General features: G+C 67.3%; 111 protein-coding genes, 2 tRNA genes and 3 pseudogenes (1 of these 116 only partly in view). 50 read left to right on the top strand and 66 right to left on the bottom strand.

From position 1 onward, the window contains the following. Positions 1–1,452 carry the 5' portion of a sensor histidine kinase gene (locus FEK34_RS03835; protein ID WP_138446485.1) on the bottom strand. The gene continues 318 nt to the left of window position 1, outside the view, so the window shows 1,452 of its 1,770 coding nt (coding positions 1–1,452); its start codon is at positions 1,450–1,452; its stop codon lies off the left edge, out of view. A 4-nt stretch (positions 1,453–1,456) separates the two neighbouring features. After that, entirely contained in the window at positions 1,457–2,134 is a 678-nt protein-coding gene (locus tag FEK34_RS03830; RefSeq protein ID WP_138446484.1) for a response regulator transcription factor, read from the bottom strand. A 118-nt stretch (positions 2,135–2,252) separates the two neighbouring features. Here FEK34_RS03830 and FEK34_RS03825 point away from each other — a divergent pair, with 118 nt between their 5' ends. Further along, entirely contained in the window at positions 2,253–2,618 is a 366-nt protein-coding gene (locus tag FEK34_RS03825) for a PepSY domain-containing protein (RefSeq protein WP_171048035.1), read from the top strand. Positions 2,619–2,674: 56 nt separating this feature from the next. On the opposite strand, the gene FEK34_RS03820 is transcribed toward FEK34_RS03825, so the two are convergent. Further along, positions 2,675–3,712: a beta-ketoacyl-ACP synthase III gene (locus FEK34_RS03820; RefSeq protein WP_138446482.1), complete on the bottom strand. Its 1,038-nt coding sequence runs from the start codon at positions 3,710–3,712 to the stop codon at positions 2,675–2,677. 88 nt (positions 3,713–3,800) lie between these two features. On the opposite strand from FEK34_RS03820, the gene FEK34_RS03815 reads away from it, so the two are divergent. The 5 genes from FEK34_RS03815 to FEK34_RS03795 all read left to right on the top strand — a co-directional run bounded on the left by FEK34_RS03815 (position 3,801) and on the right by FEK34_RS03795 (position 6,018). Continuing rightward, positions 3,801–4,382: a TetR/AcrR family transcriptional regulator gene (locus FEK34_RS03815; protein WP_138446481.1), complete on the top strand. Its 582-nt coding sequence runs from the start codon at positions 3,801–3,803 to the stop codon at positions 4,380–4,382. Between the two features lie 151 nt (positions 4,383–4,533). Next, complete coding sequence (locus FEK34_RS03810) at positions 4,534–4,959, top strand: DUF4383 domain-containing protein (protein WP_138446919.1); 426 nt, start codon at positions 4,534–4,536, stop codon at positions 4,957–4,959. 32 nt (positions 4,960–4,991) lie between these two features. Continuing rightward, on the top strand, positions 4,992–5,402 hold the full coding sequence (locus FEK34_RS03805) for a phage holin family protein (protein WP_138446480.1): 411 nt from the start codon (positions 4,992–4,994) through the stop codon (positions 5,400–5,402). Further along, positions 5,402–5,761 carry a DUF3618 domain-containing protein gene (locus tag FEK34_RS03800; RefSeq protein WP_212748692.1) on the top strand — a complete coding sequence of 120 codons (360 nt, stop codon included), beginning with the start codon at positions 5,402–5,404 and terminating at the stop codon, positions 5,759–5,761. Before FEK34_RS03805 ends, FEK34_RS03800 begins: the two co-directional genes overlap by 1 nt. After that, complete coding sequence (locus FEK34_RS03795; RefSeq protein ID WP_138446478.1) at positions 5,758–6,018, top strand: DUF4235 domain-containing protein; 261 nt, start codon at positions 5,758–5,760, stop codon at positions 6,016–6,018. Before FEK34_RS03800 ends, FEK34_RS03795 begins: the two co-directional genes overlap by 4 nt. Before the next feature lie 67 nt (positions 6,019–6,085). Here the strand turns inward: FEK34_RS03795 and FEK34_RS03790 are convergent, their stop codons facing one another. Both FEK34_RS03790 and FEK34_RS03785 read right to left on the bottom strand, forming a co-directional pair. After that, positions 6,086–6,802: a methyltransferase domain-containing protein gene (locus tag FEK34_RS03790; RefSeq protein ID WP_138446477.1), complete on the bottom strand. Its 717-nt coding sequence runs from the start codon at positions 6,800–6,802 to the stop codon at positions 6,086–6,088. A 194-nt stretch (positions 6,803–6,996) separates the two neighbouring features. After that, positions 6,997–7,308: a hypothetical protein gene (locus tag FEK34_RS03785; RefSeq protein ID WP_138446476.1), complete on the bottom strand. Its 312-nt coding sequence runs from the start codon at positions 7,306–7,308 to the stop codon at positions 6,997–6,999. Positions 7,309–7,664: 356 nt separating this feature from the next. Here FEK34_RS03785 and FEK34_RS03780 point away from each other — a divergent pair, with 356 nt between their 5' ends. Both FEK34_RS03780 and FEK34_RS03775 read left to right on the top strand, forming a co-directional pair. Then, positions 7,665–8,537 carry a helix-turn-helix domain-containing protein gene (locus FEK34_RS03780; protein WP_171048034.1) on the top strand — a complete coding sequence of 291 codons (873 nt, stop codon included), beginning with the start codon at positions 7,665–7,667 and terminating at the stop codon, positions 8,535–8,537. After that, entirely contained in the window at positions 8,534–8,740 is a 207-nt protein-coding gene (locus tag FEK34_RS03775; protein WP_138446474.1) for a DUF397 domain-containing protein, read from the top strand. The genes FEK34_RS03780 and FEK34_RS03775 overlap by 4 nt, the downstream gene beginning before the upstream one ends. A 149-nt stretch (positions 8,741–8,889) precedes the next feature. Here FEK34_RS03775 and FEK34_RS03770 read toward each other — a convergent pair. After that, positions 8,890–8,963 (bottom strand) — tRNA-Ile (locus FEK34_RS03770). A gap of 115 nt (positions 8,964–9,078) precedes the next feature. Here FEK34_RS03770 and FEK34_RS03765 point away from each other — a divergent pair. Then, the gene (locus FEK34_RS03765; RefSeq protein WP_138446473.1) at positions 9,079–9,510 is read left to right on the top strand and encodes a nitroreductase family deazaflavin-dependent oxidoreductase; all 432 of its coding nucleotides are present in this window, start codon (positions 9,079–9,081) and stop codon (positions 9,508–9,510) included. Positions 9,511–9,736: 226 nt separating this feature from the next. Here the strand turns inward: FEK34_RS03765 and FEK34_RS03760 are convergent, their stop codons facing one another. Then, positions 9,737–10,747 carry a zinc-binding dehydrogenase gene (locus tag FEK34_RS03760; RefSeq protein WP_138446472.1) on the bottom strand — a complete coding sequence of 337 codons (1,011 nt, stop codon included), beginning with the start codon at positions 10,745–10,747 and terminating at the stop codon, positions 9,737–9,739. Between the two features lie 458 nt (positions 10,748–11,205). Then, positions 11,206–11,526 carry a hypothetical protein gene (locus tag FEK34_RS03750; protein ID WP_138446471.1) on the bottom strand — a complete coding sequence of 107 codons (321 nt, stop codon included), beginning with the start codon at positions 11,524–11,526 and terminating at the stop codon, positions 11,206–11,208. A 92-nt stretch (positions 11,527–11,618) separates the two neighbouring features. Between FEK34_RS03750 and FEK34_RS03745 the strand changes: the two genes are divergently transcribed. Beyond that, positions 11,619–12,137 (top strand): hypothetical protein, encoded by a 519-nt coding sequence (locus tag FEK34_RS03745; RefSeq protein WP_249358777.1) that lies wholly within the window; start codon positions 11,619–11,621, stop codon positions 12,135–12,137. 53 nt (positions 12,138–12,190) lie between these two features. Here FEK34_RS03745 and FEK34_RS03740 read toward each other — a convergent pair whose 3' ends face one another. The 3 genes from FEK34_RS03740 to FEK34_RS03730 are packed head-to-tail and all read right to left on the bottom strand — an operon-like array spanning position 12,191 to position 15,966. Further along, the gene (locus FEK34_RS03740) at positions 12,191–13,963 is read right to left on the bottom strand and encodes an SDR family oxidoreductase (protein WP_138446470.1); all 1,773 of its coding nucleotides are present in this window, start codon (positions 13,961–13,963) and stop codon (positions 12,191–12,193) included. Positions 13,964–13,975: 12 nt separating this feature from the next. Next, positions 13,976–15,013, bottom strand: a complete 1,038-nt coding sequence (locus FEK34_RS03735) for a PDR/VanB family oxidoreductase (RefSeq protein WP_249358817.1) — start codon at positions 15,011–15,013, stop codon at positions 13,976–13,978. 50 nt (positions 15,014–15,063) lie between these two features. Next, positions 15,064–15,966, bottom strand: a complete 903-nt coding sequence (locus FEK34_RS03730; protein WP_138446468.1) for a metal-dependent hydrolase — start codon at positions 15,964–15,966, stop codon at positions 15,064–15,066. Positions 15,967–16,181: 215 nt separating this feature from the next. On the opposite strand from FEK34_RS03730, the gene FEK34_RS03725 reads away from it, so the two are divergent. Next, positions 16,182–17,570, top strand: a complete 1,389-nt coding sequence (locus FEK34_RS03725; protein ID WP_138446467.1) for a WS/DGAT/MGAT family O-acyltransferase — start codon at positions 16,182–16,184, stop codon at positions 17,568–17,570. Positions 17,571–17,624: 54 nt separating this feature from the next. Here FEK34_RS03725 and FEK34_RS03720 read toward each other — a convergent pair whose 3' ends face one another. Then, positions 17,625–18,509 (bottom strand): alpha/beta fold hydrolase, encoded by an 885-nt coding sequence (locus FEK34_RS03720; RefSeq protein ID WP_138446466.1) that lies wholly within the window; start codon positions 18,507–18,509, stop codon positions 17,625–17,627. A gap of 214 nt (positions 18,510–18,723) precedes the next feature. On the opposite strand from FEK34_RS03720, the gene FEK34_RS03715 reads away from it, so the two are divergent. After that, entirely contained in the window at positions 18,724–19,464 is a 741-nt protein-coding gene (locus tag FEK34_RS03715; protein ID WP_138446465.1) for a glucose 1-dehydrogenase, read from the top strand. 13 nt (positions 19,465–19,477) lie between these two features. Here the strand turns inward: FEK34_RS03715 and FEK34_RS03710 are convergent, their stop codons facing one another. Beyond that, the gene (locus FEK34_RS03710) at positions 19,478–21,016 is read right to left on the bottom strand and encodes an aldehyde dehydrogenase family protein (protein ID WP_138446464.1); all 1,539 of its coding nucleotides are present in this window, start codon (positions 21,014–21,016) and stop codon (positions 19,478–19,480) included. Between the two features lie 210 nt (positions 21,017–21,226). Here FEK34_RS03710 and FEK34_RS03705 point away from each other — a divergent pair, with 210 nt between their 5' ends. The 6 genes from FEK34_RS03705 to FEK34_RS03680 are packed head-to-tail and all read left to right on the top strand — an operon-like array spanning position 21,227 to position 26,311. Continuing rightward, a complete protein-coding gene (locus tag FEK34_RS03705) occupies positions 21,227–21,682 on the top strand; it encodes a DNA-binding protein (protein ID WP_138446463.1) in 456 nt (151 codons plus the stop codon). After that, the gene (locus tag FEK34_RS03700) at positions 21,679–22,179 is read left to right on the top strand and encodes a Zn-ribbon domain-containing OB-fold protein (protein WP_138446462.1); all 501 of its coding nucleotides are present in this window, start codon (positions 21,679–21,681) and stop codon (positions 22,177–22,179) included. The genes FEK34_RS03705 and FEK34_RS03700 overlap by 4 nt, the downstream gene beginning before the upstream one ends. Continuing rightward, complete coding sequence (locus FEK34_RS03695; RefSeq protein WP_138446461.1) at positions 22,172–23,242, top strand: lipid-transfer protein; 1,071 nt, start codon at positions 22,172–22,174, stop codon at positions 23,240–23,242. Before FEK34_RS03700 ends, FEK34_RS03695 begins: the two co-directional genes overlap by 8 nt. After that, positions 23,239–24,393, top strand: coding sequence for a thiolase domain-containing protein (locus FEK34_RS03690; protein WP_138446460.1), 1,155 nt, complete (start codon positions 23,239–23,241; stop codon positions 24,391–24,393). Before FEK34_RS03695 ends, FEK34_RS03690 begins: the two co-directional genes overlap by 4 nt. A 46-nt stretch (positions 24,394–24,439) precedes the next feature. Beyond that, positions 24,440–25,639 carry a lipid-transfer protein gene (locus FEK34_RS03685; protein ID WP_138446459.1) on the top strand — a complete coding sequence of 400 codons (1,200 nt, stop codon included), beginning with the start codon at positions 24,440–24,442 and terminating at the stop codon, positions 25,637–25,639. Positions 25,640–25,648: 9 nt separating this feature from the next. Continuing rightward, on the top strand, positions 25,649–26,311 hold the full coding sequence (locus FEK34_RS03680; protein ID WP_138446458.1) for a TetR/AcrR family transcriptional regulator: 663 nt from the start codon (positions 25,649–25,651) through the stop codon (positions 26,309–26,311). A gap of 414 nt (positions 26,312–26,725) precedes the next feature. On the opposite strand, the gene FEK34_RS03675 is transcribed toward FEK34_RS03680, so the two are convergent. After that, positions 26,726–28,318, bottom strand: coding sequence for an AMP-binding protein (locus FEK34_RS03675; protein ID WP_138446457.1), 1,593 nt, complete (start codon positions 28,316–28,318; stop codon positions 26,726–26,728). 318 nt (positions 28,319–28,636) lie between these two features. Here FEK34_RS03675 and FEK34_RS03670 point away from each other — a divergent pair, with 318 nt between their 5' ends. Continuing rightward, complete coding sequence (locus FEK34_RS03670) at positions 28,637–30,376, top strand: MerC domain-containing protein (protein ID WP_138446456.1); 1,740 nt, start codon at positions 28,637–28,639, stop codon at positions 30,374–30,376. A 9-nt stretch (positions 30,377–30,385) separates the two neighbouring features. Further along, positions 30,386–30,757: a hypothetical protein gene (locus tag FEK34_RS03665; RefSeq protein WP_138446455.1), complete on the top strand. Its 372-nt coding sequence runs from the start codon at positions 30,386–30,388 to the stop codon at positions 30,755–30,757. A 27-nt stretch (positions 30,758–30,784) separates the two neighbouring features. On the opposite strand, the gene FEK34_RS03660 is transcribed toward FEK34_RS03665, so the two are convergent. Further along, positions 30,785–30,967: a hypothetical protein gene (locus tag FEK34_RS03660; protein WP_138446454.1), complete on the bottom strand. Its 183-nt coding sequence runs from the start codon at positions 30,965–30,967 to the stop codon at positions 30,785–30,787. 417 nt (positions 30,968–31,384) lie between these two features. On the opposite strand from FEK34_RS03660, the gene FEK34_RS03655 reads away from it, so the two are divergent. Continuing rightward, entirely contained in the window at positions 31,385–32,578 is a 1,194-nt protein-coding gene (locus tag FEK34_RS03655) for an esterase/lipase family protein (RefSeq protein ID WP_138446453.1), read from the top strand. Positions 32,579–33,722: 1,144 nt separating this feature from the next. Here the strand turns inward: FEK34_RS03655 and FEK34_RS03650 are convergent. Further along, positions 33,723–35,276, bottom strand: a complete 1,554-nt coding sequence (locus FEK34_RS03650; protein ID WP_138446452.1) for an acyl-CoA carboxylase subunit beta — start codon at positions 35,274–35,276, stop codon at positions 33,723–33,725. Between the two features lie 148 nt (positions 35,277–35,424). Then, positions 35,425–35,571, bottom strand: coding sequence for a hypothetical protein (locus FEK34_RS29875; protein ID WP_158682524.1), 147 nt, complete (start codon positions 35,569–35,571; stop codon positions 35,425–35,427). 260 nt (positions 35,572–35,831) lie between these two features. Between FEK34_RS29875 and FEK34_RS03645 the strand changes: the two genes are divergently transcribed. From FEK34_RS03645 to FEK34_RS03635, 3 genes are all read left to right on the top strand, one after another. Next, positions 35,832–37,055 carry a serine hydrolase domain-containing protein gene (locus FEK34_RS03645; RefSeq protein WP_138446451.1) on the top strand — a complete coding sequence of 408 codons (1,224 nt, stop codon included), beginning with the start codon at positions 35,832–35,834 and terminating at the stop codon, positions 37,053–37,055. Between the two features lie 42 nt (positions 37,056–37,097). Beyond that, entirely contained in the window at positions 37,098–38,447 is a 1,350-nt protein-coding gene (locus FEK34_RS03640) for a WS/DGAT/MGAT family O-acyltransferase (protein WP_138446917.1), read from the top strand. Between the two features lie 122 nt (positions 38,448–38,569). Beyond that, positions 38,570–38,773: a cold-shock protein gene (locus FEK34_RS03635; protein ID WP_036543053.1), complete on the top strand. Its 204-nt coding sequence runs from the start codon at positions 38,570–38,572 to the stop codon at positions 38,771–38,773. A gap of 59 nt (positions 38,774–38,832) precedes the next feature. On the opposite strand, the gene FEK34_RS03630 is transcribed toward FEK34_RS03635, so the two are convergent. Together FEK34_RS03630 and FEK34_RS03625 are read right to left on the bottom strand one after the other, a co-directional pair. Further along, the gene (locus FEK34_RS03630) at positions 38,833–40,917 is read right to left on the bottom strand and encodes an MMPL family transporter (protein ID WP_171048033.1); all 2,085 of its coding nucleotides are present in this window, start codon (positions 40,915–40,917) and stop codon (positions 38,833–38,835) included. 118 nt (positions 40,918–41,035) lie between these two features. After that, positions 41,036–41,896 carry a MerR family transcriptional regulator gene (locus tag FEK34_RS03625; RefSeq protein WP_138446915.1) on the bottom strand — a complete coding sequence of 287 codons (861 nt, stop codon included), beginning with the start codon at positions 41,894–41,896 and terminating at the stop codon, positions 41,036–41,038. Positions 41,897–42,012: 116 nt separating this feature from the next. Between FEK34_RS03625 and FEK34_RS03620 the strand changes: the two genes are divergently transcribed. Genes FEK34_RS03620 through FEK34_RS03610 form a run of 3 tightly spaced genes read left to right on the top strand, consistent with a single transcriptional unit; the run spans position 42,013 to position 44,702 of the window. Further along, positions 42,013–42,627, top strand: a complete 615-nt coding sequence (locus FEK34_RS03620; RefSeq protein WP_138446450.1) for a lipocalin family protein — start codon at positions 42,013–42,015, stop codon at positions 42,625–42,627. Further along, entirely contained in the window at positions 42,624–43,982 is a 1,359-nt protein-coding gene (locus FEK34_RS03615; protein ID WP_138446449.1) for a cryptochrome/photolyase family protein, read from the top strand. The genes FEK34_RS03620 and FEK34_RS03615 overlap by 4 nt, the downstream gene beginning before the upstream one ends. Positions 43,983–44,042: 60 nt before the next feature. Continuing rightward, positions 44,043–44,702 carry a fasciclin domain-containing protein gene (locus FEK34_RS03610; protein WP_138446448.1) on the top strand — a complete coding sequence of 220 codons (660 nt, stop codon included), beginning with the start codon at positions 44,043–44,045 and terminating at the stop codon, positions 44,700–44,702. Here the strand turns inward: FEK34_RS03610 and FEK34_RS03605 are convergent. Further along, a complete protein-coding gene (locus FEK34_RS03605) occupies positions 44,686–45,171 on the bottom strand; it encodes a hypothetical protein (RefSeq protein WP_138446447.1) in 486 nt (161 codons plus the stop codon). The two genes, FEK34_RS03610 and FEK34_RS03605, sit on opposite strands and share 17 nt — an antisense overlap. A gap of 411 nt (positions 45,172–45,582) precedes the next feature. Next, positions 45,583–46,140 (bottom strand): TetR/AcrR family transcriptional regulator, encoded by a 558-nt coding sequence (locus FEK34_RS03600; RefSeq protein ID WP_138446446.1) that lies wholly within the window; start codon positions 46,138–46,140, stop codon positions 45,583–45,585. Positions 46,141–46,216: 76 nt separating this feature from the next. Between FEK34_RS03600 and FEK34_RS03595 the strand changes: the two genes are divergently transcribed. Further along, the gene (locus FEK34_RS03595; protein ID WP_138446445.1) at positions 46,217–47,815 is read left to right on the top strand and encodes an FAD-dependent monooxygenase; all 1,599 of its coding nucleotides are present in this window, start codon (positions 46,217–46,219) and stop codon (positions 47,813–47,815) included. A 193-nt stretch (positions 47,816–48,008) separates the two neighbouring features. Here the strand turns inward: FEK34_RS03595 and FEK34_RS03590 are convergent, their stop codons facing one another. From FEK34_RS03590 to FEK34_RS03580, 3 genes are all read right to left on the bottom strand, one after another. Beyond that, a complete protein-coding gene (locus FEK34_RS03590) occupies positions 48,009–48,512 on the bottom strand; it encodes a GNAT family N-acetyltransferase (RefSeq protein WP_138446444.1) in 504 nt (167 codons plus the stop codon). A 14-nt stretch (positions 48,513–48,526) separates the two neighbouring features. After that, positions 48,527–48,940 (bottom strand): DUF6463 family protein, encoded by a 414-nt coding sequence (locus FEK34_RS03585; RefSeq protein ID WP_138446443.1) that lies wholly within the window; start codon positions 48,938–48,940, stop codon positions 48,527–48,529. Positions 48,941–49,206: 266 nt separating this feature from the next. Continuing rightward, positions 49,207–49,857: an alpha/beta hydrolase gene (locus tag FEK34_RS03580; protein WP_138446442.1), complete on the bottom strand. Its 651-nt coding sequence runs from the start codon at positions 49,855–49,857 to the stop codon at positions 49,207–49,209. Positions 49,858–49,872: 15 nt separating this feature from the next. Here FEK34_RS03580 and FEK34_RS03575 point away from each other — a divergent pair, with 15 nt between their 5' ends. The 3 genes and pseudogenes from FEK34_RS03575 to FEK34_RS03565 all read left to right on the top strand — a co-directional run bounded on the left by FEK34_RS03575 (position 49,873) and on the right by FEK34_RS03565 (position 51,253). Next, positions 49,873–50,175: a hypothetical protein gene (locus FEK34_RS03575; RefSeq protein ID WP_138446441.1), complete on the top strand. Its 303-nt coding sequence runs from the start codon at positions 49,873–49,875 to the stop codon at positions 50,173–50,175. 282 nt (positions 50,176–50,457) lie between these two features. Beyond that, a pseudogene (locus FEK34_RS03570) lies at positions 50,458–50,757 on the top strand (RNHCP domain-containing protein); the annotation flags it as partial. A gap of 79 nt (positions 50,758–50,836) precedes the next feature. Then, a complete protein-coding gene (locus FEK34_RS03565) occupies positions 50,837–51,253 on the top strand; it encodes an RNHCP domain-containing protein (RefSeq protein ID WP_349292402.1) in 417 nt (138 codons plus the stop codon). An 88-nt stretch (positions 51,254–51,341) separates the two neighbouring features. On the opposite strand, the pseudogene FEK34_RS03560 reads toward FEK34_RS03565, so the two are convergent. Next, positions 51,342–51,811: pseudogene (locus FEK34_RS03560) on the bottom strand (NUDIX hydrolase). Positions 51,812–51,996: 185 nt separating this feature from the next. Between FEK34_RS03560 and FEK34_RS03555 the strand changes: the two are divergent. Beyond that, positions 51,997–52,392 (top strand): hypothetical protein, encoded by a 396-nt coding sequence (locus tag FEK34_RS03555; RefSeq protein ID WP_138446439.1) that lies wholly within the window; start codon positions 51,997–51,999, stop codon positions 52,390–52,392. Positions 52,393–52,509: 117 nt separating this feature from the next. Here the strand turns inward: FEK34_RS03555 and FEK34_RS03550 are convergent, their stop codons facing one another. The 13 genes from FEK34_RS03550 to FEK34_RS03490 form a co-directional block, all read right to left on the bottom strand. After that, a complete protein-coding gene (locus tag FEK34_RS03550) occupies positions 52,510–52,872 on the bottom strand; it encodes a cupin domain-containing protein (RefSeq protein ID WP_138446438.1) in 363 nt (120 codons plus the stop codon). A gap of 141 nt (positions 52,873–53,013) precedes the next feature. Continuing rightward, positions 53,014–54,621, bottom strand: coding sequence for a flavin-containing monooxygenase (locus FEK34_RS03545; RefSeq protein WP_249358775.1), 1,608 nt, complete (start codon positions 54,619–54,621; stop codon positions 53,014–53,016). Further along, positions 54,618–55,271, bottom strand: coding sequence for an SRPBCC family protein (locus tag FEK34_RS03540; RefSeq protein WP_138446437.1), 654 nt, complete (start codon positions 55,269–55,271; stop codon positions 54,618–54,620). Before FEK34_RS03540 ends, FEK34_RS03545 begins: the two co-directional genes overlap by 4 nt. A gap of 69 nt (positions 55,272–55,340) precedes the next feature. Next, positions 55,341–56,309, bottom strand: coding sequence for an MlaD family protein (locus FEK34_RS03535; RefSeq protein WP_138446436.1), 969 nt, complete (start codon positions 56,307–56,309; stop codon positions 55,341–55,343). Continuing rightward, positions 56,306–57,376: an MlaD family protein gene (locus FEK34_RS03530; protein ID WP_249358774.1), complete on the bottom strand. Its 1,071-nt coding sequence runs from the start codon at positions 57,374–57,376 to the stop codon at positions 56,306–56,308. The genes FEK34_RS03535 and FEK34_RS03530 overlap by 4 nt, the downstream gene beginning before the upstream one ends. Continuing rightward, positions 57,373–58,473 (bottom strand): MlaD family protein, encoded by a 1,101-nt coding sequence (locus FEK34_RS03525; RefSeq protein WP_138446435.1) that lies wholly within the window; start codon positions 58,471–58,473, stop codon positions 57,373–57,375. The genes FEK34_RS03530 and FEK34_RS03525 overlap by 4 nt, the downstream gene beginning before the upstream one ends. After that, on the bottom strand, positions 58,473–59,498 hold the full coding sequence (locus FEK34_RS03520) for an MlaD family protein (protein WP_138446434.1): 1,026 nt from the start codon (positions 59,496–59,498) through the stop codon (positions 58,473–58,475). The genes FEK34_RS03525 and FEK34_RS03520 overlap by 1 nt, the downstream gene beginning before the upstream one ends. Then, positions 59,486–60,496: an MlaD family protein gene (locus FEK34_RS03515; RefSeq protein WP_138446433.1), complete on the bottom strand. Its 1,011-nt coding sequence runs from the start codon at positions 60,494–60,496 to the stop codon at positions 59,486–59,488. Before FEK34_RS03515 ends, FEK34_RS03520 begins: the two co-directional genes overlap by 13 nt. After that, positions 60,493–61,521: a mammalian cell entry protein gene (locus FEK34_RS03510; RefSeq protein ID WP_138446432.1), complete on the bottom strand. Its 1,029-nt coding sequence runs from the start codon at positions 61,519–61,521 to the stop codon at positions 60,493–60,495. Before FEK34_RS03510 ends, FEK34_RS03515 begins: the two co-directional genes overlap by 4 nt. Before the next feature lie 27 nt (positions 61,522–61,548). Further along, positions 61,549–62,406, bottom strand: coding sequence for an ABC transporter permease (locus tag FEK34_RS03505; RefSeq protein WP_138446431.1), 858 nt, complete (start codon positions 62,404–62,406; stop codon positions 61,549–61,551). Continuing rightward, complete coding sequence (locus tag FEK34_RS03500) at positions 62,403–63,227, bottom strand: ABC transporter permease (protein ID WP_138446430.1); 825 nt, start codon at positions 63,225–63,227, stop codon at positions 62,403–62,405. The genes FEK34_RS03505 and FEK34_RS03500 overlap by 4 nt, the downstream gene beginning before the upstream one ends. 223 nt (positions 63,228–63,450) lie before the next feature. Further along, positions 63,451–64,836, bottom strand: a complete 1,386-nt coding sequence (locus tag FEK34_RS03495; protein WP_138446429.1) for an ABC1 kinase family protein — start codon at positions 64,834–64,836, stop codon at positions 63,451–63,453. A gap of 111 nt (positions 64,837–64,947) precedes the next feature. After that, a complete protein-coding gene (locus FEK34_RS03490; RefSeq protein WP_138446428.1) occupies positions 64,948–66,003 on the bottom strand; it encodes an alpha/beta hydrolase in 1,056 nt (351 codons plus the stop codon). Between the two features lie 198 nt (positions 66,004–66,201). On the opposite strand from FEK34_RS03490, the gene FEK34_RS03485 reads away from it, so the two are divergent. Next, the gene (locus tag FEK34_RS03485) at positions 66,202–66,843 is read left to right on the top strand and encodes a TetR/AcrR family transcriptional regulator (RefSeq protein ID WP_138446427.1); all 642 of its coding nucleotides are present in this window, start codon (positions 66,202–66,204) and stop codon (positions 66,841–66,843) included. Between the two features lie 71 nt (positions 66,844–66,914). Here FEK34_RS03485 and FEK34_RS03480 read toward each other — a convergent pair whose 3' ends face one another. Genes FEK34_RS03480 through FEK34_RS03465 form a run of 4 tightly spaced genes read right to left on the bottom strand, consistent with a single transcriptional unit; the run spans position 66,915 to position 71,948 of the window. Further along, positions 66,915–67,826, bottom strand: coding sequence for an SDR family NAD(P)-dependent oxidoreductase (locus tag FEK34_RS03480; RefSeq protein WP_171048032.1), 912 nt, complete (start codon positions 67,824–67,826; stop codon positions 66,915–66,917). 57 nt (positions 67,827–67,883) lie between these two features. Further along, complete coding sequence (locus tag FEK34_RS03475; RefSeq protein ID WP_171048031.1) at positions 67,884–69,509, bottom strand: flavin-containing monooxygenase; 1,626 nt, start codon at positions 69,507–69,509, stop codon at positions 67,884–67,886. A gap of 40 nt (positions 69,510–69,549) precedes the next feature. After that, positions 69,550–71,142: a flavin-containing monooxygenase gene (locus FEK34_RS03470; protein WP_138446424.1), complete on the bottom strand. Its 1,593-nt coding sequence runs from the start codon at positions 71,140–71,142 to the stop codon at positions 69,550–69,552. Continuing rightward, entirely contained in the window at positions 71,139–71,948 is an 810-nt protein-coding gene (locus tag FEK34_RS03465; protein ID WP_138446423.1) for a hypothetical protein, read from the bottom strand. Before FEK34_RS03465 ends, FEK34_RS03470 begins: the two co-directional genes overlap by 4 nt. Positions 71,949–72,056: 108 nt before the next feature. On the opposite strand from FEK34_RS03465, the gene FEK34_RS03460 reads away from it, so the two are divergent. From FEK34_RS03460 to FEK34_RS03445, 4 genes are read left to right on the top strand one after another with little or no spacing between them, the layout of a single operon-like run. Further along, positions 72,057–73,226: an alpha/beta hydrolase gene (locus FEK34_RS03460; RefSeq protein WP_249358773.1), complete on the top strand. Its 1,170-nt coding sequence runs from the start codon at positions 72,057–72,059 to the stop codon at positions 73,224–73,226. Then, on the top strand, positions 73,223–73,987 hold the full coding sequence (locus FEK34_RS03455) for a class I SAM-dependent methyltransferase (protein ID WP_138446422.1): 765 nt from the start codon (positions 73,223–73,225) through the stop codon (positions 73,985–73,987). Before FEK34_RS03460 ends, FEK34_RS03455 begins: the two co-directional genes overlap by 4 nt. Before the next feature lie 29 nt (positions 73,988–74,016). Continuing rightward, entirely contained in the window at positions 74,017–74,223 is a 207-nt protein-coding gene (locus FEK34_RS03450) for a hypothetical protein (RefSeq protein ID WP_138446421.1), read from the top strand. A 9-nt stretch (positions 74,224–74,232) separates the two neighbouring features. Further along, complete coding sequence (locus FEK34_RS03445; RefSeq protein WP_138446420.1) at positions 74,233–75,159, top strand: hypothetical protein; 927 nt, start codon at positions 74,233–74,235, stop codon at positions 75,157–75,159. A gap of 125 nt (positions 75,160–75,284) precedes the next feature. Here FEK34_RS03445 and FEK34_RS03440 read toward each other — a convergent pair whose 3' ends face one another. The 6 genes from FEK34_RS03440 to FEK34_RS03415 all read right to left on the bottom strand — a co-directional run bounded on the left by FEK34_RS03440 (position 75,285) and on the right by FEK34_RS03415 (position 82,044). After that, positions 75,285–76,844 carry a flavin-containing monooxygenase gene (locus FEK34_RS03440; RefSeq protein WP_138446419.1) on the bottom strand — a complete coding sequence of 520 codons (1,560 nt, stop codon included), beginning with the start codon at positions 76,842–76,844 and terminating at the stop codon, positions 75,285–75,287. Next, entirely contained in the window at positions 76,841–77,719 is an 879-nt protein-coding gene (locus FEK34_RS03435; protein WP_138446911.1) for an SDR family NAD(P)-dependent oxidoreductase, read from the bottom strand. Before FEK34_RS03435 ends, FEK34_RS03440 begins: the two co-directional genes overlap by 4 nt. Further along, entirely contained in the window at positions 77,716–78,573 is an 858-nt protein-coding gene (locus FEK34_RS03430) for an SDR family NAD(P)-dependent oxidoreductase (RefSeq protein ID WP_138446418.1), read from the bottom strand. The genes FEK34_RS03435 and FEK34_RS03430 overlap by 4 nt, the downstream gene beginning before the upstream one ends. A 232-nt stretch (positions 78,574–78,805) precedes the next feature. After that, positions 78,806–79,393 (bottom strand): hypothetical protein, encoded by a 588-nt coding sequence (locus FEK34_RS03425; RefSeq protein ID WP_138446417.1) that lies wholly within the window; start codon positions 79,391–79,393, stop codon positions 78,806–78,808. 242 nt (positions 79,394–79,635) lie between these two features. Further along, positions 79,636–80,922 carry a lipase family protein gene (locus FEK34_RS03420; RefSeq protein ID WP_249358772.1) on the bottom strand — a complete coding sequence of 429 codons (1,287 nt, stop codon included), beginning with the start codon at positions 80,920–80,922 and terminating at the stop codon, positions 79,636–79,638. 306 nt (positions 80,923–81,228) lie between these two features. Further along, positions 81,229–82,044, bottom strand: coding sequence for an alkylmercury lyase family protein (locus FEK34_RS03415; RefSeq protein WP_138446416.1), 816 nt, complete (start codon positions 82,042–82,044; stop codon positions 81,229–81,231). Between the two features lie 318 nt (positions 82,045–82,362). On the opposite strand from FEK34_RS03415, the gene FEK34_RS03410 reads away from it, so the two are divergent. After that, positions 82,363–83,067 carry a TetR/AcrR family transcriptional regulator gene (locus tag FEK34_RS03410; RefSeq protein ID WP_138446415.1) on the top strand — a complete coding sequence of 235 codons (705 nt, stop codon included), beginning with the start codon at positions 82,363–82,365 and terminating at the stop codon, positions 83,065–83,067. 199 nt (positions 83,068–83,266) lie between these two features. On the opposite strand, the pseudogene FEK34_RS31350 reads toward FEK34_RS03410, so the two are convergent. Together FEK34_RS31350 and FEK34_RS03400 are read right to left on the bottom strand one after the other, a co-directional pair. Beyond that, a pseudogene (locus tag FEK34_RS31350) lies at positions 83,267–83,626 on the bottom strand (hypothetical protein); the annotation flags it as partial. Between the two features lie 254 nt (positions 83,627–83,880). Then, the gene (locus FEK34_RS03400; RefSeq protein ID WP_212748690.1) at positions 83,881–84,198 is read right to left on the bottom strand and encodes a hypothetical protein; all 318 of its coding nucleotides are present in this window, start codon (positions 84,196–84,198) and stop codon (positions 83,881–83,883) included. A gap of 156 nt (positions 84,199–84,354) precedes the next feature. Between FEK34_RS03400 and FEK34_RS03395 the strand changes: the two genes are divergently transcribed. Next, positions 84,355–85,065: a GntR family transcriptional regulator gene (locus FEK34_RS03395; protein ID WP_171048030.1), complete on the top strand. Its 711-nt coding sequence runs from the start codon at positions 84,355–84,357 to the stop codon at positions 85,063–85,065. A 264-nt stretch (positions 85,066–85,329) separates the two neighbouring features. On the opposite strand, the gene FEK34_RS03390 is transcribed toward FEK34_RS03395, so the two are convergent. Both FEK34_RS03390 and FEK34_RS03380 read right to left on the bottom strand, forming a co-directional pair. Continuing rightward, a complete protein-coding gene (locus tag FEK34_RS03390) occupies positions 85,330–85,647 on the bottom strand; it encodes a hypothetical protein (RefSeq protein WP_138446412.1) in 318 nt (105 codons plus the stop codon). A gap of 209 nt (positions 85,648–85,856) precedes the next feature. Further along, a tRNA-Asn gene (locus FEK34_RS03380) sits at positions 85,857–85,929 on the bottom strand. A gap of 198 nt (positions 85,930–86,127) precedes the next feature. On the opposite strand from FEK34_RS03380, the gene FEK34_RS03375 reads away from it, so the two are divergent. Further along, complete coding sequence (locus tag FEK34_RS03375) at positions 86,128–86,373, top strand: hypothetical protein (RefSeq protein WP_014349793.1); 246 nt, start codon at positions 86,128–86,130, stop codon at positions 86,371–86,373. Positions 86,374–86,382: 9 nt separating this feature from the next. On the opposite strand, the gene FEK34_RS03370 is transcribed toward FEK34_RS03375, so the two are convergent. From FEK34_RS03370 to FEK34_RS03350, 5 genes are all read right to left on the bottom strand, one after another. After that, positions 86,383–87,018: a DUF6636 domain-containing protein gene (locus FEK34_RS03370; RefSeq protein ID WP_249358770.1), complete on the bottom strand. Its 636-nt coding sequence runs from the start codon at positions 87,016–87,018 to the stop codon at positions 86,383–86,385. A gap of 84 nt (positions 87,019–87,102) precedes the next feature. Then, on the bottom strand, positions 87,103–89,034 hold the full coding sequence (gene dnaG, locus FEK34_RS03365) for a DNA primase (protein ID WP_138446411.1): 1,932 nt from the start codon (positions 89,032–89,034) through the stop codon (positions 87,103–87,105). A gap of 148 nt (positions 89,035–89,182) precedes the next feature. Continuing rightward, on the bottom strand, positions 89,183–90,436 hold the full coding sequence (locus FEK34_RS03360) for a deoxyguanosinetriphosphate triphosphohydrolase (protein WP_138446410.1): 1,254 nt from the start codon (positions 90,434–90,436) through the stop codon (positions 89,183–89,185). Position 90,437: 1 nt separating this feature from the next. Further along, complete coding sequence (locus FEK34_RS03355; protein ID WP_228821630.1) at positions 90,438–91,058, bottom strand: YdcF family protein; 621 nt, start codon at positions 91,056–91,058, stop codon at positions 90,438–90,440. 147 nt (positions 91,059–91,205) lie between these two features. Beyond that, the gene (locus FEK34_RS03350; protein ID WP_249358769.1) at positions 91,206–91,814 is read right to left on the bottom strand and encodes a TetR family transcriptional regulator; all 609 of its coding nucleotides are present in this window, start codon (positions 91,812–91,814) and stop codon (positions 91,206–91,208) included. A 241-nt stretch (positions 91,815–92,055) separates the two neighbouring features. Here FEK34_RS03350 and FEK34_RS03345 point away from each other — a divergent pair, with 241 nt between their 5' ends. The 3 genes from FEK34_RS03345 to FEK34_RS03335 all read left to right on the top strand — a co-directional run bounded on the left by FEK34_RS03345 (position 92,056) and on the right by FEK34_RS03335 (position 94,162). Then, a complete protein-coding gene (locus tag FEK34_RS03345; RefSeq protein ID WP_171048028.1) occupies positions 92,056–93,387 on the top strand; it encodes a lipase family protein in 1,332 nt (443 codons plus the stop codon). Positions 93,388–93,485: 98 nt separating this feature from the next. Beyond that, positions 93,486–93,851 carry a type II toxin-antitoxin system RelE/ParE family toxin gene (locus FEK34_RS03340; RefSeq protein ID WP_138446409.1) on the top strand — a complete coding sequence of 122 codons (366 nt, stop codon included), beginning with the start codon at positions 93,486–93,488 and terminating at the stop codon, positions 93,849–93,851. Further along, positions 93,851–94,162 carry a helix-turn-helix domain-containing protein gene (locus FEK34_RS03335; RefSeq protein WP_138446408.1) on the top strand — a complete coding sequence of 104 codons (312 nt, stop codon included), beginning with the start codon at positions 93,851–93,853 and terminating at the stop codon, positions 94,160–94,162. The genes FEK34_RS03340 and FEK34_RS03335 overlap by 1 nt, the downstream gene beginning before the upstream one ends. A 354-nt stretch (positions 94,163–94,516) precedes the next feature. On the opposite strand, the gene FEK34_RS03325 is transcribed toward FEK34_RS03335, so the two are convergent. Together FEK34_RS03325 and FEK34_RS03320 are read right to left on the bottom strand one after the other, a co-directional pair. Continuing rightward, the gene (locus tag FEK34_RS03325) at positions 94,517–99,979 is read right to left on the bottom strand and encodes a carboxyl transferase domain-containing protein (RefSeq protein ID WP_138446407.1); all 5,463 of its coding nucleotides are present in this window, start codon (positions 99,977–99,979) and stop codon (positions 94,517–94,519) included. A gap of 187 nt (positions 99,980–100,166) precedes the next feature. Next, on the bottom strand, positions 100,167–100,844 hold the full coding sequence (locus tag FEK34_RS03320) for an MBL fold metallo-hydrolase (RefSeq protein WP_138446406.1): 678 nt from the start codon (positions 100,842–100,844) through the stop codon (positions 100,167–100,169). Positions 100,845–100,998: 154 nt separating this feature from the next. On the opposite strand from FEK34_RS03320, the gene FEK34_RS03315 reads away from it, so the two are divergent. Further along, the gene (locus FEK34_RS03315) at positions 100,999–102,978 is read left to right on the top strand and encodes a TPM domain-containing protein (RefSeq protein WP_138446405.1); all 1,980 of its coding nucleotides are present in this window, start codon (positions 100,999–101,001) and stop codon (positions 102,976–102,978) included. A gap of 157 nt (positions 102,979–103,135) precedes the next feature. On the opposite strand, the gene FEK34_RS03310 is transcribed toward FEK34_RS03315, so the two are convergent. Then, positions 103,136–104,419 (bottom strand): phthiocerol/phthiodiolone dimycocerosyl transferase family protein, encoded by a 1,284-nt coding sequence (locus FEK34_RS03310; RefSeq protein WP_249358768.1) that lies wholly within the window; start codon positions 104,417–104,419, stop codon positions 103,136–103,138. 205 nt (positions 104,420–104,624) lie between these two features. Between FEK34_RS03310 and FEK34_RS03305 the strand changes: the two genes are divergently transcribed. Both FEK34_RS03305 and FEK34_RS29870 read left to right on the top strand, forming a co-directional pair. Further along, positions 104,625–105,233 carry a TenA family protein gene (locus FEK34_RS03305; RefSeq protein ID WP_138446403.1) on the top strand — a complete coding sequence of 203 codons (609 nt, stop codon included), beginning with the start codon at positions 104,625–104,627 and terminating at the stop codon, positions 105,231–105,233. A 162-nt stretch (positions 105,234–105,395) separates the two neighbouring features. Further along, positions 105,396–105,536 (top strand): hypothetical protein, encoded by a 141-nt coding sequence (locus FEK34_RS29870; protein ID WP_156090805.1) that lies wholly within the window; start codon positions 105,396–105,398, stop codon positions 105,534–105,536. A 56-nt stretch (positions 105,537–105,592) separates the two neighbouring features. Here FEK34_RS29870 and FEK34_RS03300 read toward each other — a convergent pair whose 3' ends face one another. Then, positions 105,593–106,993, bottom strand: coding sequence for a glycine--tRNA ligase (locus FEK34_RS03300; RefSeq protein WP_171048067.1), 1,401 nt, complete (start codon positions 106,991–106,993; stop codon positions 105,593–105,595). Between the two features lie 212 nt (positions 106,994–107,205). Here FEK34_RS03300 and FEK34_RS03295 point away from each other — a divergent pair, with 212 nt between their 5' ends. After that, positions 107,206–107,556 carry an ArsR/SmtB family transcription factor gene (locus tag FEK34_RS03295; protein WP_036534814.1) on the top strand — a complete coding sequence of 117 codons (351 nt, stop codon included), beginning with the start codon at positions 107,206–107,208 and terminating at the stop codon, positions 107,554–107,556. 2 nt (positions 107,557–107,558) lie between these two features. Next, on the top strand, positions 107,559–107,987 hold the full coding sequence (locus tag FEK34_RS03290) for a Fur family transcriptional regulator (RefSeq protein ID WP_138446401.1): 429 nt from the start codon (positions 107,559–107,561) through the stop codon (positions 107,985–107,987). Positions 107,988–108,163: 176 nt separating this feature from the next. Here the strand turns inward: FEK34_RS03290 and FEK34_RS03285 are convergent, their stop codons facing one another. Continuing rightward, on the bottom strand, positions 108,164–109,138 hold the full coding sequence (locus FEK34_RS03285) for an ABC transporter permease (protein WP_138446400.1): 975 nt from the start codon (positions 109,136–109,138) through the stop codon (positions 108,164–108,166). A 101-nt stretch (positions 109,139–109,239) separates the two neighbouring features. Here FEK34_RS03285 and FEK34_RS03280 point away from each other — a divergent pair, with 101 nt between their 5' ends. Further along, positions 109,240–109,845, top strand: a complete 606-nt coding sequence (locus tag FEK34_RS03280; protein WP_138446399.1) for a TetR/AcrR family transcriptional regulator — start codon at positions 109,240–109,242, stop codon at positions 109,843–109,845. A 7-nt stretch (positions 109,846–109,852) separates the two neighbouring features. On the opposite strand, the gene FEK34_RS03275 is transcribed toward FEK34_RS03280, so the two are convergent. The 4 genes from FEK34_RS03275 to FEK34_RS03260 all read right to left on the bottom strand — a co-directional run bounded on the left by FEK34_RS03275 (position 109,853) and on the right by FEK34_RS03260 (position 112,645). Further along, a complete protein-coding gene (locus FEK34_RS03275; protein ID WP_036534807.1) occupies positions 109,853–110,278 on the bottom strand; it encodes a YbjN domain-containing protein in 426 nt (141 codons plus the stop codon). After that, the gene (locus FEK34_RS03270) at positions 110,275–111,096 is read right to left on the bottom strand and encodes an isoprenyl transferase (protein ID WP_138446398.1); all 822 of its coding nucleotides are present in this window, start codon (positions 111,094–111,096) and stop codon (positions 110,275–110,277) included. The genes FEK34_RS03275 and FEK34_RS03270 overlap by 4 nt, the downstream gene beginning before the upstream one ends. A gap of 87 nt (positions 111,097–111,183) precedes the next feature. Continuing rightward, the gene (gene recO, locus FEK34_RS03265; RefSeq protein ID WP_138446397.1) at positions 111,184–111,963 is read right to left on the bottom strand and encodes a DNA repair protein RecO; all 780 of its coding nucleotides are present in this window, start codon (positions 111,961–111,963) and stop codon (positions 111,184–111,186) included. A gap of 79 nt (positions 111,964–112,042) precedes the next feature. Then, on the bottom strand, positions 112,043–112,645 hold the full coding sequence (locus FEK34_RS03260) for a TetR/AcrR family transcriptional regulator (protein WP_138446396.1): 603 nt from the start codon (positions 112,643–112,645) through the stop codon (positions 112,043–112,045). A gap of 132 nt (positions 112,646–112,777) precedes the next feature. Here FEK34_RS03260 and FEK34_RS03255 point away from each other — a divergent pair. Next, positions 112,778–113,475 (top strand): hypothetical protein (locus FEK34_RS03255; RefSeq protein ID WP_138446395.1); only part of this gene is annotated, 698 nt, incomplete at its 3' end.

Here is a 113,475-nt window from a genome sequence, read left to right as displayed (position 1 = left end):
CTGCGAGCGGCTGCCGGTCACCTCGATCGCCTGATCAGGCAGCGTGTACTCGACCGGGATGCGGTCACCGATCCGGTGCGAGATCTCCTCCTCGATCAATGCCCGCAGATCCACCCGGTCGGCCCGCGGTTGCTCACCCGCGTCGAGCCGGGCCAGCAGCAGCAGATCGGTCGCGAGCTGCTGAATCCGGACGGTATCGCCGAGCACACCGTCCATTTCGAGCAGATCCGGATGCGCCTGCGCCACCTCGAGTTGGGTGCGCAGGCTGGCGATCGGACTGCGCAATTCATGAGCCGCGTCGGCGATGAAGCGGCGCTGGCGTTCCGAGGATTTCTCCAGCGCGGCCAGCGTCTCGTTGGTGGTGACGGCCAGCCTGCCGATCTCGTCGCGTGAGCGCGGTTCGGGGACCCGGCGGGAGAGATCACCGTGCATGATCTCGGCAAGTTCGCGGCGGATGGCCTCCACCGGGCGCAAGGCGCGGCGGGTGACCAGCCAGGTCACGGCGGCGACCACGCCCAGCAGCAGCGGTAGTCCGATCAGCATGGCGCGGCGCGCGTCGGCGACGGCGCTCTCGGCGGTGTCCAGCGACGCAGCCGCGTAGATGATGACCGGTTGCCCGGTCGCGAGGGTGGACGGTAGTGCGGCCAGGCGGAAGTTTTCGGGAGCGTCGGCGTCGGGTGGGGTCAGTGCGACGTCGCTGAAGGTGACTTCCCCGGCGCCGGGTGCCGCGTCGGCCGAGCCTGGAGCGCCGGCGCCGCCACTGCCTGCGCCGCTACCCGAACCCGCGTCGCCGGTGCCTGAGCCCGCGACTGCCGCGCCCACACCTGCCTCGCCCGCCCCCGCGCCGCCCGGTCCGCCCGCACCGCCGACCGCGGCCCCGTTGCCCGCTCCCGCGTTACCCGCTCCGGCCAGGCCCCCGCTGCCCGTTGCTCCCGCATCTGTGCGCCCAGCGCTCCCGGCACCGCTCGAGCCTGTGGCGGACGATCCTTCCGCCTGCTCGTCGCCGGAGCTTCCCTTGCCGCTGCCTTCGGTGCCCTCCTCCTCGTCGTCCTCCTCGTCATCTTCATCTTCTTCTTCGTCGCCCTCGCCGCCGCCTTCACCGGAGGAGCTCTGATCGCCTCCGGTCGCCTGCGGCCTGACGTCCGTGAGCGGGCTGGTGATCGTCAGTTCCTCATCGGCCGCGAGCACCGCTCCGTCGGGCGAAACGACCTGCGCCGGTTCGTCATCGGGATCGGGGAAACGAAGTCGCGCGAGGTCGGTCCCGGCTTCGAGCTGGGCGACGATGTCGTGCGCATTGCCTTCCGCTTGGAGGCTCGCGCTCTCGACCAGGTTGTTGCGCAGCGCCCCGAGCACCAGCAGACCGGTGGCCGTCAGCGCCAGCGCCACCACGACGGTCGCGGCGGTCGTGGTGCGCGCTCGGACCGAACTCCACGGCGAGCTGCGGCGGCGCATTCGGTCACCCACGTTCGGCCGTCAGTCGATAGCCGGCGCCGCGGACGGTGAGGATGGTCCGGCAGGCGAAGGGGGTGTCGATCTTGCGGCGCAGCGCGCTGATGTACACCTCGACGATATTCGGGTCGCCGTCATAGGCGAAGTCCCAGACGTGTTCCAGGATATCGGCTTTCGACACGACCTCGCCCGCGCGGACGGCCAGGTGCTCGAGGACGGCGAACTCCTTGGCGGTGAGCGAGACCTCCTGATCACCACGACGGCACAGCCGGGTCGCGGGGTCCAAGACGAGTTGTCCGACGCGCAGGACCTGGGCGCCCGCGCGAGTCCGCCTGCGCAGCAAGGCGCGGATTCGGGCGACGAGCACCACATACGAAAACGGTTTGCTGAGATAGTCGTCGGCGCCGGTGTCCAGACCCTCCGCCTCGTCGTACTCACCGTCTTTCGCGGTGAGCATCAGCACCGGTGTCTCGTGCCCCGCGGCTCGCAGCGCCGCGCACACCTGGTAGCCGTTCATTCCGGGCAACATGATGTCGAGGATGATCAGGTCATAGTCGGCGGTGGTGGCCCGGTGCAGCCCTTCGGCACCGTCGTGCACCACATCGACGGCGAAACCCTCGGCGGACAAGCCCTTTGCCAGGGCGAGGGCGAGACGTTTCTCGTCCTCGACGATCAGCAGACGCATGCGCCAAGAGTGGCAGATTCTTGCTGAAACGTCCTTCAGGTTGGTTCAGCTCGGCTTCAGCTTCGTCCTGCCACAGTGGTCACCACATTCGCACAGCACTCCCACAGGAGGTTTCACCATGGTCAGCATCCTGCGCCGGGCCACCGCCGGACTTCGCTGGGTCTTCGTCGGTGCCGTGGTCCTGGCGGCCGCGGGTATCGGCGTCGCCGCGCTGATTCTCGGCAACGATTCGCACGCCACCATCTCCCTCGACCGCCCGATCACCGAGTGGTCGCTGATGGCGAACCCGAGCATCGACCGGCAGGAGGCCATGGACACCGCCGCCGCGCAGGTCCCCGATGGCGTCGCGACCTCCGCCGAATTCGATACCGAACTGGGTACCGCGGTCTGGGAGGTCGATGTGCGCACACCGGCAGGCGTCGAATACGACGTGACCATCGACGCCAACACCGGCAAAGTACTCGGCACCGTCGATCAGGACTGACCGTGTCGTAGCGATCGGCCCGGAGGCGGCGCCGGGCCGATCGTCATGCCGGAATCTCAGGCGAAGGCCGGCAGCTGGACCACCTGGCCCGCATAGGCCAGTCCGGCGCCGAAGCCCACCAGCAGCGCGGTATCACCCGGCTGCGATGCCCCGGTACGCAGAAGCTGGTGCATGGCCATGGGAATCGAGGCGGCACTGGTGTTTCCGGTATCCACGATGTCGCGGGCGATGGCCACCGAGTCGGGGATGTGCAGGGCGCGGGTGAGGGCGTCGGTGATGCGCATATTCGCCTGATGCGGGACGAAGGCGTCGAGCTCGTCGACGGTCACGCCCGCCTTGTCGAGTGCGTCGCGGCAGGCCTTCTCCAAGAAGGTGACCGCCCAGCGGAAGACCGCCTGGCCGTTCATGCGGATATAGGGCCGCTCGGTGGTTCCTCCGCTGGCCTCGGCTTCCGCGACCTCGGCGAAGTACTGCTGGAAATCCTTGTCCTGCTTGATCGCCGCGGTCTGGCTGCCATCCGAACCCCAAGCGACGGGGCCGATGCCCTCGGTCTCCGACGGTCCCACGACCACCGCGCCCGCACCGTCGGCGAAGATGAACGCGCAGCTGCGGTCGGTCGGGTCGAGCAGATCCGACAGCCGCTCCACCCCGATCACCAGCACGTGCCGCGCCTGGCCCGCACGCACCAGGTTCGCGGCATTGGCCAGCGCGTAGCAGAACCCCGCACATCCGGCCGACACATCGAATGCGGCGGTGTCGTGCATGCCGAGTTCGGTGGCCACCACCGCGCCCGCCGACGGGCCGAGCACCATCTGCGAGGACGTCGCGAGGATGACCGTGTCGATCTCGCCTGCGGCGAGGCCCGCGGCTTTCAGCGCGTCACGGGCGGCGGCGGTGCTCATGCCGACGATGGTTTCGTCGGCGTCGGCCCAGTGCCGGGCGGCGATGCCGGAGCGAGTGCGGATCCACTCGTCGGAGGAATCGATGCGATCCACGATCTCGGCATTGGGGACGACGCGGCGGGGCCGGTAGATCCCGAGGCCTAGTAGGCCGGCGTGGGCGACGGGGGTGGCGGTGGTGATTTGCGCGGGCACGGGGTTCCTCTCCCTGTGAACCGATCGGTTCACGTCGACGAAGTTCTAACATGGACCGATCGGTTCAATCAAGGCTTGGAGGAATTCAGTGACAGCCGGACCCCGCGCCCGACTGATCGCCGCGACCATCAGCACCGTGCAAGAGCACGGTGTGCACGCCGCCGGCCTGAGTGAACTGCTCAAACGCAGCAATGCCTCACGCAACTCGCTGTACCAGCACTTCCCCGCGGGCAAGACCGAACTGGTGGAGACGGCGGCCCGTATCGTCTCGCGGCTGGTGTATTCGCATGTCAGCGCCATGGCCGACGCCCTCGCGACGGCCCCGACGGTGGAGGGCTGGCTCGACGATCTCTTCGCGTTCTGGCGCGACGCTCTCGAAACCAGCGACTACCGGGCCGGATCGTTCATGATGGCGGCCGCACTGGACGAACTGACCCCGCCCGTGCAGTCCGCGGCCGGGCAGGCGTTCGCCGAATGGACCGCCCGGCTCGCCGACGGATTCGTCGCCGCCGGCGTCGAACGCGCCGCCGCCTGCTCGGTGGCCGGGCTGTTGTTGTCGGTGATCGAAGGCGCCATCGTGCAGAGCCGCGCCCTGAAGTCGGCGCATCCGTTCGACGACGCACGCAACCAGCTCACGGTGCTGCTGGCCCACTACCTGCCGCCGAGCTGACCCCGGGTGTTTGCCGCGGCCGTTGCCGGGCATCCGGCCGATGTCGGGGCCGTGCGGCAAGCAATGCGTGCGCGGCCGGTGCGACGAAAGGACCAGACCCGTGCCGAACAACACCACAGTCACAGCGCGCACGCCGATCCAGCTCGCGGCCATGGTCGTGGGCGCGGCATTTCTGCTGGTAGGAGTCCTTGGATTCATTCCGGGCATCACCACGAACTACGACACCCTGGAATGGGCGGGCCATCATTCAGAAGCCCAGCTGCTCGGCCTGTTCAATGTGTCGATTCTGCACAACCTCGTGCACCTGGCCTTCGGCGTCGTCGGCCTGATCGCAGGCGCGAATCCGCCCGCCGCCCGCAGCTTCCTCATCGGCGGCGGCGCGATCTATCTCGTGCTGTGGATCTACGGCCTCGTCATCGACCAGAACAGCGACGCCAACTTCGTTCCCCTCGACACCGCCGACAACTGGCTGCACTTCGGGCTCGGCCTGGCGATGATCGCGCTCGGCGTGATCCTGCCGCGCACGACCAGCACCGGACAGCATCTGTCGGGGCGCCAACCGGGAATCATCGAGTAGCGCGGGAGACGAACAGGCGAGGAGGATTCACCATGGCCGAGACCTATCACGCGCCGTCGTCGCAGACACGCTCGATCAGCGAACTCGTCGACGACGCCACCACCCAGCTCTCGCGGCTGGTCCGTGACGAGATCCGACTGGCCCGCATCGAAATGCAGGACCGCACAAAGGGAATCGCCACCGGTGTCGGATTGGCAGGCGCCGCGGGCGTGCTCGCCTTCTACGGCGGCGCGGCCTTGATCGCCGCGGCGATACTGGCGCTCGCCTTGGTGCTGCCGGGGTGGGCGGCGGCCCTGATCGTCGGCGGCGCACTGCTCGTCGTCGCGGCGGTGCTCGGGCTGCTCGGCAAGAAGAACGTTTCCGAAGCGACGCCGCCCATTCCGCGTGACGCGGTGGAGGGTGTGCGCGAGGACCTCGATGTTGTCAAGGAATGGAGGCGATGATGGGCGACCCCGAACCCGACGAAGCCGAACTGCTGCGCATGGACCGCGATCTGACCCGCCGCGAGCTCGGTGAGACCGTCGCCGAGCTGAGCGGCAAGTTCGATGTCCGATCCCGGGCCGAGGACAAGATGCACGATGTCGCCGAGGCCGGGCGGCACCGGGTGAGCGAGGCGAAGTCCGCCGTGCTCCACACCACCGACCAGGCTCGCGGCAAGGCCAAGCATCTCGCGCCCGCACCGGTCGTCGACCGCACCGAGCGCGTGCTCGAGACCGCGCGCCGCAGACCCGCCTACCTCGCGGCCGCCGCTGCCGCCGCGTTCGCGCTGGCCTGGTTGATCGTGCGCTGGAGGCGGGCATGAAGGTGCTCTACAAGCCGCTCGGCGCCCTCGTCGGCGTTCTCGGCGGCATCGCCGCCAGCGCCGTCTTCGCCCAGGTCTGGCGCCGATTGAGCGGCGAAGACCAAGCCCCCGACGCCACCGCCCGCGACTACGGCTGGCGAGAAGTTCTCCTCGCCGCAGCCCTGCAGGGTGCGATCTTCGGTGTGGTGAAGGCGGCGGTCGACCGCGCAGGTGCGACCGGATACCAGCGGGTCACGGGGACCTGGCCGGGGAACTGAACGGGCTCTCCTTCCGATGCGATCGGTGCAGTTGCGCCCACTGTGGCACGGCGGGCGCACTTCCCGGTCACCGCTGGGGCGAGCCCTCGGTCTTTCGGCACACCAGCATTCGATGCCCGCCTACCTGGAACTCATACCTGCTGTCGACGACGCTGCCCGCTATCCCGTGGGTTCCCAGCTCGGCGATAAGCTCGTTCAGCCGCGCATACGGCTGTGACGATCCCACCGCCACCAGCGGGAAGATCCGTACCTCGTCGTGGGTGACCCGCATCAGCTCGCGGATCGCCGCGAGATGGAAGGCGTAATCGAGGTCGTCGGCGTAGCTGAACAGCAGGTGCGAGCTGAGTGCCAGGTCGAACGAATCGTCGTCGAACGGCAGCGTCGGCAGCGTGCCCGCGATATAGCGGTGCGGATTTCGGCGGATATCGGCAGCGAACCGCTGGGCCGACGTCGTCCGGCTGCGTCGATGATCAGCAGGATCGACAAAGAAGGTCCACCGGTACTGCTCGCGGTGAGCGCGCACGTAGTCGCTTCCGCGGTCCGCCTCAGTCATCGCCAGTGCTCCGAGTTCGCCGGGTGTTCGATCGAAATAGGCGATGTCGCAGGCGGTTACGTCGCCACCACCGTCGCAGACGTCGGCGGTGAACGCCGCTCCTCCGCTGGGGCAGTCGAGGATGCGGCGGGTGAGATCGGTGTCGGTGAGTGCGAACATCGCCCGGTACTCCGCTGACGAGCGGGAACTGAGCAGGATGTCGCCGAATCCTTCGGATTGGCTGGTGGTCATGGTGAGGGTCCTCGTTCTCGGGGCCGCAGGCCACCGGATGATCCTCGACGCACACACGCCTTCGACCGCCGGGGCAGACGGCCGAAACGCACAGTAATCAGGGCCGCTGAAGTAGCGGCCACCACGACTGCGCGAACATCATCACCGGACTATTAGAACACGGCGCAGTGTCCGTCTTCGGACGCCCGAGCGCATTACCGATATTCGCTGAATGCGAGGCGCGTTCCCCGGGGGACAAACCGTTTGGGATGCACAATCAGCAAGTCGCATCTGGTGAGCACGTCATTGGCGCGGTGATGAATGTGCTGCATCGTCGGCGCGACGATGACGTCGACGTTCAATGCCTTCGCTTTCACCAGTAGCCAACTCAGCGTATCGGTTTGGCATTCGACCACTGTTCGCGCTACCGAGTAGCCATACCGGGCTGCCAGGGCTCGCGCCTCCATCTCGATGCCGGAAAGGTGCCGGTCGCAGAATGACTTCTGGAGATACACAACAGCTTTCACGGGATGACCCTCCGCTCGAAGTGTGAGGGCAGCCGATAGCCGGGCTATGGAGGGGCTTCCTGCCTCCTACAGGGGACGACTCCGGCGATCCTGTGGGAGTGTCCCACCAAGCGGGGGCGTCACGATTTCGGGTCCGCTGGTGAGGTTTCCGGCTATCGGCTGCTTGGCACAGACAACCGCATGCGCGGTGCGATAGCACGCCTTCACGGGTGATCCAACAAAGTTCGCTCATATGCGCAGCAGCCATGGTCACCGCGTGTGAAAATATGCTCTATGCAGCAACTTTGGTGTCGATTCACCACGGCGACACCTCTCACCCGTCGGAGCAAGCACGTATCACCCAAAAAGGTGGACCAGTGACCAAATCGACCACGATCCTGCGGCGCCAGCTCGGTCGGCAGCTGAGAGAACTTCGCGTGGCCTCGGGCCTTCCCATCGTAGAAGCCGCACGACGCATCGAACGCGGAGCCGGAACTCTGCAACGGCTCGAAAAGGGCGAGAACCCCCGAATCCGGCTACTCGACGTGGAGGCTTTGACCAAACTGTACGACGCGCCCGAACGCCTGGAAGGACTACTGGAGCTCGCACGCCGAGCGCGTGAAGGCGAAGGCGAAGGTGGGGCATGGTGGCATGAGTACGGAGACGTTGTCCCGGATGAATTCGCGCTCTACCTCGACCTCGAGACGATCGCATCGGCCCTGAGCATCTACCGGCCCGAAGTTGTGCCCGGCTTGTTTCAGACCCCGAGGTACACAAAGGCTCTCGACTCCGCATACTTCGCGTCGGAGACCCCCGAGGAACTGGAAGAGCGGGTACGCGTGCGGCGCAACCGCCAGCGCATCATCACCCGCCGCTACGACCCAGTGGCGGTTCATCTGGTGCTGGAAGAGGCAGTGATCCGGCGCGTAATCGGCGGTCGGCGGGTCATGGCCGAACAGTTGCGGCACCTGGCCGACCAGCCGCCCAACGTAACCGTTCAAATCATCCCGTTCACGGCTCCTTTCCCCGTGGGTACCGCCGTCGGTCCGTTCGTCGTGCTCGACTTCGACGAAAGCACCGGCGAGCCATCGACCGTCTACCTCGAGGGCTACGGAACGTCCACCTACTACGAAAGGACAGGACTGGTCAAGCGGTATCGCAGCGCCTTCGCGAAACTACGAGCGGTAGCATTGAGCCCGGCAGACAGCAAGCGGCTGCTCAGAACAGCAAGTAGGGAGTACGGAGCGTGAATGCGGACCTCACTGGCGCGCGGTGGTTCAAGTCCAGCCACAGCGGTGCGGGGCATGAGTGCGTAGAAGTCGCCCACCTCGCCACCGGCATGGTCGGGGTCCGGGACTCGAAGAACCCGACCGCAGCAGCTCTGGTCTTCTCCCCGTCCGAGTGGGATGCGTTTCTTGCCGGTGCTCGCGCCGGTGAGTTCAACCGCCCATAGGCACAGTGCGAACGGGTGCCCCGCTGACACCGCATGGTGCGCGGGGCACACTCATGTGGGGGCCGATCATGAAGCTCGGCCGGTAGACGAGTAGCGAGCCGCCTGCACGGGCATAACAGAGCGATCACACGCCCTGATCAGGCTGTTTGTGGGGCGGGCGGGGCTCGAACCCGCGACCAATGGATTATGAGTCCACGGCTCTAACCGACTGAGCTACCGCCCCCGGATGCGGTGGGTCCGCAGGTGCTGGGAATGGTACCGGGTCGGGCGCGGCGTGGGCCAATCGGGATGGGGGCGTGGTTATGGTGGGGCGTTGGCGCTACTGCTGAGGGGTTGGTATGGCCGGGGTTTTCACGAAAGTGTTGCAGGCACACCAGTGGATCTATGAGCACAGCGGTGGGTGGGTGGGGCATCGGCTGCTGTTCGGGAATCCGACATTGTTGCTGCGGACTGTGGGGCGTAAGACGGGTGAGCCGCGGACTTCGGCGCTCACCTACGCGAAAGACGGGCGTGATTATCTGGTGACGGCGTCGAATGGCGGTTCGCCGCGTCCGCCGGGGTGGCTGGCGAACCTGAAGGCGCACCCGGAGTGCGAGATCCAGATCGGGCGCCGCACGATGTGGGTCAGGGCCCGGCCGACGCTGCCGGACGATCCGGAGTACGCGCGGCGCTGGGAGCTGGTGGATCGGGTGAATCAGGGCCGCTACAGCGAGTATCAGGCGCGCACGCGACGGCCGATCGCGGTGGTGGTGCTCACCCCGGCCGAATGACCGGGGCGAGCATCACCGTCTAGGCGGAGGTGGATGGTCAGTACTGACGTTCCCGTTCTCGTTCCGTGCCGGACCCCGAGCTTCGTCCGCGGTCCGGCACCGCCGCGCCGCGTGGTGGACGGCTGGCGATATGCACTACGGACGCAACGAGAATGAGGATCATGACAACTATGGCTGCGGTAAGCACGCAGGCACCATAGCCCCAGAATCCGCTACCCGCTGGTATTCATTTCGGTCGGTTTGTGTTACTCAACATCGTGCGTCCGAGAGCGCTGCGCGATTCGATGGCCGTGTGCGCCGAATTCGCCTCTTCCAGTGGAAAAGTCTGTCCGATCACCACTTCCAATCGACCGGCCGCGACTTCTTTCAGCGCACGTTCGGCCAGAGCCGACCAATCAGTCGCTTCGGACGTGATGTCGAACAGCCCGAGCACCGTGAGCCCACGGCGTTGTGCGGAATCGTTGTCCACTGCGGCGAACTCGCCTGCCGCAGATCCGTATCCGATGAACCGACCACCGTCGGCGAGCGCCTCGGCCGCCGCGCCACCGAGTTCACCACCGGCACCATCGAGTACCACCTGCACACCGGCCCCTCCGGTCGCGGCCCTGACCTCGTCCACCCAGCCGGGTTCGGAGTAGTCGACCAGGACGGCAGCGCCGAGCCGTTCGGCCAGTTCGAGCTTGGTCTTGCCGCGCGCCGCCGCGATCACCTTGGCGCCCGCGGTGCGTGCGAGTTGGGTCAGCAGCGTGCCGAGCCCGCCGGCCGCGGCGGTGATGAGCACCCATTCGCCGGATTCGATCGCAGCCCGGTCGAAGACGGCCAGCGCGGTTTTCCCGTCGTGGGCCAGCGCGACCGCCTGCTCCAGCGTGACCTCATCGGGGACTGGAGTCAGCGTGTCGACCCTGGCCAGTGATTTCTCCGCGTACCCGCCGATCGGCAACCCACCGCCGACCCCGCTGCGCGCGGTCTGGGTGCTGACCCGTCTGCCGATCCAGGAGGGGTCGACCTCGGGGCCGACGGCGACGACCACACCGGCCACTGCCCCGCCCGGGACATACGGCGGCTCGACGGGGAAGAAGTCGGTCCCCCACCCGGAGCGCAGCTTGGTGTCGAGGAACATGACGTCGGCCGCGACCACATCGACCAGGACCTCTCCGGCCCCGGGGACCGGTTCGGGCACGTCACGCACCTCGAGCACCTCTGGACCGCCGAACTTCGTGGCGTACACCGCTCGCATGACCAACCTCCATCGTTTCCGTTTCTTCGGATACGACCAGCCTCAACCCTGAAGTATGGTTCAGGTCAAGCGCAGTGTGGGAGCGGTCACGAATGCGTGCGCGGCTCAGCCACCGCCACCCCCGCAGCCACCGCCACCGCCTCCTCCCCCACCGCAGCCGCCACCACCGCCGCAGCCGGATCCGCCGGAGTCGCCACCGCCGGAGTCACCGGACCCGAAAATCCACCATCCACCCCCTGCAGCGGCCGCCGATCCCCCACTGGCGCCACGCCGAGTACCGGTCCGGCGCCTTGTTCGTGTCCGCTGGGAGTCCCTGGCGAGTTTCGCCATAGTCGATTCTTCCGAACGCCGCTGCTTCACAAGAATCACGATCGCGACTGCCGCCGCGACCGCGATCACCACCAGCGCTATCCCGATAAGCACATCCGTCATCACCATGGAGTACCCGCCCGGATCGATCAGGAACCTCCACCGCCACAACTGGATCCGCCGCCGCAGCTGTAGCCACCATCGACACTGGTGTCGGCATCACCACCACCACAACCAGGTTCGCACTCGGCACGGCTTGGCCGAGGATCGCCGCCATCACGTCCACTGCCGAACCAGCCGTTGTCGCTGGCACTCATGTCACCCACCGCCCAGCGCGCAGCGCGAGCGCTGGAAGACGAGCCGGATCGGCGTTCGCCTGTTCCAGTGACCAGCACAATGATGCCAATAATCGCGACCACGCCACCGGCCACGGCGATGGCCCAGATCAGATCCCACACAACCCCCGCCATCCCTTCACTGTATTGGCTGACACCGGGTCTCCGACAGGCCGCGACAACACCGCTGCCAAACAGCGCGTCGGCCGCCGGTCCTACACTGAACTGTGTTCGGATTCGGTAAACGCAGCATCCGGCCGGTCGATCTGTCCACGGTCGACCGCGTCGTTCGCGAGCTCGAGTTGCCCGACGCCATCTACAAGACCTGCCCCTGGCAGCCACGCGATCTCGTGGACACCGGTCTGCGCCAATGGTTGCGCTGTTGCGGCGCGGCGATGCGCGACGGTCAGGTGATCGGGATGCCGTCGCATGCGGTCGACGAGGCCTGGCACGGCTTCATTCTGTGCACCCAACTGTATGCCGAGTTCTGCACGACCGCCTACGGCCGCTTCCTGCATCACTTTCCGGAAGGCGCTGCGCCACCGTCGGACTCACCTGGATCCATGGCGGATCAACTGGGACGCACCGTGGTCGCCTGGTCGATGGTCGCGGCCCCCGGTGAGCGCTGTGTGCTCTGGGATCTGGACTCCCGGGTCGGCGTGGACCAGCCGTGGGGCATCGGCGCCGAGCGGGTCGCCGCCATCGAAGCCGAGCTCCGCCGGGCGGGAGCATCCGCGGCCGGGTGAACCGGCGGCCACGTGAGCGATGCAGTTCGCCGCCGGCTCGGCTGTCACTCGGCTCAGGTGAGCTTCACCCGCGCCGCCACGAAGCGCACCACACCGGGCGCGAATCGGCTGAGTCGGTACTGGAGCTGGGACTCCGGCGTTACCGGGACGATGCTGCGGCCACGGGCGACCGCCCGCACGATCTGCTCGGCGACCTTGTCCGGGCCGTAGTGGCGCATCCGGTAGAGGTTGTCGTAGTGCTGTTGCTTGCGCTTCTCCTCGTCGGCGTCGACACCCGAAAAGGTGGTGGTGGCAACGATATTGGTGTGCACGATGCCGGGGCAGATGGTGTGCACCTCGATTCCGCGCCCGGCGAGTTCGGCACGCAGGCAGTCGGAGAACATGAATACCGCCGATTTGCTGGTGGCGTATGCGCTGAACCCTTGCTGCGGTGAATACGCGGCCATGCTCGACAAGTTCACGATATGCCCCGCGCCGCGTTCGGCCATCGCGGGACCGAAGGCCCGGCATCCGTTGACGACACCGCCGAGATTGATCCGCAGCACCCGGTCGAACTCCGCCGAGGGGGTATCGAAGAAGTCACCCGCCTGACCGACGCCCGCATTGTTGACCAGGACGTCGGGCACACCGTGGGCTTCCAGCACCGCACGGGCGTGGTCGTTCACGGCGGCTTCGTCGGAGACATCGAGTTGGTAGGCGTGGGCGACCCCACCGGCGGTGGCCACCAGTTCGGCCGTCTCCTTGGCCGCGGCCAGGTTGATATCCGACAGCACGATCTCGGCGCCGCGACGGGCGAACGCCAGCGCGGTCTCGCGTCCGATGCCGCTGCCGCCGCCGGTGATCACCACCAGCTGATCACCGAATTCGCCTCGGCTGCGGCCGATCTCGGCGCGCCGCAGGCCACGCGGCATCGGCGCGCCTGCCAGCGTGTCGATGAGTTCGGTCGTCGCGCTCGCCAGCAGCTCCGGATGGGAGAATGGCATCCAATGCCCGGCGGGAACATCGCGCCGCCACAGTCGTGGGACCCATGTGCGCTCGTCGTCGTAGCCCGCTGGGCGAACCGCCACATCGCGTCCGGCGACGATCAGCTGCACCGGAACCTCGGTGTGCCGCTCCCGCGGCGCGAGCATGCGCGGCAGGATATTCGCGCGGTAGATCAGCAGCCCGTCGACGATGTCCTTGCGAAAGGTGTTGCCCACCGACACATTCGACGACGAGGTCTCGTTCATCAACCCCACGAACTGCCGCCAGCGACCCTCGGTGGCCAGCTGACCGAGCACGACGCGCGGCACGACCGGCGTCATGAAGAAGAACGTGTACACCGAGGAGGCCAACTGGGTCAGCGGCTGCCACACATTGCGCGGTGTCGGCCGCGACAGCCGGGCACGCACCCATTTGCCCAGGTGGTCGAGGTTGGGCCCGGAGACCGACGTGAACGAGGCAACGCGCCGCGCCGCGCCGGGTTCGCAGACCGCTTCCCAGACCTGGACCGATCCCCAGTCGTGGGCCAACACATGCACGGGCCGGTCGGGGCTGACCGCGTCGACGACCGCGAAGAAGTCCGAGGCCAGCTCCTCGAGCCGGTAGTCGGCGGTGCGCTGGGTCCGGGTGGATTCGCCGTGCCCGCGGGTGTCGTAGCTGACGACGTGGAACCGGCGTGCCAGCAGCGGCACCACCCTGTCCCACAGGTGGTGGGTGTCGGGCCAGCCGTGCACCAGCACGACGGTCTCGGCGGCCGGGTCGCCGTATTCGTGTACCGCGAGCGCGAATTCACCGTTGTGCACGGTGCGCCGGATGTGCTCCGGTTCGGTTGAACGGGTGGTCACGGGTGGTCTCCTCTACAGGTCCAGGGTCAAACGTCCACCCGCCGAACGGGATACGCAGATGAGCATCTCCCCCGCGGCCCGGTCGGCGTCGGTGAGTACGGTGTCGCGGTGATCGGGCTGTCCGGCCAGCACCCGCACCGCGCAGGTGCGGCAGAAGCCCTGACGGCACGAATACGGCCGGTCCGGCCGGGTGTCCAGCACGACGTCGAGGGCCGTCTGGTCGGCAGGCACGTCCAGCACCTCACCCGTGGAGGCGATTTCGATCTCGAAAGGCACCCCGTCGACGATCGGCGGCGGTGAGAACCGCTCGGAATGCAGTTCCACACCGGGCAGATGCCGGACCGCGTCGGCGACCAGCCCGGTCATCGGTACCGGCCCGCAACAGTAGACGGCGGTGCCGCTGGTGACGGCGGGCAGCAGTGCGTTCGCATCGGGCAGCCCGTGCTCGTCGTCGGTGCGCACGGTGACCCGGTCGCCGAAGCGCTCCACCTCGGCCAGGAACGGAATGGTGTCACGGTTGCGGCCGGTGTAGACCATGGACCAGTCCACGCCGAGCCGGTCGGCCAGCCGCATCATCGGCAGGATCGGGGTGATGCCGATGCCGCCGGCGACGAAATGCAGCCGGGTCGCGGGCGAACCGTATCCGGGGACCGCGAACGGGAAGGCGTTGCGCGGCCCGCGCACCGTGATCGGCGTGCCGACGACGAGGTCGCGGTGCACCTCGATCGAGCCACCACCACCCTCGGGGATGCGTCGGACCGCGACCCGGTATGCACTGGTATCGGCCGGATCCCCGCACAGCGAGTACTGACGCAGCCGCCCCGACGGCAGTTCAAGGTCCAGGTGCGCGCCCGGACGCCAGGCCGGCAGTTCACCTCCGTCGGGTGCGCGCAGCACCAGGCTGATCACATCGGTGTCGCGGGCCTCGATCCGGCGTTCGGCGACGACCACCCGGATCCGGCCGTCGTCGGCGTGCGGTGTGCGCGGCGTGCGATTCACCAGTGCGGCCCAGCGCAGTCGAGCCTGGACGACCGCGTCGAGCATCCGCATCGTGCGGTCGCGCGACCGTTTGCCGTAGAGATCGCCGGGCGGAGTCGTGGTCACGACGCGGCCGCCCGCGCGGCCGGGGACGCGGCCAGATAGGCGATGGCCTGTGCGGTGGATCCGACGGTTTCCGGGTTGTAGCCCGGCTTGAACGTCGACAACGCACTGCGCAGCAGCGACGGCACACCCGGTAGCGCCCCGCGCCACATCGCGGCGAAGACCGCGGGCAACAGCCGCGGATAGCCGTAATCGGGCAGTGCCGGGTCCTGGTGCACGAGGAACTTGGTGCCACGCAGGACCAGCCCGAGGAAGACCGGGAAGACCAAGATCATGAGGGCCGTCCGCCGCACATAGCCCGCGCCGAAATACACCGCGACATCGTGGGCCACGTGCCGATGCTCGACCTCTTCGGCGCCGTGCCAGCGGAACAGGTCGGCCACGCGCGGGTCGGCGTCGAACTTCTCCAGATCGGCATTGAGCACCCAGTCGCCGAGATAGGCGAAGAAGTGTTCCAGGCAGGCGATGATGGTCAGCCGTTCCACCAGCTGCTGATGGCGCGCGTTGCCCGTGTCCTCGCGCGGTCCGAGCGAGATGCGGAACAGGTATTCGGCCTGGCGCAGGTACGGCGCCGGGTCGATGCCGTGGGCGGCCAGCACCTCGTGCAGCACCTTGTCGTGGGTCTGGGCGTGCATGGCTTCCTGGCCGATGAAGCCGAGCATGGCTTCGCGCAGCTTCTCGTCCCGTACCGACGGCAGCGCCTCGGTGTAGGTGGCGCAGAACATGCGCTCGCCCTCGGGCAGGAGCAGGTTCAGGGAGTTGATCAGATGCGAGGCGATCGGCTCGGCCGGCATCCAGTGCAGCGGTGTGCTCGACCAGTCGAAACGCACATTGCGGGCATGCAGTGCCACCGGGCCCGGATCGGTGTCCGGGCGCGGGCGGCCCCGGCGAAGTAGCTTCATCGGTACTCCTCAGCGTGTCACGGCGCATCGGCGACGATCATCGTCGATCTTCCTTCACGACCGTAGCAACAGCATACACGTAGATGCGACCATGAGTTACATACAGATTCGGGACCGAGATCGCCCGGTCACAATCTGGCAATATCGGCCGCTACTGTGATCGACTTCGCGCCGAACAACCGAATTTCTAGAACACGTTCTAGTAGTCTTTTGCTATGGAACAACTCACCGGACTGGACGCCAGTTTCCTCTATCTGGAGACCGGAACCCAGCATCTCCACGTCTGCGCACTGCTGATACTCGACCCCGTCGAGGGCGCCTACTCCTTCGACGAGCTGAAGGCCGAACTCGGCCGCAGGCTGCCGCTCATTCCGCATATGCGGCGCAAGGTGCACGAGGTGCCGTTCAACCTCGACCATCCGGTCTGGGTCGACGACCCGAATTTCGACCTGGACTATCACATCCGCCGGGTCGGGCTACCCAAACCCGCCGGGCGCGCGGAGCTCGCCGACCTCATCGGCGATATCGCCAGCCGCCCGATGGACCGGGACCGGCCGCTGTGGGAGATGTCGGTCGTCGAGGGGCTCGACGACGGCAAGGTCGCGGTGATCGCCAAGTACCATCACGCCGCCGTCGACGGCATCACCGGCACGAACATGATGATGCACCTGTGCGATCTGGAACCGGGCGCCACCCGCCCCGAACCGGAGCCGTGGCAGCCCGAACCGGAACCGAGCGATCTCGAGCTGGCGGCCCGCGCACTGGTGCGGTTCCCGGGCAAAGTGGGCGTGCTCGGGATGGTGCCCAAGACCCTCGGGATGGTCGCGGGTTTCGCGCAGCGGCGGCGAAAGAACCAGGCGGGCATGGCTTTACCGTTCTCGGCGCCGCGCACCCCGTTCAACAAGGCCATCACCGCGCACCGTGCCGTCGCCTTCACCAAGGCCGATCTGGGCGCGATCAAGGAGATCAAGGCGGCCTTCGGCGTCAAGGTCAACGATGTGGTGCTCACGATCGTCGGCGGGGTGCTGCGCAACTACCTCGACAGCCATGGCGAGCTGCCGGATCGATCGCTGATCGCCTCGGTGCCGGTCTCGGTGCACGATTCCACCCGGCACACCGAAGGCATCAACAAGGTCTCGACGCTGTTCTGCCGGCTCGGCACCGATATCGCCGATCCCGAACAGCGGCTCGAGATGCTCGCCGCCACGAACGAGGAAGCGAAGAAGGAGCACGATCTGATCGGCGCCGACTTCTTGCAGGACTGGTCGAAGTACGCACCGCCCAACACCTTTCAGCTCGCCTCGCGGGTCTACTCGTCGCTGAAGCTGGCCGAGGCACATCCGGTGGTGCACAACCTGGTGGTGTCGAATGTTCCGGGTCCGCCGATGCCGCTGTATTTCCTCGGCGTCCGGGTGGACGGCATGTATCCATTCGGGCCGGTCTTCCACGGCGCGGGACTCACCGTCACCGTGCTGTCCAATTGCGGTGATCTGGACTTCGGATTCATCGCCTGCCGTGAACTGGTGCCCGATATCGGCGAGCTGGCCGATGCGGTGCCCGCCGTGATCGCCGATCTGCTGGCCGCGGCGCGAGCTCGGGGCTGATCACCGCTCCGACCGACCGCCCTGTTCGCCACCGGCGTCGAACAGGGTCGTCATTCACACCCGTGCCGCCACCGCCGCGCAGGCCTTATCGAGCACCGGCACGAACCGGTCCGCGGCGAACGCACAGGCCGTATGCCCCGCCGGAACCGGATGGATGCTCGCCCCGGGTATCGCGGCCGCCATTTCGATCTGCCGGTACACCGGAATCGCCTTGTCCTTGGTCGTGATGACCACCGCCGTCGGCACCCGCAGACTCGACAGCCATTCGGTCGCGTCGAACCGCCCGATTTCCGCGAGGATCGGGGTCAACGCCCACCCGCTGGTGCTGCGGAACTCCCCCATCGCCCAGCGGCGCAGCTGTCCGGGAACCAATGCCACCGGCAGCTCCGGCAGAGCTTCGGCCAGCCGCTCGGCCCGCCGATACGGGTAGTCGCCCAGCGCACCGGCCATGGCCGCGAAGCTGCGATGAAAGGCCCGCTCGCGCCATTTGTCCTGGAAGCGATACGGCGTCGCGCACAGCACCAGCCCGGCCACCCGCTCCGGATGACGGTGCGCGGTCAGCAGCGAGACCACACCGCCCAGCGAATAGCCAACGCTAACAAAACGTTCCAGACCCAGCGCGTCGGCCACCGCGACCACGTCGTCGGCGCAATCATCGAGCCGGAATCGTTGTGAGCGAATGCCGCGTCCGTGCCAGCGTTGATCGAAGAGCACGATCCGGTAGCGCCGGGACAAGGTTTCCAGTGCGGGGAACCAGCTGAGCATCGCGGTGCAGGCTGTGCCGTGCAGCAGAATCAGCGCCGGCGCGTCCGGCGGGCCGGGCAGGTCGACGACGTAGGTGCGTCCGCGGCCAGGCAGCTCCAGCAGGCGCCCGCCCGGGATCTCATCGATCTCGGGCACCACGAACGGACCGGTCCGCACTGATCGGTCGGTTCCCATCGCGAACCTCCAGAGGCTCATCCGCGCACATTTCTAGAACTCGTTCTACTCGATGATGCCATACCGGGCCCGCCGATCCACCGCACCCTCGGCACGAAATCATCCGGCCACCGGACCAGCCCACACGAGAGCACCCACTTCCGCGGTGAAATCCCACCCACCTTCTGTAACGTGTTTCACCAGTAGTCAGGGATAACCGAAGAGGAGATCGGCAATGGCACGGTTGACCGGCAAGGTGGCATTGATCAGCGGAGGTTCACGCGGGATGGGCGCCGCGCACGCGCGAGCGATGCTGGCCGAGGAGGCCAAGGTGGTGATCGGCGACGTCCTCGACGAGGAGGGCAAGGCGCTGGCCGAGGAGCTGGGGCCCGATATCGCCTACGTCCATCTCGACGTGCGCGAACCCGAGGACTGGCGTGCCGCCGTCGCCGCCGCGGTCGACCAGTTCGGATCGCTCAACGTGCTGGTCAACAACGCCGGCATCGCCAACGGCAACCTGATCGCCGATTTCGAGTACGCCGAATGGCAGCGGATCATCGATATCAACCTGACCGGAACCTTCCTCGGCATGCAGGCCGCCACCCCGGCCATGATCGCGGCTGGCGGCGGGTCGATGATCAACATCTCCTCGGTGGAAGGACTGCGCGGCAGCCCCGGACTGCACGGGTATGTCGCCAGCAAGTTCGGCGTGCGCGGGCTCACCAAGTCGGTCGCGCTGGAACTGGCGCCGCACGGCATCCGGGTGAATTCCATCCACCCCGGACTCATCCGTACTCCGATGACCGAGGGCATCCCGGAGGACTTCTTGCAGATCCCGCTCGGCCGCGGCGCCGATCCGGAGGAGGTCTCGGCGCTGGTCACCTATCTCGCCAGCGACGAGTCCTCGTATTCGACCGGCGCGGAGTTCGTGGTGGACGGCGGGTTGACGATCGGCGTGCCGCACAAATCGTCCTGAACCCGCCGGCCCGTCACGACATGAGCTTGCGGGCGATGGCGCTACCGAACGCCAGGTCGATCATCCGCTCCAGCGTCCGCACCGTCTTGTCGGTGTACGGGTACCAGATGTTTTCCTTCTTCAGACCCCAGCGGTCCAGCAGGACCGGCTGGGCATGGGTGAAGCCGCGCAAGGCGTCCCGGCCGTTGACGTGGCCGAGCCCGCTGTCCTTGCGCCCGCCGAACGGCGCCTCGGGCACCCCGTAGATCACCGAGGCGTCGTTGTGCACCACCGAACCGGTGCGCAGCTGCTTGGCGAGGCGGACAACGGTGTCGGGGTTCTTGCTGAACACACTGCCGCTGAGGCCGTAGGCGCAGTCGTTGGCCATGCGGACGGCCTCGTCCTCGTCGGCGACGCGCATGATCGCCACCACCGGGCCGAAGGTCTCCTCGCGCATCAGGTCCATGTCGTGGGTGACGTCGACGATCAGCGTCGGCTGGAAGAACACGCCGTCGGCGGTGTCGCTCTTGCCGCCGACCAGCACCTTGGCGCCCTTGGCCACGGCGTCGTCGACGTGCCTGGTGACGATGTCGAGCTGGCGATCCCAGAACAGCGGGCCGACATCCTTGCCGGTGCCCGGACCGTAGGTGACGGCCTCGGCCTTCTCCTTGACCTTGGAGATGAACTCGTCGGCGACGCTGTCCACCACGTAGATCCGTTCGACGCCGACGCAGACCTGCCCGGTGTTGAACATCGACAGGTACACCGCACCGGCGGCGGCGCGCTCCAGATCGGCGTCGGCGCAGACGATCATCGCGTCCTTACCGCCGAGCTCCATGGTGCACGGGATCAGCCGGGCCGCGCAGGCCGCGGCGATCTTCTTGCCGGTGGGCACGCTCCCGGTGAAGGAGATCTTGTCGATATCGCTGGCCACCAGCGCGGCGCCGGTCTCGCCGTCACCGTGGATCACCTGGACGACGTCGTCGGGAACGCCGGCCTCACGCAGCACCTTCACCGCCCACTCGCCCGAATGCGGCGTCACCTCGGAGGGTTTGAGCACCACCGCATTTCCCGCGAGCAGCGCCTGCGCGACCGGGTTGAGCGAGAGCACGAACGGTCCGTTCCACGGCGTGATCACGCCGACAACGCCCAGCGGCTGATAGTTGATGACGAGCTTCTTCAGCGGGGCGATGTAGCCGTGCAGCCGCCGCTTCTCGTCGGCGAGGTCCTTGCGCGCCCGCCCGCTCCAGTAGTTGAGGAAATCGCAGGAGGGCACGATCTCCACCGCGAGCGCCTCCACCCGCGGTTTCCCGGTTTCCGCCTGCACGGTGGCTACGATCTCGTCGCGCCGCGAGACCAGCACCTCGACCGCGCGGCGGATGATGTCAGCGCGTTCTTCGACCGGCCGCGCGGCCCATCCCGGCTGCGCCGCGCGGGCCCGGCGCACCGCCTCGGCCACGTCGTCCGCGGTGCTGACCACGATCTCGCCGACGTCGTCGCGGGTCGCCGGGTTGCTCAGGCCGAGCCTGCGGTGGCCGTCGGCCGTGGCGGGCAGGGGTTGGACTATGGCCATGGGAATCTCCTCACCCGAGGAACGCTTCTGAAACAAGTTCTACTTTCGGCGCCAGACTACGACATCGCCGACCGGCTGTACATGCCCGTCAATCAGTCGATTGAAACAACTGATTGACAGGTGGTACGCCGCTGGGTCACGATCGACTCGCGGCCCGCTCCCCCGCCGGGGCCCGACCGCCACTTCTCGGTACCAGTCGGCAGGAGCCTCATGACAGCCGAAACACCACACGACAGCCTGAATGCGCCCTACAGCCTGCAATTTCCGTTCAACCGGACGGTCGGTCCGACGGTCGGGACCTTCCTCGGCGGACTGCGCGAGGGCAGGCTCTTCGGCGCCCGGACCGACCGCGGCACCGTCCTGTGCCCGGCCGCGGAGTTCGATCCGGTGACCGCCCGAGCGACCGGTGAGCTGGTCGAGCTCGCCGCGACGGGAACGGTGCGGCATTGGACCTGGGTGCCGCAGCGCGCCGGCGACGACCTCCCACACGCCTACGCCTGGGCGTTCATCAGCATCGACGGCACCGAGGGCTGCCTGTTCCATGCCGTCGACACCGGCGGCGACCCCGCACGCATGACATCGGGCCTGCGGGTCACGCCGCGCTGGCGCGACGAGCGGGTGGGCAGCATCCGCGACATCGTCTGCTTCGAGCCGGTGGATTCATGAGCACCCGGGTGCCCGAACCCGTCACCGAGTTCACCAATCCGTTCCGGATGGACTACACCTACGTCGCGGGAGTGGGCCGTTCGGTGTTCCTGCGCGGACTCTCGCAGCGACAACTGCTGGCACGGCGCTGCCCGAGCTGCGCCCAGGTGTATCTGCCGCCGCCGGAATTCTGCTCGCGCTGCCTCACCGAGCTGTCCGAGCCGTTCGAACTGCCCGGTGACGGCACCATTTCGACCTTCTGCGTGGTGAACTTCCCGTTTCCCGGCCAGGTGTTCACCCCGCCCTACGTGGTGGCCCACATCCGGGTTCGCGGCGCCGACACCCGGTTGATGCATCTGATCCAGGAGATCGAGCCCAGCCGGGTGCGCATCGGCATGGCCGTCGAACCGGTCTGGTGCGACGACGACGAACTCGACACGTCCATGAACGCCATCCGGTACTACCGGCCCGTCCCCTCCGGCGAAACCTCCACCGGCGCAGGAGGTTCCGATGCGTGAGGTGGGCATCGTCGCCTTCGCCCAGTCGCCGTGCACGGCCGCCGACCGCCGCCACGATATGGCCGAGATCCTGCTGCCGGTGATCCGCCGCGCCCTCGACACCGCGGGTATCACCCGTGACGACGTGGACTTCTTCGCCTCCGGCAGCCACGACTTCTTCGAGGGCCGCACCTTCGCCTATATCGAATCCCTCGATGCGGTGGGCGCGTGGCCGCCGATCTCGGAATCGCATGTCGAAATGGACGCGGCGTGGGCCTTCTACGAGGCGTGGAGCTGGTTGCAGCTCGGCGAAGGCGATATCGCCGTGGTGTACGGCATCGGTCGCGGGTCCTTGCCGCAGGATCTGGATCAGGTGATGGCCGCGCAGCTGGACCCGTATTTCCTCGCGCCGTTGCGTCCGCATCGCGACGCCATCGCCGCGCTCCAAGCGGCCGCGCTCATCGAGTCCGGTGCGGTGAGCGAACGTCAACTGGCCGAGGTGGTGTCGCGCAGTCTCGCGGCGGCCGCCGATAACCCCGCCGCACAGAAGTCCGGTGAATATCCGGTAGATCAGCTGCTCGAGGCGCCCTATATCGCGTCGCCGCTCCGCGCCCACGACGTGGGACCGGCCGGTGACGCAGCGGCGGTCGTGGTGCTCGCCGCGGGTGATGCCGCGCGCAGGCTTGCCGCGCGGCCCGCGTGGGTGCGCGGCGCCGATCACCGGATGGACAGCCACTACCCGGGTACCCGCGACCTCACCCGCGCCGACACCGTCGACGCCGCCGCCACACGAGCCGCCGAGCTCGCCGGCTTCGGTCCGGCCGAGGTCGACATCGCCGAATTGCAGTGCGAATACAGCTATCAGGAACCGCTGCTGGCGCGCACGCTCGGCCTCCACAGTGCCCGGATCAATCCCGGCGGCGGCCCACTGGCCGGGCGCCCGGCCACCGCGACCGGACTGATCCGCATCGGCGAGGCCGCCCAGCACATCCTGGACGGCCGCGCCGACCGCACCCTCGCCCACGCCACCAACGGACCCGCACTCCAGCAGAACATGATCTGCCTGATGGAGGGAGATCGATGAGAACCGCGGTCATCGGCATCGGCCAGAGCAAACAGGCCAAGAAGCGCGAGGTCACCATCGGCGCGCTGGTGCGCGAATCGGTCGACGCCGCCCTGGCCGACGCCGGACTCGAACACCGCGACATCGACGCCATCGTGCTGTCGAAGACGCCGGACCTGTTCGACGGTGTGATGAATCCGGAGCTGTACCTGGCCGACGCCATGGGCGCGCGTGGGCTGCCGGTCACCCGGGTGTTCACCGGCGGCAGCGTCGGCGGGCACGCCGCGATCTACGGCGCGCATCTGGTGCAGGCCGGGCTGGCGCGCCGGGTGCTGGTGGTCGCCTATTCCAAGGAATCCGAGGGCGATTTCACCTGGGCGCTCTCGCGCGGACTGCCGTTCAGCGCCAATCTCGGTGCCGGCGCGGGCGGGCATTTCGCCCCCGTCATCCGCGAGTACATCCGCCGCTCCGGCGCGCCCGAGCACATCGGCTGGCAGGTCGCGGTCAACCATCGGCTCAACGCGACGCGCAATCCGTACGCGCACATCCAGCGCCCCGATATCACCGTGGAGGAGGTGCGGGATTCGCGGATGCTGTGGGATCCGATCCGGTATCTGGAGTCGTGCCCGTCCTCGGACGGGTCGTGCGCGGTGGTGATCGCGGGCGAAGCCGACGCCGAACACAATCCGCATCCGCCGGCCTGGATCCACGGCATGGCCTGGCGCACCGAGACCGGCCATTTCGCCGGGCGTGACGAGGTGAACCCGGAAGCGGGCAGGCAGTGCGCCGCCGAGGCCTACCGGCAGGCGGGCATCACCGACCCGGCCCGCGAGATCGATACCGCCGAGCTCTACATCCCCTACAGCTGGTACGAGCCGATGTGGCTGGAGAACATCGGGCTGGCCGAGGTCGGAAACGGCTGGAAGATGGTCGATTCCGGGCGCACCGCCTTTGACGGCGACCTGCCGATCAACCCGTCCGGCGGGGTGCTGTCGGGCAATCCCACCGGCGCCACCGGTCTGCTGCGGTTCGCCGAGGCCGCACTCCAGGTCCGCGGCACCGCGGGCGCCCATCAGGTGCCGGAGGCGAAACTCGCCATCGGTCACGCGATGGGCGGCGCCTCGCAATTCCATGCCCTGTGGGTCGTCGGCAGCGACCGGCCCGGCCTTTGATTCCCACCACATATCAACGCGCACAGCGCTTTCGAGGAGACACACCGTGAGTCAGCGAGCCTTCGTCATCGGCGTCGGGATGACGAAATTCGAGAAGATCGCCAGCCGCGACTGGCAGTACCCCGATATGGTCGCCGAGGCGGTGGGCAAGGCGCTGGCCGACGCGGGCATCGACTACGACCAGGTACAGCGGGCGGCCGTCGGCTACGTCTTCCAGCCGTCCACGGCGGGGCAGCGCGCGCTCTACGACGTGGGGCTCACCGGCATTCCGATGGTCAACGTCAACAACAACTGCGCCACCGGGTCCACCGCGCTGATGCTGGCCCGCGAATGGGTGCAGGCCGGGCTGGTGGATGTGGCGCTGGCCGTCGGCTTCGAGCAGATGACCAAGGAGGCCATGGCCGGTTCGGGCAATCCGGCGGTCACCACCATCGACCGGCATATCGCGGTTCTGAAGTCCACCAACGGTTTCGGCACCGCACCGCTGACGGCGCAGTTCTTCGGCGCAGCGGCGGCCGAGCACATGCGCCGCTACGGCACCACCCGCGAACAGCTCGCCGGGGTCGCGGTGAAGAACCACGAACATTCGACCCGCAACCCGTACGCCCAGTTCCAGGACGCCTACACCCTCGATCAGGTGCTCGGCGACAAGCCCGTGCACGATCCGCTGACCCGCTCGCAGTGCTCGCCCATGTCCGATGGTTCGGCCGCCGCGATCGTCGTCAGCGAGGCGTTCGTGCGGGAACACGGTCTGGCCGACCGCGCCGTGGAGATCCTGGGCCAGGCGCTGGCCACCGACGACACCACTTCCTTCGCCACCGAATCCATGATCGACGTGGTCGGCGCCCCGATGACGCGCAAGGCCGCCACCGAGGTCTTCGGCGCGACCGGTGTGGGAATCGACGAGGTCGATGTGATCGAACTGCACGACTGCTTCTCGATCAACGAGCTCATCACCTACGAGGCGCTCGGCATGTGCGCTCCCGGCGAATCGGGCGCGCTGATCGACTCCGGTGCGACCACCTACGGTGGACGCTGGGTGGTCAACCCGTCCGGTGGGCTGATCTCCAAGGGGCATCCGCTCGGCGCGACGGGCCTGGCCCAATGCGCCGAACTGACCTGGCAGTTGCGCGGTGAGGCAGGGTCGCGTCAGGTCGAGGGCGCCCGCCGCGCGCTCGCCCACAATCTCGGGCTCGGCGGGGCGGTGGTCGTGACGCTCTACGGCGCGCCCGGCCCACTCGATTAGGGTGCGCACGTGAGCCGAGGACTTTCGACGGAAACCGCGCCGGCCGGGCCGGATGACCCGTCGCTACCCACCGATCAGCGACTGATCCTCGCCGCCGAACGGCTGTTCGCCGAGCGCGGGATCGACGCGGTCTCGCTGCGGGCGGTGATGTCGGCGGCCGGCGCGAACGTCGCCTCGGTGCACTACCACTTCGGTTCCAAGGACGCGCTGGTCGAGGCCCTGCTCGAGCGGCGAGGCGGGCAGGTCTCGCAGCGGCGCGCCGAATTGCTGGACAGCATCGAGACTTCCGGCGATCCCACCGCGCGCACCCTTGCCGAGGCGTTCGTGCGGCCGGTGGCCGAGCAGATCGCGGCGGGCGGTACCGCGTGGGTCACCATCGTCGCGGGCATCATCGGCAGCCGCCATCCCGCGCTGGCACGGATCACCGACGGATTCGCACCGCAGGCACGCCGGTTCACCTCGCTGCTCGGTGCGATCTATCCCGACGTCCCCGCCCGGACCATTCGGTTCCGGCTGACCCAGGCGATGAGCCTGACCTTCCAGGCCCTCGGCGATCTCGACGGGTTGCGGGACATGCTCGCGCTCAGCGGAACCCGGTTGTCGCCGGAGGAAGTGCTCGAGGAACTGATCGACCTGGTGACCGCGATCCTCGCCGGACCGCCGGATCGCTGATATTCGCAGGCGTTTCGCCGCGCATCCACGATGCGAATCCATTCGGTGGGGCCGGGTTCGTTCCCATCCATGAGGACGTTGCGCCCACCTCTGAGCGACAACGGATGTCGATTGTCGCGCAGAGGTGGGCGAAAGGTACTACGCCGGGACGGCCGAACGCCCGCCCGGTGCGCGAGAGGGCGCCGATCCCGCCCCGGACGTCTCCGGCCATCCCCCCGGAATCTCCCGCGATACCCGGGATCTCCTGCATTCGCCGACGACCAGCCACGGGAATGTTGGGCGGGCCGGGCCGGGATGCACGGCCCGGGCTCGGTTGCGCAGGGCGGCGAGGACGGCTCCTCGATCACCTCCTGGTGCCGGCAGCGAAAGGTGGCGCAGGCACAGCACTCGCGCCGGCGCCGCCTCGCGAAACGCTCAGTTCACCTGGCGGGCGCCGTCGCTCCAGTACTGCGCGCGCAACGCCTTCTTGTCCGGCTTGCCGAGCGGGCTGAGCGGGATGCTGTCGGCGAAATCGATGGACTTGGGCGTGTATACGGCGCCCTTGCGTTCCTTGACCAGGGCTTGCAACTCCTCCACCGCCACCTTGCGGCCCGAACGCAACACCACGACGGCCTTCACGGCCTCGCCCCACTTGTCGTCGGGCACACCGATCACGGCGGCCGCGCTCACGGCGGGGTGCGCGGACAGGACGTCTTCCACTTCTCGTGGATAGACATTGAAGCCGCCGGTGACGATCATGTCCTTCTTGCGGTCGACGATGTAGAGGAAGCCGTCGGCGTCGCGGCGGGCGATGTCACCGGTGTGCAGCCAGTCGTGTTCGGTGGCCTCGGCGGTTTGCTCGGGCTTGTTCAGATAGCCCTTCATCACCAGTGGGCCGCGCACGCAGATCTCGCCCGGCTCACCCGTCGGCACCTCGCTGCCCGCGTCGTCGAGCAGCGCGACATGCAGCCACGGCACCGGGCGGCCGCAGCTGGCCAGCCGCTCGGGGACGGCGGGATCGTGGTCTTCCTTGCGCAGCACCGAGATCGTCATCGGGCATTCGGCCTGGCCGTAGAACTGGAAGAAGATCGGGCCGAACTTCTCGATCGCCTCGGCCAGGCGGGTCGGCGAGATGGCGGAGGCGCCGTAGAAGACCGTCTCCAGGCTGGACAGGTCGTACTTGTCGAGATCGGGGTAGTCGAGCAGGGCGTAGAGCATGGTCGGGACCAGCATCGTCGAGGTGATGCGGTACTTCTCGATAGTGGCGAGCACAGTTGCCGGATCGAATCCGGGCAGCACCACGATGGAACCGCCTTGCAGGCTGGTGGGGTTCCAGAACGCGCCGCCGGCATGGCTGAGCGGCGTGCAGACCAGGAACCGCACCTCCTGCGGCCACTGCCATTCGGTCATCTGGATGCGCAGCAGCGTCGCGCCGCCGCGGAAGCTGAGCATCACGCCCTTGGATTTGCCAGTGGTGCCGCCGGTGTAGGCGAGGCTGACGGTGTCGCCGGGCGCGACGTCCGGGGCCACCAGCGGGGCCGGTTCGAACGCGTCGGCGGCGGCCAGCAGATCGGTGCCGGCCTCGGTGGGGCCGAAGGCCAGCAGGTTCTTCAGCCCGGGGACCCGCTCGGCCAGCTGCGCGGCCCGCTGCTCGTACTTGTCCGGGTCGTAGATGAGGGTCTCGATGCCCGCGTCCTCGAGGACATAGGCGTGATCGTCGAGCGAACCCATCGGGTGCAGCGCGGCGAACCGGACACCGGTCACCGCGTTGGCGCCCTGGGTGAACAGCACCTCGGGCCGGTTGGCCGACAGGATCGCCACCGGGCTGCCGACACCGAGCCCCAGCGAGGCGTAGGCCTGCGCGAACTTGCTGATCTGGTCGCGCACCTGCCGGTAGGTCAGCTGCTCGTCACCGATATGCACCGCGGTCCGATCGGCGTACAGCTCGAGCGAGCGGATGAGCATATCGACCGCCAACGGCTCCCGATGGAGGAGATCGACCTCGGTGATCTGCGGATCAGTGTTCATTCATGCGCCTTCCGGGCCCGCGTCGTCGACAGATGCACTCTCAAAGTTAGAACGCGTTCTAGTTTGCTGCAAGGGGTTCGGCCAGATCGGTTCCGGACCGCACCGTACGGCCGGACGATCACCTGCTCCGGCGACGGCAGTCGCGTCGACGATGCGGCACAAGCGGCCGGCGGGTTCGCGGCATCGACTCCGCACGTCCCGGCGCGACACTCCGGCCACGACACTCCGTGAGCAGAGAGCGCGGCCGCGAATCGGCAACCGCTGTCGGAGGGCGCTGATAACCTCTGGGGCACAAGCGATCACATTCGTCAGGGGGCGATGGATGAGCAGACCGGGTACGCATCCGAATCCGTCGCCGAGGCCGCGATGAGCACACCAACCGACGAACCCACGCGCTTCCTCGCGGCCGCGGTCCACCTTGACGACGCACTGGCCGACGCCCTGGTCGAGGAGTACCTGGCCGAGCCGAAACGGGCCGTCCCGCCCTCGCCCGGAGTGGACGCCGTCACCGTGCTCCGCGAGGCGGCAGCAGCCCAGTGGCGTCGCCGCACCATCAACCTGGTTCTGGTGGCCACCCTCGTCCTGACGACGGTGTTCTCGCCGATTCTGGTACTCGTCTGGTTGATCGCCGGGCTGACGTGGCGGCTGTGCGCGGCGATCGTGGCCCGGTTGGCGCAAGGCCGGGGCGGGTCCAATTGGTTCCTCGCCGATCGGCACCGGCAATGGTGGGTCACCGCACTCATGTGGTCGGCGCTGACCGTGTTGTCGGCCGCGCTGCCCTCACTCGCCATGGAATCGATGGGCGAGCCGATCCTCACCACACCCGACTCCGCCCTCTCCACGGTGTTCATGCTGATCACCCTGGCCCTGGTCACCGCGATGCTGTGCCTGCTCATCGCACGGCACTATCTGCCATGGCAGGTCGCCACCACCTGGTACAGCTACGGGCGATACCAACCCGACAGCCCGCCACGAGAGGCCGCCGTCACCGCGAGCGCGCCGTATGCCGACCGGCTGCACCGCATCACCCAGGATCAGCTGCGGCGCGCGCAGGACAGTTCGGGTGAGGTCGTGGTGTATCGCGGACACAAACCGTTCGTCGGTGCGGGCGCGCGGGTGCGTTCCTGGTCATCGGCGCTCGAGCTGTATGCGAGCTCCGTGACGACCGAGTCGGCCGAGGAGCCGCGGGCGGCCGCGCCGGTGCCAAGCTTCGAACCGCGTGAGCTCCAAGAGTTCGTCACTGCCGATCTGACGTCGTTGCGCAGGGCGCCGACGCTGACCCCGGGCTGGCGCTTCGCCGATCTCGGCGTCACCAGCTGGGCCCTGCTCTCACCGGCGGACCTGTTGCACAATCCGTCCGGGCGGGCGCTCCTCGGCCGGCTCGACGCCGGATCGGAACCGGAGTTGAACGCCGAGGACTGGGCGGCGCTGAGCAACGAATCTCCGGAGTGGTTGCGCTATTACCGATGCTTCCGGCTGGAGGGCTGGGCGCGCCAACTCGCGGTGTCGGGGTTCCTGCACGTGGGATGCGAGGAGCGGATGCTCGTGCTGGAATGGCACGGCTTCGTCCTCGCCCCCATCGCGCCCGAATTCCGCCGCGTCGATGCCCCGCCGAGCATGCTCGAACTACGCACACTGTGGGCCGCAGCAGGCGATCTCGCACTGCTGCCCACCTCCGTGCCCGGCCGCGTCGCCGATGTGATCCGCGGCCTGTGGGCTCGCCGCCGCACCGGCGGCACGTGGACCACGCCGGACCAGGCGGAACAGGTATTCGGCGCCGCCGCGAGCATCCGCGAACTCGGGGCCGGCGGCGAACTGGCCAACCTGTTCCAGGAGACCGACTGCGATCGCTACCTCAAGATCCTCGAACAGCGCACACTCGATTCCGTGCACCGGTTCCTGATGGAAAAGGGCATCGCCGCCAAGGGATTCAGCGACATGGTCAAACAGATCAACAACTCGACCGTCATCAACAACTCGAACATCATCGCCGGAAACATCGGCGGCATGAGCAATTCCGGCTCCGTGGGAGCCGGCGGCAGCACATCGACCAACTAGGAGACCCCTGTGTCAGACTCCTCGGTCCACATCACCGGCGGCCGCGTGGCCGCCGGAAACATCGGTGGCTCCGGCAACAACGGGCAGATCAACGGCCCGGTCGATCTGTCCGGCGGCGCGGACACCGATCAGCTCGCCTCCGTGCTGGCCGAACTACGCTCCGAGCTCGCCCGGCTGCGCGCCCAGCTCGGCGCGGCACCCGATTCGGCCGCCGATGTGGACGATGTGCTCGACGAGCTGGCCGACCCGGACCCGGACATCCCGGCCGCCACCACCCGGTGGGAACGGTTGCGGCGGCGCATCCCGGAGCCGTTGCAGAACCTCGACACGATCCAGCAGATCGTGGGATTGCTGGAGCAGGTGCGCGGGTTGGCGTCCTGAGGAGTCGGATGTCGGCTGGAGCGTCGTTCACCAGCCGGCCGCGAACTGCATCCACACCAGCATCACGACAACGCTCAGCAGGCAGATCGGGCCAAGGGAGCGTTGCACTTTCACGCGGGTCGACCCCGGGGCAGCCCACACCACCCACAGGGACGTCGTGCCGAGTGCGGCGAAGGTCAACCAGGTCACGAATATGCTCGCGAGATACATCCGGGATCGACCTCCTGACGGATTGGACCGGGATGGTTACCGTAGCCACAGCGATATGCGGAAAACATCCGACAGATAACCAATTGGACAGTTCACAGCCTTGGGTTGTCGAGAATTGGTTCCGCACACATTGATTCCCGAAACGGCCTGACAGCACCGCACGCACGTAGCCGCGAAACCCGTGATCAGCACCAGAAGCACTGGTAGCTCAACATTATCAGGCGATTTCCCACTGCTGCCCGCGCCGTGACTGTCCATCGTGCCGAATACCTGCGACCGTTTTTCGTGAAGTTTCCAGACACCAACGTTACTCATCTGGCCGCGCCGCTTCCGCAAATACCGTTGGCGCAGTTTTGGTGCCGCCGAATTCCACGCAGCGCCATTACTGGAACGTTTGTTCGCTCAGGAAGGCATGTGATGAGACGAAGTACCTCTGGCCGGTTGTGGCGTTCGGTGGTGGTGGCTGGCGCGGCGGCGTTGGCGTTGACCACGGTGGGTGGGCAGGCCGCGGCGGCGCCGACGGAGCAGGATTTGGCCGACTTTATTGCGGCGGGGCGGTCGGTGGCGGGGCCGGTGGCTGATTCGGGGTCGAGTTCGGGGTCGGCGTGTGATTCCGGTAGCGGTGCGGGTTCGGGTAACGGCTCCGGGGACTGTTACGGCGGGTCCGGTAGTAGTTCGGGCTCCTCGGGCGGGTACGCCTCCGACACCGTCGGATACGGTCCGTCGCAGACGTCGTGGCTGGCGGCGTTCGCCTATGGCCTGGCCAATGGTGATGCGGCTCCGCCGGGTGCGAATGATTGGAATTGCAAGCCGACGCCGGAGCATCCGCGGCCGGTGTTGTTGATCCACGGCACCTGGATGAATGCTTATAACGGGTTCGCGTATATGGGGCAGCCGATCAAGAATGCCGGGTTCTGCACCTTCACCTTCAACTACGGCCGCTCCAACCTGCTGGAAGGTGGTGGGTTGGGGTCGGTGCTGCCCGGGGTGATGGGTACCGGCTACATCCAGGACTCGGCCAAGCAGTTGGCGGTGTTCGTGGATCGGGTGCTGGCCGCGACCGGCGCGTCCGAGGTCGATATCGTGGCCCATTCTCAGGGTGGGTCGATGTCGAACTGGTACACCAAGTTCGAAGGGGGTGCGGCGAAGGTGAAGAACCTCATCACCTACGGCGCCACTCATCACGGCACCAGCCTCGACGGGATCGGTGCGCTGGGCCGCGCGATCAACAACCTCGGTATCGATATTCTCGGGTTCATCGAGATCTTCGTCGGGCACGCCGGGATCCAGCAGACCATCGGCTCGGACTTCGTCAACCAGCTCAACGCCAATGGTGACACCGTCGCGGGCGTGGATTACACGATCGTGGGCACCCGCTATGACGAGATCACCAACCCCTACGACCTGACCTTCCTGAAGCAGGGTCCCGGAGCCACGGTCCGCAACATCACGTTGCAGGACGGGTGCGAGCAGGACATCTCCGACCACCTGACCATGATGTATTCCCCGCGCGCGCTGTCGATCGCGCTCAACGCCCTGGACCCGGTGCAGTTCCCGCAACTGCAATGCACCTTCAACCCCTGGCTCATCGGCGGCGGCGGACAACTCTGACCCTCTAGACCGGCACCCACCGGACCGGATCGACACCGACTCCGGCCGGTCCGGTGCGGAGCCCGGCCGCCGCACCCCCGCACGGAACAGGTGACCCGCGCCAGTTCCCCTGCCGAGGTTCGGCGGATGCCCACCGAGCGGCTCAGGCCCTGCCCGCTCGGTGGGCATACCCATGTCTGCGGAAAACCAGACCCCCCAGGCCAATACGCAGCTCCCCCGACCGGACATCACCGCCGATCCCGGCGACCCGTGTCGAAGCCTTGCCCTCGAGCCGCATCCACCGCGGCCCAGCGGGACGGTGACACCGCAGATGCACAACGACCCGTGGATCGTGGGCTACCCCCCCGAGAAGGCCGGCTGCCCACAGCACGCCAGCATCCCGCAGCACGCCGGCAGCCGATAGCAGGGCGGCAACCCCACAGCGCGCGGCGGCAGACCACAATTCGGTGACCTACTGAGGTGCCCGCGACCCGCGGGCAGCGTGGAGGCGCCCCGGCAAAACCGCAATCCACAGCGCGCCGACACCCACCTGCGGCACCCCACTGGGTTCCCGCGCCTCAGCCCGCGAGATAGCGGTAGCCCACAGCACGGCCGCAATCCACAAGGCGGCGACCAACTCGGTGACCGCCCGCCCGCGCCACGACAAGACGCAATCCAAGGCGCGCCGAAACCCACCCTGCGGCACCCACCGGATTCCCGCGCCCGGGTGATGGCGGCAACTCGTGGCGTGATCATCTTGGCTGAGTTGCTGTATCGCAAGGAATTCCACCGAGTCTGGCGCCGCCCGGACGCGCCGCATTCGCGATGGCCGCGGCGGTCGCAGTCGGGTGACGCGGGCGACGCGAACTATCAGACGCCGCCGCGGGCGGCGATCACGGCCTACAGTGACTGCCGCAGGTACCTTCGGAGACCGGCCGGCTCGGGTCGGCGCCGGTCTTGTAGTGGCTCGATCCGGTCCACCGTCCGCAGGTTCCGCCGGAGCCGTCCGCGCTGCCCGTGCACAACACCGCCACGGGATCGACCGGCGTGGCAGCGGCACTCGCCGCGGCAGCCAGGCCGCACATCATCGCCGCGATGATCGTCGTCGAATATCGCCGGAAACGAGCCATGGGTGTAGGTCCTGAAGCTGTCGAATCCGCTTCGCTCACATGGGATACAAGCTGTGCTTGCGCGGATTGAACTCCGCCGTCGCGCCTTTGTCGCGCAGCAGATGCAAGGCGTGCCGCAGTTCCAGGCGCGTGGTGGACGGTTCGATGACGGCATCGATGTACCCGCGCTCGGCCGCCACCCACGGCGTCGCCACGGTGGCGTTGTATTGCTCGATCATGAACTCGCGCACCGCAGCCCGCTGTTCGGGCGGCACCTGCTGGAGTTGGCGGCGGCCCGCGATGTCGACCGCGCCCTCGGCGCCGATCACCGCGATGCGGGCGGTCGGCCAGGCGAAGCTGATATCGGCGCCGAGCTGTTTGCAGGCCATGAATCCATAGGCGCCGCCGTAGACCTTGCGCACCACCAGGTTGATGATCGGCACGGTCGCCTCGATGATCGCGCGCGGCACCCGGCCGCCCCGGATGATGACGCCGTTGCGTTCCTCCTCGGCGCCCGGCAGGATCCCCGGCGTATCCACAACGAAGATCAGCGGCAGCCCGAAGGCATCGCACAAACGGATGAAATAGGTGGCCTTGTCGGAGCAATTCGCATCCAGCGCACCACCGAGAACCAGCGGCTGATTGGCCAGCACCCCCACCGGACGCCCGTCGACGCGGGCGAAACCGGTGATCAGGTTCGGGGCATGGGCCGCCCGGATCTCGTGGAAATCACCGTCGTCGAAGATCCGCAGCAGGATCTCGTGCATGTCGTAACCCTCGCGGTCGGAGTCGGGGATGATCGACTCCAATTCCAGGTCATGCATGGTGATCTCGGGCTCGAGGCCCGGGTTGACGATCGGCGGCTGCTCCACACAGCTCGACGGCAGATAACTCAGATACTTACGCGCCCAATCGAAGGCGTCCTGCTCGGTCTCGCACACCTGGTGGATCACGCCGTTGCGGGCCTGCACCTCGGCGCCACCGAGTTCCTCCGCGGTGACATCCTCACCGGTAACGGCCTTGATCACCTCGGGCCCGGTGACGAACATGTGCGCTTTCGGAGTCGCCACCAGCACATCGGTATTGATCGGCCCGTACACCGCGCCCGCCGCGCATTTGCCCAGCATGATCGATACCTGCGGCACGAACCCGGACAACCGCTCCTGACAGCGGCTCATATGCGCGAACCAGGCCAGCGACGCGACGGCATCCTGGATGCGGGCACCCCCGGAATCGTTGATCGTCACCACCGGGCAGGCCTTCTCGTAGGCGAAGCGCAGGATGTGGGTGAGCTTGCGCCCGAACATCTCACCGACCGAACCGCCGTACACGGTCTGGTCGTGCGCGATCACCACCACGGGCCTGCCGTCGATGCGGCCGTGCCCGGTCACCACGCCGTCGCCATACATGGCATCGGGGTCGCGCGGATTGCGTACCAGCCCACCGATCTCGGTGAAGGTTCCCGGATCCAGCAGTGCCTGCACCCTGGCCCTGGCGCTTGGGATGCCCTTCTGCGCACGTTTGGCGATCCCGGCCGCACCCGCGGGTTCCGCCGCGATGGCCAGTACCTCGCGCAGTCGGTCCAGCTTCGTTTCGGTGCCAGTCGCCATCCGGGTATGCCTCTCGCCGTGCGGTAGTCCGGCCGAAGATAACCGGGCGGGCACGCGAGTTCGGCGCTGTGCGGCGCAGTCTGGACACACTCACAGCGTCAGCGGATCAACCGCTGGCGATATGACCAAAAAGATGCGGCTTGCCTGATCAGGCTCCGCTGTCGTCGCGGCGCAGCCGCTGGGCCGCCGCGACGGCCTCCTGCTTGGAGAACCCGTCCGCCATCCACTCCGAGTCCACGTACCAGGCTCGCCAGGTGCCGTCACCACGCTGTTCGGTCCGCAAACTCTGGTCCATGGCAATCACCCGGGACTCCCCTGTCTGGTCGTCGGTCATCGACCTCGCGGTCGATCTGAGGCGGACCAGACCATACAGCCCGAGCCCGCCGAGGGCACGCATTCGGGGCCCGGCCCGCCCGGTCGTAATACAACTGGCATCAGGACGCCACGGGCGCACCCGGCCCGACTGCTGCGCCGCTGGGAAGACGGCCAGTATCGTGGATGGGTACCGGTCGTCTCGCGGCTGTGTGCGCCGGTATGACACGAAGGATGACGACCATGCTCGAACCCATTCGACCCGCCTCGGGTGGCGCGACGATCCGCGGCGGTGCCGCTCCCGGGTACCACAGGGCGGTCAGCGCTTTCGCGCGGTTCTTCGCCGGCGGACGCGGCGGTGGGGCGCTCACGGTCTACCACCGCGGAACACCGGTGGTGGACGTCTGGACCGGAACCGCGGACGCCGACGGCACCGAATGGCAGAAGAACACCGGCGCCGTGTCGTGGTCGACCAGCAAGGGCATCACCGCGACGGTGATGCACCGGCTCGCCGCCCGCGGCCTGCTCGACTACCACGCCCCGGTCGCCGAATACTGGCCCGAGTTCGCGGCCAAGGGCAAGAAGTCGATCACCGTCGCCGAGGTGCTGAGCCATCGCGCCGGGCTCTCCCGCATCGGTCCGCTCGCCCGCAGCACCAGCGAGATGCTCGACCATCTGGTGATGGAGGACCGGCTGGCCGCTGCGGCGCCGGACCGTTTCCGCGGAGTCCCGGCCTACCATGCGATCACCTACGGCTGGCTGGCCGCGGGCATCGCCCGCGCGGTGACCGGCAAGGGCATGGCCGAGCTGTACCGGACCGAGCTGGCCGAACCGCTCGGCATCGATGGCCTGTACCTGGGCGCACCGCCCGCGGACAGTGCGGTCACCGTCGCGACGCTGTCCGGTTCCTCGCTTCCGCTCGGGCTCTGGAACGCCGAGCAGGTCCTGCGCACCACCACCCGGCTGATCGGCCCCGGCACCGGTTTCATCCGGTCGATCTACGCCGCGGGCATCGCCGACCTCGCGGCCGGTCCGCAGGCCCCGATCCTGCGCACCGAGATGCCCGCCGCCAACGGCGTCTTCACCGCTCGCGCGCTGGCGGCGGTCTACAACATCCTCGCCACCGACAACGCGCTGCTGTCGCGGCGCCGGGTGCGGGCCGCGTCGAGGGTCCAGACCTATCTGCCCGACCGCAACCTGCTGCTGCCGATGGGCTGGCGCCTCGGCTATCACTCGTGGCCGATTCCGGGCGCGCCGCGCGGGTTCGGGCATGTGGGGCTCGTCGGGTCCGGCGGCTGGGTGGACCCCGACAACGAACTGGCCGTCGGTTTCGTGCACAACTGGCTGCCCGAGGCCGCCAAACTTCCGCGCGATCAGCTGATTCTCGCGCGCCTGCTCGCCCCCATCGTCCGGGCCGCCACCGCGCCGGCCGCCGAGAACCGGGGCAGGCAGGCCAAAGCCGGTTGATCCGTCCCGCGCCGGGTGCGTCGCAGTGAGGAGACCACGATGATCGACCTGATTGCGCCGACCGACGCGATCTTCCTGCTGAACGAATCGCGTGAGCATCCCATGCATGTCGGTTCGCTGCAGCTGTTCGAGCCGCCGGAGGGCGCAGGGCCGGACTTCGCTCGGTCGATCCATCAGCAGCTGGTCGAATCGGCGGTGACCGCGCCGACGTTCCGTAAACGCCCCAGCCGCGTCCTCGGCGGCATATCCAGTCTGACCTGGACCTACGACGACGAGGTCGACCTCGACTACCACGTGCAGCGGGCGGCGCTGGCCGCACCGGGACGGGTGCGGGAACTGCTGGCGATGACCTCGCGCCTGCACAGCGGGTTGCTGGACCGGCATCGGCCGCTGTGGGAACAGCACCTCATCGAAGGACTCGACGACGGCCGGTTCGCCGTCTACACCAAGGTGCATCACGCGTTGATCGACGGTGTCTCGGCCCAGCGCCTGCTGCGGCGCACCCTCACCACCGACCCGTCGGACACCGAGATCCGGGCGCCGTGGAATCTGCCGAAACGTGCCCGCGCCGGCGCCGACGGCGACCGTTCCCGCGCCGCCGACGCCGCAAGGACTATCCGGAAACTGGCACCGTCGACCGTGTCGCTGATCCGCTCGGCGCTGACCGAACAGCAGCTCACGCTTCCGTTCTCCGCACCCGACACCATGTTCAACGTCCGCATCGGCGGCGCCCGGCGGTGTGCGGCCCAATCGTGGCCGCTCGATCGCATCCGCGCGGTCAAGGCGGCGAGCGGGGCCACCGTCAATGATGTTGTGCTGGCGATGTGTTCGGCCGCGTTGCGCTCCTACCTCGAGGAACAGAACGCGCTGCCCGATACCCCGCTGATCGCCATGGTTCCGGTGTCGTTGCGGACCGAGAGCGAAGCCGACAGCGGGGGAAACATCGTCGGCACCATCTTGTGCAATCTCGCGACCCACATCGACGACCCCGCCGAACGGCTGGAGATCATCAGCGCGTCGATGCGCGAGGGCAAACGGCTGTTCGCGGAAATGCCCCGAATCCAGGCGCTGGCGGTATCGGCGGTGATGGTGTCACCGCTGGGGCTGGCGAGCCTGCCCGGTTTCGTATCGATGACGCGTCCGCCGTTCAATATCGTCATCTCCAATGTGCCCGGCCCGCAGCAGCCGATGTATTACCACGGAGCGCGGATGGACGGCAGCTATCCGATGTCGATCGTGCTGGACGGGCAAGCCCTCAACATCACCCTGTCCTCCAATGCCGACAACCTCGACTTCGGCATCGTCGGCTGCCGCCGCAGTGTGCCCCATCTGCAACGGCTGCTGGCGCATCTCGAGGCCGGGCTCGCCGAGCTCGAACACGTCACGTCCTGACCTACTGTGTCGCATTCAACAGCGCCGGCGCGGGAAACGGGCCATATGTGTGACATGCTGGGTGGCGAGTACGGGTTGTTCACGTGATCGCTCGGCTCGCAACAGGAAGCAAAGTACAAAGTATGTCGCAAGGCAGTGTGAAGTGGTTCAACGGCGAAAAGGGCTTCGGGTTCATCGCGCAAGATGACGGCGGTCCCGACGTTTTCGTCCATTACTCCGAGATTTCCGGCTCCGGCTACAAGTCCCTCGAAGAGGGCCAGCGGGTCGAGTTCGAGGTCGGGCAGGGTCAGAAGGGCCCGCAGGCCCAGGCCGTCCGCGCCATCTAGGAGCGTTCAGCCCAGAAACCCGCGCCGAGGCGCGGGTTTCTTGCTTTTCCGGGCCGTGGTCACTGGTTCGAACCGACCGGCTCGCGATTCGCGGAGGTCGACTGCACCGGCGTGCTCGGCCACCAGATGCGGTCGCCGATCGTCGCGAACAGAGCCGGAATGATGATCGTGCGCACAATGAAGGTGTCGAGCAAGATGCCCAGACCCACGACGATGCCGAGTTGGGTGAGCGTGATCAACGGCAATACGCCGAGCACACAGAACACGGCCGCCAGCACGAGCCCGGCGCTGGTGATGACCGTTCCGGTCGTCGACACCGCCCGCACCATCCCCTGTGTCGTCCCGTGCTCCGGTGTCTCCTCCCGAGCGCGAACCACCAGGAAGATCGAATAGTCCACGCCGAGCGCCACCAGGAACAGGAACGCGAACAGCGGCACATTGGTGTCGATGGCGGGGAACCCGAACAGGTGCACGCTGACCCAGCTGCCGAGCCCGAGCGCGGCGAGCGCGCTCAGCACCGTCACCGCGACCAGCACCAGGGCCGCCGGAATCGCGCGCAGCAACCCGACCAGAATGATCAGCACCACCACCAGGATCAGCGGAATGATCACCGCACGGTCGCGGCTCGCCGCGTCGCGGGTGTCCAGCGCCTGCGCGTCGCTGCCGCCGATCAGGGCGTCGGCCTCCGGTATGGCGGCCAGCCGATCGCGCATCGACTCGATCTGATCGAAGGCCCGTTCGGATTCCGGCGGCGCATCGATCACCACCGCCCAGCGCGTCAGTCCCGAATCCGCGGTGCCGGTCCGCGTGACACGCTGTACACCCGGCGAATCGGTCAACTCCTGCTCCACCTGCGTGGCCGCCGCCGAGCGCGCGACGACGACCGCGGGATCGCCGGTGCCCGCCGGGAAATGCGCGGCCAGGGTGTCGAAACCGGCCACCGATTCGGCCTCCACCCGGAACTGCTCGGTTTGCGAGAGCCCGATATCGACGGTGAACAACCCGGCCGCACACACCACCAGCGCCACCGTCGCGCTGGTGGCCACGACGGCCCTGCGCTCGACCACCCGCGTCGCGATCGCGTGCCAGATCCCGGTTTCGGTGACATCGGGACCACCGGCCTCTGGCACGAATGGCCAGAACACCGTCCGGCCGCACAAGGCCAGCGCGGCAGGCAGCCCGAACAATACGAACAGCACCACCACCAGCAAGCCGGCCGCGGCCGACGCACCGAGGCTGCGGGTGCTCGGCACCGAGGCCAACAGCAGAATCAGCAGCGCGGACACGACGGTGAGGTTGCTGGCGAGGATTGCCGGCCCGGCCCGGCGGCAGGCCTGCCAGAGCGCGCGCCGATGATCGGTTTCGCGCCGCAGTTCATCGCGATAGCGCGATACCAGCAGCAGTGCGTAGTTCGTACCGGCACCGAACACCAGCACACTGGTGATGCCCGAGGTGGATCCGTCGAAGCTGAGTTCGGTCAGCGCGGCCAGTGCCGTACCAACGCTGGTCGCGACCCGATCGGCGAGGCCGACGATGAGCAGCGGAATCAGCCACAGCACCGGCGACCGGTAGGTGACGATCAGCAGCACGGCCACCACGGCAGCTGTGACGGCAAGCAACGTGGCATTCGCACCGGAGAACGAATCGGCGATATCGGCGCCGAAGGCGGGCCCGCCGGTCACCTGGAGATCCAGCGCCTCGGGCAGGCCGGTGGTGGAAACCGTTCGGAGACGGTCGATCTCATCGGTGAGCGCGAACCCGCTCAACTGCGCGGAGACCGGAACCTCGGCGATCGCGGCGGCGCCGTCGGGTGAGGTGATCACGCGGACCGCGCCGGGTTCGCCGGCCCCGGCGCGGGATGCTGCCTCGCGCGCCGCGGACAGGTCGGCCTCGGTCAGTGCGGCGCCGTCGGCGCGCGAGACCACGAGAACCGCCGAGGCGGAACCGGCATCGGGAAACTGCGCCAGCGCCTGTTCGATCTGCGCGGACTGCACACCGTCGGGTAGCGAGTTCGGCGCCGCACCAGCGGACTCGTTCTCCCCCACCCCGCCGATCAGCCCGATCGCGGCAATGGCGAGCACCACCAGCAACCACCACGACCTGCGTGAGCTGACTACCGAGGCATACCGGCTCCAGATATCCACCCGACCACCTTCGCAGAATCGACGCCTGCACCACGCCGGACCGGCGATCATTACGGTCGGCAGTGCAGCTGTTACCCAAGCTATCGCATTTCGACGCGAAAACGATGCGTAGATCCGGTCAGCGGTCCTGGCCGATGATCCGGTCCACCGCATCGGCCAGACCGGACAGACTGGTGGTCGATGCCGGCAGGATCGCCGACTCCCAGCCCGGTCCGCCCACGAACACCCGGGCACCAGCGGTCTCGCCGGCCCGGATCGCCGACATCAGCGCGGTCGATTCCTGCTGAGACCACAGCACCACGGCCGGCGTGCGATCAGTGCGCGCGAGGGTGTCGGAGAGGGCGGCGGTGGGGACATTCGCGCCGAGCATCCAGACCCCGGCCCCCCTTTCGGCAAGCGCGGCGCGCAAGGCTTCCAGCGGAAGCACGTGCGTTTCCCCGCTGGTGCACGCCAGCACCGCCGACCTCGGGTTCGCCGCAGCAGCCGGTGGGATATGGCTGTGCAGCGCGGCGGTGATCGACCACGACAGCAGATGTTCGACATCGACGCAGCCCTCGCCACCGAGTTGACGCGCGACAATCTGCGCAAAAGCCGGTCGGCACATCAATTCCCACGTGTCGATGACGCCGTGGGAGCGAAGATGCGCGCCGAGTAACTCGGCCATCGCCTGGGTGTCCATCTCGAAGGCCGCGCCCAGCAGCGGCTCCCAGTCGCCGCGTTCGGGCGCCTGCGCCCGGCTCGTGACCTCCGCGGCCGCGCTGGCCGGGCTCGCGCCCGCCCGAACCAGCTCCAGCATCCGACGCACTACGGCGATATCGCCCTCGGTGTAGAGGCGATGACGTCCGGGCTCACGGGCCGGGCCGATGCCGTAGCGCTGATTCCAGCTGCGCAGGGTCGCGGTGGGAATGCCGAGGCGCTCGGCAACCACACGCACCGGGTATCCCGGCGCGTCGGGGTGAGAAGCGGACCCGGCGAGCATGGTCTCATTCTGCCTGGTCCACCGGTGCACCTCCGGACGCCGACGCACACTTGCATCGTTTTTGCATCGTTTTATGGTAGCGTTGGCCCAGTTACCGCAGACCTGAGGAGCCTCCGATGAGAACACTCAGCACATCCCGGCGATGTCGAGGCGCGGCCCTGGCGTCGATCGCCGCCGCAGCGGTTCTGATGCCACCGGCCGCGGCAGCCGACCCGCTCCCCGGTCCGCCGCGTCCCGTCGCCGGACTCGATGTCCAGCGCTACCTCGGTTCCTGGCGCCAATTGGCGGCAGTACCACAGATTTTCAACCTCTCCTGCGCGCGCGATACAACAGCGAACTATCAGCTGACCGAGCGCGGTGATATCGCCGTGCACAACTCCTGCGTCACGTGGACCGGCGAGCTGAACGACATTCGCGGCACGGCAACGGTCAACGATCCGCAGACCAATGCCCAGCTGCACGTCAGCTTCCCCGGTGTGCCCGGCCAAGACCAGGAGCGCGGTGCCACCAACTACATCGTCACCGCCCTCGGCCCGGACTATTCGTGGGCTCTCGTCACCGACCCGACTCGCCTGTCGGGCTTTGTTCTGGCCCGCGACGCCGCCCTCGACGCCGCGACCTGGGACGACGTGCGGGCAGCGATCGCCGCCGCCGGGCAAAGCCCCTGCATCTACCTGACCTCACCCACCACCGGCGGAATCGGCTATATCGCCCCGCTGTGCACGCGATGACCGAGTCCACCGAGACCTCCGGCGCGCCCCCATCCGAGGCGGGCCCCGCGATCGCGGTGTTCACTCGCGATCTGCGGGTCGAGGACAATCCCGTCCTCACCGCCGCCCAGCGCACAGGGTCCGCGGTGGTGCCGCTGTTCGTGCTCGATGACGACCTCATCGCCCGGTTCGCCGCACCCAACCGCGTGCGCTTCCTGCTCGCCGCTCTCACCGAACTCGATGCCGAATTGCACCGTCTCGGTAGTCATCTGGTGATTCGTCGTGGTGATCCGGTGTCGGAGACCGCGCGACTGGCGTGTGAGACCGGCGCCGCGTCCGTGCATATCGCCGCCGATGTGAGCGCCTACAGCGCGCGCCGTGTTCGCCGCCTGCGAGAGCGACTGGCTGATCGCGCTGTGCATGTGCACGGCGAGTCCATCACCGTGGTCGATCCGGGCGCTGTACGTCCGTCCGGTGGGGGTGATCATTTCGCGGTTTTCACTCCGTACTTCCGGCGGTGGGTCGAGGCGCATCGGCGTCCGCTACTTCCGAGACCCAGCGACCTCGGCGCTCCCCCGGTGTCGGCCGGGCGGCTGCCTACGGTCGCCGACCTCTGCGAGGGCACGGGATCACCGCATCTGAACGTCGGTGGCGCGACATCAGGGCGAAAGCTGTTGCACCAGTGGACTTCCCACGCGGTGCACGACTACGACCGGCTCAGCGACGCACTCGACGCCGACGCCACCTCGCATCTGTCGCCCTACCTGCATTTCGGCTGCCTGTCACCGGCGCAGGTGCTCGCGGCGGTGGACCTGGGGACTGCGGGCGGTCACGCGTTCGCCCGGCAGCTGGCGTGGCGCGATTTCCATCATCAGGTGCTCGCCGCTCGCCCGGATGCCGCGTGGTCCGATTACCGCTCCCGCGCGATCACCTGGCGCTCGGATCCGCACGCCGTCGCTGCCTGGCAGCAGGGATGTACCGGCCTGCCGATTGTCGATGCCGGGATGCGTCAGCTGCTCGCCGAAGGCTGGATGCCGGGGCGGGCGCGCCTGATCGCGGCGAGCTTCCTCACCAAGACCCTGCGGATCGACTGGCGTATCGGCGCACGGCATTTCCTGCACTGGCTGGTGGACGGCGATCTCGCCAACAATCAGCTCAACTGGCAGTGGGCGGCCGGCACGGGCACCGATACCCGCCCCAATCGCGTCCTCAATCCGCTGCGCCAAGCCGCCCGCTTCGATCCCGACGGCGACTATGTGCGCCGCTGGATCCCCGAGCTGGCCGAACTGCCCGGCGCCTCGATCCACCGCCCCTGGCGTCACGGTATCGACCATGCGCGCTATCCCGCGCCGATCGCGGAATGCGCGGGCATGTGAGGAGAAGACATCGGCAGTCGCGACGGGCACACCCGCCGCCCGAGGAAAGTGGTGATCGACATGAGAAATACCCGAGCCGCACTGGCGACCGTTCTGCTCGCGTTCGCCGTCACGGCCGCCGCGGGATGCACCGAGGACGAATCGGACTCCTCGTCCGCATCCGCCACGACCGAGGCGGTGCAGACCACGACCGCACCGGGCACCTCGATGCCGGCCGGTGATCCCGCCGCCGGATTGGTGGGACCGGGCTGTGCCTCCTATGCCGAACAGGTGCCGAGCGGGCCGGGTTCGGTCGAAGGTATGGCGGCCGAGCCGGTCGGCGTGGCCGCGGCGAACAATCCGCTGCTGACGCAGCTGACGGCCGCCGTCTCCGGCCAATTGAACCCGCAGGTCAACCTGGTCGACACGCTCAACTCCGGCGAGTTCACTATCTTCGCCCCCGTCGACGAGGCGTTCGCGGCGGTCGACCCGGCCACCATCGAAACCTTGAAGACCGACGCGCAACTACTGACCACGGTGCTCACCTATCACGCGGTGCCGGGCCGGCTCTCCCCCGACGAGGTCGCCGGAACGCATAAATCAGTTCAGGGAGCCGACGTCACCGTGACTCGGTCCGGTGACGATATCCAGGTGGGCGATGCCTCGGTGATCTGCGGCGGCGTGCAAACCCAGAACGCGACGGTCTACCTGATCGACGCGGTCCTCATGCCGCCGATGTGAAACCCTTGCCGGCACCCGTGACCTCGCGCAGCGCATGGACGCCGCGGGTGCCGCACCGGCCACGATCCCAGCGGAACTGCATCTGCGTCCAGAACCCCTCACCGGTGGTGGCGGGCCGGGAGCGCACGGTCGCCGACGGTGCGAGCGCGTAGACGATCTGCCAATCGAGATCGCCGGAATTCTCGCCGGGCACACAACGTGTGGCGGCGCCCAGCTGCACATGCACAACGCTTGCACTGGAAGTGATCTCGCACCGCACCACGGCCGCCTCATCCGCGCTACCGACAAGCCCCGTAGTCATCTCGTTGACGACCAAACCGATCGCGTCGACGTCGTCGTGCTCGAAAGCCTCTGTCACCGCGACAGTTTCGGCGATCGTCTGCAAAGTCGCCGCGGCCTCCGGACCGGCAGGCAGACCAAGGCTCACCGCCGCCGCGGCAATCGGTGTCGATTCGGAATCAGGATCCATTCTGCGCACCTTTCGGTCTCGCGGCCGGATTCACTCGGCGCTGCACGACACAGCGCCGACCTGCCGAACTATCTCGCGTCGAAATGACGCATGGTCAACGCCACCACGATGAGCAGCACACTCGGCACCAGCAGTACCACGATCGCACTCGTCATCATCGAACGCCGCCCCACACACTCGACGACGGACCCGCGACCAGGCGCCCGCGGCATTCCCACCGATCCCGAGGACCGGCAGCTGAACCACAACTCTGCCTTGCCATCATCACAAATTGTTACCCGCCGAGTTGCGAAGGCAAACCTTGCCCACCTGACGCCGACCAGGTTGCGCACAACACCTGCCCCTCCCCCGCACAACGCTTCACCCCGGCGCGCAGACGGTTTCAGCGAGTCTCAGCACTCGCCGAGTCGGCTATTCGAGGAATCCTCGCAGCACGGCTCGCGCCACCGCGGCGGTATCCATGGCCGGTACGTCGAGGGTCAGACGATCGAAGGCGATGCCGGTGAGCAGGGAGGCGATGGCGTCGACCTGCTGTTCGGTGGCGTGCGGATAGGCGGCGCGAATCTGCGTGGCGCGTCTGCGGACGGTGACCGCGCGAAGCTCGCGCATGATGGCGGCGAGTTCGGTGCTACGCGTCGCTTCCAGCGATAGTTCGACGCGGGCCAGATACCGGTTCCTGGCGATACCAGCACCGGCGTCACTGGCCGCGGCCAGGTAGTCCGCGATGTCGAGCGGGGTCGCGCCATCTCGCACCGCGTCCGGTTCGGCCTCGAGCTGCTGCTCGAGGATGCGGCGGGCGATGGCCTCGTACAACGCCGCACGCGTTGGAAAGTAGTTCGAGGTGGTTCCGATGGGCACGCTCGCGGCGGCGTCGATGGCGCGGTGGGTGACGTGCGCCAGTCCGTACTCATCGATCAGCGCCAACGCCGTGTCGGCCAGCAGGCTGCGGCGCTCACTCTTCTTCGGCATCCCTTGATCTTACCACTACAACGTAGTATTACGTTGTTGTACTACGATGTAATCGAGAGGCTGGAGGCGCTGAATCATGCCCGAACACGACATTCGAGAAACCGAAGTTCTGGTAGTGGGCGCCGGCCCTACCGGGCTGTGTTCGGCCGTCGATGTAGCCCGGCGAGGAGTCCCCCACCGGATCATCGACCGCAATCCTGGCCCGGCCATCGGCTCACGAGGAAAAGGGCTACAACCGCGCAGCCTCGAGGTTCTCGACGACCTCGGCGTGGTGGACACCATCCTCACGGCAGGAACGATCGGGATGCCGCTGCGATTGCATCAAAACCAGAAGTTCGCAGTGGAATTGGCGACCGCCGGCTCCGGACCCCGGCCGGGCGTGCCATACCCGGATCTACTGGTGATTCCCGAATGGCGCGTGGAGCAGGTGCTGGCCGACCGACTGCGCGAATTGGGCAGCTCGGTGTCATTCGGATGCGGGTTGACCTCGTTCCGGCAGGACGAGGACAGCGTCATCGCCGAACTCGACACCGGGGAGACCATCCGGGCGCGCTACCTGATCGGTTGCGACGGCGGGCATTCCACGGTGCGCCGACAGCTCGGCCTCGGCATGCAGGGCCTTACGCACGACGATCAACACTTCCTCGTCGGCGACGTGGTGATCGACGGGCTCGACGACGCCGCCGCCTACGCCTGGTTCAGCGAGGACGGCGGCTACCTCGCGGTTTCGCCCCTGCCCCAGGCGGACGGAGCGTGGCAATTCCAGGCCAACGTCCTGCCCGCACCGGACGGCACGATCCCCGAACCCACGCTGGACCTGTTCCGCCGACTGTTCGCCGATCGAACCGGCCGAACGGACATAACCATGAGCCGCCCGACGTGGTTGTCTCGCTACCGATTCAATGCCCGCATGGTCGACCGGTACCGGCAGGGAAGGGTGTTCCTGGCCGGCGACGCCGCGCACGTGCACTCCCCGGCCGGCGGCCAAGGCATGAACACCGGCATCCAGGATGCCTACAACCTCGGCTGGAAGCTCGCCGCCGTCCTCGACGGAGCACCGGAGGTCCTGCTCGACAGCTACGGTGTGGAGCGAATCCCGGTCGCCGCCAAGGTGCTTGCCGACAGCTCGCGCGGATTCGAGTCGGTGTTCGCGCTGCGCGGGATGCGGCGAGTGCTACGCGACCATCTGATCTTTCCGCTGATCAAGCGGCCCGTCGTCATGAGCAGGCTCCTCGCCGCCACCAGCCAGCTCACCATCTCCTACCCGAATTCCCCACTCACCGTCGCCGCCACCCGGCGCCATCGGGGCCCGGGCCCAGGCGATAGAGCACCGGACGCTCGCGGTGTCGATGTCGACGGATCACCGTTGCGCCTGTTCGACATCATGCGCGGAACCCACTGGACCCTGCTCGGGTTCGGCCCCGGCTCGATCCAGCCCCTCAGCGAACTGGCGGCCGCCATCGCCCCCTCCGCCCGCACCTGCCTCGTCCTCGATACCGCGACTCACACTCCCTCCGTGGACCTGGAGATGCTGATCGGAGCCGAAGCCGAACGGGTCTACCGAGCCCGCTCCGGCACCCTGGTCCTCATTCGCCCGGACGGCTATATCGCCGCCCGCACACCTACCGTCGACGCGATCTCCGCCTACCTCCGCGGGTTCCATCTCCTGGATTGACCGACCGAACTCGACGTGCTCGAACGCATTCTGGCCGTCGAGCCGGCTTGAATCGCCGACATTCATGCGGCCGCGGACACAACAGATAGGTGATCCCGTCGACGGCACCGTAAGCCCGAACAGCAGCAGACCGAGGAGCCCGCACCGGAGCCGAGGATGGCGGCGACAACATCGCCATCCTCGGCTGCGACCGTTACCGGCTCGGCGCCGTGGTACTGAACCGGGCTGTCGTCCCGTCACCTGCGACCCGATGCAACCCGGCCTTCTCCAGCACGCGGATCGATGCCGGGTTCGTCTCGTCCACGTCGGCGTAGACGGTGTGGACCTCGGGCGAATTCAGCGCGAAGGAGACCACCGCCCGAGCAGCCTCCGAGGCGTACCCACGGCTTCGGCGCGACGCGACGACGCCGTATCCGAACTCGATCGCGCCCTCCTCCGGCGGCCACATCAGGCTGATACTGCCGACCACCAATCCGGATGCCCGCTCGACGATTTGCCGGTGACCGGGCCGCGCCTCGGCCTCTTGCTGGGCGATCACGCCGGCGATCACGCGGTCACCCTCGGTGGGGAAATCGCCGGCCCAGTGCGCCCGCCGCTCGTAATTGCCGACGGCAGCGAGGTCGGCATCGGGCCACCGCCGCAGGCAGAGGCGGTCCGTGAACAGGTCGGCACTGGACAAAGGGAACGTTGATGACACGCGACACTCCTGGTTCAGCTCGCGGAGAGCGCTGCCGGATGTACCGGTTTATCGCCGCGAGCCGCGCGCCGGGAACCGATCAACAGCAGACCGGCGACGATCAGAAGGACCAGCAAGGGCGATGGGCCGCCGAGCGCGACGGTAACCAGCGTCCAACCGGCCATCAGCCAAGCGAGGAACGCCGGCGGTGTGATTCCGCGGCGGTCCATCCACAGCACCGTCAGGCCGATCATGAGAAACGGCACGCCGAAACTGAACACTGTGTACCACAAGGTGGCTTCGGCGTAGTCCATGGCGTTGGCGTCCGCCGTCCACCCTGTTCCATCGAGCCATTCGTCGGCATGTTCCGGGGCCGACTCGATGAGGGAGCCTATGGTGTGCCCGATTCCGGGAAACAGCACGATGAGCCAACCCGCCCACTTGATCATGTGAACTCCTTGTCCTCATGCGGAGCCTGTCGGCTCCGTCAGACACCCGCACGGTGAGCATCTCCATCGCGGCGCTCGCTCGGCGAATTCATCTATACGGATGCGTATACTTGAGCATAGATCAATGCATACGCCTCCGTATACATGAAGTTCTGATGAAAGAAATCACATCACGACGTGGGACATCTTCAGAGAGCCGGTTTCACGGAAAGCCAAGGCCCCGAGACCAATTCACCGCGGTTGCCCTGCGTGGCACGTCACTGCTGTCACGCCGCGAGGGTGTGTTCGAGAAAGTCCAGGACGAGTTCGCTGTAGTGCTGTCGCGCGAGTTTCAATCCCTCCAGGTGCCCGCGCCCGGCAGTACCTGCACCCGGCACCGCGGGTACCGTGCGGCCAGGGCATGCACGGCATCCGGAGTAGTGATCGGGTCGTTCTCCCCGCAGATGAAGAGTGCGGGCACCCGCTCCGCCGCCGGCGTCACCGGCGGCGGCCAGTCGACGCCGAGCATCGCCAGCCCGGTTGCCGACATCGCCGACCTGGTCACCGCCCCGGCCCGTCCGCGTGCCAATATGCCGGGCAGCGGTAGGGGGCCCGGCTGCGAGGAAGCGTTCGAACAGGGCCCGTCCGTCGTCCACCGGCCCGCTGTCGCAGATGATCGCGTCCACGGCGAAGTCTCGACGTGTCAATGCGTTGACCGAAGGGAATGTGGAAAACGAGAACCCGAACAGTGCGATCTTGGCGTCACGGAACTCGGCGCGCGCCCGCAGCGACGCGATGACTTCGACGATGTCGGTGGTGAATTGTTCACCGAGCCCGCGGAATCCGTAGCGGTAACTGCTCGCCCCGTGGTTGCGGTGGTCGAACAGGCATACGGTGTAGCCGGCCTCGTGGAGTAACTCCCGGGTAGACGAAGGCATCGGTCATCAGAGTTGGTGATCGTCGACGTCGAGATCGGCCAGTCCCTCATGGCAACTCGGGCATCGCCGCGCCCGTGCTCGAGCGCAGCCACGGTCGCCGCCGCCCGACTACACCAGACGACCGAGCGGTGGGTGGATTCGCGCATTCGCTTGCCCCACGGCGTCCGGCCGGATGGCCTGGCCACCATCTTGGTCGCTGCCGCCATCGGAATCCATATCCAGGCCGCCACGGAGCCCGGTGTCGTCACCGTCGATGACATGGTCGATCAACTCGAAGCTCTGGTGAAGCCGCTCCTCGTCGAACCACCACGCCGGTGAGCGAGCCCGCTGCCCCAATCGAGGAAGGCGGAACCGCGAAGAAATTCACTGGCGCCTTCACGCAGGCGAGGCCTACAGTCCTCGATCGACCCCATGAGACATAGATTTCCGACCTACGGAGGTTGAGGCGTGTTTGCTCCCCGGATGGCGCCGAGCGCGCCTCACCGAATGATCGATCTCGTTGCCGACCAGGCCTGGTCTGCTCGGTAACTCGCCATCACCGGGGCGCACTCGGCCGGCTCTCGCTGTTACTTTTCACCGTCTCAGTACAGGAGCTTCCGGGTGTCCGACACCACCACATACAACCCGAGTCCAGCACAACGGACCGGCACATTCACCTGTCTCAGGTGCGGGCTGGTCGTAGCCGAGCTCGCACCCGACGACAGCAGGCGCAACCACTGCCCGAGCTGTCTCCATTCCAGGCATACGGCCGACCATCGCGAGGGCGGGCGGTCCGATTGCGGTGGCCGCATGGCTCCCCTGTCCATCGCGGCCCTGCGGACCGGACAGTGGGCCCTCGTGCACCGGTGCGTCCGGTGCGGCGAACTCTCGCTGCACCAGGTCGCCACCGATGACAATCAGCTGATCCTGATGCGTCTGGCCGTGCGCCCACTCGCCGAACCACCCTTCCCGCTCGAAGTATTCAGCGAGCTGTGTGGACATGGTGATGCCGCGAAGAAACACCCCGCGACCACGCCGGCAGCGCACCAAGGATGTGCTACACACAACCCACACCGGATCCGCCGGTACGTTCCGCTGTCTGCATTGCCGATTCGATGTGCCACTGGCGGCACCGGGTACCGCACATCGCAATCACTGTCCGCAATGCCTGACCAGCAGGCACGTCGACAGCCGGCGCCCCGGCGACAGGGCCGAATCCTGCGGCGGCCGGATGCAGGCGATCAGCGTCTCGGTACGCGACAGCGGCGAGTGGGCGCTGATCCACCACTGCCTGGCCTGCGGCGCCGTCCGCGCGAACCGCATCGCGGGCGACGACAACGCATTGGCGCTGATGCGCATCGCGGTTCGCCCACTTGCTGATTCGCATGCCGGGCGGCGGGCGCTGCTCGCGTTGTAGCTGCTGCTGCGGCCGTCCCGTTGGGGCGGCCGCAGCAGCCGGCGCGGGAGCACTACAACAAAGTCATCCGGCCGCTCGCGGTGATACTTCAGCCAAGGTACGGCTCGCGCCTCCCCTCCAGGTAGTGGTTCAGCCTGAGCCGCTGCGTGTGGTGCATGTCGAGGTTGTCCAGCTCGGCGGGGTCGACGAACCGTAGTTCGGTGGATTCGTCGGAGATGGCGAGCTCACCCCCGACCACCCGAGCCAGGAAGCACACATTGAACTGTCGTCGAACCTCGCCGTCGCTGTAAGCGATGATGTGGCGCGGGTCGGTGTAAGTGCCGACCAGGCCGGTGATTTCGATGTCCAGCCCGGTTTCTTCCTTGACCTCCCGTACAGCGCAGCCGGGGAGGCTCTCGGTCATCTCCATCGCACCACCGGGCAACGCCCACAAGCCGCTGTCGGCGCGCCGCTGCAACAGGATGCGACCTTCGTCGTCGCACACCACGGCGGAGGCCGCGACAACGAGACTGTTCGGCTCGGGGCGGCTGGGTCGTCGTAGTACTCGGTGCGCGTCATCGGGTCACTCTTCCACCGGTCGGGGGATTCGGCAGCCCCGCCACGCCTCCCGAGTGATGCCGCTGCCGTGTCAGCGCGGCTGTCAGGACGGCGTCAGTTCCGTGTCAGGACGGCCGGAGAAAGTGTGTTCATCGAACGAAACGGCCCCGAACACTCAGGGCCACTAGCGAAATGAGGAACACGACATGACCACCACCATCGCTCTGACCGACCAGGACAAGGCCACCATGCGGACCGCCGCCTACGGCGCCGTCTCCCTCCTCGCCGCCGCCGGTGCCCCGCATAAGGCCGTCGCTCAGGGCACCACCGCCCTCACCTCCGCGACCGGCCTCACCGGACATGTGCTCTCGGCCAAGTCCCGCGATATCCGGCTGCCGGGCAAGACCGTCGCCGAGCTCGCCGATCACGTGCTGCCAGCCCTCACCGCGGCAATGGCGCTCCTGGCCGACCAGCCCGGTGAAGCAGCGAACTTCCGTGACACCATCCTGGTCGCCATCGAGGCCGCGACGCGCTCCGCGAAGGCACCGGCTCCCGCTGTCACGGCGATCGCAGCGAAGATCGCCGCTGCCCTCGTTGTGTGACGGCGAAGCCGCTCGGGGTTGTGCGCGCCTGGGCTCGCACAACCCCGGCTGGGGTATCAGCTCATGGGGCCGGGGATTACCTGGGGTATTTCCGGATCATGCCCTGGCGCGGTAGGACTAGCGCTTGGCGTAGTCGGCGACGCCCTGCCAGTCGAGCATGACGCAGGCCTCGTCGCCGACGACCCACGCGTCATGGCCGGGCGGAACCACCATCAGATCTCCCGGCCCGAATTCTTGCTGCTCGCCGTCGTCCATACGGACCACCATCCGACCGGACAGGCAATAACCCATGTGGGGTGCCTGGCAACTGTCGGTTCCGGCGATCGGTTTGACGTGCAGCGACCACTGCCAGCCGGGCTCGAACACCGCCCGGCCCACCGGGCCGCTGTCGAGCTCTACGAGATCGAGCTTGCCCTTACCCTGCTCGAAGGGTCTGGTCTCCTCGGGTGCATCGAAGTTCTTGCGGGTGATGGTGGACATGGCGTCCTCCTTGTCTGCGACGGTGCCGACGTGTCGTTGTCCACTGGGACGCGTCGTCGCGTTCGGCCCGCCACGGCAGCCACCGCACAGTCAATCGTTCGCTGTTCCGGGCCTATGCGCAAGGGTGCGCCGTACCCTGGCTCAACAGCGAGGGGCTTCCATCTCCATCCGGCCCTTCACCGCGGCTGCGTCACCAGCCGTGCGGTAGCTGTAGTCGTCTCTGTCGAAGCGGGTGGCCTTGCGATAGGTCTTCAGCAGAGACCAGGGCCGGATGTAGGGCGACTTGCCCTGGGAGTTGACGAAGTAGGTGTTGGAACCTTCGCACCGTGTCTCCAGGTAGTACGCCAGGTTCCTGCCGCTGCGGAGCATCTCCTGGTGGAATCGTTCCTGTGCCTGCGACTTGACTTCCACGGCGATCGCTCCGCGGCGTCGGGTCTCGTCGATCACGGTCGCGATGTGGCGCATCGCGTTCTCGACAAAGTAGTGGAATGCGGTTCCGGTCCAGGAGTACGGGCCGACCATGATGAACCGGTTCGGGAGGCCGGCGACCGCGGTGCTGTAGTAAGCCTTGAGCTCCTCGGTGTTGTAGTAGACCCCGAGGTCGAAGCCGTCACGGCCGATGACGGTTCCCGGTTTGTAGCTCTCCGGGTCGGAGAAGACCTCATAGCCTGTTGCCAGTACCAGGGCATCGATTTCGCGCTCCACACCCTGTGCGTCGCGGATTCCGTTCGGGGTGATCTCGGCAATACCCGCGGTGAGCAGTTCGACGTTGTCACGATTGAGGGTGGGCAGGTAGTCACCGCCGGCGCCGCCTCGGATACACACGATGCCGAAGCCGGGACGCAGCTGTTTGCGGATCTGCTCGTCTTCGACCTTGTAGCGCACCCAGCGTGCGTAGGCGTTGCGGCCGAGAGCGTCTATCAAGCGTGCGGCGGCCTTCCAGATCGGCGTCGGGGTGAAAACCGCGACCCGCAACAGCGTGTCGATGACGATCTGGGCGAATCCGTTGACTACCGCGGAACCGCCGGGCAGGGCGAGAAACTGTTGCATCCAGGGCCGTAGGACGAAGTCCGGCTTGGGCAGGTAGACCTGCGGGGTGCGCTGGTAGATGTCGAGGCGCTCGACCTGCTCGGCGAGCTTGGGGGCGATCTGCATGGTGCTCGCCCCGACCCCGATGATGGCCACCCGCTTGCCGGCGAAGTCGTATTCGTGGTTCCACGTCGCCGGATGCATCGACACCCCGGTGAACGAGTCGAGACCGGGGATGTTCGGTTCGGTCTTCGGATTGATGTAGGCGCCGACGGCGCTGATCACGAATCGTGCGGTGATCGGCTCCCCGGATTCCAGGTGCAGCCGCCAGAGCGCGTTGAGGTCGTCCCATTCCTCTCGAACCACGGTGGTGTGGAAGCGCATTCGGCGTGGCAGGTCGTAGTCGGCGGCGACCTCCTCGAGGTATTCGAGGATCTGGTCGCGTTTGGCGAAGAATCGGTCCCAGTCCGGTTTACGGGCAAACGAGAACTGGTATGTCGTGCTGGGGATATCACATCCGGCGTCGGGGTAGCTATGGGTGTACCATGTGCCGCCCAGCCCACCTATGCGGTCGACGATGAGAAAGTCGTCGATCCCGATTTCCTGGAGTTTCACCCCGGCGCAGATCCCGCCGATGCCCGCGCCGATGACGACGACTTCGTGCTGCGGCTGCTCGAGGATGGCTGCGGGCGCCTTCCCGGCTCCATTGGTCTGAGTCACTTCGTGCCCTTTCCAGCTTTCTCGGTGCCCCGCCGGGCCGGGGACGATCCATTCGTACTGATCGATGACGATGGAGATGTCTCGAGGCTCGCGACCTCGCGGACTCGTCGACTGAACAGCGGGCCGATGCCGCCGAGCCGGTACGCCGCTCGCCACAACGGGGGAAACCAGACCGCGAACCGAAACGGCAGGCGGGGCGTGACCGCCGTAGTCCAGATGATCTTGGTCTGATTGGCGCCGACCTCGGTGAAGACCATGTCTTCGGCGTACTGACGAACCAGCAGATATTGAATCCAGCTTCCGCTCACCACACCGAAGGTGATGCGCCGGTGCGGTTCGTAGCGCCAGAACCGCTCACGTTCGACCCACAGCGCACGCCAGATGCCGAACACCGATCCCATCTCGCGTACGACGCCCACGCCGCGCGCGGGTGAGTCATAACGAACACCGACGCCCGGGAAAGGCAGCCAGCTCCAGGCACGATCGTCGTCGATCGCTGTCCACACCGCGTGCCGAGGCGCGTCGATGATGCGTTCGATAGTGAAAACCAGTGCGGCAGTGTCGAAAACGCTGTCATCGACCGGTGCTACCGCATCGTACTGTCTGCGCAGGATCGACCTGAAACCTGCGCTCTTCTCCGATTCAGCCATTTGCAAATAGTATTGCTATTCGAATATTGATGCAATCCCCAAATTGTGGCTATCCCACTGTCGCTACGGCTACTTGACAGTGACCTCGAGGCGCACCGTGCCGTCCGGGGCCACCGAATGCAGCGCCTGCGCGATCAGCGCCGACAGGTCCACGGTCTGCAGGCTGTCGCCGGCACGCCGCATCAGTGGACCGAGCACCGGGAACAGCTCCTTCAGATCGGGCCCGATCCGATCGACGTAGTCGGTGATCTCGTCCAGGTAGGGCAGCAAACCGTCGCCAGTGGTGTAGGCCTCGGGCACCGGACGGGCGTTGAGCAACACCTCGAGGGAGTCGACGACCTCGCTGACCTTGACGCCGAATTCACCCCATTGCGGGCCTGCTTCACTCATCTGCTGCCCGGCCACAGCGACGTCCGGGCCAGGCACCTGGGCATCGGCCAGCAGTGACCGCACCTGTGGTGCGCGCGAGATCAGGGTCGCGGCAAGCAGGTCGGCCGCGTGCGTGATCTCGGGCAATACCGTCTCGGTGCCCTCGAACGCCTCGGAGAAGGTGCCGATGATCGAGGCGATTGCCGTCGGATCCAGTTGCCGCAGCAATGCCGTCACCGTTCGAGCGAGTTCGGGAATCGACTTCGGCGTCGTGATCGACTGCGCGCGCAGCACTGCGCCGTCTTCGATGTAGGGACCGGCACCGGTGCTCGTCTGGAAGTTGATGTACGGCTCGCTCAGCGCCGACAGCGCTTCGATGACCACGGTGCTGTCCGCCGGAACTCGGCGGCCGTGGTCGATGTCGAAGCGGACTTCGACGCCCTCGGCCACGCTGTCGACCGCGGTCACCTGGCCGACTCGCACACCGGAGAGCAGTATCGGTGATCGCGGGACGAGGTTTGCCGCATCGGGAATCACCATCATTGCCCGGGTCGGCTGGCGGAACCAGTCGACGCGGGCGACATCGAAGAGCAGATAACTCGTGCTGACGATCGCCACCAGGGCGATCGCGGCTGAAGAGGCGATCGAACCTGGTTTGGGCAGTCTCATCGAACGATTCCGATCATGCGCAGGGTGGCGACGATCTGATCGACCTGGTCGTCGGCCGACATGGCCGGTCCGGACGCAGGTTCGATGCGGACGCCGTGGATGTCGACCCTCGGGCTCTCCGCCCAAGGGATCAATTTCTCGCGCAGGAACTCCGTCAGCCGCACCAGATTCGACGGCGCCGACAGATTCAGCGGACGCCCCGGGTTGAGCAGCATGGGCACGAATGCCCGTGCCGCGGCATTGCCTTGTTCGGCCAGTGGCGCGATCCAGGTGAGCGCTTGCACGATGTCACCGAGGGCGCCGATCACGCCGACGACGTGGATCAGCGACTGCGCGATCTCGGTGATGTCGACGACGCCCTGCGGTGTGAGCATTCGGTCGAGCGCGGCGGTGTTGTCGAGGACTGTCCGGGTGTTCGCGCCCATCGACGCGATGAACGCGTCGATCTCGTGCTGGTTGGCCGCGAGATCGACCAGGTTCGCCGACAGCATGCCCGCGATCCGCTGGGTTTCGGCGGGGTCGTCGGGCAGGGCGGCGTTGAGGTTTTCGACGATCTCCTGGGCCGAACGCAGTGCACCGCCGGAGACGAAGGTGGCCAGGCCGGCGAGGACGTCCTCGACCTGCAGGGCGGGCTGGGTCTGGGTGATGGGAATCGTGGCGCCGGGAGCGAGTTTCGCTGTCGCCGGTTCGGTCGTCGGGAGATCGAGGCCGATGTAGATGTCACCGAGGATGGTGTCCTGGCGCAGCTGAGCGGTCGTGGTGGTGGGAAGGGCGACCGCTTCGTCGATCTCGATGTCGGCCCGCACCGATCCCGGCGCCGTGGCCGTCGGATCCTCGAGCACGACGCCGACGAGTCGTCCCACCTCGGCGCCGTTGGCCATGACGCGGGCGCCCGACGGCAGGTTGAGGGCGTTGGCGAATTCGATGTGGATGGGATAGGTCGGTCCGTCGATACCGGCGCCGGGCAGGGACAGCCGGGCCGGATCGATTCCGCATCCGGTCAAGACCATCACGATGCTGAATGCCGACGCAACTGCCCAGCGAATCCGATTGCCGCGCTTGCTCATCGGGCTCCTCCTAGCAGACCGGAGACCAGCGTCGTGAGGTCGATCGCGGCCAGCCCGTCGCCTGCGTTCGCACAGCGGCCGGGTGCCACCGCGTTGATCGCCGCACAGATCTGGGCTGCCTCTGGTTGCGCCAGCGCGACTTTCGGGGGTGCGTAGGACATCATCACCCGCCCCGACTCGGGGTCGGTCACCGATCGAAAAGCGCCGGTGACGACCGGGATCATGTCGATCAGCTTCTGCAGGGTCCCGACATTGGCGGCCGCCAGATCCAGCAACGGCACCGTGCGGTCGAGCAGGTCCATGATCGGGCCGCCGTATTTGGTGGTGATGTCGTTCAACAGTGGCAAGAGCACGACGATGGATTCGACGATGGTGACCACCTGGTCCCACACGTTGTTGACCAGCTGCAGCACCGGCGCGAGGCCGTCGAGCATCACCCGCAGATTCCCCCATCCGCCGGCCACGCTGTGGGCGAGGGTGGACAGCGAATCGATGAGTGACCCGATCCGGGCGACGGTGGTGTCGGGGTTCCGCAGAGCGGCGGCGAGCTGGGTGATGATGTCGTTGAGCTGCGGACCCAGTCCGGCTGTGGCGGTGTCGAATGCCTGGATCGCGGCGCCGATGCGGCCGCGCTGTGCGGGGTCGCCGCCGCCGTCGAGTTGGTCGGCGAGTTCGGCCAGCGCGTCGAGAGTCTGGGTGATGCTCTTGGGAGTCGCGGTCTCGGTGATGCACTCGTCGGGGTTCCATTCCGGACCCGTTCCGCTGAGGACAGCCAGCCGACGATCCGCGACCAGGGTGTCCGACACCGTCGCGGCGGCGACCTTGCCGCGCAGTGGATGGTCGGCATCCATGGTGAATCGCACGCGCACCGCACCGGACTCGTTGCTGATGCCGGTCACCGACCCGACCTTGATGCCTCGCAGGGTCACGTCGTTGCCGACGTAGAGACCGATCGCATCGGGCATCGTCGCGCAGTAGTCGATGCGTTTGTCGAAAGGCCGCAGGTAGACCACGCCCGCTACGGCCAAGAGCAGGCAGACGACCGCGACGCCGAGAATCGACAGGAACGCTCGCGATCCGACCAGACGATGCAGCATCAGCACCCCCGGCCCGGAACAGGGACACAGATCGGATAGGCCTGCACGGTCGACCCGGACTGGTCCACAGTGATCCCTTGTGGCCCCGCCAGCCCACGCAGCCGGTCCGCGGCCGCGGCCAGATCGCCCGCGACCGCTGCCAGCCGCGCACCGAGGTCCTGTAACTGCGGAACCGCGGCAACGAGTTTGTCGGCCAACGGTTCCAGCGTTGTCCGCCAAGCCGGTTCGACCGCGGCAAGGCGGGCGAAGAATTCGGAGGCGATCCTGAGCGCTTCGAGGACCTCGCCGCGGCGAGCGAGCACCTGGGTCTCCATCAGTCCGATCTTGTCGAGCATGTCGCCGATCACCCGGCGTGTGTCGCGCAGGACAGCAAGGTACTCGTCGGCGACGGCCAGGGCCTGTTGCACGTCACGATGCTGACGGTCGAGCATCCCGACCATGGTCGACAGCGCGTCGGTCAGCGTCGAGACCGACGCCGGGCTCGCGGTCAGCGCGGCGCTCAGGTCGGACATGCTGCGGCGCAGGGTGTCGCCGTCGATTCCCGCGATCGGGCGGCGGGCGTCCTGCATGGCCTCCATGAGCGAGTACGGCAAGCGCACCTGGGCGGCGGGCAGGGGCTCGGCTCCGAGTCGCTCGGTGCCGCCGGGGGTCAGTGCGATGTAATGACCACCGATCGGGGTGAGCATCCGGATATCGAGGGTGGTCTGGTCGCCGACGAAGACATCGTCTCGTACCGTGAAGCTCATCCGGACGGCATCGTCGGTCAGTTCGAGTCCGCGGACCTCGCCCACCGAGATGCCGGCGATCCGCACGTCGTCACCGGCGCGGATGGAGCCCGCGTCCGGCAGGAAAGCGCTGTAGGTGTTCTTTCCCAACGGCACCACGTAGATCACCGCGCTGGCGGCCAGGACGATAGCGGCTGCGAGCAGGCCTGTCACCCCGAGCAGGCGTTGGGTCCGCGGGTCGGTGTCGGTTCCGTAGCGCAGCGAGGTGACCGCGCGCCATATTCGCCTCAGCCGTTGCATAGCGCAATCCTTTGTCCGGCGATCAGGGTCTGGATGGGCTCGGGTACCTTCGCGGCCGCTCCTTTACTGCAGATCGGATCGATGTGGTTGCCCGGTGCGGGCACCAGGGCGGCCAGGGATTGCAGCAGCCCGGGTAGCCGGTCGAGCAGGTCCGCGGTGGTTTGCGGATCGGGAAACAGCAACCGCAGGTCGTTCTGCAAGTCCGGGTTGTCGGGCTCGGTGAAGCCCAGTGCGGCGAGCAGGTTGTTGAGCGGGCCGAGCACCGACGGACCGTGCGTCACGAACTCCATCAACCCGACGAACTGCTTCTGCAGGTTGATGAACACGTCGGCGATGCCCTTGATCAGGGTCGCCGTTTCCGGGGACTTGCCGCCGAGCTGTTCGGACAGGCGCTGGAAGTTGCGCAGCAGCACCGAGATCACCGCCTGCCGGTCGGTGACATAGGCCGACAGCTTCTGGATCGCGTCCAATGTCGAGCCGACCGCTCCCCCGTCACCCTCGATCACCGCGATCGCACTGCGCAGGAACTGATTCAGCGCGTCCGGTGAGAACTCCGCCAGCACCGGCTCCATCCCGTTGAACAGTGCGGTGATGTCGAAGGACGGGATGGTGTGGTCGACACCGACCGTCGCACCCTCGGGGAGCTCGGGGCCGGCCCGGTCGGGTTGCTTGATATCGATGTACCGCTGTCCGGTCAGGTTCTGGTAGCGGATGGCCAAGACGCTGGCCTGCATCGGAGGATGATCCTGCTGCACCGTGAAATCCACCTCGGCACGTGAGCCGGCCAGGTCGATCCTGGTGACCTTGCCGACAGCGACGCCCGACATCCTGACATCGTCACCGACCCGCAGCCCGCTGGCGTCGGTGAATTCCGCGTGATAGCCGACGGTCGGGCCTGGCACCGGCCGTTTGATGGCGATGACGATACCGGCCAGCAGCACCACGATGAGGACGACGAACACCGTCACCCGCACCACAACGCCTCGCAGCGATGTCACTTGGTCCCTCCGATCGGCGGCGCCGGCGGGACCGCCCCGCCCAACAGTGGCACCGACAGCCCCGGAATCCCGCGCAGTACCACATCCAGGCCGACGACAGGCCCGTCCGGGGTGGTGCGGAAGGTCCGCTGGAGGCGGTCCAGCAGCTCGGCGAGATCGGCGTGTGAACGAGCCGGATCGGGCACAGTGCTCGCCAGCTGCCCCAGCACCGAGGCCAATACGTCGGCGTAGCCGCCCAACCCCTCACGAGCTACCCCACCCAGCGTGGTGATCGCCGGAAACAGCTGGTCGACGACGAGTCCGACGCCGATGTCGAAGCGTTCACGATCGTTTCGCAGGACATCGATCCCGTAGATGTGGTCGATGAGTTTGATGAATCCGTCGGCGAACGATGCGACGCCGCTGAAGAACTGCGCGTACTGCCCCACCAGGAACGAGGCCGGGTAGCGTTGCGTGTCCGCGATCGCGCGACCGGCCCCGATCATCGCTTCGATCAGGGGCGTGAATGCCCGGATATCGGTACCGAGGGTGGACAGCAGCGCGGTCAGCTCCGGCGTCAGGACGGTCAGTGCGGTGTCCGACAGCGAGCGCAACAGTGTGCCCATCGTGACATCGGTGACGCGATCGGTCCCGCGCAGATCGACAGTGACGTCGTCGCGCAGCGGTGTTCCACCGGTGCTGTCGCGCAGGACGACGTCGCTGATGCCGAAGAGGTTGGTCGGGGCATATTCGACCTCGAGACTGTCCGTCAGCCCGGCGAGCTGGGCGCGATCGACCTCCAGGGTGATCGTCGGCGCCATGCCTGCCGCACTGTCGACTGCGCTGACCTCGCCGATCCGTACGCCGTGGCGTCGTACCCCGGTACCGGGGGAGACACCGTCGCCGATCTGATCGGCGCGAAGGTGAAAGCTCATCACGCGCGGATCCGGCTCCGGCTCGCCGGTGAACCGGACGAGCGCGGCGACCGATGCGACGATGAGGACGACTACACCAGTCGCCAGCGCACCGCGCCTGCTGGTGGTCACACCTGGTAACCCGTAGTTCGGCACGTATCACCCCGAGAACGTGATCGACGAATTGACACCCCAGAACAGGAGCGTGAGCACCATGTCGAGGGTGATGATGGCGATGAAGCTCGCCCGCACAGCGCGCCCACTGGCGACGCCGACGCCCTCCGGCCCACCGGTCGCGAAAAACCCTTGATAACAATGGATCAGGATGACCGCGACACTGAACACCAGCATTTTCAGCGTCGCCACCATGATGTCGTTCAGATTGACGAATTGGTAGAAGTAGTGGTCGTAGACACCCGGTGACTGTCCGTGCACCACCACAACCACCGCCGTGCAGGCGAAGTAGCTCAGCAATAGGGCGATGAGGAAGGTGGGCACGACGGTGACCGCGCCGGCGATCAATCGGGTGGTCACCACGAACGGTACGGACTTCAGGCCCAGCGATTCGATCGCGTCGATCTCCTCGGAAATCCTCATCGATCCGATCTCGGCGGTCATCCGGCAGCCCGCTTGGGCCGCGAAGCCCACCGCCGCCGCGATCGGCGCGAGTTCACGAGTGTTGGCGAAGGCCGAGACCACGCCGGTGAGCGGCCCCATACCGACGAGGTTGAGCGCCGCGAACCCCTGGATGCCGACGCCCGCGCCGATCGCGATGCCGAGCACCACCAGAACCGGCACCGTGCCTCCCCCGACGATCACCGAACCCCTGCCCCAGGTCATATCGGTGATCATCCGCATCGTCTGCGGGCGGTATCTGCGCAGCGTGGTCGGGATCGAGGCCAGCACCTGAACGATGAAGCCGAGCACGAAGCCGGTGGCTTCCACCGGGGCGAGCACGGCGCCGGGAAGACGGGTCAGCCGGCGCAGCCCGAACGGAGCGTACGGGGCCGCCATCATGCCACCTTCGTGGGCAGGAACATCGTCACCAGCTGGGTGATGCCGACATTGACCACGGCGATGGCCAGCACCGAGAGCACCACCGCGGCATTGACTCCGTCGGCGACGCCGCGCGGCCCGCCCCGCGCCTCCAGCCCGCGCTGGCAGGCGATGACCACCACGATGAATCCGAAGATCATGGCCTTGACCATGGATATCGCCACGTCGGCCAGCGTGGCGAACGAACCGAACGTGGCCCAGTAACTGCCCGGTGTCACCCCTTGTGCGGCGGTGGCGACGGCGTAGCCCGACAGCACTCCGACGAAGATGATCAGCACATTGAGTAGCGGCGCGACGAACAACATCGCCACCATGCGGGGCACGACCAGCCGTTGCACCGGGCTGATGCCCATCGTGGACAGCGCCTCGATCTCCTCACGCACGGTCCGCGCGCCCAGGTCGGCGGCGATGGTGGCGGCGCCGGCACCGCCGAGCAGCAAGCCGGTGGCCAATGGTGCCCCCTGTTGGATGACGCCGAGACCGCCGGCGGCGCCGAGCAGAGAGTCGGCACCGAGCTGGTGAATCAGGTTGCCCACCTGAACCGAGACCACCACCCCGAACGGAACGGCCATGAGAACGGCCGGGATCGCGGTGACGGTGATCAGGTACCAGACCTGCCGCAGGGTGTCCGACACCGGATAGCGCACAGCGACCACATCGCGACAGGCCACGGTGAGCGACTCCAGTGCGAGCGCCACCGATCGCCCCAGTGTTTCGATTGCCGACAGTGTAGTGTCACGAAAGTTCCGGCGGAACGTGCCGAGCACCGTCTCCGTCGTCATGGCAGAACTCCCTCGATTGTGGCCCCCGAATTCAGCCGAAGCGATAGTCTTCCCAGTTCAGCGAGCTGGATGCGATCTGTTGTACCAGTGCACTGTCCGTGCGGCGCGTGCTACGCGCCGCAACTTTGAATAGTAGTACAATTCAGATAATTATGTGATCCTAAATGCGCTATTTTTCAGAAATCCGCGTCCGGGTTCCACCCGCACCGTCATGGCATCCGCGTCAGTCGACGACGTCGCCGGGGACCAGCCGCCGAGCTTCGAGGGTCCGGCCGATCTCGGTGACCGCCGGCTCGCCATAGATCCATTCGCGCGCGATCCGGTGCCAGTTGTTGGTGGCCCCCAGCCGGCCCAGGATGCCGAATGTCATGAAGTCGGCGCGACGAGAGAACACGTGCTCCGGGGGCAGGTACTGATGCCGGATACCGTCGAATTGCGATACGCGAGGATCGATGGCCGACAGCACGGCGCCGGAGGCGAGCTCGGGAGTGACGGTGATCGGTTCGTCGAGCAGGTTCCACTCCGACGCCGACCAGGCGTATTCCAGGCACTGCTCCGCGGTGACGGCGGACTCGGGGTCGACAACGCCGCGGCGGACCATCATCGAATACAGGTCGTCTGCTCGCTGCTCCGCCGCCGCACGCATGACCGCGCGTTCGAAGTCCACATCGCGAGGATTCATCCGGTTGTAGAGCCCGAAATCGATGAACCCGACCCGCCCGTCGGGGGCGAGCAGCACGTTGCCCGGATGCGGGTCGCCACAGAACTCGTTGCGCTGGAACAGCGAGCCGACATAGAAACGGAAGATCAATTCACCGATCCGGTCCCGCTGATCGCTGGGTAGCTCGCACATCTGGGCGAACGGGCGGGACGGGAAGTATTCGGTGACCAGTACACGCGGTGCGCAGTGCTCGACAATCGCGTCGGGCACGGCAATAAAGGGGTGGTCACGGTACTGCCGTGCCACACGGTGCTGATTGTGCGCCTCGCGCTGATAGTCGAGTTCGTTCTCGAAGTTGCGGGCGATCTCCTCGACGAGCAGCCCGCCTTCCAGCGTCGGCCACATCGACTTCCACATCTTGGCCAACAGCGCGAGGTTGCGCAGGTCCGAGCGCACCGCGGCATCGATGCCCGGATACTGAACCTTCACCGCGACATCGCGGCCGTCGCGCAGCGTGGCCCGATAGACCTGACCGATCGATGCCGCGGCGATCGGCACCTCGTCGAAGTCACGAAAGACCCGGCCGAGCGAACCATAGGCCTCGTCCACCACCGGGCGCATCGTCGCGAACGGCGTCGTCGGCGCCTGGTCACACAACACTGCCAGTTTCTGCTGGAATCGTTCGCGGTGCGATTCGGGCACCAGGTCCAGATCGAGTACCGACAGCATCTGTCCCAGCTTCATGGCCGCGCCTTTGAGACTGCCGAGGACCTCCACCACCTGCTCGGCGGCTTCTACGGTCGAGCGCTGGGCGAGCAACTCCTTGGCTCGTTCGGACCGCCCGACCATCGACAGCCTCGTCGTCGCGCCCCGGGCGGCGTGCCCCGCCGCGAGCATCCCGAGCTTGCGCCCACGGGCGACCCTGCCCCGAGGTACACGCTCACCCACGTGATTCTCCATCCGATCCGGTCACTGGTCCGGCGTGCCTGCCACCCCGGCAGTGGCGCCTGGTTGCCATCGTGCCCTATCGGGGAACACGAGAAGCCCGCATTACGTCGTTCACGCGAGCGCCTTCTCGACTCGAAGCTCCCGGCTCACCCCGGCATCGTCGAGCACCGCACGGACGAACGCTCCGATATCACCGACGGCCTGGCGTGCGTCGGGCAGGACATCAGCGGCGACCTGGAAGACATGAAAGGCGCTATCCCAGACCTGCACTTTCACCGGTACCGCTGCCGCTGCGCAGCGGGCCGCCAGCAGTTCGGCATCCGCGAGGAGGACTTCGGTGGATCCCACCTGGATCAGCACCGGCGGCAAACCGGAGAAGTCGTGGTTCACCGGCGACCACATCGGATCGAGGTGACCGTCGCGCATGACGCCCCATTTCACGGGGAGGGCATAGGCATCGGCACCGAGCAGCGCGTCGAGAGCGTCGTTGGGGTGGCCCCGCTTGATCGTGGAGTCGTAGTCCGCCCAGGGTGAAATCGCGACGATGCCGGCGGGCATCGGCAGCGACAGGGTTTTCGCCGCCAACGCCATGGCGAAGGTCAGCCCGCCACCTGCGGAGTCGCCCATGACGGTGATTCGCTCGGGCGGTATCCCGAGATCCAGCAGATACCGGTAAGCCGTGACGCAGTCGTCGACCGTCTCGGTGACGTGCGCCTGCGGGATCTGGCGGTAGTCCACCTGTAGCAGCGGCACGCCCGCGACCCGGGCGATCCGCGCGACCATACGCCGGTGGGTGTTGAGGCCACATGACACGAGCCCGCCGCCGTGGAAGTACAGGATCGCGGCCGGGTCATCGCCGTCGCCCGGGAAACCACTGGCATCCCCCCACACCCATTCGGCCCGGAACTTCTCGAAGACGACTTTGCGTAGACGGGTTCCTCTGGCGGGCCGCAGCGGCGCGACAACCGTCTCCAACCGTCGTGCCACGAACATCGACTGCCCTGGCGTGAGGAAACCGCGTTCGTCGACGCGGACCGCGAAGTCGAAGAAGCGCCGCAACGTCGCACTCGACAGCCGGTGCGCGACACGCAGCCGACGACTGGCCCTGCGCGGCAACTCGGCGACAACCGGACCGCCGACGACGGCGATCTCATCAGGACTGACCATCCTCTGCTCCCTACACTTCGTTGTGCACGTGCGGATTGTTTCATTATTTGCATAGTAGTATTATTTCAATGAGGGCGATACGTCAACCTTGGCGAGATGATCACGGTCAACCCTCTAGAATTCGGTGACAGCTGGTCGGAAGGTCGGTCTGCCCGGCCGGCGCGGTCGGCAGGGCGAATACATGGAGGTTGAACATCAGTGGCCGCTCGCAAGGTGCTGACCCGCGCCGAAAGCCAGGCGCAGACCCGCGAAAGCCTCATCGACGCCGCGGAACAGCTGTTCCTCGCTGATGGGTACCACACCACCTCGATAGCGGCGATCGCCGCTGAGGCCGGCCGCACCATCGGTGCGGTGTACAGCAATTTCGACAGCAAGGAATCGCTGTGCATCGAGGTGATCCGCCGCCGCATCAACGCTGAATTGACCAAGCTCACCACCAGTTTCATCGCCGCGCCCGACGACCTCGAGGCCCGGTTGGCCGTGCTGCCCGCCTGGTGGACTCGGGTCTCCGGCGACACCGCGATGATCACGCTGCTCGCCGAGTTCCTCATCACCGCGATTCGCGACGCCCAGCACCGCGCCACCTCTGTCGAGACCTTCAACCGCATGCTCGAATCCGGCCGCGCAGTGCTCATCGACTACCTGCCCGAGGAGATTTCCGACGACGACCCGCTCTTGGACAGCGCGGTACACGCGGTCATCGCGACCGGCACCGGATTGGCCGTCGCGCGGGCCGCCGAGGTGATGACCGCCGAGCAATCCACGGAAATACTGAGCACGACCATCCGGCTCTGGCTCGGACGACTCGCCGGTTCCGCTCCGGACCTGCCCGTGCACTGACCAGCGGCACCGCTGACGCGTGCAGTGGCCGGCCATGTCCGAGACACGGCCGGCCACTGACGAGCGCGAAATCAGGGTTGATCGCGGTGGAAGGCGATCGATGCCGGAACACGCTGCGCGGCAACACGTGCGGCGTCGCCCGCCCGTTTCATCGTCGGGATAGCACAGATCATTCGCATCAGCCCCGGCGAGAGCCGGTGCAGCACCCACGCCAGGGTGGCGTCGAAGTTCACCGGAACGATGGCGAGGTTGTAACGAATGGCACGCTGCACCGCCCGAGCGACCATATCCGGGGTCGCGAAGCTGTAGCGCGCCTGGGCCTGAGCGAAATTGGCGCGAAACTCCTCGGTCGACGCCGAGTCTCCGGTGATCAGTGTCGCGTTCGTCGCCAGCTGTGTCCTGGTGACGCCGGGACACACCGCACTGACACCGATGTTGTGCGGCGCGAGTTCGGTCCGCAACGACTCCGCGATCATCAACGCCGCGGCTTTCGACGTCGAGTAGGACGGCGCGACCCGGTTGGGTGTCCAGGCGGCCCCGGAGGCGATCACCACGATGTGGCCGGGCCGACCGCCTGCCACCATCGCCGAGCCGACGATCTTGCAGCCGTGCACGACCCCGTACACGTTGATCGACATGATCTTTTCCCAGTCGGCAACGGTCTGGTCGAGAAACGCACCGCCGAGGGCGATGCCGGCGTTGTTGACCAGGATGTCGGGCACATCGAACCGAGCGATCACCTCGTCGGTCACCCGCTGCCACTGTTCGGGCTCGCGCACGTCCAGCGCGTAGGGGTGGCAATCCGCGCCGCCGAGTTGCGCGGTTCGCTCCGCGGCGGCGACATCGATATCGGTCGCGATCACGACGTCACCCGCGCCGGCTTGCCGCAGGGCAATCGCCCGGCCGATGCCGCTGCCCGCACCGGTTACCAGAACCACCCGCCGCTGCTTACCCGCGACCGGCCCCACCAGGGGAATTCTCATCATCACATCCGTTCAGTCGACACTGTTCACCGCAAGAGGCGGCACCGGACCGGGGCGCTATCGGCGCGCTTCCACGGCGTCGTCGGCCGCGTCGTCGAGTGCGGCTTCCGTGAGCAAGGACCGCCCCGATGCCGCCGCACGGAACGTGTAATCGGCAGCGGGATCGAAGGTTTCGCTGTGATCCCACAGCGAGTCACGGAATCCGCGCGAGGGCCGCAGGATCGGGGATTCACCCCGGCTGTTGGAGAAGTAGCTGCGCACATTGTGCCGCTTGACCTGGTGCTCGACCAGGTATTCTCGCGCCGCCACACTGAATCGGCTGGTCACCATCTCCCGGTGCCATGCCTCATGCGACTGTGCGGTGACCTCGACAACGTCGGCGTCCATCTCCTTGGCCGCAGCGATGACCCGAGCGATGTGCAAAGCGGATTTCTCCATCATGCTCACCCAAGTCACACCGTTCCACCCGTACGGACCGTAGAGGAACCAGCGGTTGGGCATTCCGGGGATCGTCACGCCCGCATAGGCCTGCATGCCGTTGTCGCGGTAGAACCGACCGAGGTCGAAACCGTCGCGGCCGAGGACCTTGCCGACAGGGAACGATTCCGGCTCCGACGCGGGATGGAACCCGGTCGCCAGCACGATCATGTCGTAGTCGCGCTCGGTGCCGTCCACCGTACGGATCCCACGCTCGGTGAACCGCTCGATCGGCGTGGTCACCAGATTTCCGTTCCTGCGGCTGAAGGTCTGCAAGAACCCGCGGCCGAAGGTCGGCATATTCGCCATCACCCCGTGCCGCGGCACCAGGGCGCGGCGGGCCTGCTCATCCTTGACCTGGAACCGCAGGTAGAGGCGGTAGACAGCCCGGAGAAGGCGCTCGAGCCCGGTGATCACGGCCAGCGCCGCGCGGGTCGGTAGTTTCTCGGCCGCGACCACGATCGCCTGGAAGGCATACCAGTTCGCCATGTATGCGCCCGTGTGGAACCTCCGAGAACGCATGAGCCGGCGCCCGATCACACCGAAGGCGAAGTCGGGCTTGGGAAAACACCAGGTCGCCGTGCGTTGATACACATCGAGATGGTCGACTTCGGCCGCGATCGACGGAACGATCTGCATCGAACTCGCCCCGGTACCGATCACCGCCACTCGCTTGCCCCGATAGTCGTAGGAGTGATCCCAGCCCGCCGAGTGCATCAGCTTTCCGGCGAACTTGTCGACGTCGGGGATGCCGGCGTTCGAGCGGGGTTCGAGGAAGAACCCGGTCGCGCTGAGGACATACCGCGCGGTCAGTGTCTCGCCGCCTTCCAGATACACGGTCCAGCAGCCGGTTTCGTCGTCCCAGACCTCACGATCGACCGAGACACCGAATCGGGCCCGCTCGTAGAGTCCGTGCTCGCGGGCGACTCGCTGGCAGTATTCGCGTACCTCGGCGCCTTCGGCGAACACCCGCGACCACTCGTTCGGCGCGAAGGTGAACTCATACGAGGTCGACGGCACGTCGAGGGCGACACCCGGGTAGGTGTTCGCGATCCAGGTACCGCTGAAGTCGTCGCGGCGGTCGACGATCAGGAAGTCGTCGATCCCTGCTCGCCGCAACTGGCAGCCGGCCGCGATACCACCGACGCCTGCACCGATCACGAGAACGTCGACATCCGGCGAACTCACCGCACCGTCATGTTTCATCGATTTCACTGTGTAGCTCCGTTCTTGGTCAGGCGGACCGTCAGACATCGGCGGGATGGGCCGCCGCATCGACCGCGATATCCGCTCGGGCTACCGATCCGGCAGGAGGAGCGACCTCGTAGCGGTAGTCGTCGAGCGGAAACTTCCGAGTCTTGCGGCGGGCTCGGAAGAAACTGTCCGGCCGGATGTAGGTGCTGTCGCCCTGGGAATTCCGGTAGTAGGTCGGCACATGCCCATTGAGCTCGCAGAGGTAGTACCGCACTCCTTCGGCTTGCTGGTGCACCGTGCGGTGATACCGCTCGGCCGCTTCCTTGCGGACCTCGCAGACCACCGCGCCGCGCCGGCGGGTCTCGGTGATCGCCCGCACCGCGTGGTCAGCGGTCATCTCGACGAAGGCATGCCAACTCGTTCCGCTCCACGAATAGGGGCCGACCAGCGTCCACCGGTTCGGTAGCCCATGGACGGAAACACTCTGATAGGCTTGCAAACCCTCGTCGTAGTAGAACTTCGCGAGATCGAATCCGTCGCGACCGACCACCGTGCCCGGGCGGTAGGTTTCCGGATCGGAGAACACCTCGTAGCCGGTGGCCAGAATGAGGACATCGAGCTTGTGCAGGGTGTTGTCGCGCGTTTTGACCCCGGTCGGCGTGATCTTCTCGATCGGCTCGGTCACCAGCTCCACATTCTCCCGGTTGTAGGCGGGCAGATAGCCCGTCGACATGGTCGGACGCTTGGCGAGCAGACCGAACTTCGGGCTCAGCTTCTCCGCGGTGGCCGGATCTTTGACGACATACCGCACATACCTGCGGTATCCGGCGATCGTCCACGCGTCGAATTTGTCGGCGATCGGACGGAAGCTGCGCGTCGGCGTATTGCTCACGAAACGAAGGAGCAGATCCACGACCACGAAGGCGGCGCCGTTGATGGTCGCCGATACCCCGGGGACCGCCAGCGCCACCTTCATCGCCTTGGGTACCACGAAGTCCGGCTTCGGTACCGACCAGACCGGGGTGCGCTGGAAGACCGTCAGGTGTCCGACTTCCGGGGCGATCGCCGGAATGATCTGCACGGCACTGGCTCCGGTACCGATGATGCCGACCGACTTCCCGGCCATGTCGTAGTCGTTGTCCCATGAGGTAGGGCGCTGCACCTTGCCCCGGAACGACTTGGCTCCCGGGATGCCGACATCATCCTTGGGCCGCACGAACGCGCCGATAGCGCTGATCAGGAAGCGTGCCGTGACGACCGACCCGTCATTGATGTGCAGCGTCCAGAATCGGCCGTCGTCGTCCCACACCTCGCGTTCGACGTCGGCGTTGAAGCGGATGCGCTCATAGAGCCCGTACTGCCCCGCGACGTCCGCGTGGTACTGCTTCACCTCGGGGCCGAGCGCGAAGAAGCGCGACCAGTTCGGGTTGCGCGCGAACGAGTACTGGTAGGTGGTCGACGGCACGTCGACGCTGATACCGGGGTAGTTGTTCTCGTGCCAGCTGCCGCCCACATCGTCGGCGCGTTCGAGAATGATGAAGTCCTCGATTCCGGCCATCCGGAGTTTCGCGGCCGCGGCGATCCCGCCAGGGCCCGCCCCGATAACGGCGACTTCGTACTGCGGGTGTTCGATCCTGTCGGTCATGCCTGGATACCTTTCGAGGTCGCGTTCGGCGTCGTCGACACCGACGTCCGATACCGGGCCCATTCGACGAACTCCCAGGCGAACAAGCCGCCGATCCACACAACGGGACCGAGAACGCCGGAGAACGCGCCGATGAGCCCATTGGCTCCATTGAGCGGCCCGGACAGTGTGAAAACGCCTGTGAGAGTGCACAGGTCGATGACGATCACGATCACGCAGAGCTTGTTCAACCACGCCGGGAACAATCCGCTACGCCGCGAGATCTGCCAGGCCGCCCAGGCGAACGGGATCCACACCGGCCCGAGCAGAGCCGCCGAGACGAGCACCGTGACATGCAGCGCGTGGATGATCTCGTCGGGAGCGTTACCGGAGAGCAGGACCGTGCCCGCGAACACGCCGGCTTCGACGAAGAACAGCCCGAGCACAAGGACCTCGCTGAACAGCGCTGTCCAGGTCAGCACCCGATTCTTGCTGCGGTCAGCAGCCCACAGCGTCGAGATGAACGCCGCCGACCATACGGCTCCGATTAGGAACAACAGCGCAAAGAATGCCGACACACCGCGAAGGAGTCCGTTGTATTTCGCGTAGAACTCCACCGTGCCTGCCACGTCGGAGCCCTCGGGCATGACGTAGATCAGCAACAGAAGGGTCACCACGATCATCGCGAGACAGACCGCGATGACCAACGCATACCAGCGTGTGATGTTGACCGGCTTGGTCATCGCCAGCGCGATCTTGTCGAGCAGCTGCGCCGGAGGCGGCGACAGATCGGCGGACGAGTGCCTGCGAGCAGAGACCTGCGACATTGAAGAACTCTCCTTCTGAACGATCCGGCTCATCGACGGATCCCGGGTAGCACACCCACAGTCGGACCTGGATTATCTAGAAAATCCCATAATCACAAGAGCGTCCGTATGCGGAGCCATCTCTCAAGATACACATTGTTACGTTACTTGAATAGTATTATTATCCGAAGACGGCGTCGGCTCCCCTACCAGCCACGAGTCGACCGAGGCGAAAGGCTTCACATGACACGTGCCGCATCGACAACTCGACGGCAGGATTCGGACTGCGTGACGATCACTGAGCCCCGCCCCCGCGCCAGCAGGCGCATGCGCGCAGCGGACCGGGCACTGAAGCTCACGGCCCGAAACCTTCTCGACCTCGGAGTGCAGGCAAATCAGCGCGGACTCCTGACCGATGATCGGTGCATCCGCATCCTGCGCGGCGTCGACTCCTGGGCCGCGATTCTCCGCCCACCCAGGGGAACCCGCACCCACCCCGTCGATTTCGGTGAGTTCCGCGCGGAGTGGGTGTGGTCACGAGGCACGAACGGTCCCGACGACGATCCGCGCGGTGCGATTCTGTACTTCCACGGCGGCGCGCTAGTGACCGGTGGGCTCAACACGCATCGGCGCATCGTGGCCCGGCTGTCCGAACACACCGGACTGCCGGTCCTCAATGTCGACTACCGTCAGATTCCGGACGCACACATCGTGGAAACGGTCGACGACTGCGTGCACGCGTACCGATATCTTCTCGATCGCGCGTTCCCCCCAGACCGCATCGTGATCGCCGGCGACTCCGCTGGCGGCGGGCTGGTGTTCTCCACAGCGCTGGCCGTTCGGGATCGTCGACTGCCGACCCCCGCCGCGCTCGTCGCACTCGCGCCCTGGGCTGATTACGACCCGGCTCGACGTTCGCGACATCCCAACGACGCGACCGACTCCGTGCTGTCCGCCGCGATTCTGGCGACTCCGATGCGGTGGGGCATGCTCATCGACGGGCACCTGGATCCCCGCTGGTCACCGGTCAACCACGACTTCACCGGCCTGCCACCGACCTTGATCCAGGTGGGTTCGGGAGAAGTCTTGCTCGCCGATGCCGAGCAGCTGGCCGGCTGCAGTGCCGCCGCAGGCGTGCCACTGCAACTGCAGATCTGGGACAACGCTATCCACGTCTTCCACGCCGGTGCCGATCTGATTCCCGACGCCCGCCACGCCTTCACAGAAATAGGAGCCTTTGTGCGGTCCACCCTCGACCACACCGAACCGCCCACCTCGGAAAAACGGGAGCCGGCATGATCACCCAGCAGAAGACTCCAGCCCTCGCGCGACTCACCGAACTCATCGACAAGGCCCGCTTCCCACGCGTCGAGGTCTGCGCCGACGGCTATGCCGACGTGCTCGGCGGCACCGCACCGCCTGCGCGCACCTTCGCCCAGCGGCTGATGCGCACCACGGCGTATTCGACGGGCTATCAAGCGCTACGCCCGCTCGGGCTCCGACTGGCCGGTGGGCCCAACGCTCCCGGCCGCGACCGCGATCGCGAGCAGGTCGCCGACGCCCTGGCACTGGTCCCCGGTCGTGTTGTCGTCGATATAGGCTGCGGGCCGGGCAATTTCACCGGCTGGTTCGGCACCCGGGTAGCACCGAACGGGTGCGCGATCGGCATCGACGCCTCCCGTCAGATGCTGCATCGGGCCTGCGCCGACAACGGCGGAGAGTCGGTGGCGTACCTGCGTGCCGATGCCGAGGACCTTCCCCTGCGCGACGGCGTCGCCGATGCCGTCACCTGCCTGGCCGCGCTCTATCTCATCAACGACCCGCACCGGGCGCTGTCGGAGATCGCTCGAATTCTGCGACCCGGCGGGCGGGTGGTAGTCCTGACCAGCTTGGCACCCGGCGGAGTCGACTCATTACGCAGCCGTGCGATCGGAGGTGCCGGCGGCGTTCGCATGTTCGGCAGAGACGAGATCACCAGCGCGCTGTCCGATCTCGGCTTCACCTCGATCGATCAATGGTGCGGCGGGCTCGCGCAGAAGGTCACCGCAACAAAGTCATGACACACAACCTGCCACAGGAGACACCGTCGATGCCGAACTCCCTGTCCACCCGCCTGTCCGAGCCGGCCGAGGTGTTCGAACAACTCACCGACGAGGAAGCCGATCTGCTCGTTCGACTACTCGAGCGCAAGCTCGCCGCCGTGCACCTGAGCCTGGATCAGGCGATCGATGCCACCTTGGCGGTGCTGCCCAGGCTCATTCGTATCCCTGCCCGCAAGATCCTGTTCGGAAAGTAGGTCCGGCACGTGGCAACCATCGCAACCCGCGGGCAGCTGGAACTGCTCGCCAAACTACTCGACGCCGGAACCCAAGAGTTGCAGAGCCTCGACCGCCTCGGCGCGGGCGATATCGAACAGCTGCGCAAGCGGATCTCCGCGGAGATCTTCGACTCCATGGCCGCCATGTTTCGCCGGATCAGCGCACTGGCGCCACTCGTACCCGACAAGCTGATCACGACGATCGCGCCTGCTGTCATCCCACCCGAGGTCGCCGGACGCGCGGGCGGAGCCATCGGGATGGATCACAAGCATCGAGCGGCGTCGGTGGCCGGTGGACTGCCCGCGACCTACCTTGCCGATGCAGCACCGTATGTCGACCCGCGGGTCGTGCCGTTCTTCGCGCCCCTGCTGCCTCCGGCGATCATCATTCCCGCCGCGCGTGAACTGCTTCGCCGCGGCGACTACCTCACGGCCTCGCTGTTCGTCGAGCACGCCACGCCGGAACTCACCCGAGAGTTCGAGCGCGGCATCGACGACGATGAGGGAATCGTTCGCACGGCCGCGCTCGTCCCCGGCGCCGACAGCTTGAACGCCATCCTCGGCGCAGTGCCCGCCGAGCGCCGCGTGCGCGTCGCCGGCCATTGCGCCACCGGCTCAGCCGAAACCGTGCTCGCCGCGCTGTCGGTGCTCAGCCGCGTCAGCGCCGCCTATGCGGGCCCGATGGCGGCAGCGATTTTCGACGCCGATCCCGAGCGCGTCATCGACGTCGCGGTTACCGAAGAATGCGCGCGCGAGCTCCTCGATGTGATCCACCTGCTCGACGACCACCGGATCATTCGTATCGGCAGTTCCCCTGTTTTTGCCGACGCCACTGTTCGACGTGCACTGCAGCAAGCCTGCGACACCGCGAGCCGACGGGAGACCTTCGACCGTCTGACCTCGGTCACCGCGTAAGACCGTATCTCGCAGGAGTAGGAACGAACCGAAGGAGGCTTGCTTCCCGAATCAGATTCGGGAAGCAAGCCTCCTTCGCATGGCTGGTGTCGATCAGATCGTCGCCGGGCGTGCGGTGCCGGACCTCACGAGCTGTGCCCCGCCAGCGCGGTGAATGTGCGCGTGTCATCTTCGCCGCCGACCGGCAGACGCCGTTCATAGCGGTAGTCGTCGATCGGGAAATGCTTGTTTCCCCACCACATTTCGAGGTGCGTGCTCGGACGTATGGCTGCCGCGTCACCCTGATAGTTGACGTAATAGGTGTTGGAGCCTTCGCAGGCCGGTGACAGCCACAGCGTCTTCTCCGCGCGACGACGGTACTTCTCGAAGTACGCGTCGTGGGCGTGCTGCTTCACCTCCACCCGCGTCGCGCCGCGGCGGCGGGCTTCAGCAATCGCGCGGGCGGCGTGACGGCTGGTGCACTCGATCATCGCCAGGTAGCTGCCCGCGGCGAAGCCATAGGGACCGGTGATCAGGAAGCCGTTCGGGAAACCTGGCACCGAAACACCCTGGTACGCCTGGAATCTGTTGGCATCCCAGAACTCGTTGAGGTCCAGGCCGTCGACGCCTCGCATCGGAAAGGGCGGAGTGGTGCCCTTGCCCATGACTTTGAATCCGGTGGCACACACCAGCACATCGACAGCGTGCTCGGTGCCGTCGGCGGTCACCACCCCGTTCTCGGTGATCTCGGTGATCGCCGAGGTCACCAACTCGACATGCGGCAGGGTGAAGGTCTTGAGATAGCGGTTGGACACCGACGGCCGCTTGCAACCCGGCGCGTACTTCGGGGTGAGCTGCTCGGCGAGTTCAGGGTTTCCCCGCAGCCAGGCACGGTATCCGGCTGCGCCACCACGCTCGAGCAATTGCGCGAGCAACGGCACCCGGTCGTGGAACACACCGATTCCGGTGAGGCCGAAGTCGATGCCGACGGTGACCGCGGCGCGGACGGTCCGTCGCAGTGCGGGCACATTGAGCAGCGCGGTGCGCACCGCGGGTGGGATGGGGAAGTCCGGTTTCGGTGCGACCCAGATCGGGGTGCGCTGGAACACCGTCAGCCGGTCCGCGACGTCTGCCAGTTCGGGAATCAACTGCAGTGCCGTGGCGCCCGTGCCGATCACGGCAATCCGCTTGCCCGCGTAGTCGAAGTCGTGATCCCACCGCGCGGTGTGCACGATCTTGCCCGCGTAGCCGTCGAAGCCGGGGATGTCGGGTAGCGAGGGTACCTCGAGCGCACCGATCGCGCCGATGACGTACCGAGCGACGATGCTCTTGTTCCCGGCCAGGTCGATGCGCCACACGTGCTCGTCTTCATCCCAGGCGGCACCGACGACGGTGGTCCGCAGCTGGATCCGCGAACGCAGATCGTAGGAGTCGACCACTTGCTCGGCGTACTTCTGCACCTCGGCCCCCGGCGCGAACATCCGCGTCCACGTCTTGGGCGGCTCGTAGGAGAAGCTGTAGTAGATCGACGGAATATCCACGGCCACACCGGGATAGGTGTTGGCGTACCAGGTGCCGCCGATGCCGTCGTTTTTGTCGATGATCAGGAAGTCCTCGATGCCCGCCTTGCGCAGTTCGACGGCGGCTCCGATGCCGCCGAAGCCGGCACCGATGATGAGCACCTCGTGATCGATTCGCGTTGTCACGGCGTGACCTTGCCTTTCGTGAGCTGATCGAGCAGTGGTTTGGCGACCGCGAGCGCGCGTTCGAGCCGGTCGAACGACAGCACCGACGGCACGACCCGGGCAAGGGTCGGCGAGAGCCGGATGAGGCCGTAGATCGCCCACGCCTCCGGATTGACCGGCACCACCGCCCAGTTGTGGCGCACCGATCGTTCGATGACCCGGGCGACTTTGTCGGGCCCGGCGTAAGCCAAACCCGTCTGCGCCGCGCCCGCATCGGCCCGCCACTGTTCACGTTCTTCGGCGGTGAGGCCATTGCGTTCGCCGTTGGCGAGAAGGTTGGTCCGGATGACTCCGGGGCAGATCGCCGTGACACCGATATGGTGCTGCCGCATTTCGACCCGCAGCGACTGGGTCGCCATCAGCACGGCGGCTTTCACGACACCGTAGGCCGGGTCGAGACCCGAGGGCAGGAAGGCCGCCGCCGAAGCGATGTTGACGATGTGGCCGTGCACGCCCGCGGCGATCATCTGGCGAGCGAAGGCCCGCGACCCGTAGACCACGCTCATCAAGTTGATGTCGACCATGCGCTGCCACTGCGGCACGGTGGTCTCGACGAAACCGCCGATATCCATTACACCGGCGTTGTTGACCAGGATGTCGGCTGCGCCGAACTCGGCGCCGACCCAGGTAGCGAAGTCTTCCCACTGCTGCTCGTCGCGCACATCGAGGCGATAAGCAAGTGCCTGCCCACCGGCCGACTTGATCTCACGTACCGTGGCTTCGGCACCCAGCTCGTCGATATCGGCGACGATCACCCGATTCTGTTTACGGGCGAACAGTTTCGCGGTTTCGCGGCCGATGCCGGCCGCGGCTCCGGTAACGATGACAGTCTTCATCGCACACCTCCCAATGCCTTGCCGGTGAGTGCGATTGCTTTGTCCACCAATGGCATTCGCACTGCCGAACTGAGGCCACGAACTACTCCCGGGGAGAGCCGGTGCACGTACCACAGCAGCCACGCTTCACTGCCGACAGGCACCGTCGACAGATTCCAGCGCACCGCTCGCTCGATGGCCGCGGCCACCCGCGCCGGCGAACGCAACCACACCCTTTGGCCGGCGGCCAGACTCTGCGACCATGCCGAACTGCCCGCACTGTCGACACCACCTCGCGTGCCGTTGGCCGCGAGCTGCGTCCGGATGACTCCGGGGCAGATCGCGCTCACGCCGATCCCCCGCCCGGCGAACTCGGCACGCAGCGCCTGCGTGCCCAGCCACACACCGGCTTTCGCTGTCACATAGGACGGTGCGATACCCGTCGGCAGGAAAGCACCCGCCGAGGCCACGTTGACGATGTGGCCGCGCTTCCCCGAAGCGACCATGCGCTCGACAAAGGCACGCGAACCCACCATCGGGCTCATCATGTTGACCTGGATCATCCGCCGCCAATCGTCACCGGACTGCTCGAGAAAGCCGCCGCCGATCAGGATGCCCGCGTTGTTCACGACCACCTCCGGGACACCGAACTCATCGCAGACCCATTCGGTGAAGCGCTCCCAGTCGTCCGGGTCGGCGACGTCGAGCCGGCGAAATACCGCCGTCCCGCCCGCGCTCCGGATCAGTTCCACCGTCTCGTTGCCGGTGAGCTCGTTGATATCGGACACGACGATCGTCCATCCGTGCCGAGCGAACCGTTGCGCGGTCGCCCTGCCGATGCCACTTCCGGCACCCGTCACCACCGTCACTCCCATGAGCACACCTGCTGACCACGGGTAGACCTGCACGCATCGGCCATCATCGACTCCCTTGTCGTGTAATCCAACAGTTCAAATAGTAGCCGTATTTGAATATGGATACAATCCAAAAAGTCGACCTATCGACATTCAGCCGCTCCGCGCACGTGGGCACACCACACGCAACAGCCCTGCCGCGGTCAGCGGATCATCCGCTTCGACCGAACGGCAGGGCTGTTGCCAGAGTTCGCTATTTCACCGGCAGCGCCGAGCCCGTACTACCGACGTCGGTGACGTGCCAGCCATTGTTCGCGTCGACGGTCACCGCGTACGTCACGGTCGTGCGCGCCCCGGCGGGGTCCTGGCTGTTGGTCGAGTTGACGTCGACGAACACCAGAACCTTGTAGACACCACCCGACTCCGATTCCACCGTCGTGGCAATCGGACCAGCGGTGGACTTCCATTGCAGAGGTACGAGAATCCGCTCCAGCTCCGGAGCCGTCGCCTCGAATTTCGCCGCGAGCTCTGGGCTGGTATTGGCCTTCAGCCTCGCCACCCAGGCGTTGATATCGCTGAAATCGACCGTCGCCGAACCCACGGCGTAATCGGTGGCGACCTGCTCGGCACGCCGCTCGGCGGCAGCTGCAGCATCGCGGTCAGCGATGTCGGAACGAGCCATCACCAGCAGCCACGACACCACAACGAGCGCGACCACGAGGACCGCTGCCACGGCCGCACGCACCACCGCGGTGACCGTGAAAGAGATCGACCGCGGCGACGGCGACGTTTGTTGCTCCGCGGTGGTAGCGGCGGTCGAGTTTTCGGGCTCGTGCGACATGCTGCGCCTTTCGAAGAACACGCCTGGCCGGGTCGGACGACAGAGCACACTGCCGACAGACTAGCCCGGCACTCACGTTAACGTCTGATGTTTGTCAGGTCGGTGCGGTCGCGTCATTGTGAAGCTGCGCAGACCGATCAAGCCGGCGCTGCGAGACGACTCGACCGGCCGCCACCGCTGCGACGTGCGGGAGAGCGCGCCCATTCTGTGCAGTTGCCCGGCGTCCTTGATCGAAGGTGGTGTCACGGGCAGATTCGGGGCCCGGGTGGCCCGCCGCGCATTTGCAGGCTCAACCACACCATCGCGGGGTAGGAGGCGGTGACCGAGGCGATGAAATGCTCCGACAACGGAACGTCGAGATATCGCAGATCCACCCCCGCCCGGCAATAGCGGTTGATCAACGGCTGCACCGCCACCTGCTTGGGCAACAACTGATCCGCGGTGGAGTGGAATATCGCCAGCGGCATGTCCGGCCGATTCGATGAGCGGCCGGGTGTCTGTTCGTCGAGCAGCGCACGTAGTCGCGGATCGTCGAGCGCGTCCGGCTGGGCGAGGTAGGCACGCAGCGGCCGGAACATGCCGGTGGCACCGATCGTGTAAGCGCAGCGGTCTTGCACATCGCGCAAGATCGCCTGGCCTTCGCCGGTGAGGATCTCCTCGGGGCGCACGATGTCGGGGAACTCACGGGCCAGCGCCGCTAGCAGTGGCCACATCGTCCACGTGGCGAACCCGGCCTCAGCGCTCGCGTTCAACGCCAGGATGTCGTTCTTCTCGGCCGGGACCCCGCCCGCGGCGGCACCGAGAATCCGGAGCTCGGGCGCGTAACTCCGATGCAGTTCGGCCGCCCAGACCGTGGCGCTGCCGCCGCCCGAGTACCCGTACAGTCCCACGGCCGAATCCTGAAGGCCCAGCGCCGGATCGGATTTCGCGGCACGGATACCGTCGAGCACCATATGGCCCTCCCCCTTCGAGAGCCAGGTGTTGGCTTGGCCGTTGAAGTCGGGCACCGCCACCGCCATCCCCTGCTCCAGGTAGTACTGGAGCAGCGCGATCTCTTTGAACGTGCCCGCTCGCAGCGTGTAGGACGGGTTGCATACCGGCGCGAGCGAATCGATCGCCTCCTGATAGGAGATCAGCGGGCGCGGACTGCCGATCCACGGAATACCCGGCGTCAGCACAGTGGTGGCGGTGACCAGCGGGCGGCCGTTGCTGTCGGTGCTGCGGTAGAGAATCTGGCGCGCTGCCACCGGTATCGGAATCCCCAGCGTGTAGGCACCGACATCGCGGGTTCGTACGATCTGACCGTTGCTCATCGTCGCCAGGTCCGGTGGTGCCGCATACCAGGGGTCGCTGCGCGGATCGGGCAGCGGAAAAATCTCGTACACGTCGGCTTCCGACGGCAGACTCGGCAGCTGATTCTGATCAGGTGGGAAGCTCGGCGGGAACGCCGGATCGGCCGCCGCCGCGCCGCCGCCGGCCCATGCGACGCACGCCGCCACCGCGACCACCGCCAGCCGTGTTGCTTTCACCAGAGGTTCTCCGAATCGTCGTTGATTCCCGACGGCCGTCGCCCGCGACGACCGGTGAATGCCATTGGGCCGGCCGTTGACGACGACCCACTGCAATGAGTTCACAGCACGGCGGCGCCCGGCGCCATTGGCACGATAGAGAGCGAGAAGTTCGAACTTTGTGCATCTGCACAAATTCAGAAGTCCTGTGATTCCGTTGTCCAGCCGCCGGGCCACGCGCGGCCATCAGCGCCGAAGTCCCCCGCCAGGCGCTGCGGGTCGTAAACAACAGTGTCGACTCCACCCGGCCGGGTCGGCGGCTCGCCGCTATGACAGCCTGAATCGCAAGAAATTTCCGAGGCCGCGCCGTTGCCAGTCGCGGGCCATTTTCGGTGTGGGAAGCCAGAACGGCCCATATAGTCCGAACCGACGCAGATTGCGAGCGATCGACAGCAGACCGAAGGTGGGCTGGTAGTCATAGTCGAGCCTGCCCTTGCCGAGAAGCTCGGTAATGAGGTGCGACATCTGCTCCGGCGACCGGGTGATCCCGCTGATCCCGGGGTGCTCGCTTCGCCACTGTTCGGCGGCCTCCTCGGAGGCGAAGAAGCTGTTGTAGTCGCACCACCCGACGACCCGGTACGGCATCTCACGCATCGGGTAGCCCAGATGCACACGCAGGGTCTTCGGTGCGTAGTTCACCAGGACGCCGTCGCGTCCGACCAGTCGCACCGGTTGTTTGGTCTGCCGGCACAGCGAATCCACGATCACCTCCGAACCGGGGAACTGGCCGGAGATCGCGCAGGCCTCGACCGCGCATTCGGCGAACCACCGCTGCCGACCGTCGACGGTGACGCGGTAGTGGTTTTCGAAGGTCGCGAACGGCCGCGCGTAGACGAGCTCGCCGACCGGCGGCTGCGGAGTCCTCAGCGGCTCGTCCTGGAAGACGAGGCTGCCGGCGTGCTCCTCATCCTGGCAGGCGACACAGATGGCGCCCTCCAGGTCACGCATGGTGGCGGCGAGTTCCGGCTCGGTCAATCCGAACCGCGTGCGCAGCTCGGCCATCGTCGGGACCGTTCCCTCGCCGCGTACCTGGTCCATGATCGCCGCGCGGACCGCGCGTGCCCGATCGTCGAGTTCGGCCATGGTTGCCTCCGTTCGCGTCCTGACCGCACATCTCTGATAAGCGAGATCATTACTCACAATGCGATCACTGTTCACACTATGCTGGCGGTGGACGAAAGGAATGTCAACCGCGACTTCACGAGCGCGGGGTGCCGCTGTCCGGCAGCCGAGCACTTCCACAGCTGGGCCTTCCAGGTTTGTGATCACCGTTTGCCCGGCTCGCCGGGTACCTTTGGTGATCGGATATCGCATCGCGAGGGCTGATCTCTGAGTAACCGTCGGTCGCATCACGCGACGGCCGGATGGCCGCACCAGCCGCCTCGCGGGAAGGAGAGGTCCATGGCCGAGACGAAGGAACTCCAGCCACCGACCCGTCGGGCCGAACGGCGCGCGGCCACCATCGCCGAGATCAAACTGCATGCCCGCAGGCAGCTGGCCACCGAAGGCACCGGTGGGCTGTCGTTGCGGGCGATCGCGCGGGATATGCGGATGGCACCGGCCGCACTGTTCCGGTATTTCGACTCGCAGGCGAGTTTGATCACCGCGCTGTGTGTCGACGCCTACGACGCGCTGGCCGACGCGATGAACGCCGCCGAGCCCAGTGCCGCAACCGATCCCGCCGGGCATTGGCGCGCGACCTGCGTGGCCGCGCGGGCATGGGCCGTGGCCAACCCCGGCGAGTTCGCCCTGATCAACGGGACACCCATCCCGGGATATCGGGCCGCGCCCGAGCAGACCGGCCCGGCGGCGGGCCGGGTGATCGACGCGCTGGCCGGCTCCTATCTGGCCGCCGTGGAGGCGGGCGTGGCCGATCCCGCGGCCACCGGCGTGCCGTCGCTGCCGGCCGGGCCACTTCTCACCGGTGACGGCGAACCCCTGCCGGACTCCCCCATTCCCGGCATTCTGCTCAATGCCTGGGCCTCGATCCTCGGGTTCATCGCCGCCGAGGTCTTCGGCAGCCTGCGCGAGCTGATCAGCGACGCCGATGCGCTCTACGACAGTCATGTCCGGACCGTGATGCGCGGGATGGGCTACCAGGGCTGACCGCTACGCCGCCCGCGGCGTACTCCTCGGCACCGTTGGGCGCAGCGAGCTACCGGTCGGCGCCGATGTCCAGGGACACCGAGTTGGTGTCGTAATGATGGGGGCCGTGGTCGTCGACCACGGCCCCTATCACCGTCTGCACTGCCCGTCGGCCACGAACCGGCGAGCACCTCCGGCTGCGGCACACGATTCGCGGCGATTACTCGTAGCGGCACAACCATTCGGTGCCGTAGTGGCCGGCATTTCCACCCTCGAGGTGCACCCAGCGTCCACGACCGTCCTCACCGCAGGGCGCGCCCTCGACCGGTGTGTTGTTGTCGGGCGGCGGGGTGGTCGGGTTGGTCTGGGTGGTCGGCTGGACCGGTGCAGTGGTTTCCGGTCCCGCACCGTGGTTGGGGTTGGTGCAGATGGTGCCTTCGCACGGCACCCAGGTGCCGTCGCCATTGGGGTTGGGGATGGCGTCCGGGCCGACGTAGCTGCCGGCCGGGCAGCCGGGGTCCTGATTCTTCGCGCAGTATTCGTCGCTGAGGTGGTTGCCCGTTGAGCCGTCGGCACCTCGCCGCTCCGTCGGCGACGGCTGCGGCTGCGGCGCGTTGGACGGCGACTGTTCGGCGTTGGTCGTGGTCGGCGCCGGGGCGGTCGAACTCGCGACGGCCTTCGACGTGGACGTGGTGGCCGGTGACGGTGAATTGTCGTCGGAGCAGCCGACCAGCGCGGCGCCCACGGCAACGACTCCGAAAACGGTCGTCAGCATTCGATGCAAGGACTTCTCCTATCGGTTCGATCGGCGTGGAGCGCGGGGATACCCGGCGATCAGCCCGGATTGATCCAGGACCCGATCGGGGTCGGCGGCAAGGCTCGTACCGCGACCATCAACGGCCTGCACCAGATGGTCGACGACATGCAGACGAAGGCCCCGGTCTTGTCGTAGTTCCAGCCGTCACCGTGCCAGGCCCAGGTGAGACCGTCTTCCGAGGGACTCATCGGGCACTCCGCGGGAGCTTTGCCCGCACACGGGCCCTCCACGCCCCACGGTCCGACCGGATACGCGGACGCGGCGGGGGCAAGGAACAATCCCGACGCCGCAAGGCCGACACCCGCGACGAACGAACACAGAATCGAGCGTTTCATGATGAGATTCCTTCCCGGGCCGGAATTTTCGAGCACAGCACCGGCCGGACAGATGAATAACCATGGATTTGCCAGATGTCGAGACTGCACCAGTAGACTGCAAAGATCCGATGATTGTCAACGGCGACACCGACGCCGGATGCGAAAAGGTCCAATGTGGTTGACATAGGCAAGCCGACACGGGTGGCCACCCTGTCGCAGCAGGTAGCCGACGAACTGCAAGCCCGGATCGTCGCCGGCGACTGGCCCGTCGGCCACAAGATCCCCACGGAGCCGGAACTCGTTCAGGCACTCGGAGTGAGCCGTTCCACAGTCCGCGAAGCTGTGCGGTCGCTCATCCACGTCCGCATGCTCGAAGCCCGCGCCGGCGACGGCACTTACGTACGCTCGGCCAGCCCGCTGAAATTCCCCATGCAGGACCGCATCGCTCACGCAACGGTGCGCGAGGCGATCGAAGTGCGCGCCATGCTCCAACAGCGCATCGCGCGTCTGGCCGCTGCCCGCTGCACCCCGGCCGACGCCGAGCGTTTGCGCGAGCTGCTCGCGACCGCAGGACCGGAGCTGACGCACGCGGAATCCTACGATGAGTGCACGCCCGCGATCATGGCCTTCAACACCGCGATCAGCGACCTGACCGGCAACCGGCTTCTCGTCGAGCTCGACAACCACGTCGCGACGGCGACGGTCGCCAAACCGCCGTTCCCGGACCACTGGTCACCGGAGATCGGCGCCCGGATACTCGGCCGGCTCACCGATCTGATCGACGCGATCTGCGCGGGTGACCCCGACCGTGCGGAGCAGAGCACGCGTCATGCACAACGCGAAATCCTCCCGCTGGTCGCCGATACCGGCGACGCGCACATGTAGCCACCCGTCCCATATCGCATTTCACGGAGCAGCCCGTGAGTTCGCCCGGCAAGCTCGTTGCGATAGTTCGTCGACTCCTGTCCGACGGTCATCGGGCGCAGGCGCAGCCACCCGCGCGTAGACACACTGCGTGCAAGCCCCAGCTCGAGCGGCGGGACGACACGACCCCTCGCCAGCAATTGTGATGGAATCGGCTCAGTTCCGCCTTCATGGACTTGGGAGATCCATAGGCCGTCGCTCCATAGTGTTTGCGCAACAGCGGGTTCAGCGCGGCCCCGGGTACTGGGGCCGGCATGGGATTTGTACGACCGCAAACGCCGCACCATCCGCACCGTCGGCGGGGTCGAGCGCATCCGTGGACGAGGCAAGGTCCGCGTCGTCGAAGACGACGACCGCAGGAATCCCCAGGGCACAATCGCCACCGAGCTCGGAAGCCGTCGTCACGATGTGCTCAACCTCGGTGCCTGGATCGACGCCGAGTAGGCCGGCCACATCATCGTCGGCGGGGACCACGGTCGTCTCGCGATCGACCAGTACATCGTCCTCCCAGTTCGGGACAACCTCGGCCCGGCCGATGCGCAAGCTCAGCTGTCGAATGCAAAACTCGCGACCACGGAACGCCACTACCTCGAACGACGGACAGTCGGACCGGACGCCCGAAAGGCTCTCGACCAGTTCGCCGAGGGAAAGTAGCGGATCGTTTGTAGTAGGAAAGTAGCGGATTCCGGGTGATTTCCTCGGACAACGAAAAAGCCCTCCACCTGCTTGCGCTGGTGGAGGGCTTTTCTAGGCTCCCCCATCTGGACTCGAACCAGAAACCTGCCGATTAACAGTCGGCTGCTCTGCCAATTGAGCTATAGGGGACTATCCTGTGGGCTCTTCCTGTACTGGGCGAGCCGAGGTGAAACTTTAGCGTATGGGTGGGCGGGGGCCCAAATCGTGTCGTCAGAGGGGGTGGAGGGGGCTCTGAGCGGGGAGTCTGGGGGTGGGCGGATCGACAGGGGTGGTGGGTGTCGGGCAGGATGTAGGCCGCGGACAGGCGAACGGGAGGAGCTCGAACAGATGCTGCGGTTGATGATCGGCATCGCGGCCGGGTATGTGCTCGGCAGCAAGGCCGGGCGGGCGCGCTATGAGCAGATCAGCGCGGCCACTCGCGCGGTCACGGGGAGCCCGGTCACCCGCAAGCTCGTCCAGGTGAGCAGGCAGAAGCTGTCGGACAAGCTCAGCACGCGGCCGGCCTTGGAGCCGATGGAGCCGATCGACGAGCGCACCACCGTGCTGGTGCCGCACGATCAGCTCCGGCGCTGACCACTCTCGTCAGAACAGGTATTGCCGGTCCGCGGCGATCATGAAGCCGTGCCCGGCCTGATCGCAGCGGACGCCGTTGGGCATCGACGTGCACGCGGTGCCGCGGACGATGATCGTCTCCCCGTACTCGAGCACGTTCCCACCGCCTTTACGAGAGCCGTCGGTGGGTGAACCGACGAAGAACCCCTGATTCACGCACATGAACCGCGCCGCGCCGCCGAGGACCTGCGCCGCCACGGCGCGATCGGCGCGGCTGGTGTCGCAGTCGGACAGCTCCGGTGGCACCACTTCGGTCGTGCCGAGCTGGCAGCCGGTGCCGAGTTCGCCCTCATTGATGAAGCCGCACATGATGTTTCCGGTCGGTGACTGGAAGTAGAAGTAGTTGCCCTGCTGGAAGTCGCGGGCGTCGACGGTGGCGTCGTCGCGGGAGGGCAGGATGGTCTCGCCGCCGGCCGGTTCACCGGACGGCCGGCCGGGGTCCGGTTCACCGGGTGCGATCGGCTGCTGCACGCCCGTGGGCGCCGCCGTGCTCGGCTGGGCTGTGGACGCCGTCGCTTCCGCCGACGATGTGGAGCCGTCCTCACCACAGCCCGATACTCCGATGGCCACAACGACCGCCAGGCCCGCGAACAACGCTCGTTTCATCCCAGGTCTCCCGCCATTGGTTACGAACCCGACTTGCCGAGTTGATCATTCGGGGCGGCGTGTTCGTTACTGCGGTAAGGGCGCTCAGTGCGGGGCGAAGTCGTCCGAATTGCCCATGGCCTGCTCGAGCAGACTCTTGCGGTACTGCTCCAATGCCACCAGGTCACCGAACAGCGCCAGGTAGGCCTCCGATTGTTCGGTGGACGACACCCGGTGCAGTTTCGATTTCAGTTCGGCGATCTGGCGGCCGACGAAGCCCTCCTGGGCCCGGGCCAGGACGCCGGTGATGAAGCGCGGAATGTCGTCGGCCGACTTCACCGGCAGCGGCTCGCTCGCCAGTTCGGAGATCAGCGCGCGCACGGTGAGGTCGTCGGTGCGGTCGGATACCGCGCCGACCCATTCGGCGCCCACCAGGCCCGCCGCGGTGCCACCGGCCTCGGCGATGAGGGTGCGGATGGTCACGTAGGCGGGGTGGGTGAAGGCCTCGGTTTCCAATGCGTCGAACGACGGGCCCGCGATGGACGGGTATTGCAGCCCGGCCGCGAGGGCCTGGCGTTGCGGCAGCAGCGTCGGATCGTTCGGATTCGGGCGCGCCACCGGAGCCTCGGTCGTGCCGTTCTGCTCGCGCGGACGACGTGCGGAACCGGAGGCCGCGCCGCCGGTGCGCAGGCGTTTGGCTTCTTCCTCGACGCGGCGGTAGACGGTCTGCACATCCAGCCAGCCGGTGCGATCGGCCAGGTCGGTGGCATAACGCTTGCGCCGGCCATGGTCTTTGATCTGCGCCACCAGCGGCACACCCCAGCGCAGCACCTCGACCTGGCCGTCGCGGGTCAGGTCGTTGATTCGCGGGTCCTTGCGCTTCTCGATCTCGCTGTCGAGGGCGAATTCGAACAGCAGGCGGCGTTTGGCGACCACATCGCGCAGGGCGGCGTCGCCGGAATGCTGGCGCAGCTCGCACGGATCCTGGCCGTCGGGTGTGGTGGCGACATAGATCTGGGCGGCGACCTTCTGATCGTTGAGGAAGGCCTTGAGCGCGGCCGCCTGGCCCGCCGCGTCACCGTCGAAGGTGAAGATGATCTCGCCGCGCCAGAAGTTGTCGTCCATGAGCAGGCGGCGCAGGATGGCCAGGTGGTCGTCACCGAAAGCCGTACCGCACGCCGCGACAGCGGTTTTCACGCCGGCCAGATGCATGGCCATGACGTCGGTGTAGCCCTCGACGACCACCGCCTGATGTCCCTTGGCGATCTCACGTTTGGCGTGATCGAGCCCGAACAACACCTGAGACTTCTTGTACAGCACCGTTTCCGGGGTGTTGACGTACTTACCCGGCATGGTGTCGTCGTCGAAGAGCTTGCGGGCACCGAAGCCGATGACCTCGCCGGCCAAGTTGCGGATGGGCCAGAGCAGCCGCCGGTGGAAGCGGTCGATCGGGCCGCGCCGTCCCTCCCTGGACAGGCCCGCCGCTTCGAGTTCCTTGAACTCGAAGCCTTTGCGCATCAGGTACTTGGTGAGGGTGTCCCAGCCCGCGGGGGCGTAACCGCAGCCGAATTGAGCGGCGGCGGCGGCATCGAAATTGCGTTCGGTGAGGTAGGCGCGCGCGGCTTCGGCTTCGGGTTCGCGCAGCCTGGCCATATAGAACTCGTGGGCCGCGGCGTTGGCGGCGACCAGCCGGGCGCGGGTGCCGCGGTCGCGCTGGACCGAGGTGCCGCCGCCCTCGTAGTTGATCTGGTAGCCGACCTTGTCGGCGAGCTGCTCGACGGCCTCGACGAAACCGACGTGCTCGATCTTCTGGATGAAGGCGTAGACGTCGCCGCCCTCACCGCAGCCGAAGCAGTGGAACAGGCCGTGGTTGGGCCGCACATGGAACGACGGTGACTTCTCGTCGTGGAATGGGCACAGGCCCTTCATCGAGTCGGCGCCGCCCCGCTTGAGCGCGACGTACTCGCCCACCACGTCCTCGATCCGGACGCGTTCGCGTATCGCAGCGATATCGCGATCTGGGATTCGTCCGGGCACTGTTGAAGTCTAGCGGGCGGCGCCGGACCCGGGCCGCGGAGCCGTCGCTGCTCTCACCGGCCTCGGGCGGGTCGCGATCAGCACTCGCACCGTTCGAGACGGGCCGAGCTGTGCGCGAGCCGAGTGGAGCAGCGCAATGGCCGCACCCTCACTGCCCGAGCCGGGCGGCGATCCGCTCCAAACGGCTCTCGGTGTAGGAGGCGATCTGGTCGACGATCACCCGCACCCGCCCGGTGTCGTCGGCGGCGGCGTCCCACCACGGCAGCAGCAGCGGATCGAGACCGGCCGGCGCGTCCGCCAGCAGGCTCTCGGCGACGGCGGTGATGCGGTCGCGCTGAGCGGCCTGCCGCAGTTTGTGATCGGGATCGGACATGACGTAGCGCAGCGCCACCGTTTTGAGGATGGCGACTTCGGCGGCCACGATCGGCGAAATCTCCAGGTCGGCGGCGTATCGGGTGAGCGGCCCCGGCCCGGCGACGCGGCGGGTGTCGACCACCGCCGCGGTGGCGAACCGGCCGACGAGTTCACTGGTCAGCCGCTTCAACGCGACCGAATCGGTGAGCGAGCCGTCGTAGGTGAACACCCGGCGCACCACCGGCAGCTCCGAGAGCCGCTGCGCCGCGGCCACCAGATCGTCGACCGACAGCGACCGGTGATGCACATGACCCATCTCGGCGAGCGCGCGCTGCTCGACCCGGTCGGCCAGCGCGCGCAGGTCGATGCGCCCGGCGATGATGCCGTCCTCGACGTCGTGCACCGAATAGGCGACGTCGTCGGACCAGTCCATGATCTGGCATTCCAGGGTCTGACGGCGCGGCGGAGCGCCCTTGCGGACCCATGCCAGCCGGTCGGCGTCGATGTCGTAGGCGCCGAACTTGGTGCCGGAACCGGTGCGCTGCCAGGGGTATTTGATGGCGGCGTCGAGCGCAGCCCTGGTGAGGTTGAGGCCCGCGCTGGTGCCGTCGGCCTCGAGCACCTTGGGTTCGAGGCGGGTGAGGATGCGCAGGTTCTGGGCGTTGCCCTCGAATCCGCCGTACCGGTCTGCCCAGATGTCGAGGGCCTGCTCGCCGTTGTGGCCGTAGGGCGGATGGCCGATGTCGTGGGCCAGCCCGGCCAGATCGACCAGGTCGGGGTCGCAGCCGAGGCCGTCGGCGATGCCGCGGCCGATCTGGGCCACCTCGATCGAATGGGTGAGCCGGGTGCGCGGGGTGTCACCGTCGCGTGGGCCCATGACCTGGGTTTTGTCGGCCAGCCTGCGCAGCGCGGCCGAATGCAGGACGCGGGCGCGGTCGCGGGAGAAGTCGCTGCGATGGCCGTTGCCGTCGCTGGTGAGGCCGGCGGTTTTCGGGCCCTCCAGGACCAGGCGTTCGCGGTCGTGCGCGCTGTAGCCGTCGGCACTCATGTCACTGCCCCGCGGTGTAGCTGAAGTCGGCGGAGAAGTGGGTGAGCTGATACCACAGCAGCGCGAACGTCTCCCGGAAGATGCCGTGAGCCTGCGATTCCCTGGTGTAGACGGCGGGGCCGGTGCGGGTGGGCGCGGTCCAGGCGTCCAGGCCGGCGTCGCGGGCCATGGTGCGGGTGCGCAGCGAATGCCACGGGTCGCTGACGAGCACCGCCGACGACATGTCGCGGGCGCGCATGGCGGTGGCGACGGCTTCGACGCTGCGCAGGGTGTCCGATCCGGTCTCCACGGCGAGGATCCGGTCGGCGGGTATGCCTCGGTCCATCAGGTAGTTCTTCCCCGATGCGGCCTCGGTATACAGATCCCCCTCCTGTTTTCCGCCGACGGTGATCACCCGCGGTGCGACCCCGGCCTCGAACAGGTCGTAGGCCTGATCGAGCCTGGCCTCGAACACCGACGACGGTGTGCCGGAATACTGGGCGGCGCCGAGCACCACGATGGCGTCGGCCTTGCGGTAATCGTCGATCCGCGCCACCTGCCACACCCGGAACGCCGTGCCGAACACCAGCACCGTTCCCACCAGCACCACCCCAGCGACCAGCCGCCACCCCCATCGCAGCATGCCCGCTCCTACTCCCCGCGCCGCCGCGGGTTCGGTGACGGTGCCCGTCCGTGTGCGCAGTGCCGAATTCACTCCTCGAGTTTGCCAGCTGGGTCGGGCTGTTCCATCCGGGCGAGGGTTCTCCATCGAATCGTTACTGATCTCGGATCAGGCGCCCTCACCGTGGTGCGCGGGGGATTTCCGGCCGAGGGCCGCGCTTTCGTTGTCGGCGGTCAACCGGTAGATGGTGCGTTCGAGGGTGGGCAGGATGTCGGTGATCGCGATCGACCCGATGGCGAACGCGCCGATCAGCGCCAACGTCATATTGGTCATGATCAGCGCGACGTCCTCGGCGTAGATCGGGTCGAGATCGCTGAGCAGACCGAGCGCGATCGGCAGCACCGCGTTGAAACCCTGGGTGTCGAGGCGCTGGCCGCCGGGGCCGAGGCGGGCGCGGTGGTAGGCCTCGAGCATTCTGGGGTTGCGCTCCCACGGCTCGAAGACCGTGCGCAGCACCATCGTCAGCCCGTCGCGGACGGTGACGTCGGCGGGCAGTGGCGTCATTTCCTTATAGGTGTTCTCGGCCATCCACCGCTCGACCGCCGAGACGATCAGCTCGTCGCGGGTCGGGAAGAGTTTGTAGACGGTCGCGAGCGAGACGTGCGCGCGACGGGCGATGAGCCGCAGTTGCACCGCGTCGTATCCGTCGGACTCGAGCACGTCGAGCACGACCGCGATGATCTGTGCCGATATCTCGGCTTCTCGCCCGCTACCCACCTTGGTGACAGTAACCCGGACGGATGGTAACGGGGTTACCAGTCGTGGGTAACCGTGTTACCCTCTCGTGAGCCGCACCACATCCCGGACCCGCGACATGGGCCGATGGGCGCGGCGATCCACTGCGCGTCGCCGGGGGGATCGGCCCACCACTCGCCGAAATCCGCGACGCCGCACCGCGACCCAGCGGTTCAGGCTATCGCGCAGGCAGCCGAGGGCGCCTGCCTCAGAAAGAAGACCCATGCAGCCACAGCACCACGGCCGGCACCCGGCTCGTCGACGATACGGACGCATCAGGCAGACCATCACCGCGGGCGTGATCGCCTGCCTGAGCGCCGCGGCGGGCATCTACACCGCCGCGACCGCCCCCGCCGTGCCCGACTTCTACACACCACCGGCCGACATTCCCGCCGAGCGTGGCGCGATCGTCAAGACCGAGCCGATGCCGCTGTTGCTGATGACGCCGGGCACCGAGGGCTGGCCGGTGCGGGCGCAGCGGGTCATGTTCAGCTCGCGCACCCAGGACGATGTCCCGGTGCCCGTCACCGGAACCTTCATCGACGCGACCCAGCCGTGGCGCGGCGCGGGCGAACGTCCGACCATCGTCATTGCGCCCGGCACCGTCGGGCAGGGCGATCAGTGCGCGCTGTCGCTGGCCTTCAGCACCGGGATGCACGTCAGCACTGACCCGGTGTCGCTGTCGGCGAATCAGGAATCGATGTCGGCCGCGGCGTGGAATGCGCTGGGGGCGCGGGTATTCGTCACCGATTACATCGGGCTCGGCACGCCGGGCGTGCACACCTACGCCAACCGGATCGAACAGGCGCACGCCGTGCTCGACGCCGCCCGCGCCGCCAACACCCTGGCCGGCAGCGGATCCGCGACGCCGCTTGCCATCTGGGGCTACTCGCAGGGCGGTGGAGCGGCCGCGGCGGCCGCGGAAATGCAGCCGAGCTATGCGCCCGAGCTGAACCTGAAGGGCACGTGGGCCGGTGCGCCGACGGCCGATCTGATGCAGGTGGTCGGTCAGATCGACGGCAATCTGATCGGCGCCGCCATCGGGTTCGCGATCAATGGTTTCACCGATCGCTACCCCGAACTGCGCACGATCGTCGACGAACTCACCACACCGGCCGGTCGCGCCCTGCTCGACAGCGTGCGCACCAAATGCATCGCCGACATCATCGCCACGCACCCGTTCACCAGGACCGCCGATATGACCGTCGACGGCAGGCCGCTGCTCGACCACCTGCGCGAGCTACCCGCGGCCGACCGTATCCTGCGCGAGCAGCGCATCGGCAGCCTCACCCCCACCAGCCCGGTCTTCATCACCCACGGCCGCAACGACGACACCGTCCCCTACGAGCAGGGCCGCCAACTGGCACAGGACTGGTGCGCCAAGGGCGCGACAGTCACCTTCCGCACCAACGACCTACCGCCCATCGCTCCTGGCACCACCTTCGGCAATCACTTCGGGCCCGAGATCATCGACGGCTTCGGACCCGACAACGCGATCACCTACCTGCTCGATCGCCTCGCCGGGAAACCCGTGTCGGGCTGCAGTTTCGACTGACCAGGCCGACAGGATCGTCACACCGGGCGAGTCCGAGCACGAATACCTGAAATGCGCAGGCATTGGACATAGCATCAATCCTATATAGGATTGATGCTATGTCTTTGTATTCGGTCGAGATCGAACCCGAGGTCGCCGACTGGCTGCGCTCGCTTTCTGATCGAGATTTCGGTCGCGTCGACGAATACGTAGGCATGCTGGCCGAGCACGCGGCTACGCTCGGCGAACCGTGGTCGCGCAACCTTGGCGACCATGTTCGCGAACTGCGGTTCCACTTACATCCGCGGGAGATGCGCATCACATACTGGCTCGCACCCGGCCGTCGAGTAATCCTATTGACGGTTTTCCGCAAGACTCGGATGCGGGAGGTCATGGAAGTAGAGCGTGCGAAGGCGCTCCGCAAGGTATGCGAAGCCGAGCACGACCATGCCCGAATCAGTTTCGAGAGAGAAGGTGACTGGTGATGGCTGATCACACGTCCATGGATGACCTGCGTCGTGAGCGAGTCGAACGCCCCGGGTTCAACGCCGTCGAGTACGACGCAGGACGCGAAGAGGCGAGGTTGGCAATCGAGTTCGCCAACGCCATTCGCGAACGCAGGCTGGAATTGGGCTTGACCCAGACCGCGGTTGCGGAACGCGCGGGATTGCGTCAGCCCGATGTCTCGCGGCTCGAGGCCGGAGGCGGTACACCCACGATCGGAATGCTCGAACGGCTGGCGCACGCACTCGAGATGCGGTTCGTTGCCCGATTCGAGAAGCACGACGCAGCCTGACCTCCGACGGTCGATCCGAACGAGGGGCTTGACCTTCCCGACCACGCCCGAGGGCACGGAATTCGTCCGCGTGGCCGCGACCAGCTGGGCCGAGGCGGCTATCACAGGCAGCGACCCGGTGCGGCGCCGCATCCGGACGCGAAACCCTGCCCGCGTGAGTTCGTGCTTGCGCCCGCAGGCTGCTGCCGTGGTGCGTCGGTAGCGCGGCATCACGACCCCGCACGGGCCGCGCAACGAGTGTCGGCGCAGCCGGCGGTCGCCGTCGTGCCTGGAAACGACGACGGTGGTCAGGCCCGCTTCGGCCTGACCACCGTCGGTCCGCTCGGCCCGGCCGCCGATCAGCGGCCGGTCCGATCAGCTTCCCAGGCGCGCCTCGATCGCTTCGATGATGCGCGGGCGCATTTCGGCGGCGCGGATCACCGCGTCCACCGAACCCACCTCGACGGCGCGGTGGATGTTGTGTACCTTGTCGAACTCCGCTGCCACATCGCCGAGCTTCTCCGCCCGCACCGAGGACCGCAGCTCATCGAGTTCGGCGGTCAGCTCGGCGCGGTCGGTGCCCGAGGAGTTGGCGGCGCGCGTCTCCAGATCCTGGATGCGCGGATCGGCGGCGGTGCGCGCGTTCACCTCACCGGAGAACACGGCCGCGGCGGCCGGTGCGCCACCGAGCACCGAGGCGAACGAGCCCTCCAGCGCCAGCACCGTCATGTTCGGGTTGAGCGCCTTGGAGAACACCACGAACGCACCGCCGTGATAGCGCGAGATCACGCAGAACACGATCGGGCCACGGAAGTTGACGATCGCGCGGCCGATCTCGGCGCCGTACTCCAGCTGCAGCTTGCGCATCGACTCCGGTGAACCGTCGAAGCCCGACAGGTTCGCCAGCACCACCAGCGGACGGTTGCCGCTGGCCGCGTTGATCGCCCGCGCGGCCTTCTTCGACGACCGCGGGAACAGCGTGCCCGCGGTGTAGGTGTCCGGGCCGTCGGTGGACGGGAAGCCGCGCCGCGGGATGCTGCGCGACTCGATGCCGAGCAGGCACACCGGGATTCCGCCGAGGTGCGCGTCCTGCACGACGGCCGTCTCCGCGTCCGCCATGCCGGCCCACCGTTCCAGCACCGGGTGGTCCTGGTCCGCCAGTGCCCGCATGACCGTGCGGATATCGAAGGGCTTCTTGCGATCCGGGTTCGCGGCGGTGGAGAAGATCTCGCCGACGGTGGTGAAGTCGCTGTCGGCCATGGTGTGCGGGTAGCCGGAGATGTCGCGATCGAAGGGATCGGTGGTCGGTGCCCGTCGTGGCGCCTGCTCGCCCGGTGCGATGTAGGTGTGGTCGTAGTGCGACATCAGGATTTCCTGTGCCGCAGCCAGGTTCGGCGCCCAGTACTGCGCCTGACCGTTGGGACCCATCACCCGGTCGTATCCGCCGATACCGAAGTTGTCCTCGGCCGACACACCGCCGGAGAAGTCCAGCGCCTGCTTGCCGGTGAGCACCATCGCCGAATCGGGGGTCATCACCAGGATGCCCTTGGTGTGCATGAGCATGGTCGCTTCGGCGTTCCAGTACGGCTGCGCACCGACATTGATGCCGGCGACGACGATATTGATCTCACCGCCGTCCTGGGTGAATTCGACGATGCGCTTGAGCGCGGCCGCCACCCAGTCCATGTTCTCGGTACCGGACTTCATGGAGATCCGCGCACCCGAGGACAGGGCGTACCACTCCAGCGGCACCTGCATCTGCTCGGCCAGATCCAGCGCGGCGATCACCCGGCGGCATTCCGGCTCCGACAGCGCGCCGAGCGATTTGGTCGGGTCGCCGAGCAGCACCACCCGGGTGACGCCCTGCGGGTGCCGTTCGGTCGGCGAGGTGACCACACCGGCGACGATGGCCGCGGTATTGCGGCCCTTGGGCCGGTCGACCGGAACGAGCGCGTGGTTGTCGTCGAGGTCGTACTCGGCGAAGTCGCCGAGCAGACCGGTGAGCTCGTACGGGTAGACGGTGTTGCGGGCCGCGGCGCGCAGCACCTTCTGCCGGTATTCGTCGATCGGCTCGACCGGGTCGTCGGTCCGTTCGCCGACGGTGACCTGGGTCCAGCCGGGAGCGTCGAAACCGATCCGCACGACGATCTTGACCAGCTCGCCGGTCTCCGGGTCGGGGCGGCGCGCGATGAGCAGGATCTCTTCCAGCCCGGCGCCCGCGGTGGTCGGCTCCACGCGTTCGACGATCGTCGCCAGCTCCGACTCGGTGAGATCCAGCGGCGGCCAGATGTACATCACGATGCGGTTGGTGTGCAGCCGGTTGCCCGAGCCACGCAGCGACTGCGCGCGCCGGATGCCGTCCACACAGGCCGCGAGGGTGCTCTCCGCGGTCGGCAGGGCGAGCAGCCTGCCGTCGTGTTCGCGCAGCGCGGCCAGGTCACGCACCTGGGTGAAGGCGATGAGCCGCTCGTCGGAGGCGTTCTCCTTCGCCACGCAGCGGAACAGGTACACCTCTTCGTCCGAGGACGGCAAGCGCGTCAGGTCGAACTTGCGCAGCCGCTTCAGCTGCATCCGCTCGGCGATGTAGGGGTGCAGACCACGGATGAGGCGTTCCTCGTCCATTCCGGTGGCCGACGGACGGTAGGTGAAGTGGTGGTGCATCACCGCACCGCCGCTTCCGGCGACCGTAGCGGTGATGCGGTGCACCTGGTTCGGCAGCGGTTGTGCGCTGAGCACTTCCTGCAAGGCCGCGGCCATCTCGTCGAAGTCCTCCGGCTGCCGCTCCCAGGACAGATAGATGTCGGCCTCGATGGAGGCGGCACCACCGGCGAGTTCGGCGAGACCGGCCAGCACCGACCCGAGATCGTCGAAGCTCACCGCGGCCGAAACCAGCCTCAGCCCGCGGCGTTCGGCGATGACGAAGGTGCAGCCGCCCGCTACCTGGTTCCGGACGTCGACCAGATCCTTGTTGCCGTAGTAGCGCCTGGTCAGCACCTCGAGCATGACGGTGTTGTCGGCACTGCCGCGCTCGAGCCGCTGGCCGAGCAGCCGCACCAGCGGTTCGGTGCTACGCACCATCTCGGCGAGCCGCTCGGCCCGGTCCGGAGCCTGCGGGTTGGCGTCCAGGTAGCTCAGGTGCTTGCGCACATTGGCGTACACGCGGGCGCGGTTGCGGCGCAGCAGCGGCTGGCCGTACCAGGCGTAGACCAGGCCGCGGGTGAGGTCGGCGATCACCGGGAAACGCACCTGCGTCGCGGCCACCAGCCGCTCCAGCGCCAGGCCCACCGGCTCGCGCAGCGCCGCGTCCGGCACCGGCTCGCCGAGCCATTCGCGCAGCAGGGTGGTGATCACCATGACGGTGTCGGACGGACGCTGCTGGGCGAGGAAGATGCGGAACACCGCGGCCTCGAGGTCGGGCGTGCGATCCAGCTCGGTGACGCCGTAATGACCGAGCGCCCTGGCCAGCTTGGTCCGGTACGACTCGGGCAGCCCGGCCCGCTCGACGTCGAGGCTCTGCAGGTAGGTGTGGAAGTACTCGCGGGCGCTGTGCACATGCGCCTGGCCGCCGTCATCACCGAAGGTGCGGTTGTGGCTCAGCTCGGCGAGGTCGGCGAACACCTCGATCAGCTCGAGTTCCTCGGCCAGCGGCCTGCGGTTGTCGGCGATGGCTTCGCGGCGCGCGGCGAGGTAGTCCTCGATCACGCGACGGTCGTCGTGCGGGTCGACGTCGAAGCCGAGCAGCAGGCTGCGCATGTCCTGCTGGCCACGCACCAGCCGCTCCTGCGGCCGGGTGCCGGCCGGGCCCGCGGGCAGGTCGATCTCCACCGGCGCGTTCGCGGTGGCTTCGACGGCCTCGGCGGCGTCGGCCAGCGGCTCCAGCCGCAGCATCGGCGCACCGGCCTCGACCTGGGTGCCGACCGACACCGAGCATTCCTTGAGCCGGGCCCGGAACGGCGCGCGCAGCACCGTTTCCATCTTCATGCTCTCCAGCACCAGTACCGGGGCACCCGCCTCGACCTCGTCGCCGACCTGCAGCGGGGTCGCGACCACCAGGGCGGGGGCGGGCGAGCGGACGACGCCGCCCTCATCGCGGCTGACCCGGTGGGTCACCCCGTCGACGTCGACCAGGTGGACCGGACCGTGGGTGCCGAGGACCAGGCGGTAGCGGATGCCGTTGACGACGATCTGCCCGGTGTGCTGGTCGAAACGTTCCAGGTCGACGTCGGCGGTGCGGATATCGCTGCCCGCCTCGATGCCGATGCGGAACCGGTGCGCGCCGATGCGCGCCACCCGCACCCGGTATCCGACGCCACGCAGCTTCAGATCGAGCGGGCGGCCGCTCTCGTGCTGCACCTGCGGGCGCCCGCCGGAGGCCGTGGACAGCAGCCGATGCCGTTCGGCGCGCTCCTCTTCCTCATAGGCCTCGATCGCGGCGGCGGCCAGCGCGACGGCCGAATGCCGCTGCGAGACCAGCCGGCCCTCGCCGCGCACCCGGTCGATCCAGCCGGTGTCGGCGCTGGCGTCGATCACCTCGGGCTGATCGAGCAGGTCGAGCACGAAGCTCTTGTTGGTGGCGCCGCCCTCGATGATGACGCGGGTCTGCGATACCGCCCGGCGCAGCCGGCCGAGGGCCTGTTCGCGGTCGCGGCCGTAGGCGATGATCTTGGCGATCATCGAGTCGAAGTCGGCCGGGATGGTGTCGCCCTCACTGACGCCGGTGTCGACGCGGATGCCCGGTCCGGCGGGCAGGTCGAGCAGCGCGATGCGGCCGGGGGCGGGCGCGAAATCGCGGTCGGGATCTTCGGCGTTGAGGCGGGCCTCGATGGCGTGGCCGCGTTCGGCGGGCGGCTCGCCTTCGAGCTTTCCGCCGGAGGCCACATGCAGCTGCGCGTGCACGAGATCGAAGCCGGTCGTGTATTCGGTGATCGGATGCTCGACCTGGAGGCGGGTATTGACCTCGAGGAAGGCGAACAGCTGTTCACCGGGGTGATAGAGGAACTCGACGGTGGCAGCGCCGCGGTAGCCGACCGCCACCGCGAGCCGCTCGGCCGAGGCCTTGAGCTCGGCGGTCTGCTCCGGGCTCAGCACCGGCGAGGCCGATTCCTCGATGATCTTCTGGTTGCGCCGCTGCACCGAGCAGTCGCGCACGCCGAGCGCCCACGCCGTGCCCTGGCCGTCGGCGATCACCTGGACCTCGACGTGCCGGGCGCCGGTGACCAGGCGCTCCAGGAAGACCACGCCGCTGCCGAAGGCGCGCGCGGCCTCCTGGCTGGTGCGTTCGTAGGCGTCGACGAGCTCGGCTTCGTCGTTGATCTTGCGGATGCCACGTCCACCGCCGCCCGCGGTGGCCTTCAGCATCAGCGGGTAGCCGATCTCGGCCGCGGCCGCCACGGCCGCCTCCACGGACTCGACGGCGCCGCGGCTCCACGGCGCGACCGGCACGCCGACCTCTTCGGCGATGAGTTTCGCGCCGATCTTGTCGCCGAGCTTGCGCATCGCGTCCGGGCTCGGGCCGATGAACGTGACGCCGATCTGCTCGCACAGTTCGGCGAAGGCCGGATCTTCGGCGACGAAGCCCCAGCCCACCCAGGCGGCGTCGGCCTTGGTCGCCCGCAGGGCGCGTTCGAGGGCCTTCAGGTCGAGGTACGGCCGCGCGGACGCGGGGCCGAGGTCATAGGCGATATCGGCTTCGCGCACGAACGTGGCGGTGCGGTCGACGTCGGTGTAGAGCGCGACGGTTTCGATCTGCTGCGCGGTAGCCGCGGCCAGATCTCGGACGGCGTGGATGAGGCGCATGGCGGCCTCACCCCGGTTCACGATGGCGATGCGGGTGAACACTCTCGCCGACTCCTTTCCCTTCAGCACGGACCCGGCCGACGGACGGGGGTTTCATGGTTGGGCCGTAGTGTGCACGCTCGCGCCACGAAAGTGCACAGCGAACGGAGGTTACCCGCCCGTTTTCTTTCGCGAGGGCCCGCTTTTCCGGTTCGGACCGGCGCTCGTCCGCGTTAACGATCGGGGCGAACTACCAGCCCCGCTCCTTCCACTCCCCCAGATGCGGCCGTTCGGCGCCAAGGGTGGTGTCGTCGCCGTGGCCCGGATAGACGATGGTGTCATCGGGGTAGCGGTCGAAGAGTTTGGTGGTGACATCGGCGTAGAGGGTGGCGAAGTCCTGCGGGCTGCGGGTCTTGCCCACCCCGCCCGGGAACAGGGAATCACCGGTGAACAGATGAGTGCGGCCGGAACCGTCGGTGAGGGCAAGGGCGATGGAGCCCGGGGTGTGGCCGGTCAGGTGGATGATCGCGAAGTCCAGCTTGCCGACGGTCAGGGTGTCGCCATCGGCGAGGGTCTCGGTCGGCGTGATGGGTAGCTCCCCGGCGTCCAGCGCGTGCGCGGCGGTCGCGGCCGTGGTGGCGGCGGCGACTCGAGCGAGTGCCTGCCAGTGGTCCGCGTGCCGGTGGGTGGTGACGATGCGGCGGACCAGGCCGGGGGTTTCCTGATCGATCAGGGCGATGAGGCGGTCGGCGTCATTGGCGGCGTCGATGAGCACCGCGTCGCCGGTGGTCGTGCATTGCACCAGGTAACTGTTGTTGTCCATCGGCCCGACCGACATTTTGATGATCCGCGCGCCGGGGACGTCGCGCTGCTGGGCGGGCGAGTCCGCGCAGACGTGACCGGTGTAGGTGCTGTCGATGGTGACCACGGTCTCGATGCTATCCCCGTCGGTGCCTCGATCAGTCGGCGTCCTTCTCGGACCGGACCCTGCTCGTTGCCTGCCGTCGCCCGGGTGGGTGCGGTGCGCGACCCGTGAACCGAGCGCGACCGATGCGGCACTGGTGCGCGATAGATTCGACGCCATGGCGCTGCATCGGGTTCGTCGCTGGTCGCTTGTCGTGCTCGGTGTACTGCTGGCGTGCGCGTCGGTGGCGCTGGTTCCGGCGTCGGCGGCGCGGGCAGAAGCACCAGCTCGGATGGACACCTACGTGGTCGATTCTGCGAATGCGCTCGGCCCTACTGGCATGGCCGAGGTGCGGGCCGCCGTCGATCGGCTCTACGCCGACCATCAAGTGCGGTTGTGGGTCTACTACGTGCGCGATTTCGCCGGGCTGAGTCCACAGAACTGGGCCTCGCAGACCGCGCAGCGATCCGGGTTCGGCGACCGCGATCTGCTGCTCGCGGTGGCCGTCGACGATCGGGCCTACGCCTTCGACGGTGCACCGCCGAGCGGCGTCAGCGAATCCGAGCTCGACCGGATCCTCACCACCGAGGTCGAACCCGCGCTGCGCGACAGCCGGTGGGCCGCCGCGGGTGTGGCCGCCGCCGAGGGTCTCGGGTCGGCGATGTCCGGTGGTGGGATGACCCTGATTCCGGTGCTGATCATCGGGGCGCTGATCGTGTGCGCCGTCGGCGCGCTGGTGGTGTTCACCCGGATACGGCGGCGCGGGCGCGAACACGCCGAACTCGAACGGGCCCGCACCATCGATCCCACCGACACCGCAGCGTTGGCGGCGCTGCCGTTACCCGCCCTCGATGCCCGTTCGCGGGAGCTGCTGGTGGATATCGACAATGCGGTGCGCACGAGTGCCGAGGAGCTGGAACTGGCCACCGGGGAATTCGGCGACACCGCCGTCACCCCGTTCCGCACCGCCCTCGACCAGGCGAAAACAGCGCTGGCCCAGGCGTTCGCGATTCGGCAACGGCTCGACGACGCCATCCCGGAAAAGCCCGACGAGCAGCGCGCCCTGCTACTCGAACTCATCGGCACCCTCGGCCGGGCCGACCGCGAACTCGATGAGCAGGTCGCCGCCTTCGACGCCATGCGCGATCTGCTGATCAACGCGGCCGATCGGCTGGACGGGCTGACGCGTGATCTGGTCGACCTCACCGGACGGGTGCCCGCCGCCGATGAGGAGCTCAATCGGCTCGTCGCCGCGCATCCGCCGCAGGTGCTCGCCTCGATCCGGGACAACGTCGCGATGGCACGCGAACGGATCGCCTTCGCCGAAACCACTGTCGACGCCGGGCGCGACGCGCTGCGAAAACCGGTCGGTCAGCAGGGCGGCGCGGTCGCGGCGATCCGGGCCGCGGAGGGCGCGATCGGCCAGGCGCGCACGCTGCTCGACGCAATCCTGCACGCCGCGGCGAATATCGAGCAGGCGCGCGCCGGTCTGCCCGCCGCCCTGGATGAACTGCGCAGCGATCTCACGGCGGCTGCCGAACTCACCGCCCATGGCGGCCCCGAGCTGGCATCGGCAACCGCGAACGCGCGCACTGTCCTCGACGAGGCGCAGGGCGCGGCGGCCACCGATCCGCTCGGCACCTTCCACCGCGTGCTGTCCGCAGACGCCGAACTCGATCGGGCCCTCGCTGCCGCCGCCGACCGCAAACTCGCGGCGGAGGACCTGCGTCGCCGGCTCGATCAAGCCCTCATCGACGCCGGGGCCAGGGTGCGCGCGGCCGCCGACTACATCAGCACCCGCCGCGGCGGTATCGACGCCACCGCCCGCACCCGCCTCGCCGAAGCCCAACGCCACCTCGACGGCGCGACCAGCCTGCGCGACAGCGATCCGGCCACCGCCCTCACCCATGCCCGCACCGCCGCCGACCTCGGCGGGCGTGCCCTGCACGAGGCCCAAGCCGGCGTGCGGACCTGGGAGGCCGGGCACGCGCCCTCGGGAGGCGCGCAGGCGGGAGCCATCCTCGGCGGCATCCTGATCGAGGGACTACTCCGCGGAGCCGCGGGCGGTTCCCGGCGCGGTTACGGCGGCGGGTATCGGGCGCCATCGTTCGGTGGGTCCTCCGGCTCGCGGCGGATCAGTCGAGGCGGACGCTTCTGAACGCCGCTACCAGCGCTATAGCGGCTCAGTACCCTTGTTGCCCTGGCGATTTGGGCCAGTCCGGACGTGCGGTGCGCGGTCCGTGCTGGGCGCCGGGAGGGGTGCACGCGGGCCGACGCAGCCGCCCGCATCGCAGCACCACTCGTAGGGATCGGCGTCAGCTCGGCCCGCTCATCGCCGGTGCGCTCGCCGGACGGATCGGGGCGGTCAGCTCGGCGTGCACACGCTCGTAGAGGTGGGCCGGGTCGGGGCCGCCGAGGATGGCGACGGTGAGCCGGGCCGCGAAGGTGTAGGCGAGGAAGGTGACTGCGGCCGAGGGGCCCAGCGAGCGGCGGGGGTGGGCCGACAGGTAGACGATCTCGTAGTCGGTGATGTGCACCCCGGCCGGAGTACGGAACTGCGGGACAACTCCGGTATTGGTGATCGCGATATGCCCGGCGAGTGAATGAATTCTGTTGTCGCCGAAGTAATCCGGGAAGTGCAGCACCGACTGCTGCACGGTTCCGCTGTCGAGGTCGTTGCGCAGGCGGGCCGAGATGCGTTGCGCCAGTTCGACAATGCAGTCGGCGGTGTCGACCTCTGCGGTGAACGCGGCGAGCCCGGCCATGTTCGTGCCTGCGGCGGCCGCGACCGGCGGGTCGAGCCGAGCCCGCAGATCCACCGGATAGAGGCAGCCGACAGGTACCGCGACGCCCGGACCCGCCGTCGCGGCGTAGGCCCGCAGCATCCCGGCCGTCAGCAACGCGTTGACGCTCACTCGGTGCAGTTTGCTCAGCTCGACGATGCGGGCGGTGGCGGCGGGATCCAGGCGCAGCCGCCGCGGCCGGACGAGAACGCCCTCGCCGGGGCCATCGTCTTCCCCCGCCGGATTCGCGGGCGGCAGCGGGCGGGCCACGTCTTCGAACCCCGAATGCGAGTGCCGTGCGATGCCGCGTTGCTCGGCATACCATTCCAGCGGCATCGGATAGCCGAACGGTCCCATCGCCCTGGGCGCGCACTTGATCTGGTCGGTGTAGCAATCCCAGAATCGTGCGAACAATTCGACGCAGTGGGCGGCGTCGGCAACACCGTGGTGTACATACATTGTCACGCGTGACAGATCGCCGGGTCCGCACACCACGTCGAGGTAAGCCAACTGCTCGGCCGGGTCGAGACGAAGGGCCGGCATCGTGAGTTCGGTGGGATCGCCGTCACGCGCGCACAGCTCGACCGGTCCGGAACGCGCAGGCCGCAGCAGATATCCGCGCCCGTACTCGTCGATCCCGATCCGGCAGACCAATACCGGATACGCGCGCAGCAGCGTGGCGAAGGCAGCGCGCAGCACCGGAATATCGACTCGGCCGGCGACCGCCACCGACCGTCCGGTGTAGGTGCCGTGCCGGACGAATCGTTGTTCCGACGGCGCCAGCAACCGCACCACATCACCCGCATCCCACAGCACCCCGCAAGCGTGCGGCAACAGCGGTTCGCGCGCAAATCCACGGGGCCCGAAAACATTACGGTTCGGCATCGACGCGGCGCGGAGGCCACGGGCAGGGCCATCCGGCCACCGGACCACAGTCGTACGCGGAGTTCGGCCGAACCCGAGGAGCACGCGGAACGGCACCGCGTCCAGCCGTGGCGCCCGCGTGCGCGAGACTGTCGGCATGAGTCTCGCGGCGCATCTGGAAGAACTCGGCCGGCCGATGGTCGAGGAGCAACTGGCCCACCCCACGGTCGCCGGAATCGCGCGCGGCGACCTGCCGGACCCGGTGTTCCGCTCCTGGCTGGAGCAGGACTATCTGTACCTGCTGGACTACGTTCGCGTGTTCAGCCGCCTGGCCTGGCAGGCGCCCGCGGCGCATCTCGGCGACCTGGTGGATCTGGCGCATTCCACCTACCACGAGGAACTGTCACTGCACCGCTCACTGGCCGCGGAGTTCGGCGCCGACCTCGACGGGGCGGTCAAAGGTGAGCCGTGCGCGGCCTACACCCGGTTCCTGCTGGACGCCGCCGCCTCCTACGGCGAGGGCCTGGCCGCGCTCTACCCCTGTATGTGGGGCTATTCGACGCTCGGCGCCATCCTCGCCCAGAACCCGCCCGCCGAGCCGCGCTACCGCCGCTGGGTCGAGACCTACGCCGACCCCGAGTTCGCGGCGCTCACCCGCCGCTGCGCCCGCATGCTCGACGAGACCGATGTCGATCCGGCCATCGCCGAACGCTTCTTCCGCGAAGGCATGCGCCACGAACTGGCCTTCTGGGACGTCCCGGCCTGAGTGCGAGCCGGTAAGGCACCTTGGCAGATTCCCGATGCCAATTTTTTGAAAATGCACCGTTTCGCTTCGCGATCGCCGATACGCTCCGTCACACTCCCGCGGGCGCCCCGCCCACGACCGGGAGCGTCGAGCCCTCGCTCGACTGCACGATGAGGAGAACACATGCGCAAACACCCCACCAGGACCGACGTCAACACCGGTAGCGCGGCCGGCGGCAACGCCGACGGCGGAGTCCTGGCCCTGCTGATGGGACTGATCCAGTCCATGTCCACCGGCAGCGGCGCCAGCAGCGGAATCGGCTGACGCACAACGCACGAGGGCCGGTTACCGCAGCGCGGTAACCGGCCCTTCGGATCGGATCAGGCGCCCAGCAGGTGCTTGGCCAGATAGCCCTCGACCTGGTCCAGCGCGATCCGCTCCTGCGCCATGGAATCGCGCTCACGAATGGTGACGGCCTGGTCGTCGAGGGTGTCGAAGTCGACGGTGATGCAGAACGGGGTGCCGATCTCGTCCTGGCGGCGGTAACGGCGGCCGATCGCGCCGGCATCGTCGAACTCGACGTTCCAGTACTTACGCAGCTGCGCGGCAAGGTCTTTCGCCTTGGGCGTCAGGTCGGCGTTACGCGAGAGCGGCAGCACCGCGGCCTTGACCGGCGCCAACCGGCGATCCAGCCGCAGCACCGTGCGAGTGTCCACACCACCCTTGGCATTGGGCGCCTCGTCCTCGGCGTAGGCGTCGACCAGGAACGCCATCAGCGAACGGGTCAGGCCGGCCGCGGGCTCGATGACGTAGGGGATGTAGCGCTCCTTGGTGTTCTGGTCGAAGTAGACCAGATCGGTGCCGGAGTGCTCCGAATGCGTCTTCAGGTCGTAGTCGGTGCGGTTGGCGATGCCCTCGAGCTCGCCCCACTCGCCGCCCTGGAAGCGGAAGCGGTACTCGATGTCGGTGGTGCCCGCCGAGTAGTGCGACAGCTTTTCCTTCGGGTGCTCGAACAGCCGCAGGTTGTCGGGGTCGATACCGAGATCGGTGTACCAGGACAGGCGGGTGTCGATCCAGTACTTGTGCCATTCGGCGTCTTCACCCGGCTTGACGAAGAACTCCATCTCCATCTGCTCGAACTCGCGGGTGCGGAAGATGAAGTTGCCCGGGGTGATCTCGTTGCGGAAGCTCTTGCCGATCTGGGCGATGCCGAACGGCGGCTTCTTACGCGCGGTGGTCATCACGTTGGCGAAGTTGACGAAGATGCCCTGCGCGGTCTCCGGGCGCAGGTAGTGCAGGCCTTCTTCGTCGTCGACCGGGCCGAGGAAGGTCTTGAGCAGACCGGAGAAGTTGCGCGGTTCGGTCCACTTGCCGGGCTGGCCGGTCTCGGGGTCGTTGATATCGGCCAGGCCGTTGACCGGCGGGTGGCCGTGCTTCTCCTCGTACGCCTCGAGCAGATGGTCGGCGCGGTAGCGCTTGTGCGTGTGCAGCGATTCGACCAGCGGGTCGGTGAAGGTGGCGACGTGGCCGGAGGCTTCCCAGACCTGTCGCGGCAGGATCACCGAGGAGTCGAGACCGACGACGTCCTCGCGGCTGGTGACCATGGACCGCCACCACTGCTTCTTGATGTTCTCTTTCAGCTCGACGCCGAGCGGGCCGTAATCCCAGGCCGACTTGGTGCCTCCGTAGATCTCACCGCACGGGTACACCAGACCCCGGCGCTTGGCGAGGTTGGCAACGGTGTCCACCTTCGACTTGGGTGCCACGCGAGAATTCTCCATCCAGTACGAGTCGGAATCGGGCGGCCGGATCGGGCCCATGCGGCCGATCCCAATACATTGTGATGTAGCCGAAGTACAACGTATTGGATCCGCCGACTGGCTACAGCCTATCGACTCGCCACAACCAGGTTTCCACCACCACGGCATGGCTATTTGACATGCGCAACTGTGCATATCAAAATGGGATCGCTTTCCAATAAGGAGATGGTTCCATGACTGCCGAGGCGGCCACCGCTCACCCGCACAACCCGTATCGGTCCCCCGCCCCCGCGCCGGTCCCCACCCGGACCGTCCTGGAGGACGCCGGTGAGCTGCTGCGCGCACTCGCCGCCCCCGTTCGCATCGCGATCGTGCTACAACTGCGGGAGTCGCCGCGTTGCGTGCACGAGTTGGTCGACGCGCTCGGCGTCACACAGCCGCTGGTCAGCCAGCATCTGCGCATTCTCAAGTCGGCAGGTGTGGTGCACGGCGAACGTTCGGGACGCGAAGTGCTCTACGAACTCGTCGACGACCATCTGGCCCATATCGTCGTCGATGCCGTCGCGCACGTGGAGGAAGGTTGATCGTGTCGGACAAGTTGGTCGTTTCGCAGAAGCCGGTGGGTATCCGCAGTACCCGCCAGCGCAGCGCGATCGCCGCGCTCCTCGGTGATATCGAGGAATTCCGTTCCGCCCAGGAATTGCACGACGAACTGCGTCGTCGCGGCGAAGGCATCGGCCTGACCACGGTCTACCGCACGCTCCAGTCCCTCGCCGACGCCGGCATGGTCGATGTGCTGCGCACCGACTCCGGCGAATCCATCTACCGGCAGTGCTCGACCGGCCATCACCATCACCTGGTGTGCCGCCGCTGCGGCCGCACCATCGAGGTCGAGGGACCGACGGTCGAGGCGTGGGCCGAGTCCATCGCCGACAAGCACGGTTTCACCGAGATCAGTCACACCCTCGAAATCTTCGGCACCTGCCGTTCCTGCGCGGACGAATCGCGCAGCTGACCTTCTTGCCGGCACAGTGATCGGCGTTGTCGGCGACCTGATAGCGCCGTGGTCCGCCCGGCCGATCCAGTCCGGTGCCACCCCCGGCAGAAAAGTCTTCCGCCCACCTCTGAGCGACAACTCGCGCGAGTTGTCGCTCAGAGGTGGGCGGAAGGTGTACCAGCAGCGACGACCACTCAGCCCGCCATCGCGGGAACCGGCGCTGCGGCCTGCTCGCCCGAGCCGCGCCGTTCGCGGATCGCACCCACGCCCAGCAGCAGCACCGCCAGACCGGCCCAGACCAACAGCACCACCAGCGGACCCGTCGCGCCCGCACCGTCGAAGAAGGCCACCGAGCGCAGCAGCGACGCGGCCGCACCGGGCGGCAGCAACTGACCGATGGCGCCCCACGGCTGCGGCAGCAGTTCCGGCGCCGAGGTCGCGGCGGAGAACGGGTTGCCGATCAACAGCATGGTCAGCGCGGCGAGGCCGAGGCCCGCGCGGCCGATCACGGTCGCGAGACCGGCGACGGTGCCCGCCACCGCGAACGACACCAGACCGGCCACCGCGGACAGCACCAGGTAGTCGCCCGGGATCAGCGACAGCCAGCCCTGCACGATCACCATGCTCAGCAGACCACCGGCCACCGCGAAGCTCACCAGTCCGGCCAGCCGGCCCATCGCCGACGGCACCAGCAGCGTCAGCAGCACACCCGCGGCGATACCCGACATCACCAGCGGCAGCGCCATCGCACCGAGTCCGACGCCGCGCGGATCATCGGGGTCGGCGGCCACCAGATCCTCGACCGCCGGCGCCGGAACTCCGGACATCTGCTGCGCGACCTGCGTCAACTGCTGGGCGACGGCCGGGCTGGCACCGGAGGCGATCAGCACCCGAGGCGCTCCCCCGCCGGTGACGATCGCACCGTAGACCTCGCGGTCGGTGATCGCGGCCCGTGCCGCGTTCTCATCGGGCGTCGTGGTGATCTCGAAGGCGTCGCGATCATGCGCGGCCAGCCGTTCGGCGACCATCGCCGCCTGCGGACCCGTCACCGCTACCGGTAGGTCCCTCGGAGCCATATTGGCGGCGGGCCAGGCGAAGGCGATCAACATCAGCGCTTGGATCAAGGCTGCGCCTGCGCCGATGGCCAGGGCGCGCTGGGTGACGTTCATGGCGTTCTCCTGTAAATCGGAGGCTCGTTCTTTTTGATGCACCTACGGTCGCACCGGCGTGCGGAGTTGTCAAGAACGGATATTCGTTTTACTTTTGAGGCATGCCTCGAGTCAGCGAAGAACACCTGGAACGCCGCAGGCAGCAGATCGTCGCGGCCGCGCAGCGTTGCTTCTCCCGCAAGGGCTTCTACAACACCTCCATGCAGGACGTCTTCGCCGAATCCGGGCTCTCCGCGGGAGCGGTGTACCGCTACTTCAAGAGCAAGGACGAGCTGGTGGCGGCGCTGGCCTCGAACGCGACCGTCGACGTCCGCGAGCTGATGGCCGAGGTGATACGCCGCGATCCGCTCCCCTCCCCCGCCGAGGTCGCCGAGCATCTCCTCGCCTGGCTCATGCCGCAGACCGGTCCCGAAGGCAGGCTGCGGCTGGCTCCGCAGGCGTGGTCGCTGGCATTGGTCGATCCCGACGCCGCCGTCTATGTGCGCGGGGCGATGAACGGGATCCGCGATATGTGGGCGGAGTACATCGGCCGCATGGTGGAGGCCGGCTGGTTACCGGAGGACACCGACATCGAGGCGACCGCCGTCGCACTGTTCGGCATCCTGCCCGGATTCCTGTTGCAGCAGTTGGTGATCGGGGATTTCGACCCGAAGGCCGCGGTGCGCGGCGTGGCCACGCTGCTGCCGTTCGGTCCGCAGCCGAGCTGAGCTCGACTCAGGGCAGCAGCCCCTGCCGCGCCTGCCCCGCGCCCGACAGCACCAGCAACAGCATGGTGGCCAGTGCGTGATCGTCGAGACCGGCGGCGGGGAAGGTGTAGCGCAGCACGATATCGGCGAGCTTGCCGTGCCCGATCACCACGATCGAACCGAACTGCAAGGTGCTGTTGCGTTCGGCGACCCGCTTGTGCAGCTGCGGTTTGAGCGGCCGGTCCCAGGCCAGCACGCAGGTCAGCGTCAGCACGTCCAGGCCGGTGGTCAGATTCACCGCGCCCAGCGAGCACAGTGCGCCCTCATAGTCGAATCGCAGCGATCCGTCATTGTCGACCCGCACATCGATGTCGTACATCGACAGACAGGCGCCGGCCCGCGCCTGCAACTCCAGGTCGGGCTCGAGTGCGGAATCCATATCCCCTCCGGTCATTTGGTGCCACCGAAGCGGCGGTCGCGCTTGGCGTACTCCAGGCAGGCTTCCCACAGGTTGCGCCGATCGAAGTCGGGGAACAGCGTGTCCTGGTAGACGAATTCGGCGTACGCGGACTGCCAGAGCAAGAAGTTCGAACTGCGGAACTCACCCGACGGCCGCAAGAACAGGTCCACATCGGGCATATCCGGTTCATCGAGGTAACGGGCGACCGTCGCCTCGTCGACCTTCTCCGGGTCGATCTCCCCCGCCGCAACCCGGCGCGCGATTTCCCGTGCGGCATCGGCGATTTCGGCACGACCGCCGTAGTTGACGCACATGGTGAGCGTCATCACGGTGTTGTCCTTGGTCAGCTCCTGGGCGGTCTCCAGCTCCTTGATCACGCTGCGCCACAGCCGCGGCCTACGCCCGGCCCAGCGCACCCGCACGCCCATCTCGTGCATCTCGTCGCGACGGCGGCGGATGACGTCACGATTGAAGCCCATCAGGAAGCGCACCTCGTCGGGGCTGCGCCGCCAGTTCTCGGTGGAGAACGCATACGCCGACAGCCACTTGACGCCGATCTCGATGCAGCCCTCGACGGTGTCCATGAGCACCGCCTCGCCGCGTTCATGGCCCGCCGTGCGCGGCAGCCCACGTTCCTGCGCCCAGCGGCCGTTACCGTCCATGACCAGCGCGACGTGGTTGGGCACCAACTCCGGCGGCAGCTGCGGCGGACGCGCCCCGGACGGATGCGGGGACGGCGGGCGGACAGTACGGGTCTCCCCCGGCCCGACAGCGTTGCCCGAACCGGCGGAGGAGTCTCGGCGGAGGATCACGGCTCTATCCTGCCCGATGGCTCGGACGCGCCGACATCGCGTTCGGATAGCCGACCGGTCGGCACGTGTGAACGTCGCGGGTCGTCCTCAGCCCACTCGGTCCACGGAACCGGCGAGGGCGGCGCTGTTCGCCGGGCGGGACCGCTCGATCAGCGGCAACGTCCGCAACTGGCGTTCCAGATGCCATTGCAGATGTGCGGCGATCAGGCCGCTGGCCTGGCGGCGGGTGGCGTCGGGGACGGTGTCGACGAAGTCCCATTCGCCGCGATGCAAAGCGACCATCAGGTCCAACACGCCGGGGCCGGGTGTCGCGGCGCCGGGCGGACGGCAGTGCACGCACACCGCGCCGCCCGCCGCCACGTGGAAGGCGCGGTGCGGGCCGGGAGTGGCGCAGCGGGCGCATTCGTCCAGCGCGGGCGCCCAACCGGCGAAACCCATGGCGCGCAACAGGAAAGCGTCGAGAACCAGTTCGTGCGGGCGCTGGCCCGCGGCGATCGCGCGCAGCGCGCCCGCGGTGAGGATGTGCAGGCGGGCCGCGGGGGCGCGTTCCTCACCGGCCAGCCGTTCGGCGGTTTCCAGGACCGCGCAGGCGGTGGTGTAGCGACCGTAATCGTCGATGATGCCCGCCGCATTGGCCTCGACCGTATGCACCTGGGTGATGGTGTCGAGGTTGCGGCCTGGATGCAGCTGCACGTCGATGTAGGCGAACGGCTCCAGCCGGGCGCCGAAGCGCGATTTGGTGCGCCGCACACCCTTGGCTACCGCGCGGACGAGACCGTTCTGCCTGGTCAGCAATGTGACGATCCGATCGGCCTCGCCCAGCTTGTGCTGGCGGAGCACGACGGCATGGTCACGGTACAAACGCACGTGCTCAGTCTTTCACGAATGGGTGACAGGCGGCGTCAGGCATGCGGGTCGCGGAGTGCCGTTCGATCCGGCCATGGCCTCACCCGGTCTTCAGGATGCCCGCGACCAGCAGCATCAGCGACTGCTGAGCTTCCAGGCGCGCGGTGTCCGGATCGTCGGCGTGCGCGACGATGAGGCCCGACTCGGCCACCGCGCTCAGGATCAGCTGTGCCAGCACCCGCACCGGGATCTCGGGAACCAGGCCGGCTTCGCGAGCACGTTCGAGCTGATCGATGATCACCCCGAGACCATGTCGGGCCTCGAATTCTCGCCAGGCCTGCCAGCCGAGCACCGCGGGGGCGTCGGAGAGGGCGATGCGCACCATGGACGGGCGGCGGCAGATTTCCAGGAACGTCGCCAGACCGGTGGCCATGGCCGTCAGCGGATCGTCCGGGTCGACCGCTGCGATGGCCGTGGTGACCTCGGCCGTGGCGTCGGTCTCCAGCTGCTCGAGCACCGCGAGGAACAGCCCGCGTTTGTCGCCGTAATGATGGTGCAGGGCCCCGCGCGTCACCCCCGCCGCGCTCACCAGCTCCTCCGCCGATGTACCGGCGAACCCCCGCTCGGTGAACAGTCGCAGGCCGGCCGCCTCCAAGGCCGTCCTGGTGGCCCGGGACCGATCCTCCTGACTGCGTCGCGGCATGCTGCCGAGTGAACTCCAGATCGACCACGATCGGCAACTCACCCGCGATCGGATGGAACCGAAACCTGATTCGCCGCGTCTATGTCTGTGTCGATAGGTTCGTGACCGAAAACGAGACGGGAGGGCGCCGGGGTGGGAATCGAAATCCCAGAGGCGTTGCAGTGGGCCGCGAAGTACGTCGTCGGGGCGGGTGACTGGCCCGAGGGCGACGAGACCGCGATGCGGCGCATGGCCGACGCTTACACCACCGCCGCCACCACCCTCGACGACCTCGGCGACGACGCCCAACGCCAAGTCAACCAACTGCTCGCGGCGCTGGATGGGCAGACCGCGGATGCGATCGAGGCGTTCTGGAAGAAACTCGGCAACAACGACGGCGCCCTCTCCGCCCTGACCGGGTTGTTGAAAGACCAGGCCGATGTGGTCGATGACGGCGCCAACGACATCGAACACACCAAGCTGATGATCATCGCCCAACTGGTGATCTTCGCCGTCGAAATGGCCGCCGCCCTGGCTGCCGCCGCCACCGGTGTCGGTGCCCCCGCCGGCGCCGCCGCCGGAGCCGCCGCCCGGGTCGCCACTCAGATCACCATCCGCATGCTGATGAAACAGCTGCTGCAGCGGATCGTCTCGCGGGTGGTGAAAGAAGCCGCTCTCGGTGCGTTGGAAGAGGGCGGGCTGGATCTGGGGATCCGGTTGATCCAGGCCGCCAAAGGCGACCGCGAACTCTCCCGCGACGACTTCACCGCCGTATGGCAATCCGCCGCCGGCGGCGCCATCGGCGGCGCGATCTCCGGCGGCCTCGGGCGTGAGGGTGGGCTCACCAACGG

Origin of the sequence: Nocardia cyriacigeorgica (assembly GCF_005863245.1) — a bacterium.
Lineage (GTDB): Bacteria > Actinomycetota > Actinomycetes > Mycobacteriales > Mycobacteriaceae > Nocardia > Nocardia cyriacigeorgica_C.
The sequence above is the reverse complement of the archived record's forward strand: the minus strand, read 5'-3'. Positions and strand labels throughout refer to the sequence as shown.

Bases quoted from the DNA above. Each gene is read 5' to 3' on its own strand.
- FEK34_RS03830 (WP_138446484.1), bottom strand. From the start codon at position 2,134: ATGCGTCTGCTGATCGTCGAGGACGAGAAACGTCTCGCCCTCGCCCTG.
- FEK34_RS03825 (WP_171048035.1), top strand. From the start codon at position 2,253: ATGGTCAGCATCCTGCGCCGGGCCACCGCCGGACTTCGCTGGGTCTTC.
- FEK34_RS03810 (WP_138446919.1), top strand. From the start codon at position 4,534: ATGGTCGTGGGCGCGGCATTTCTGCTGGTAGGAGTCCTTGGATTCATT.
- FEK34_RS03805 (WP_138446480.1), top strand. From the start codon at position 4,992: ATGGCCGAGACCTATCACGCGCCGTCGTCGCAGACACGCTCGATCAGC.
- FEK34_RS03800 (WP_212748692.1), top strand. From the start codon at position 5,402: ATGGGCGACCCCGAACCCGACGAAGCCGAACTGCTGCGCATGGACCGC.
- FEK34_RS03795 (WP_138446478.1), top strand. From the start codon at position 5,758: ATGAAGGTGCTCTACAAGCCGCTCGGCGCCCTCGTCGGCGTTCTCGGC.
- FEK34_RS03790 (WP_138446477.1), bottom strand. From the start codon at position 6,802: ATGACCACCAGCCAATCCGAAGGATTCGGCGACATCCTGCTCAGTTCC.
- FEK34_RS03765 (WP_138446473.1), top strand. From the start codon at position 9,079: ATGGCCGGGGTTTTCACGAAAGTGTTGCAGGCACACCAGTGGATCTAT.
- FEK34_RS03760 (WP_138446472.1), bottom strand. From the start codon at position 10,747: ATGCGAGCGGTGTACGCCACGAAGTTCGGCGGTCCAGAGGTGCTCGAG.
- FEK34_RS03750 (WP_138446471.1), bottom strand. From the start codon at position 11,526: ATGGCGGGGGTTGTGTGGGATCTGATCTGGGCCATCGCCGTGGCCGGT.
- FEK34_RS03735 (WP_249358817.1), bottom strand. From the start codon at position 15,013: ATGCGGATGCTCGACGCGGTCGTCCAGGCTCGACTGCGCTGGGCCGCA.
- FEK34_RS03730 (WP_138446468.1), bottom strand. From the start codon at position 15,966: ATGAAGCTACTTCGCCGGGGCCGCCCGCGCCCGGACACCGATCCGGGC.
- FEK34_RS03725 (WP_138446467.1), top strand. From the start codon at position 16,182: ATGGAACAACTCACCGGACTGGACGCCAGTTTCCTCTATCTGGAGACC.
- FEK34_RS03720 (WP_138446466.1), bottom strand. From the start codon at position 18,509: ATGGGAACCGACCGATCAGTGCGGACCGGTCCGTTCGTGGTGCCCGAG.
- FEK34_RS03715 (WP_138446465.1), top strand. From the start codon at position 18,724: ATGGCACGGTTGACCGGCAAGGTGGCATTGATCAGCGGAGGTTCACGC.
- FEK34_RS03710 (WP_138446464.1), bottom strand. From the start codon at position 21,016: ATGGCCATAGTCCAACCCCTGCCCGCCACGGCCGACGGCCACCGCAGG.
- FEK34_RS03705 (WP_138446463.1), top strand. From the start codon at position 21,227: ATGACAGCCGAAACACCACACGACAGCCTGAATGCGCCCTACAGCCTG.
- FEK34_RS03700 (WP_138446462.1), top strand. From the start codon at position 21,679: ATGAGCACCCGGGTGCCCGAACCCGTCACCGAGTTCACCAATCCGTTC.
- FEK34_RS03695 (WP_138446461.1), top strand. From the start codon at position 22,172: ATGCGTGAGGTGGGCATCGTCGCCTTCGCCCAGTCGCCGTGCACGGCC.
- FEK34_RS03690 (WP_138446460.1), top strand. From the start codon at position 23,239: ATGAGAACCGCGGTCATCGGCATCGGCCAGAGCAAACAGGCCAAGAAG.
- FEK34_RS03675 (WP_138446457.1), bottom strand. From the start codon at position 28,318: ATGAACACTGATCCGCAGATCACCGAGGTCGATCTCCTCCATCGGGAG.
- FEK34_RS03670 (WP_138446456.1), top strand. From the start codon at position 28,637: ATGGATGAGCAGACCGGGTACGCATCCGAATCCGTCGCCGAGGCCGCG.
- FEK34_RS03660 (WP_138446454.1), bottom strand. From the start codon at position 30,967: ATGTATCTCGCGAGCATATTCGTGACCTGGTTGACCTTCGCCGCACTC.
- FEK34_RS03655 (WP_138446453.1), top strand. From the start codon at position 31,385: ATGAGACGAAGTACCTCTGGCCGGTTGTGGCGTTCGGTGGTGGTGGCT.
- FEK34_RS03650 (WP_138446452.1), bottom strand. From the start codon at position 35,276: ATGGCGACTGGCACCGAAACGAAGCTGGACCGACTGCGCGAGGTACTG.
- FEK34_RS29875 (WP_158682524.1), bottom strand. From the start codon at position 35,571: ATGGACCAGAGTTTGCGGACCGAACAGCGTGGTGACGGCACCTGGCGA.
- FEK34_RS03645 (WP_138446451.1), top strand. From the start codon at position 35,832: ATGCTCGAACCCATTCGACCCGCCTCGGGTGGCGCGACGATCCGCGGC.
- FEK34_RS03635 (WP_036543053.1), top strand. From the start codon at position 38,570: ATGTCGCAAGGCAGTGTGAAGTGGTTCAACGGCGAAAAGGGCTTCGGG.
- FEK34_RS03625 (WP_138446915.1), bottom strand. From the start codon at position 41,896: ATGCTCGCCGGGTCCGCTTCTCACCCCGACGCGCCGGGATACCCGGTG.
- FEK34_RS03620 (WP_138446450.1), top strand. From the start codon at position 42,013: ATGAGAACACTCAGCACATCCCGGCGATGTCGAGGCGCGGCCCTGGCG.
- FEK34_RS03615 (WP_138446449.1), top strand. From the start codon at position 42,624: ATGACCGAGTCCACCGAGACCTCCGGCGCGCCCCCATCCGAGGCGGGC.
- FEK34_RS03610 (WP_138446448.1), top strand. From the start codon at position 44,043: ATGAGAAATACCCGAGCCGCACTGGCGACCGTTCTGCTCGCGTTCGCC.
- FEK34_RS03605 (WP_138446447.1), bottom strand. From the start codon at position 45,171: ATGGATCCTGATTCCGAATCGACACCGATTGCCGCGGCGGCGGTGAGC.
- FEK34_RS03600 (WP_138446446.1), bottom strand. From the start codon at position 46,140: ATGCCGAAGAAGAGTGAGCGCCGCAGCCTGCTGGCCGACACGGCGTTG.
- FEK34_RS03595 (WP_138446445.1), top strand. From the start codon at position 46,217: ATGCCCGAACACGACATTCGAGAAACCGAAGTTCTGGTAGTGGGCGCC.
- FEK34_RS03585 (WP_138446443.1), bottom strand. From the start codon at position 48,940: ATGATCAAGTGGGCGGGTTGGCTCATCGTGCTGTTTCCCGGAATCGGG.
- FEK34_RS03580 (WP_138446442.1), bottom strand. From the start codon at position 49,857: ATGCCTTCGTCTACCCGGGAGTTACTCCACGAGGCCGGCTACACCGTA.
- FEK34_RS03565 (WP_349292402.1), top strand. From the start codon at position 50,837: ATGGTGATGCCGCGAAGAAACACCCCGCGACCACGCCGGCAGCGCACC.
- FEK34_RS03555 (WP_138446439.1), top strand. From the start codon at position 51,997: ATGACCACCACCATCGCTCTGACCGACCAGGACAAGGCCACCATGCGG.
- FEK34_RS03550 (WP_138446438.1), bottom strand. From the start codon at position 52,872: ATGTCCACCATCACCCGCAAGAACTTCGATGCACCCGAGGAGACCAGA.
- FEK34_RS03540 (WP_138446437.1), bottom strand. From the start codon at position 55,271: ATGGCTGAATCGGAGAAGAGCGCAGGTTTCAGGTCGATCCTGCGCAGA.
- FEK34_RS03535 (WP_138446436.1), bottom strand. From the start codon at position 56,309: ATGAGACTGCCCAAACCAGGTTCGATCGCCTCTTCAGCCGCGATCGCC.
- FEK34_RS03530 (WP_249358774.1), bottom strand. From the start codon at position 57,376: ATGAGCAAGCGCGGCAATCGGATTCGCTGGGCAGTTGCGTCGGCATTC.
- FEK34_RS03525 (WP_138446435.1), bottom strand. From the start codon at position 58,473: ATGCTGCATCGTCTGGTCGGATCGCGAGCGTTCCTGTCGATTCTCGGC.
- FEK34_RS03520 (WP_138446434.1), bottom strand. From the start codon at position 59,498: ATGCAACGGCTGAGGCGAATATGGCGCGCGGTCACCTCGCTGCGCTAC.
- FEK34_RS03505 (WP_138446431.1), bottom strand. From the start codon at position 62,406: ATGATGGCGGCCCCGTACGCTCCGTTCGGGCTGCGCCGGCTGACCCGT.
- FEK34_RS03500 (WP_138446430.1), bottom strand. From the start codon at position 63,227: ATGACGACGGAGACGGTGCTCGGCACGTTCCGCCGGAACTTTCGTGAC.
- FEK34_RS03490 (WP_138446428.1), bottom strand. From the start codon at position 66,003: ATGGTCAGTCCTGATGAGATCGCCGTCGTCGGCGGTCCGGTTGTCGCC.
- FEK34_RS03480 (WP_171048032.1), bottom strand. From the start codon at position 67,826: ATGAGAATTCCCCTGGTGGGGCCGGTCGCGGGTAAGCAGCGGCGGGTG.
- FEK34_RS03475 (WP_171048031.1), bottom strand. From the start codon at position 69,509: ATGAAACATGACGGTGCGGTGAGTTCGCCGGATGTCGACGTTCTCGTG.
- FEK34_RS03470 (WP_138446424.1), bottom strand. From the start codon at position 71,142: ATGACCGACAGGATCGAACACCCGCAGTACGAAGTCGCCGTTATCGGG.
- FEK34_RS03465 (WP_138446423.1), bottom strand. From the start codon at position 71,948: ATGTCGCAGGTCTCTGCTCGCAGGCACTCGTCCGCCGATCTGTCGCCG.
- FEK34_RS03460 (WP_249358773.1), top strand. From the start codon at position 72,057: ATGCGGAGCCATCTCTCAAGATACACATTGTTACGTTACTTGAATAGT.
- FEK34_RS03455 (WP_138446422.1), top strand. From the start codon at position 73,223: ATGATCACCCAGCAGAAGACTCCAGCCCTCGCGCGACTCACCGAACTC.
- FEK34_RS03450 (WP_138446421.1), top strand. From the start codon at position 74,017: ATGCCGAACTCCCTGTCCACCCGCCTGTCCGAGCCGGCCGAGGTGTTC.
- FEK34_RS03435 (WP_138446911.1), bottom strand. From the start codon at position 77,719: ATGAAGACTGTCATCGTTACCGGAGCCGCGGCCGGCATCGGCCGCGAA.
- FEK34_RS03430 (WP_138446418.1), bottom strand. From the start codon at position 78,573: ATGGGAGTGACGGTGGTGACGGGTGCCGGAAGTGGCATCGGCAGGGCG.
- FEK34_RS03425 (WP_138446417.1), bottom strand. From the start codon at position 79,393: ATGTCGCACGAGCCCGAAAACTCGACCGCCGCTACCACCGCGGAGCAA.
- FEK34_RS03415 (WP_138446416.1), bottom strand. From the start codon at position 82,044: ATGGCCGAACTCGACGATCGGGCACGCGCGGTCCGCGCGGCGATCATG.
- FEK34_RS03410 (WP_138446415.1), top strand. From the start codon at position 82,363: ATGGCCGAGACGAAGGAACTCCAGCCACCGACCCGTCGGGCCGAACGG.
- FEK34_RS03400 (WP_212748690.1), bottom strand. From the start codon at position 84,198: ATGAAACGCTCGATTCTGTGTTCGTTCGTCGCGGGTGTCGGCCTTGCG.
- FEK34_RS03375 (WP_014349793.1), top strand. From the start codon at position 86,128: ATGCTGCGGTTGATGATCGGCATCGCGGCCGGGTATGTGCTCGGCAGC.
- FEK34_RS03370 (WP_249358770.1), bottom strand. From the start codon at position 87,018: ATGAAACGAGCGTTGTTCGCGGGCCTGGCGGTCGTTGTGGCCATCGGA.
- FEK34_RS03360 (WP_138446410.1), bottom strand. From the start codon at position 90,436: ATGAGTGCCGACGGCTACAGCGCGCACGACCGCGAACGCCTGGTCCTG.
- FEK34_RS03355 (WP_228821630.1), bottom strand. From the start codon at position 91,058: ATGCTGCGATGGGGGTGGCGGCTGGTCGCTGGGGTGGTGCTGGTGGGA.
- FEK34_RS03345 (WP_171048028.1), top strand. From the start codon at position 92,056: ATGCAGCCACAGCACCACGGCCGGCACCCGGCTCGTCGACGATACGGA.
- FEK34_RS03340 (WP_138446409.1), top strand. From the start codon at position 93,486: ATGTCTTTGTATTCGGTCGAGATCGAACCCGAGGTCGCCGACTGGCTG.
- FEK34_RS03335 (WP_138446408.1), top strand. From the start codon at position 93,851: ATGGCTGATCACACGTCCATGGATGACCTGCGTCGTGAGCGAGTCGAA.
- FEK34_RS03315 (WP_138446405.1), top strand. From the start codon at position 100,999: ATGGCGCTGCATCGGGTTCGTCGCTGGTCGCTTGTCGTGCTCGGTGTA.
- FEK34_RS03305 (WP_138446403.1), top strand. From the start codon at position 104,625: ATGAGTCTCGCGGCGCATCTGGAAGAACTCGGCCGGCCGATGGTCGAG.
- FEK34_RS29870 (WP_156090805.1), top strand. From the start codon at position 105,396: ATGCGCAAACACCCCACCAGGACCGACGTCAACACCGGTAGCGCGGCC.
- FEK34_RS03300 (WP_171048067.1), bottom strand. From the start codon at position 106,993: ATGGAGAATTCTCGCGTGGCACCCAAGTCGAAGGTGGACACCGTTGCC.
- FEK34_RS03295 (WP_036534814.1), top strand. From the start codon at position 107,206: ATGACTGCCGAGGCGGCCACCGCTCACCCGCACAACCCGTATCGGTCC.
- FEK34_RS03285 (WP_138446400.1), bottom strand. From the start codon at position 109,138: ATGAACGTCACCCAGCGCGCCCTGGCCATCGGCGCAGGCGCAGCCTTG.
- FEK34_RS03280 (WP_138446399.1), top strand. From the start codon at position 109,240: ATGCCTCGAGTCAGCGAAGAACACCTGGAACGCCGCAGGCAGCAGATC.
- FEK34_RS03275 (WP_036534807.1), bottom strand. From the start codon at position 110,278: ATGACCGGAGGGGATATGGATTCCGCACTCGAGCCCGACCTGGAGTTG.
- FEK34_RS03260 (WP_138446396.1), bottom strand. From the start codon at position 112,645: ATGCCGCGACGCAGTCAGGAGGATCGGTCCCGGGCCACCAGGACGGCC.